At 54.6% G+C, this 81,978-nt stretch carries 74 protein-coding genes; 21 read left to right on the plus strand and 53 right to left on the minus strand.

The annotated features are described in order from the left end of the window. Nucleotides 1-43 precede the first annotated feature (43 nt). A complete protein-coding gene (locus tag HZU72_RS16975; protein ID WP_328737615.1) occupies nucleotides 44-1,630 on the minus strand; it encodes a PilZ domain-containing protein in 1,587 nt (528 codons plus the stop codon). 365 nt (nucleotides 1,631-1,995) lie between these two features. On the opposite strand from HZU72_RS16975, the gene HZU72_RS16980 reads away from it, so the two are divergent. Beyond that, nucleotides 1,996-4,581: a bifunctional diguanylate cyclase/phosphodiesterase gene (locus HZU72_RS16980; RefSeq protein ID WP_235976161.1), complete on the plus strand. Its 2,586-nt coding sequence runs from the start codon at nucleotides 1,996-1,998 to the stop codon at nucleotides 4,579-4,581. A gap of 149 nt (nucleotides 4,582-4,730) precedes the next feature. Here the strand turns inward: HZU72_RS16980 and HZU72_RS16985 are convergent, their stop codons facing one another. The 3 genes from HZU72_RS16985 to alaE (HZU72_RS24245) all read right to left on the minus strand — a co-directional run bounded on the left by HZU72_RS16985 (nucleotide 4,731) and on the right by alaE (HZU72_RS24245) (nucleotide 6,199). Next, nucleotides 4,731-5,627 carry a permease gene (locus HZU72_RS16985; RefSeq protein ID WP_328737617.1) on the minus strand — a complete coding sequence of 299 codons (897 nt, stop codon included), beginning with the start codon at nucleotides 5,625-5,627 and terminating at the stop codon, nucleotides 4,731-4,733. Between the two features lie 156 nt (nucleotides 5,628-5,783). Then, a complete protein-coding gene (gene alaE, locus HZU72_RS24240; RefSeq protein WP_180094225.1) occupies nucleotides 5,784-6,029 on the minus strand; it encodes an L-alanine exporter AlaE in 246 nt (81 codons plus the stop codon). Beyond that, nucleotides 5,972-6,199 (minus strand): L-alanine exporter AlaE, encoded by a 228-nt coding sequence (alaE, locus tag HZU72_RS24245; RefSeq protein ID WP_180094227.1) that lies wholly within the window; start codon nucleotides 6,197-6,199, stop codon nucleotides 5,972-5,974. The genes alaE (HZU72_RS24240) and alaE (HZU72_RS24245) overlap by 58 nt, the downstream gene beginning before the upstream one ends. 650 nt (nucleotides 6,200-6,849) lie before the next feature. Between alaE (HZU72_RS24245) and HZU72_RS17000 the strand changes: the two genes are divergently transcribed. Next, nucleotides 6,850-7,770 (plus strand): ketopantoate reductase family protein, encoded by a 921-nt coding sequence (locus HZU72_RS17000; RefSeq protein WP_180094229.1) that lies wholly within the window; start codon nucleotides 6,850-6,852, stop codon nucleotides 7,768-7,770. A 111-nt stretch (nucleotides 7,771-7,881) separates the two neighbouring features. Here HZU72_RS17000 and HZU72_RS17005 read toward each other — a convergent pair whose 3' ends face one another. From HZU72_RS17005 to HZU72_RS17045, 9 genes are all read right to left on the minus strand, one after another. Next, the gene (locus tag HZU72_RS17005) at nucleotides 7,882-8,508 is read right to left on the minus strand and encodes a glutathione S-transferase family protein (RefSeq protein WP_180094231.1); all 627 of its coding nucleotides are present in this window, start codon (nucleotides 8,506-8,508) and stop codon (nucleotides 7,882-7,884) included. Between the two features lie 228 nt (nucleotides 8,509-8,736). Beyond that, nucleotides 8,737-9,654, minus strand: coding sequence for a 3-hydroxyisobutyrate dehydrogenase (gene mmsB, locus HZU72_RS17010; RefSeq protein WP_286902465.1), 918 nt, complete (start codon nucleotides 9,652-9,654; stop codon nucleotides 8,737-8,739). 21 nt (nucleotides 9,655-9,675) lie between these two features. Continuing rightward, a complete protein-coding gene (locus HZU72_RS17015) occupies nucleotides 9,676-10,791 on the minus strand; it encodes an enoyl-CoA hydratase/isomerase family protein (RefSeq protein WP_180094235.1) in 1,116 nt (371 codons plus the stop codon). 68 nt (nucleotides 10,792-10,859) lie between these two features. Continuing rightward, entirely contained in the window at nucleotides 10,860-12,014 is a 1,155-nt protein-coding gene (locus HZU72_RS17020; RefSeq protein WP_180094237.1) for an acyl-CoA dehydrogenase family protein, read from the minus strand. 184 nt (nucleotides 12,015-12,198) lie between these two features. Next, nucleotides 12,199-13,191, minus strand: a complete 993-nt coding sequence (locus tag HZU72_RS17025) for a branched-chain amino acid ABC transporter permease (protein ID WP_035566049.1) — start codon at nucleotides 13,189-13,191, stop codon at nucleotides 12,199-12,201. Nucleotides 13,192-13,193: 2 nt separating this feature from the next. After that, entirely contained in the window at nucleotides 13,194-14,081 is an 888-nt protein-coding gene (locus tag HZU72_RS17030; protein WP_035578663.1) for a branched-chain amino acid ABC transporter permease, read from the minus strand. A 101-nt stretch (nucleotides 14,082-14,182) separates the two neighbouring features. Further along, the gene (locus tag HZU72_RS17035) at nucleotides 14,183-15,406 is read right to left on the minus strand and encodes an ABC transporter substrate-binding protein (protein WP_180094239.1); all 1,224 of its coding nucleotides are present in this window, start codon (nucleotides 15,404-15,406) and stop codon (nucleotides 14,183-14,185) included. Nucleotides 15,407-15,554: 148 nt separating this feature from the next. Further along, entirely contained in the window at nucleotides 15,555-16,298 is a 744-nt protein-coding gene (locus HZU72_RS17040) for an ABC transporter ATP-binding protein (protein ID WP_180094241.1), read from the minus strand. Further along, nucleotides 16,295-17,101, minus strand: a complete 807-nt coding sequence (locus tag HZU72_RS17045) for an ABC transporter ATP-binding protein (RefSeq protein WP_022523811.1) — start codon at nucleotides 17,099-17,101, stop codon at nucleotides 16,295-16,297. Before HZU72_RS17045 ends, HZU72_RS17040 begins: the two co-directional genes overlap by 4 nt. Before the next feature lie 364 nt (nucleotides 17,102-17,465). Between HZU72_RS17045 and HZU72_RS17050 the strand changes: the two genes are divergently transcribed. The 9 genes from HZU72_RS17050 (at nucleotide 17,466) to HZU72_RS17090 (ending at nucleotide 27,920) form a co-directional block, all read left to right on the plus strand. Next, nucleotides 17,466-17,933 (plus strand): MerR family transcriptional regulator, encoded by a 468-nt coding sequence (locus tag HZU72_RS17050; protein WP_180094243.1) that lies wholly within the window; start codon nucleotides 17,466-17,468, stop codon nucleotides 17,931-17,933. A 91-nt stretch (nucleotides 17,934-18,024) separates the two neighbouring features. Continuing rightward, nucleotides 18,025-19,194, plus strand: a complete 1,170-nt coding sequence (locus tag HZU72_RS17055; protein WP_180094245.1) for an isovaleryl-CoA dehydrogenase — start codon at nucleotides 18,025-18,027, stop codon at nucleotides 19,192-19,194. Nucleotides 19,195-19,217: 23 nt separating this feature from the next. Further along, entirely contained in the window at nucleotides 19,218-20,825 is a 1,608-nt protein-coding gene (locus HZU72_RS17060; RefSeq protein ID WP_180094247.1) for a carboxyl transferase domain-containing protein, read from the plus strand. A 13-nt stretch (nucleotides 20,826-20,838) separates the two neighbouring features. Continuing rightward, nucleotides 20,839-21,663, plus strand: coding sequence for an enoyl-CoA hydratase/isomerase family protein (locus HZU72_RS17065; protein WP_180094250.1), 825 nt, complete (start codon nucleotides 20,839-20,841; stop codon nucleotides 21,661-21,663). Next, nucleotides 21,660-23,726 (plus strand): acetyl/propionyl/methylcrotonyl-CoA carboxylase subunit alpha, encoded by a 2,067-nt coding sequence (locus HZU72_RS17070; RefSeq protein WP_180094251.1) that lies wholly within the window; start codon nucleotides 21,660-21,662, stop codon nucleotides 23,724-23,726. The genes HZU72_RS17065 and HZU72_RS17070 overlap by 4 nt, the downstream gene beginning before the upstream one ends. Nucleotides 23,727-23,735: 9 nt before the next feature. Next, nucleotides 23,736-24,641 (plus strand): hydroxymethylglutaryl-CoA lyase, encoded by a 906-nt coding sequence (locus HZU72_RS17075; RefSeq protein ID WP_180094254.1) that lies wholly within the window; start codon nucleotides 23,736-23,738, stop codon nucleotides 24,639-24,641. An 86-nt stretch (nucleotides 24,642-24,727) separates the two neighbouring features. Next, nucleotides 24,728-26,449, plus strand: coding sequence for an AMP-binding protein (locus HZU72_RS17080; RefSeq protein WP_180094256.1), 1,722 nt, complete (start codon nucleotides 24,728-24,730; stop codon nucleotides 26,447-26,449). A 3-nt stretch (nucleotides 26,450-26,452) separates the two neighbouring features. Then, nucleotides 26,453-27,277 (plus strand): class I SAM-dependent methyltransferase, encoded by an 825-nt coding sequence (locus HZU72_RS17085; protein WP_180094258.1) that lies wholly within the window; start codon nucleotides 26,453-26,455, stop codon nucleotides 27,275-27,277. A 79-nt stretch (nucleotides 27,278-27,356) separates the two neighbouring features. Then, on the plus strand, nucleotides 27,357-27,920 hold the full coding sequence (locus tag HZU72_RS17090) for a putative outer membrane beta-barrel protein (RefSeq protein ID WP_180094260.1): 564 nt from the start codon (nucleotides 27,357-27,359) through the stop codon (nucleotides 27,918-27,920). 447 nt (nucleotides 27,921-28,367) lie between these two features. On the opposite strand, the gene HZU72_RS17095 is transcribed toward HZU72_RS17090, so the two are convergent. From HZU72_RS17095 to HZU72_RS17115, 5 genes are all read right to left on the minus strand, one after another. Beyond that, nucleotides 28,368-29,483: an NADH:flavin oxidoreductase gene (locus HZU72_RS17095; RefSeq protein ID WP_180094262.1), complete on the minus strand. Its 1,116-nt coding sequence runs from the start codon at nucleotides 29,481-29,483 to the stop codon at nucleotides 28,368-28,370. Nucleotides 29,484-29,562: 79 nt separating this feature from the next. Then, on the minus strand, nucleotides 29,563-30,318 hold the full coding sequence (locus HZU72_RS17100) for an SDR family NAD(P)-dependent oxidoreductase (protein ID WP_180094264.1): 756 nt from the start codon (nucleotides 30,316-30,318) through the stop codon (nucleotides 29,563-29,565). 206 nt (nucleotides 30,319-30,524) lie between these two features. After that, nucleotides 30,525-31,439, minus strand: a complete 915-nt coding sequence (locus HZU72_RS17105) for a LysR family transcriptional regulator (protein WP_180094266.1) — start codon at nucleotides 31,437-31,439, stop codon at nucleotides 30,525-30,527. 249 nt (nucleotides 31,440-31,688) lie between these two features. Further along, nucleotides 31,689-31,817 (minus strand): AraC family transcriptional regulator N-terminal domain-containing protein, encoded by a 129-nt coding sequence (locus HZU72_RS23675; protein ID WP_268896443.1) that lies wholly within the window; start codon nucleotides 31,815-31,817, stop codon nucleotides 31,689-31,691. Nucleotides 31,818-32,154: 337 nt separating this feature from the next. Then, the gene (locus tag HZU72_RS17115) at nucleotides 32,155-33,066 is read right to left on the minus strand and encodes an AraC family transcriptional regulator (RefSeq protein ID WP_180094268.1); all 912 of its coding nucleotides are present in this window, start codon (nucleotides 33,064-33,066) and stop codon (nucleotides 32,155-32,157) included. Nucleotides 33,067-33,257: 191 nt separating this feature from the next. Between HZU72_RS17115 and HZU72_RS17120 the strand changes: the two genes are divergently transcribed. From HZU72_RS17120 to HZU72_RS17130, 3 genes are all read left to right on the plus strand, one after another. Continuing rightward, the gene (locus HZU72_RS17120; protein WP_180094270.1) at nucleotides 33,258-34,007 is read left to right on the plus strand and encodes a glucose 1-dehydrogenase; all 750 of its coding nucleotides are present in this window, start codon (nucleotides 33,258-33,260) and stop codon (nucleotides 34,005-34,007) included. A 30-nt stretch (nucleotides 34,008-34,037) separates the two neighbouring features. Continuing rightward, on the plus strand, nucleotides 34,038-35,267 hold the full coding sequence (locus tag HZU72_RS17125) for an MFS transporter (protein ID WP_208458136.1): 1,230 nt from the start codon (nucleotides 34,038-34,040) through the stop codon (nucleotides 35,265-35,267). A 314-nt stretch (nucleotides 35,268-35,581) separates the two neighbouring features. Further along, nucleotides 35,582-36,250: a glutathione S-transferase family protein gene (locus HZU72_RS17130; RefSeq protein WP_180094272.1), complete on the plus strand. Its 669-nt coding sequence runs from the start codon at nucleotides 35,582-35,584 to the stop codon at nucleotides 36,248-36,250. A 56-nt stretch (nucleotides 36,251-36,306) separates the two neighbouring features. Here HZU72_RS17130 and HZU72_RS17135 read toward each other — a convergent pair whose 3' ends face one another. Then, the gene (locus HZU72_RS17135) at nucleotides 36,307-38,223 is read right to left on the minus strand and encodes a monovalent cation:proton antiporter-2 (CPA2) family protein (RefSeq protein WP_180094274.1); all 1,917 of its coding nucleotides are present in this window, start codon (nucleotides 38,221-38,223) and stop codon (nucleotides 36,307-36,309) included. Nucleotides 38,224-38,320: 97 nt separating this feature from the next. On the opposite strand from HZU72_RS17135, the gene HZU72_RS17140 reads away from it, so the two are divergent. The 3 genes from HZU72_RS17140 to HZU72_RS17150 are packed head-to-tail and all read left to right on the plus strand — an operon-like array spanning nucleotide 38,321 to nucleotide 40,694. After that, nucleotides 38,321-38,599, plus strand: coding sequence for a Trp family transcriptional regulator (locus HZU72_RS17140; protein WP_180094276.1), 279 nt, complete (start codon nucleotides 38,321-38,323; stop codon nucleotides 38,597-38,599). Continuing rightward, nucleotides 38,596-40,017: an anthranilate synthase component I family protein gene (locus HZU72_RS17145; protein ID WP_180094278.1), complete on the plus strand. Its 1,422-nt coding sequence runs from the start codon at nucleotides 38,596-38,598 to the stop codon at nucleotides 40,015-40,017. The genes HZU72_RS17140 and HZU72_RS17145 overlap by 4 nt, the downstream gene beginning before the upstream one ends. Further along, complete coding sequence (locus HZU72_RS17150) at nucleotides 40,014-40,694, plus strand: anthranilate synthase component II (protein WP_180094280.1); 681 nt, start codon at nucleotides 40,014-40,016, stop codon at nucleotides 40,692-40,694. Before HZU72_RS17145 ends, HZU72_RS17150 begins: the two co-directional genes overlap by 4 nt. A 30-nt stretch (nucleotides 40,695-40,724) precedes the next feature. On the opposite strand, the gene HZU72_RS17155 is transcribed toward HZU72_RS17150, so the two are convergent. The 8 genes from HZU72_RS17155 to cysM form a co-directional block, all read right to left on the minus strand. Further along, on the minus strand, nucleotides 40,725-41,000 hold the full coding sequence (locus HZU72_RS17155; RefSeq protein WP_180094282.1) for a DUF1294 domain-containing protein: 276 nt from the start codon (nucleotides 40,998-41,000) through the stop codon (nucleotides 40,725-40,727). 27 nt (nucleotides 41,001-41,027) lie between these two features. Continuing rightward, the gene (rluF, locus tag HZU72_RS17160; protein WP_180094284.1) at nucleotides 41,028-42,107 is read right to left on the minus strand and encodes a 23S rRNA pseudouridine(2604) synthase RluF; all 1,080 of its coding nucleotides are present in this window, start codon (nucleotides 42,105-42,107) and stop codon (nucleotides 41,028-41,030) included. 36 nt (nucleotides 42,108-42,143) lie between these two features. Beyond that, nucleotides 42,144-42,689 carry a DUF924 family protein gene (locus HZU72_RS17165; protein WP_180094286.1) on the minus strand — a complete coding sequence of 182 codons (546 nt, stop codon included), beginning with the start codon at nucleotides 42,687-42,689 and terminating at the stop codon, nucleotides 42,144-42,146. 80 nt (nucleotides 42,690-42,769) lie between these two features. After that, nucleotides 42,770-45,418: a phosphoenolpyruvate carboxylase gene (gene ppc, locus HZU72_RS17170; protein ID WP_180094288.1), complete on the minus strand. Its 2,649-nt coding sequence runs from the start codon at nucleotides 45,416-45,418 to the stop codon at nucleotides 42,770-42,772. Nucleotides 45,419-45,456: 38 nt separating this feature from the next. Further along, a complete protein-coding gene (gene mazG, locus HZU72_RS17175; protein WP_180094290.1) occupies nucleotides 45,457-46,296 on the minus strand; it encodes a nucleoside triphosphate pyrophosphohydrolase in 840 nt (279 codons plus the stop codon). Then, nucleotides 46,296-48,572, minus strand: a complete 2,277-nt coding sequence (gene relA, locus HZU72_RS17180) for a GTP diphosphokinase (protein WP_180094292.1) — start codon at nucleotides 48,570-48,572, stop codon at nucleotides 46,296-46,298. Before relA ends, mazG begins: the two co-directional genes overlap by 1 nt. Before the next feature lie 73 nt (nucleotides 48,573-48,645). Then, on the minus strand, nucleotides 48,646-50,043 hold the full coding sequence (locus HZU72_RS17185) for a TRAM domain-containing protein (RefSeq protein ID WP_180094294.1): 1,398 nt from the start codon (nucleotides 50,041-50,043) through the stop codon (nucleotides 48,646-48,648). A gap of 2 nt (nucleotides 50,044-50,045) precedes the next feature. Continuing rightward, on the minus strand, nucleotides 50,046-50,954 hold the full coding sequence (cysM, locus tag HZU72_RS17190; protein WP_180094296.1) for a cysteine synthase CysM: 909 nt from the start codon (nucleotides 50,952-50,954) through the stop codon (nucleotides 50,046-50,048). A gap of 91 nt (nucleotides 50,955-51,045) precedes the next feature. On the opposite strand from cysM, the gene HZU72_RS17195 reads away from it, so the two are divergent. Next, a complete protein-coding gene (locus HZU72_RS17195) occupies nucleotides 51,046-53,778 on the plus strand; it encodes a response regulator (RefSeq protein ID WP_180094298.1) in 2,733 nt (910 codons plus the stop codon). Between the two features lie 83 nt (nucleotides 53,779-53,861). Here HZU72_RS17195 and acpS read toward each other — a convergent pair whose 3' ends face one another. The 12 genes from acpS to rpoE all read right to left on the minus strand — a co-directional run bounded on the left by acpS (nucleotide 53,862) and on the right by rpoE (nucleotide 65,057). After that, entirely contained in the window at nucleotides 53,862-54,239 is a 378-nt protein-coding gene (acpS, locus tag HZU72_RS17200; RefSeq protein WP_141441240.1) for a holo-ACP synthase, read from the minus strand. Nucleotides 54,240-54,272: 33 nt separating this feature from the next. Beyond that, the gene (gene pdxJ / locus HZU72_RS17205; protein WP_180094300.1) at nucleotides 54,273-55,097 is read right to left on the minus strand and encodes a pyridoxine 5'-phosphate synthase; all 825 of its coding nucleotides are present in this window, start codon (nucleotides 55,095-55,097) and stop codon (nucleotides 54,273-54,275) included. A gap of 54 nt (nucleotides 55,098-55,151) precedes the next feature. Then, the gene (gene recO, locus HZU72_RS17210; RefSeq protein ID WP_180094302.1) at nucleotides 55,152-55,847 is read right to left on the minus strand and encodes a DNA repair protein RecO; all 696 of its coding nucleotides are present in this window, start codon (nucleotides 55,845-55,847) and stop codon (nucleotides 55,152-55,154) included. An 8-nt stretch (nucleotides 55,848-55,855) separates the two neighbouring features. Then, entirely contained in the window at nucleotides 55,856-56,755 is a 900-nt protein-coding gene (gene era / locus HZU72_RS17215) for a GTPase Era (protein ID WP_009286442.1), read from the minus strand. Further along, complete coding sequence (gene rnc / locus HZU72_RS17220) at nucleotides 56,752-57,444, minus strand: ribonuclease III (protein WP_009286441.1); 693 nt, start codon at nucleotides 57,442-57,444, stop codon at nucleotides 56,752-56,754. The genes era and rnc overlap by 4 nt, the downstream gene beginning before the upstream one ends. 67 nt (nucleotides 57,445-57,511) lie before the next feature. After that, complete coding sequence (lepB, locus tag HZU72_RS17225) at nucleotides 57,512-58,315, minus strand: signal peptidase I (RefSeq protein ID WP_180094304.1); 804 nt, start codon at nucleotides 58,313-58,315, stop codon at nucleotides 57,512-57,514. Nucleotides 58,316-58,330: 15 nt separating this feature from the next. Then, entirely contained in the window at nucleotides 58,331-60,148 is a 1,818-nt protein-coding gene (gene lepA / locus HZU72_RS17230; RefSeq protein ID WP_022523840.1) for a translation elongation factor 4, read from the minus strand. A gap of 195 nt (nucleotides 60,149-60,343) precedes the next feature. Further along, nucleotides 60,344-61,768: a DegQ family serine endoprotease gene (locus tag HZU72_RS17235; protein WP_180094306.1), complete on the minus strand. Its 1,425-nt coding sequence runs from the start codon at nucleotides 61,766-61,768 to the stop codon at nucleotides 60,344-60,346. 81 nt (nucleotides 61,769-61,849) lie between these two features. After that, on the minus strand, nucleotides 61,850-62,317 hold the full coding sequence (locus HZU72_RS17240; protein ID WP_180094309.1) for a SoxR reducing system RseC family protein: 468 nt from the start codon (nucleotides 62,315-62,317) through the stop codon (nucleotides 61,850-61,852). Then, nucleotides 62,314-63,363, minus strand: a complete 1,050-nt coding sequence (locus tag HZU72_RS17245) for a MucB/RseB C-terminal domain-containing protein (RefSeq protein WP_180094311.1) — start codon at nucleotides 63,361-63,363, stop codon at nucleotides 62,314-62,316. The genes HZU72_RS17240 and HZU72_RS17245 overlap by 4 nt, the downstream gene beginning before the upstream one ends. Before the next feature lie 54 nt (nucleotides 63,364-63,417). Next, entirely contained in the window at nucleotides 63,418-64,146 is a 729-nt protein-coding gene (locus HZU72_RS17250) for a sigma-E factor negative regulatory protein (RefSeq protein WP_180094313.1), read from the minus strand. Nucleotides 64,147-64,457: 311 nt separating this feature from the next. Beyond that, nucleotides 64,458-65,057, minus strand: coding sequence for an RNA polymerase sigma factor RpoE (gene rpoE, locus HZU72_RS17255; protein ID WP_180094315.1), 600 nt, complete (start codon nucleotides 65,055-65,057; stop codon nucleotides 64,458-64,460). Nucleotides 65,058-65,434: 377 nt separating this feature from the next. Here rpoE and HZU72_RS17260 point away from each other — a divergent pair, with 377 nt between their 5' ends. Continuing rightward, nucleotides 65,435-66,511, plus strand: a complete 1,077-nt coding sequence (locus HZU72_RS17260; RefSeq protein WP_180094317.1) for a 3-deoxy-7-phosphoheptulonate synthase — start codon at nucleotides 65,435-65,437, stop codon at nucleotides 66,509-66,511. 38 nt (nucleotides 66,512-66,549) lie between these two features. On the opposite strand, the gene dinG is transcribed toward HZU72_RS17260, so the two are convergent. Both dinG and rhlB read right to left on the minus strand, forming a co-directional pair. Beyond that, entirely contained in the window at nucleotides 66,550-68,679 is a 2,130-nt protein-coding gene (dinG, locus tag HZU72_RS17265; protein WP_180094319.1) for an ATP-dependent DNA helicase DinG, read from the minus strand. Between the two features lie 5 nt (nucleotides 68,680-68,684). Next, complete coding sequence (gene rhlB, locus HZU72_RS17270; protein ID WP_180094321.1) at nucleotides 68,685-69,959, minus strand: ATP-dependent RNA helicase RhlB; 1,275 nt, start codon at nucleotides 69,957-69,959, stop codon at nucleotides 68,685-68,687. Nucleotides 69,960-70,103: 144 nt separating this feature from the next. On the opposite strand from rhlB, the gene HZU72_RS17275 reads away from it, so the two are divergent. Beyond that, on the plus strand, nucleotides 70,104-70,361 hold the full coding sequence (locus HZU72_RS17275; protein WP_022523848.1) for a hypothetical protein: 258 nt from the start codon (nucleotides 70,104-70,106) through the stop codon (nucleotides 70,359-70,361). Further along, on the plus strand, nucleotides 70,361-71,188 hold the full coding sequence (gene xthA / locus HZU72_RS17280; RefSeq protein WP_180094323.1) for an exodeoxyribonuclease III: 828 nt from the start codon (nucleotides 70,361-70,363) through the stop codon (nucleotides 71,186-71,188). Before HZU72_RS17275 ends, xthA begins: the two co-directional genes overlap by 1 nt. 147 nt (nucleotides 71,189-71,335) lie before the next feature. Here xthA and HZU72_RS17285 read toward each other — a convergent pair whose 3' ends face one another. From HZU72_RS17285 to HZU72_RS17340, 12 genes are all read right to left on the minus strand, one after another. Next, complete coding sequence (locus tag HZU72_RS17285) at nucleotides 71,336-72,400, minus strand: tetratricopeptide repeat protein (protein WP_180094325.1); 1,065 nt, start codon at nucleotides 72,398-72,400, stop codon at nucleotides 71,336-71,338. A gap of 4 nt (nucleotides 72,401-72,404) precedes the next feature. Continuing rightward, a complete protein-coding gene (locus tag HZU72_RS17290) occupies nucleotides 72,405-73,166 on the minus strand; it encodes an energy transducer TonB (RefSeq protein ID WP_180094327.1) in 762 nt (253 codons plus the stop codon). Further along, on the minus strand, nucleotides 73,163-73,570 hold the full coding sequence (locus HZU72_RS17295) for an ExbD/TolR family protein (protein WP_180094328.1): 408 nt from the start codon (nucleotides 73,568-73,570) through the stop codon (nucleotides 73,163-73,165). The genes HZU72_RS17290 and HZU72_RS17295 overlap by 4 nt, the downstream gene beginning before the upstream one ends. Further along, nucleotides 73,563-74,105, minus strand: coding sequence for a MotA/TolQ/ExbB proton channel family protein (locus tag HZU72_RS17300; RefSeq protein WP_180094329.1), 543 nt, complete (start codon nucleotides 74,103-74,105; stop codon nucleotides 73,563-73,565). The genes HZU72_RS17295 and HZU72_RS17300 overlap by 8 nt, the downstream gene beginning before the upstream one ends. 1 nt (nucleotide 74,106) lies before the next feature. Beyond that, nucleotides 74,107-75,453, minus strand: a complete 1,347-nt coding sequence (locus tag HZU72_RS17305) for a MotA/TolQ/ExbB proton channel family protein (RefSeq protein ID WP_180094330.1) — start codon at nucleotides 75,451-75,453, stop codon at nucleotides 74,107-74,109. Further along, complete coding sequence (locus HZU72_RS17310) at nucleotides 75,450-76,232, minus strand: DUF3450 domain-containing protein (protein ID WP_180094331.1); 783 nt, start codon at nucleotides 76,230-76,232, stop codon at nucleotides 75,450-75,452. The genes HZU72_RS17305 and HZU72_RS17310 overlap by 4 nt, the downstream gene beginning before the upstream one ends. 212 nt (nucleotides 76,233-76,444) lie before the next feature. Continuing rightward, entirely contained in the window at nucleotides 76,445-76,846 is a 402-nt protein-coding gene (locus HZU72_RS17315) for an NUDIX hydrolase (protein WP_180094332.1), read from the minus strand. Between the two features lie 63 nt (nucleotides 76,847-76,909). After that, complete coding sequence (gene nrdF / locus HZU72_RS17320) at nucleotides 76,910-77,881, minus strand: class 1b ribonucleoside-diphosphate reductase subunit beta (protein WP_180094333.1); 972 nt, start codon at nucleotides 77,879-77,881, stop codon at nucleotides 76,910-76,912. A 132-nt stretch (nucleotides 77,882-78,013) separates the two neighbouring features. After that, the gene (gene nrdE / locus HZU72_RS17325) at nucleotides 78,014-80,221 is read right to left on the minus strand and encodes a class 1b ribonucleoside-diphosphate reductase subunit alpha (RefSeq protein ID WP_180094334.1); all 2,208 of its coding nucleotides are present in this window, start codon (nucleotides 80,219-80,221) and stop codon (nucleotides 78,014-78,016) included. After that, complete coding sequence (nrdI, locus tag HZU72_RS17330) at nucleotides 80,203-80,637, minus strand: class Ib ribonucleoside-diphosphate reductase assembly flavoprotein NrdI (protein ID WP_180094336.1); 435 nt, start codon at nucleotides 80,635-80,637, stop codon at nucleotides 80,203-80,205. The genes nrdE and nrdI overlap by 19 nt, the downstream gene beginning before the upstream one ends. A gap of 9 nt (nucleotides 80,638-80,646) precedes the next feature. Further along, a complete protein-coding gene (gene nrdH, locus HZU72_RS17335) occupies nucleotides 80,647-80,868 on the minus strand; it encodes a glutaredoxin-like protein NrdH (RefSeq protein WP_008956787.1) in 222 nt (73 codons plus the stop codon). A gap of 265 nt (nucleotides 80,869-81,133) precedes the next feature. Continuing rightward, the gene (locus HZU72_RS17340) at nucleotides 81,134-81,745 is read right to left on the minus strand and encodes a superoxide dismutase (protein ID WP_180094338.1); all 612 of its coding nucleotides are present in this window, start codon (nucleotides 81,743-81,745) and stop codon (nucleotides 81,134-81,136) included. Nucleotides 81,746-81,978: the final 233 nt, after the last annotated feature.

Below are 81,978 nucleotides of genomic sequence, written 5' to 3' on the forward strand. Positions count from 1 at the left end.
TGAAGCATCTGCGTTCCTGCTACTCGTTTTGATGCTTCTTCTTCTAAATTTTAAGCACCTTGACCCCGTAATCCGAGGGGTTAACGATACCTTCCAGCTTGCCAATCTGCGACAGGTCATTTTGATTGATGACACTATTGATATTGGTATCAGGGAAGCGTAGGTTTTTGACCACGCTAACTTGACTCGGCATACCCTTGCCGTTGATATCCATCACCCAAGCAAGAAAACCACCTGAGAACTTGGCCAGACTGCCAATGGGATACAGACCATAAATTTGGATGTACTCCACCAACACCGTTTTGTCGTAAACCGTGTCTGATTCATGAATCCTGCGATAGGCGTCAAGCGGTGGGCGTGGAGGCTCACCGTTACGCGCGTGAAGGAGTTTGTTAATCGCCTTGATCACCGAGACCAACCGGACTAGCTCCGATAGCTGCTCTTCACGCTTACCCGCTGGGTAACCGGAGCCATCCAGGCGTTCGTTAGCATTCTCGATCACATCGCGACAGGTGGGACTTGGCTCCCAGCCAAGCTCGGAAAATTTTCTATACAGCACGGTCACATGGCCGCTAAGAATCGCTTTTTGGACGGGCGTCATGTTGACCTTGAGCGTCGGTAACTCCGCACTGATCAGCATGGGCTTGCCTAAGGTATGCAGCAAGGCACCAAGTACCGCCTCCCGCACCCGAGGGTCATGCGGATCGCGGGTAAGCAGCATATCAACTAGCTGTCCAGCGACCTGAACGGCATGCCTCACCCAGTCTGGCTCGTCACGTAAAAATGCCAGCGCATAGAGAAACGTCTTGCGATCCTGCCCCACAAGGTAGCGCAGGGTATCGACGCAATCGTAAAAAATCTCGGCCGGAAACTGTTGCCGAGTGTTCATGTACATCAGCCCTACTTGCAGCTGATGGGATACGTCCATTACACCGCGTTCCATGGGCGACTGACGAGAGCGCTTATCACGTTCCTGAGCTTCTCGTTGCTGAATTTTCTTCTCCTTCGTACCTGGAATAAACAACGGTGAGTGGTAAAGCATTTTGTCGTTCGTTCCAGTACGGTAAGCAGCCTCTCGTTCTGACTCATTCACGTAGTGAAATAGAGCTTCAGTCTGGGCAGTCGACAGGTTGAGAAACTGAATACCGACAGCCGCATAGCCTTGGTTACCGAAGGGTCGTATATGTCGAATGATGCCCTCAGCAAAAAAACTGTCTCCATTAGGAAACTCCAGCGTTACACCAGGCACTTCCTTGTCTACGCCCATCGAGATGCTGTCCGCTAGATCAATGTCGACCATGCAACCGCCAATAGACAAATTTCTCAACCTACCCGGCACGTTGAGTTCGTGTAGATAAACTTCGATGCCGACACGGGCATGCATACCCATAATAAACGGGATGCGAACGGCGCCTCGGTTCTCCTTAACGAACATGGTTGCCGGTAGTTGGCACTCCAGACGGTACAGCGCACTATCGGTCTTGAGCAATTTAGCGGCAACATTACTGAGGCTATAGGTATCACGCTCATTGCCGTGAGGCCCTTTCAATGCCTCCAGGTCAAAACTCAGACTGCCGGTGGGAACATAACGCTCAATATCTGATCCAGCGTACTCTACCTCTAGCACCATACACCCGTTCCCCTGGTGCAATTCAATCACCTCTGCCTTTAAAGCATAGGGCATGTCCTTAGAGTATATAGATAGTTCATGAGTGTGTTGAAGCAGTGAACGAATCACGCTAGCCGATGGATTTTCATAAAGTGTTGGAGCAGTCATTTTAAGTGCCTCGGTAATAATTCTTATTCGCCTATTTTTTTCAAGCCATAGGTCTTTTCTCGTTGATACGGCAAACTATATACACTTTAATTAGTAGAGCAATGACTAGGTTTGTAATGCTTTATGCTTATTAGTGATTAATAACAAACTCGTCTTTCTCGCACTAGGTCACTAATGCACATATTCAGGACACGAACAATTAAAATGGGGAGGCTGGCTTGTATAACGAACGTTCAATGATGGAGGCACAGCAAGCGGTGCATGAGCTGATCGCTCAACAAGCGTCTCTTGAGCAGATGCTGGATGCCATCGCCAACTGGGTTGAAATGATGCTGCCCGATGCCGTCGTGGGGTTCATGCGTTTCAATCCTGATCAACAGTCGCTAAGCCTCTACCCTAGCCAGCGCTTCTCTCGTCGTTATCAACACCAGCTTCAAGAAGTACCGATTGGCCCTGATTCAGCTTCTTGCGGCGGAGCTGCCTACCGGCGACAACAGGTGATTACCGAAGACATTCGCACGGATTCTCGCTGGCTAGCGTTTCGCGATGCCGCCGAACAAGAAGGACTGCGCGCCTGTTGGTCAAGTCCCGTGATGACGGCCACTGGCGAGTTGTTGGGCACTTTCGGCACTTACTACCGGCACCCCTGCTCACCTAACGAAACTAGCAAAGATCGTTTGCGCCTGGCGGCAGCGCTAGTTGCGTTAGCCATCGTGCGTGATCGCGACTCACGTCAGCATCGCAGCTTGTCGGAATGGCACCGCTCACTGTTTGTAAACCACCCAAACGGCGTTTATGAGTTTGATTTAGAAGGCCGCTTCCAGCGTGGGAACCCTGCTTTATCGCGGATTACCGGCTACCCGGAAGAGGCGCTGATTGGTCATCACTTTAACGAGTTTATTGAACCTGATTATCAGGCGCTCACCCAAGCTAATTTTGATATCGCCAGACGGGGCGGCGGTTGCCAATACGAGACCATGGGTATACACCACAATGGCCATGCCTATTATTTAGAAATCCTCAACTTCCCCGTCTCGGTTGATGGTGAGATTGTCGGCGTTTATGGCATCTGCCGAGATATCACGGCAGATAAGCAAGCGGAGGCGGCTCGGCGCCTGTTGGAACGAGGCATCCAGGCGACCCCCAACGGGGTGCTCATGGCGGATGCCAGCAAGCCGGATATGCCACTGATCTATGCCAACGACGCCTTCTATCGCCTCACCGGGTATAACCCAGCGGAGGCGTTAGGCCGCAATTGCCGGTTCCTGCAAGGACCGGATACGGATCGGCAGGCGGTCATGGTCGTTCATCAGGCAATTGCTCTGCGAAAGTCGGTTGAAACACCGCTACTCAACTACCGTAAGGATGGCACGTCCTTTTGGAATCATTTGTCGCTCAGCCCGGTATTTGATGAGCAAGGTGTTTGCACTCACTACATTGGTATTCAGCAGGACATCACCCAGCATCGCGCGCAAGAAGCGCAAATCGCCTACCAGGCGACGCATGATCTACTGACGGGACTACCCAATCGTACGGCTCTGGATGAATGCCTGGAGGTAGCCTTCGAGCACGCCCAACAGTCGCAAGGAATGGTAGTGGTCATGCATCTTGATTTGGATGACTTCAAGACGGTCAATGATGGACTGGGGCATCACATCGGTAATTTGTTACTGGTCGCGGTGGCAGAGCGCCTTCAGCTTCTCATTGACCCGAGCGATACCGTGGCACGACTCACCGGCGATGAGTTCGCTATTGTGTTTGTCGACCTGGAGGGTCGTTCAGCATGCAAAGTGTTTGCGGAACGTATTCTGGATGCGTTCACACTGCCTTTTCAGATTGACGGCAAGTCGTTACATATCAGTGCCAGCATTGGTATTGCCTGCAACTGCGGGATTGTTAAACACGCCCATGAATTAATGCAGCGCGCTGGTTTGGCCATGGGAGACGCCAAGCAACAGGGCCGTAACACCTGGAATTGGTACCAAGGTGACGTGCAAAGGGTCACTGAAGAGGCGGTACTACTTCGCCATGACCTGCATACAGCCCTGCATGAGGAGCAGTTTGAGCTTTATTATCAGCCCATCGTAGAGGCAGTCAGCGGCCACATCCATGGCCTGGAAGCGCTAATCCGCTGGCATCACCCCGAGAAAGGAATGATTTCACCTGGGGTATTCATCCCGCTGGCTGAACGAACGGGCCAAATTATCCCCTTAGGTCGCTGGGTACTGCGTCGCGCCTGCCAAGAAATTGCCGCTATGCTTGCCGCAGGCGAGCGTGTGGTCCCCGTGGCCGTCAATATTTCATCACTTCAGTTTCGACGCGAAGGGTTCCTGGAGGAAGTCCAACTGGCACTAGCCGAAACAGGCCTTCCGCCTGAGCTTCTTGAACTTGAGGTGACCGAGAGCGTGCTGCTGGAGGGTGCCGAACAGGCCATCGCATTGATCACCGCGCTTAAGTCGATGGGCATTAAGGTGGCGCTAGATGACTTCGGAACAGGCTTTTCAAGCCTGAGCTATCTGCGCGATCTGCCCATACATAAAGTGAAGCTCGACCGAGCCTTCATCAAAGATATAACGACCAGCCGCAATAACGCCGCCATTGTCCAGGGGATTATTACCATGGCCCACCATATGGACTTGGTCGTGGTGGCAGAAGGCATTGAAGAGCGAGAGGAACAGCAGGATTTAGTCCGCCGCAACTGTGATTTGCTGCAAGGGTTTCTGTTCGCTAGACCCATGCCAAGGGATGCCGTTGTAGGCACTCCCCGATATTTTGCCTGCTGCCAAAGGATAAGCCATTTATAAAATGTAATGTATCTGGCAGGATGCTAGCGGTTACGTGGTGCAAAATAGCTAACCACAGTTAGCTATAAGTAATTCAAAGAGAAAAAGCCCATAGGCATCTGACTCAAGCGAGTGAGAGGTAGAGGTCCCAGCCTTATCAGGCATTCGCGTCACAACATCACAATATCGGTCATCCATCCCGCAATCAGCGCGCCTACGATTCCCAGAGTAAGGTAAAGACCAAAAATCGACGGACGAACAAGACTCCATACTGCAATGGCCGAGTACAAACTGATAGTGGCGCCTGACATCAAGAAGGCCATGGCAGCGCCTTTTGTTAGTCCCATTTCAATCAAACCCCGCAACAGTGGCAAAGCGGCATACCCTTCGATATAAAGCGGCCCCCCTACCGCTACTGCTAAAGGCACAGCCCATGCACTTTCTACCGTGGTGAGAATTGAGAAGTCCGTCTCTCCTAGATGTGCTCTCACAATGGCTTCTAAAGTCAGAGCGAAAGCTAGCCAGCGCACCACCAGGGAAAAGGTTGCTTTTGCCTCATCGATAAAGCGCGACGGCGCTGACGAATCGCACGAATTCATGCTGAGTTGCAACAATGCACCTTCTCGAACCCAGTTAGTTTGCGGCTTCCAACAACTCAACCCCTGCATAACCGCCCCTGCAACCAGGCCAAGCAATAGCGCAGCAAGTAATTTTCCGATGGCAAATGGCCATCCGAGAATGCCAGCTGTCAGGATCAGCATGCCCGGATCGGTGACCGGTGAGGATAGCCAAAAGGCCATAGCCGCCGCCATGGGTATACCCTGACGCAACAAGGCGGCAACCAGAGGAATACTTGCGATACCACAAACCGGCGTTATGGCACCAATCAGGCCAGCGAAGACAATCGCGTGCCATGGGCGACTATCTAACGTATCGCGCACTCGATCTGCGAGTTGGCTTGATGCGAGCCAACCCGCCATGAGGGCAACGAACAAAATCAGTGGCAACAGCTTGAAAAGCTCAACTATTACGGAGCGAACTAATTCGATACTTGGCTCGGGTAACAATGAGCCAAGAGCTGCCTTTTAGGCGTCTCTGGTATAATGCCGCGCTCTGGGGCAGACCGAATCGGAGCTTAGGGTTGTTCCTAGCAGCGCTTTGTTGGGCTTTGTATACATTCGAACGAATACTTGCCTACGATAGGAATTCCTGTATCGCCTCCGTTAATTTGAATCTACACCAAACAGTTTTCTACAACCATTCAAGAATATTCCATAAGGCCTGTCTGAAATGATGAGGAATATCACGATAGATCCTCCGGCTTTCAACGCCTGCTCTATTGTTGCACTATTTATATAAAGCAAAACCAAATACAAGGTGATTTGGAACGAAAAGTTCGCGAAAATATCTATTACCGCCGATTTGAGCTCTCCAGCCTCATGCCCACATCTAGGAGCCTGAAAAGCCAATCTCTATAAAGCCCGTATGGCCTGCCAGCAAACAATATGACAGGTATCGCTGCAATGCGAATTCCCACAGATTGGCCAATTGATAACCCCGCGATTACGATTTCTATAAAAGCTCCACAAACGGTGGAGAATACAATCATCGCGAAGGTGTCTGCGAGATACCGTTTCACTATTTGGAAAACTCAACTGTAATGCCCGGTTTTTATTCATGTGCAGTAGCCACATACTATTTTGGAGCCAGCCCGACTTGGCGCGGCATACCTGTTGGCGGAGTAATCAAGCCTTCACTTATGGCCCAACAGTTTATGTGTGCATGCGTGTTTTTCTGTCAACCATCAATCTGTAATGCCTTGAAATTTCTAAAAATAAAGCTTATTTTCGCGATATGCTTTTTCAGAAAAGTGCGCACGTGCGTTAACTTTATCGCTATCTTGTCAAAATTGCGCATAAGCATAAAATGACTTCTTATAAGCTATTGTTTTAACGCATTTAAAAGATTTTTCTCCAGCAATACGAACGCTCATATTACGAACCCTATCAAAAAAACGCGCATTGTGAGGTAAACGCTCCGTGAATATCCGACCTCTGTAAATGCCCGCTCAGGGTCGTTATCAGCCCTCCAACCAGGTGTCCCAGCAGCAATAATCTGTGTTTATTTGCACCTATTCTGCAAGCAAATATTCAAAATCTTCTTAGCTTCAACGCTACCAGATAATGATTGCTGCCGTCACTGGAAATTAACCTCGTATACCGCCTTCATTTATGGGCAATCAACACGGTAAGCTTGGCGGCACTCCTGCTGCTGATGATATTTTTGATAATGACTAACCACTGGATACTCGGCCCGGGTGCCATTGGCCGCCTGCTGGCCCATTCGCTTTCCCCAATAGCGACTACCACGCTACTCGGTCGCCGTATGTTGCCTGCGAGACAGATGCTGACCACGCCAGAGGGCGCACATCGCGTGCTACCATTAAACTCGTTGACGACAGCTCAACTGGCATCAAACACGCCTGAGCCGCCCGCCTTTGTGCATATCACTACCAAGGCCATGGTGGCTGAGTCTGCGCTGGCTGGCATTACTGACTGTATTTCCCCTTCTACCCCGCTAGTGCTGTGGCAGAACGGTTTTTTGGCGCAGCCGCGTATTACTCAGGCGTGGCCGGGGCAGGTGTTGTGCGCGACAACAACCGAAGGGGCTTACCTAACCGGTGATGATGGCGTGGTGCATGCGGGGCGTGGGCATACCTTTGTGGGTGGTTTGCATAACCAGCACGGTGCGCTGGCGGAAGAACTGGCGCACACATTAACCCAAGCAGGGCTTGCCGCCACAAAGGTGGATGATATTCGCCAGCGCTTGTGGCAGAAGCTGGCGGTGAATGCGGCGATTAACCCATTGGTGGCATTGAATGGCGTGCGTAACGGCAAGTTGCGCGATGAAGCTTATTCAGGCCGCGTGGTGGAGGTTGTAAAGGAAGTCGCGGCGATTATGTTCGCCGAGGGCATTGCGCCGCCCAATGATGGCAACGGTGAAGGTGCGTGGTTGGCGCTGGTGTGGCAGGTGGTGGAGAACACGGCAAACAATAAGGCTTCGATGTTGCAGGACGTGGAGGCCAAACGCCCCACCGAGCGCGGAGCGATATTGGGGCCGTTGATTGATAGTGCCCAGCGCCATGGGTTGGCGTGCGAGGTATTGCAGGCGCTGGATAATGAGTTGGCGGAGGTTGAGGCGAGCTTTTAGGCATTACCTGGGGCAGCTTCGCTGGCCCTCCCGCGGGCGCCTCGTTTCTTGCTGCGCTCGCTACTCGTTACCACGCGCTACAAGTGCGCTGACCTCATTTAGATTCAAGCATCACGTAACAGGAATCACGACCACTTTTTGGTAGGCGGGGCGTTCAGCGATCTGTTGGTACCAGCGTTCTAAATGGGGCCGCGGCTGCCAGGTTAAGCCGATATGCCATAAGTTGTATATAAACGGTGCAACGGCAATATCGCCCAGGCCAAATTCATTGCCCGAGAAGAACGTTTGCTTGGCCAGCACGTTATCCATTAATTCAAATAGCTCTTCACACGCCTGCATACCCGCTTCAATGGCAGCATTATCGCGTTTTTCAGGTGGGGTTCTGACATAACCCATCAGGATCGTGCGGTGCCGTGGTGACAGGGTGCTGTTCGACCAATCCATCCACTTTTCTGCCTGCGCCCGTTCGGCGGGGGCTTCGATCCATAGCTTGCTTTGCCCGTACTGCGCGGCAAGGTAGCGAATAATCGTATTGGATTCCCACAGTACGCTGTTGGTGGCGTCATCTTTGAGTAGCGGCACTAGCCCGGTGGGGTTCATGGCCAGGTATTTTGGAGTGTTGTTTACCCCGTGCTCAAGCCCCGCTTGGATCTGCTCGAACGGCAGTTCCAGCTCTTCTAGCACCCAGCGCACTTTTTTGACGTTGGTGGAGTTGTTGCGGCCCCAAAGCGTGATCATGGCAGTCCTTGTATATGAGCAGTTTCTTTAAGTTTGCCCGCCCTTGAGGTCGGAGACAAGCTGTGGCTTTGGTGGGGTAGCTGGGGCGGCTTCGCCGCCCATTCGCGCGGGGCCGTCCATACGGGTGCCTCATGTTGCTCGTTCCTCGCAAAACTCGTTACCACGCGCTACTCCACCCCTGGCTCCTCACCATTCACGACTTACCCCTCACCATTTACTCCTCCCACCTCACGATTCACCCTCTTTATCCCGATAGAGCTGCATCAGGCTTGAGAAGTCGAGTTTACCGTTGCCTTTGGCTTTATGCAGGGTGAACAGTGAGCGTGCGGCGGAGCCCATGGGAACTGCGGAGGCACTTTGCTGACTGACATCCATGGCGAGGCCTAAGTCTTTGATCATCAGGTCTACTTGGAAGCCGCCCTGGTAGTTTTTGGAGGCCGGTGCGTTTTCCATAACGCCTGGGTAGGGGTTGTAAACATTTAGCGCCCAGTTACCGCCGGAGCTCTGCTTCATGATTTCCGAAAGCACCGCGGGATCCAGGCCGTTTTTGACGCCCATATTGATCGCTTCGCAGGTGCCTGCCATCAGGATAGAGAGCAGCATGTTGTTGCAGACTTTGGCCACCTGCCCTGCGCCATGATCACCGGCGTGGAAGATGTTTTTCCCCATCACCTCCAGCACCAGCTTGGCCTGTTCGAAATGGGCTTCTGAGCCACCGACGATAAACGTCAGCGTGCCCGCTTGAGCACCGCCTACCCCGCCGGAAACCGGCGCATCCACAAAGCCGATGCCTAGCGCCTCACCTTCAGCGGCAACACTACGGGCGGTGTCGGCATCAATGGTGGAGCAGTCAATCACCAGCGCGCTCTGCTTGATCACTTCGAACAGCGGTGCATTGCCCTCCACATAAAGCTCGCGCACGTGCTTGCCCGCGGGCAGCATGGAGATTACAAAATCCGCACCAGTGGCAGCCTCTAGGGCCGAAAATGCCACTTCGCAGCCGTTTGATTTGGCGGCCTCCAGTGCGTCTTCCGAAAGATCAAAGGCGCGCACGTCAAAGCCCGCTTTTGATAAGTTGGCGGCCATTGGACCACCCATATTGCCTAAGCCGATAAATGCAACAGTCGTCATCTTTATTGTCCTTATAAGCGTGTTTATAAATTTAAGCTAGCACAGATCCGACAAGGGGTTTTGCGGCCAGGGAGAGGCAAGCAGTTCGTCGATAAAGCTCTTTTCTACCGAGGCCACATCCGGGTATGTCCACGCTGGCTGGCCATCTTTATCGATCAGCAGTGCGCGAACGCCCTCAGGAAATTCGCGGTGGCGACAGCACTGCACAGATAGTGCCATTTCGGATTGGAACACCTCTGCCAGCGACATATGCTTGGCCCGCTTTAGCTGCTCATCAATCAACTTCACTGACACCGGGCTACCGTGAGCCAACGTTTTCTGCGCTTTGACAAACCACTTATTATCGCTTTTTACCGCCGTGATAGCCGCGACAACTTGCTCCACGCTATCGTGATCCATCAATTCACGAATCAGCGGTGAGTGCTGGTAAACGGGCGCTTCCAACTCGGTAAATATAGGCTGGGATGTTTGCTCAAGCTCACGCATGATGCGGTTAACCACACCATGGGCATCGGTATTCTCACCGGCTCCCCAGGATGCGTCGGTCAGTTGCTGCAGCATGGCATCGCGGTGGTGGCTGGCGATACAGCGGTCAGCCAAGCCAAGGTGTACGGCATCTGGCGCATTGATCTGGCAGCCGGTCATGGCTAAAAATCGCCCTGCGCCGTTAGGCAGGCGGTTTAAAAACCAGCTGGCGCCGACATCGGGGTAAAGCCCGATGGTGACTTCCGGCATGGCCAAACGCGATGTCTCGGTCACTATGCGGTGGCTACTGGCGCTTAACAGCCCCATGCCGCCGCCCATCACAATACCATTACCCCAACAGATCACCGGCTTGGGGTAAGTGTGCAAGAGAAAATCTAGCCGATACTCAGTCTCGAAAAAGCGCTCAGGGAAGCTCGGGTCGCCTTCGCCGGTAATCGTTTTATACAGATTCACCACATCACCACCGGCGCAAAAGGCTTTTTCGCCTGCGCTATCCAGCAGCACCGCCACCACCCGCTCATCATTGGCCCAGTCGCGAAGGCGCGGCAACATCTCTTCACACATCGCAAGCGTTAAGGCATTGAGCGAACGTTCCGCGTTGAGCTTGATCTCCGCGATGACGTGGCCGTCTTGAGTGGGGTGTTCGGTAAACAGTACGCTGCTCATTGACATTCCTTATCCGTCGCTATCGTATCCACCATTATTTTATTCATTGTTATCCTATCAACAGTTATCTACAGCTCGGTGGCGCCATCGGCCAGAACCCGGCGTGAGATGATCAAACGCATGATTTCGTTGGTGCCTTCAAGAATCCGGTGTACCCGGGTATCGCGCACGAAGCGCTCCATGGGGTACTCCTTGATATAGCCATTGCCGCCGTAAAGTTGAAGCGCTTCGTCACATACCTTGAAGCCTACATCGGTAGCAAAGCGTTTGGCCATGGCACAGTAGGTCGGTGCGTCGGCGTGGCCTGCGTCCAGCTTGGTAGCGGCCATGCGTACCAGTTGCCGAGCGGCGACTAACTCGGTGACCATATCGGCTAAGCGGAACTGCAGCGCCTGAAACTCGGCTAGGCGCTTACCGAACTGTTTGCGCTCAAGCATATACTCGCGGGCTTTGTTAATCGCCTGCTGGGCAGTGCCAACGGAACACGTGGCAATGTTGATCCGGCCACCATCCAAGCCCTTCATGGCAATTTTAAAACCGTCGCCTTCGTTACCAAGCAGATGATTGGCGGGCACCCGCACATCTTCAAAAGTGATCATGCGGGTGGGCTGGCTGTTCCAGCCCATCTTCTCTTCTTTGCGCCCGTAACTAATGCCATCGCTCTTGGCATCGACCGCAAACGCCGAGACGCCGCTGGCGCCCTCACCGCCGGTGCGCGCCATCACCACGAGAAAATCGGTGCTACCGGCACCGGAAATAAACATCTTGCTGCCGGTCAACACATAATGGTCGCCGTCGCGCTTGGCAGTGGTTTTCAGCGAGGCGGCGTCGGAGCCTGAGTTAGGCTCGGTTAAACAGTAAGACCCCAGCAGCTCGCCTGTGGCCAGCCTTGTGCCCCACTGCTCTACCGCTTCCGGCGTGCCGAAATCCGCCAGCATCCAGGTGACCATATTGTGAATGGTTAGGTAGGCCGTGGTAGAGGTGCAGCCCATGGAGAGCTGTTCGAAAATGATGCTGGCGTCCAGCCGCGAGAGCCCTAACCCACCCACGCTTTCTGGCGCGTAAAGAGAGCAAAAGCCAAGTTCGCCAGCTTTACGAATCACATCGACGGGAAAGAAGGAGGTTTGATCCCACTCGGCGGCATGGGGCTCTAGCTCGTTTTGGGCAAACGCCCGCGCCATATCGGCAAAGGCGACCTGATCTTCGTTGAGTTCAAAATTCATGGCGTATCTCCGCAAATGCGCATGCGCACTGCTGTTGTCGTTATAATTGACGTTTACGTTAACTTATCCATTTACCCGGCTACAAGCAACCTGCCAACGCTTGCGACCTTAGGCGTATGCCTTTAATAAAAAATCAAAAAAAAGGCGCCAAACGGCGCCAAACATCGGACAGAGAGGGAGGGTGCTACTTAAAGTTTTTGCGATACATCTTGTCCAGCTCACCGATTATTCCGCTACGGAAACTGAGTACACAGACCACAAAGATAATGCCGAGAATAACGCTAACCCAATTCCCCAGCGGCGACTGTGCCAGGATATGCTGCAAGCTGACCACAATACCCGCGCCCATTAACGGGCCCAGCAAAGTGCCCACACCACCCAGCAAGGTCATCAGAATTACCTCACCGGACATATGCCAGTGCGCATCGGTCAGCGAAGCCAGCTGGAAGACCACGGTTTTGGTCGAACCCGCCAAGCCCGCTAAACCTGCAGAGATGACGAACGCCACTAGCTTATAGGCATCGGTGTTGTACCCGAGCGATACCGCGCGGGGCTCGTTTTCACGAATCGCTTTTAGCACCTGACCAAACGGCGAGTGCACCGTGCGCTGAATCAGCGCGAAGCCGAAGATGAAAATCGCGAACACAAAGTAGTACATCGCCAGGTTGCTGCTCAGGCTAATAAACCCAAACAACTCGCCGCGGGGCACGCCGTGCAGGCCATCCTCGCCGCCGGTAAACGGCGCCTGCACAAACATGAAGTAGACAAGTTGGGCGATCGCTAAAGTCACCATGGCAAAATAGATGCCCTGACGCCTGATGGAGAGCACCCCAAACACCACTCCAAGCAGCGTGGCCAGAACAGTCCCGGCGATAATACCCAGCTCAGGCGTCAACCCTGGGTAGCTCGCCAACAGGTAGCCGGTTACGTAGCCGCCTGTTGCCAAGAATGCCGCATGGCCGAATGACAACAGACCAGCATAGCCAAGCAACAGGTTGAAAGCACAGGCAAACAGCGCAAAACAGAGCACTTTCATCAAGAACACGGGATAGGCCAAAAACGGCGCTATCAGCCCCACCACGATTAGCGCAAGATAGAACATATTGCGGCGAAACTTGGCCCGTTTTTGACGTTCCAGTACCGCGGATGGCGCCGCCATTGATTGAGATTCTGCCATGTTCATGCCTCCTTACCGAACAGCCCAACGGGGCGCAACATGAGCACGAGGATCATGACAAGAAAGATCACCGTATTAGAGGCTTCGGGGTAGTACACCTTGGTCAGCCCTTCGATGATGCCCATGGAAAGCCCGGTAATAATGGCACCTAAAATCGACCCCATCCCGCCGATGACCACTACCGCAAACACCACGATTAACAAACTCGACCCCATGGTCGGCGATACCGGATAGAGCGGCGCTGCCAACACGCCGGCAAACGCAGCCAAACCAACCCCAAACCCATAGGTGAGCGTAATCAGCAGCGGCACATTGACGCCAAACGCCTGCATCAACTGAGAGTTCTCAGTACCCGCGCGAAGGTAAGCACCCAACCGAGTACGCTCGATCATAAACCAGGTAAACAGGCACATCGCCAGCGCTGCTACCAGCACCCAGGCGCGATATGTCGGTAAGAACATAAAGCCCAGGTTCAAACCGCCCTGGAGGATTTCCGGTGTAGCGTAACGCGCCCCGGAAACACCGAAGAAGTTGACCAGCGTGCCCTCAAAAATGAGCGCTAAGCCGAAGGTGAGCAACAGCCCATAAAGGTGATCCAAATGGGCAATACGGCGCAGCAAAAAACGCTCCAGCAGCACCCCAAAAGCACCGACTACTAGCGGCACTAGCAGCAGCGCCAGCCAGTAATTAATACCCAAATAGCGAAAGCCTAACAGCGCGGCGAAGGCCCCCAGCATGTATTGCGCCCCATGGGCAAAGTTGACGATCTTCAACAGGCCGAAGATAACCGCCAGGCCCAGGCTAAGCAGTGCATAAAAGGCGCCATTCACAAGACCCAGCGTTAGCTGGCCCATGAAGACGGCCATTGGCACGCCGAATATCATCGTCATAATGCGACTCTCCTCGCCCTCAAACAGTTGGCGGCAACTTGCCGCCAACCGGTTCTACTCATCACTTACGATGGTTATCTGGTTCAAGCTCAGCCTGGAAATTAGTTTTGCACCAATTTGCACTGGCTCTCAGATAGCGGGCGGTAGGCTTCTTCGGCGGGAATGGTGCTGAGAATTTCGTAAAGATCCCACTCACCGGTGGACTCATCGGGTGTTTTCACCTGGGCCAGGTACATATCGTGGATCATGCGACCATCTTCACGGATGCTACCGTTGCGGGCAAAGAAGTCCTCAATAGGCATCTCGGCCATTTGCGCGCGTACGGTTTCAGGGTCATCGGTGCCCGCGGCTTCAACGGCTTTCAGGTAGTGCATGGTGCTGGAGTAGATACCCGCTTGAACCATGGTGGGCATGCGGCCTACTTCATCGAAATAGCGTTGTGCCCATTCACGGGACTGCTCATCCATATCCCAGTACCAGCCAGTAGTTAGCAGCAGGTTCTGAGTGGCTTCCAGGCCTAGGGCGTGAACGTCATTCAAGAAAATCAACAGGCCCGCTAGCTGCTGCCCAGATTGAGTCAAGCCAAACTGGCTGGCCGTAGTGATCGCATTAACGGTATCGGCACCGGCGTTGGCCAAGCCAATAATTTTCGCTCCGGAGCCCTGAGCCTGAAGAATGTATGAAGAGAAGTCGTTAGTCGGGAATGGATGACGAACGCCGCCCACAATTTCACCGCCGCTCTCTTCCACTACTTTGGTTACGTCGGCTTCAAGTGCATGACCGAAGGCGTAGTCTGCGGTCAGCATAAACCAGCTATCGCCGCCCTGCTCTACGACGGCTTTGGCGGTACCGTTAGCGAGCGGATAGGTGTCGTACACCCAGTGGATGTGGTTAGGAGTACAGTGTTCATTGGTAATGCTAGAAGCCGCCGAGCCGGATACGATACCCAGGCCATTGTTCTCTTCCAGCACTTTGGTCACCGCAATGGACACAGAAGACGCTACCAAACCGCCCACCATATCGACATTATCCTGATCGATCCAACCACGCACGGTATTAGCACCGACGTCAGCGCTATTGCGATCATCTGCACTGGAAATAACGATGGACGCGCCATTTACACTGCCGCCAAAATCTGCCACCGCCATCTCCATGGCGGTTAGGCCGCCTGGGCCTGCGAGGTCGCGATAAGTGCCGGACATATCGGCCAGGTAACCAATGCGGACTTCACCATCGCTCATATCAGCCTGGGCGGTAGACATAGCGAGGCTTGAAGCGGCCGCAATGGCAATGCTGGCAGCCAGCGTTTTTTTCATAAAGGTCATGTTCGTCTCCTGGCCCGGAGGCCTTTGTTGTTGTGTAGTCTTTGAGTTGTCGTGAAAGTGCGTACTGCAAATTACTGATTAATATTGTTGTTTTGAGAGCAGCGAAACTGTTGGCGTAATGAACATTTAAGTGTCTATAAACCGTGTGTTATACCCCTAGCATTGAGTTGAGGTGCTCCCGACGCGATGGCAGCTGCGCGGCGCTGATTTCTTCGACAATCTGACCGTGATCCATCACGAAGTGGCGATCCGCAAGCGGCGCCGCAAAGCGAAAGTTCTGCTCCACAAGCACAATAGTCATCCCACGCCCTTTAAGCTGAACCAACACTTCGGCAAGTTTCTGTACAATGACGGGAGCAAGCCCTTCGGTAATTTCATCGAGCAACAACATGCGCGCACCCGTGCGCAAGATACGCGCCATGGCTAACATCTGCTGCTCCCCCCCGGAAAGCCGCGTCCCCTGGCTTCTACGCCGCTCATAAAGGTTCGGAAACATGGCGTAGATTTCATCCAGGCTCATACCGCCAGAACGCACAGTGGGTGGAAGCAATAGGTTTTCGTGCACATCTAAACTGGCAAAAATACCGCGCTCTTCCGGGCAGTACCCCACCCCTAAACGCGGAATATGGTGCGGCTTCATATACAGCGTTTCATTGCCGTTAATCACGATAGAGCCCGTTCGGCGTCCCACCATGTTCATAATCGATTTAAGCGTGGTGCTACGTCCCGCGCCATTGCGCCCCAGCAGCGTCACTAACTCGCCACGCTTCACATCAAAATTGACGCCATGCAGGATGTGCGACTCGCCATAAAAGGCGTGCAGATCTTGCACGCGCAACATTTCCAGGCTTTGCGTGTTTTCAATAGGCACTTCGGCCTCAGCGATGTTCATACGGCAGCTCCTTCTTTTTCAGAACCATCCTCTTCCGCGGCATCGCTACCCATATAGGCTTCGCGTACCAATGGGTTCCGGGAGACAGCATCGTAATCGCCCTCGGCCAAAACAGCGCCTCGCGCCAACACGGTGATGCGATCACACAGGCGGCTAACAACGCTTAAGTTATGCTCCACCATTAATACAGTGCGCCCTTGGGACACCCGCTTAATCAGCGCCACGATGCGGTCAACATCTTCTGCGCCCATGCCCTGAGTAGGTTCATCAAGCAGCATCATGGTGGGGTCGAGGGCAAGCGTAGTGGCCAGCTCAAGCGCTCGTTTACGCCCGTAGGGCATCTCTACCGTTAGCGTATCGGCATATTCTCGCAGCCCCACTTCTTCCAGTAGTTCAAGCGCACGCTCATTAAGGTGATCCAGGGATTTCTCAGATTTCCAAAAGTGAAACGAGGTACCCAGTTTGCGCTGCAGGGCCACTCGCACATTCTCCAACGCGGTCATGTGGGCGAAGACCGCAGAGATCTGAAACGAGCGCACTAACCCTAATTGAGCGATTTCGTTGGACTTTTTGCTGGTTATCGAGTTGCCGCGATACAAAATATCGCCTCGGGTAGGCGGCAGAAATTTGGTTAATAAGTTAAATACGGTGGTTTTACCAGCACCATTGGGTCCAATCAGTGCGTGAATATGCCCTTCCTGTACCTGAAGATTGACATCGTCCACGGCGGTGAAGCCGCGAAACTCTTTGGTCAGCCCTCGAGTTTCGAGGACAGGTCCCTGAAGGACATCGTTTGCACTCATAGAGTGGCAAGCCTCTTATTGTTGTTGTGCTAAATCTTTACCGGCATGGCAGAAACGGCTGCTACTGCCTTACCTGAACGTAAGGTGTATATGCAAACTAGCAACTGTCGCTATAGCAATACAATTACAACTTTGGTCTATCGACGATACTATCCTGAATTAATAACTGCTTGCGATATATAAATATCAGTGACTTACCTAATTTCAACGCTTTTCAACTGCTAGCAACAATAGCTTTACGTTAACGTAAACTTGTTTTAGCCTCAGTGGCAGTGTTCCATAGGAGTCATATCTTGGGACTAATTTTTAGGAACTGTCCTTAAGAACTGTCCTTAAGAAACATGCCTTTTGAGAGAACGTCACCATGAGCAAAACTTACTCGATCAGTGAACTAGCCAACGAGTTTGATTTAACCACCCGTAGCATTCGTTTTTATGAAGATCAGGAGTTGCTTCACCCTTCTCGGCGTGGGCAAACCAGGGTTTACAGCAGCAAAGACCGTGTGCGGCTGAAACTCACCATTCGCGGCAAGCGACTGGGGTTTTCATTGGCAGAGATTCGTGAGCTGTTCGAGCTTTGGGACGAAACCCGCAGCGGCAGCAAAAAGCAGCTGCACCTAATGCTTAGCAAAATAGGCGAGCGCCGTGCGGCGCTGGATCAACAAATGAAAGACATCACCATGGTGCAGCTAGAGCTTGAAAGCGCTGAGATCCGCTGCCGCCAAGCGCTCGAAGAACTACTCGAAAAAGAGCCTCAAGAAAAGCAGCACGAAGAGGAGCATGCGAGTGCGACCGATAAAACCTCTGCCTCCTCTTCCGCCACCATGCACTGACTCGTCGCGCGACATAACACCAGCTCGATTAGCCGAGACAGCTAACCAGCCCAAATAGCAAACACAAATAATCAGCAACAGGTGATTGACCATGTTTTCACACTACTCAGAACTCAATTTTGGCCTCGAAGACGAACTGAACATGTTACGCGAGCAGGTCAACGCCTTTGCTGCCAGCGAGATTGCCCCCCGTGCGGCCGAAATCGACCGCAACAACGAGTTCCCTAACGATCTGTGGAAGAAGTTTGGCGATATGGGGCTATTAGGGATTACCGTCTCGGAAGAGGATGGAGGCAGCGGCATGGGCTATCTTGCCCACTGTATTGCCATGGAAGAGATCTCACGGGCCAGCGCATCGGTAGCGCTCTCTTACGGCGCCCACTCAAACCTGTGTGTTAACCAGATCAAGATCAACGCCTCCCCCGAGCAGAAAGCCAAGTACCTTCCCAAACTGATCAGCGGCGACCACGTGGGCGCTTTGGCCATGTCGGAACCCGGCGCAGGCTCTGATGTGGTCTCGATGCAGCTGCGTGCCAAGCAGAATGGCGACCACTACATCCTTAACGGCAATAAAATGTGGATCACTAACGGTCCGGATGCAGACGTACTGGTGGTGTACGCCAAAACCGACCCCGGAGCGGGTTCCAAAGGCATTACCGCCTTTATTATCGAAAAAGGCATGCCCGGTTTCTCCACCGCCCAGAAGCTCGACAAGCTGGGCATGCGCGGTTCCAACACTTGTGAGCTGGTGTTCCAGGATTGCGCCGTTCCCGCTGAAAACATTCTCGGTGACGAAGGAAAAGGCGTACGCGTACTGATGAGCGGGCTGGATTACGAGCGTACCGTACTGGCCGCTGGCCCGATTGGCATTATGCAGGCTGCCATGGATGTGGTGATGCCCTATATCCACGAGCGTAAGCAGTTCAACCAGTCGATTGGTGAGTTCCAACTGGTGCAGGGCAAAGTGGCGGATATGTACACGACTCTGAACGCCTGTCGCGCCTACCTTTATGCCGTAGCAGGTGCCTGTGATCGTGGCCAAACATCCCGTAAAGACGCGGCGGGCGTCATTCTCTACTGCGCGGAAAAAGCCACTCAGGTAGCGCTGGATTCCATTCAACTGCTCGGCGGCAACGGCTATATCAACGAATACCCCACCGGGCGACTGCTACGCGATGCCAAGCTATATGAGATCGGCGCGGGCACCAGCGAAATTCGCCGGATGTTGATTGGTCGCGAACTGTTTACTGAAAGCCTTTAACAACAAATCAGCAAGGTCGCGCCATGAGCACTGTTAATAGCCAAGTCAATCCGCGTAGCGATGTGTTTCAAGCCAACGAAGCCTCAATGCTCGGTGAAGTGAACAAACTGCGGGAACTGACCGCTGCCATCGCTCAAGGTGGCGGTGCCAAAGCCCGCGAGCGTCACGAAAGCCGGGGCAAGCTGTTTGTCCGCGACCGCATCGATCACTTGATCGATGAAGGCTCACCGTTTTTAGAGTTTTCCGCCCTGGCGGCGCACAACATATACGATAGCGAGATTCCCGCCGCTGGCGTGGTCACCGGCATTGGCCGTGTTTCCGGCGTTGAGTGCGTGATTGTAGCGAACGACGCCACGGTGAAAGGTGGCACCTACTTTCCCCTCACGGTGAAAAAGCATATTCGCGCCCAGGAGATTGCCCGCAAGCATCGCCTGCCGTGCATCTATCTGGTCGATTCCGGCGGCGCCTTCCTGCCCCGCCAGGACGAAGTATTCCCTGATCGCGACCATTTCGGGCGCATCTTTTACAACCAGGCGACCATGTCGGCGGAAGGCATCCCCCAAATCGCCGTGGTGATGGGTTCCTGCACCGCGGGTGGCGCTTACGTGCCTGCCATGGCAGACGAGTCGATCATCGTTAAAGAGCAGGGCACAATTTTCCTGGGTGGCCCGCCCTTGGTGAAAGCCGCCACCGGTGAAAGCATCAGCGCTGAAGACCTGGGCGGTGCAGATGTTCACGCCAAGGTCAGCGGCGTCGCCGACCACTACGCGGAAAACGATGCCCATGCGTTGCAGCTTGCCCGCGCCTGCGTATCGCGGCTGAACTGGCAAAAGCGTGGCAAGCTCGCTATGCAGGCGCCCAAACCACCCAAACTCGATCCTTCCGAGCTGTATGGCATTGTCGGCACCGACCTTAAAAAGCCCTACGACGTGCGGGAAGTGATTGGCCGCATCGTCGATGACTCCGACTTTGATGAGTTCAAGCGCTACTACGGCGAAACCCTGGTCACCGGCTTTGCCCATATTCACGGCTACCCGGTGGGTATTGTGGCCAACAACGGCGTGCTGTTTTCTGAAAGCGCAGTAAAAGGCGCGCACTTTATTGAGCTATGCGCCCAGCGCAAGATTCCGCTGATCTTCCTGCAGAACATCACCGGCTTTATGGTTGGTTCCAAGTACGAGCACGAAGGCATCGCCAAGCACGGCGCCAAGCTGGTGACTGCCGTAGCCTGCGCCAAAGTGCCCAAATACACCGTCCTGATTGGCGGCAGCTTCGGCGCCGGTAACTACGGTATGTGTGGCCGCGCTTACGACCCCAACCTGCTGTTTATGTGGCCCAACGCACGCATTTCCGTCATGGGCGGAGAGCAGGCGGCGGGCGTACTGGCTCAGGTTAAGCGCGAGCAGCACGAACGCGAAGGCCGCGAGTGGAGCAAAGCGGACGAAGAAGCCTTTAAGCAACCCACCCGCGACCAGTACGAGCATCAGGGCCACCCCTACTACGCCAGCGCCCGCTTGTGGGACGACGGCGTGATCGATCCGCTGCAAACCCGCGATGTGTTGGGGCTTTCTTTAGCTGCCGCTATGAACGCAGAAATTGAAGAGACGCGCTTCGGCGTGTTCCGGATGTAAGGGGTCAATCACCATGGCTTACTCAACGCTGAATATAGAAGAGGGCGTGGCGCGCCTGACCTTAAAACGCCCCGAGGTGCATAACGCTTTTGACGACAGCCTGATCGCTGAGCTAAACGCGCACCTTGACCAGTTGCATACGTTGGCTGAAGCAGGCGATGTGCGAGCGGTAGTGCTGGGTTCAGAAGGCAAAAGCTTCTCCGCGGGTGCCGATCTGAACTGGATGAAGCGAATGGTCAATTACGACCTGGAAGATAATCTCGCTGACTCTCGCAAGCTCGCCGCGCTAATGCACGGCCTGGATACGCTGCCCTGCCCTACAGTCTGCCGTGTGCAAGGCGCCGCCTTTGGCGGTGCGGTGGGCTTGGCCGCCTGCTGCGATGTGGTGATCGCCTCGGGTAAAGCCAAATTCTGCCTTTCGGAAGTCAAAATTGGCCTATCGCCCGCGGTCATCAGCCCTTACGTGCAGCGAGCCCTGGGCGAGCGACAAATGCGCCGCTATGCGTTAACCGCAGAAGTCATGGACGCCGAAATAGCGCTCGCGCTGGGTTTAGTCCATATGGTGGTGGAGCACGATAAGCTAGACGACGAAGTGGACACCATGCTGACAACCCTATTAGCCGGCTCGCCCCAAGCCCAGCGTGCCACCAAAGCGCTAATGGCCACGGTTGCTCAAGCGCCTGGCAGTGACGCCACCCGCGAGCATACCTGCCAGGTGATCGCCAAACTGCGGGTAAGCCACGAGGGCCAGGAGGGTTTATCCAGCTTTTTTGAGAAGCGCCGCCCGGATTGGGTCGAATTTGATAACACACCTAACGCTTCGGAGCGTCGCTCATGAAAAAACACGAAAAAGCCGCTCGCACGACGCCGTTTGACACCCTGCTGGTCGCCAACCGCGGTGAAATCGCCTGCCGGGTGATGCGCACTGCCCGGCGTATGGGCCTGAAAACCGTCGCGGTTTACTCTGATGCCGATGCCAGCGCACGCCACGTACGTGAAGCCGACGAGGCCGTACGCCTGGGACCTGCCGCCGCCCGTGAGAGCTATCTCAATATCGATGCGGTGATCGAAGCTGCCAAGCGTACCGGCACTGGCGCTATTCACCCCGGCTACGGCTTTCTTTCTGAAAACGGTACCTTCGTCAAAGCACTTGAAGAAGCGGGCATTACCTTTGTCGGCCCGCCTGCCTCGGCGATTGCCGCCATGGGCGATAAATCCGCCGCCAAAGCACGGATGGCTAATGCGGGCGTGCCGCTGGTGCCGGGCTACCATGGTGATGATCAGGACGATGCTCTGCTGCGCAGCGAAGCCGACAAAATTGGCTACCCGGTGATGCTCAAAGCCAGCGCCGGTGGCGGTGGTAAAGGCATGCGCGTGGTCGAATCAGGTGATAGTTTTCAAGCCGCATTAGATGGCTGCCGCCGTGAATCCAAAGCCGCTTTTAGTGATGACCGGATGCTGATCGAGAAGTATCTGGTGCAGCCCCGCCATGTGGAAGTGCAGGTATTCTGTGACCGCCACGGCAACGGCGTTTACCTGTTCGAGCGGGACTGCAGCGTTCAGCGCCGCCATCAAAAAGTCATCGAAGAGGCCCCCGCCCCCGGCATGACGGCAGAGCTACGTAGCGCTATGGGTGATGCCGCCGTACGCGCCGCCCAGGAGATCGGCTACGTGGGCGCAGGAACAGTCGAGTTTTTGCTAGACGGTTCACCAGGGCAGGATGGCGCTTTTTATTTTATGGAGATGAACACCCGTCTTCAGGTCGAGCACCCGGTGACCGAAATGATCACCGGCCAGGATCTGGTCGAGTGGCAGTTGCGCGTCGCTATGGGCGAACCGCTGCCTTGCACCCAGGATGAGCTGACGATTTCCGGCCATAGCTTTGAAGCGCGTATCTACGCCGAAGACCCGGATCAGGATTTCCTACCCGCTACCGGCTTGCTCACTCGCTTTGCGCTGGATTTAGAAGGCGCTGGACTGAGCGATGATCAGGTGCGTTTAGATAGCGGTGTAGAGAGCGGTGACGAGGTGTCGATGCACTACGACCCCATGCTCGCCAAGCTAATCGTTCATGGTGCCGACCGCGATGCAGCGCTGGCCACGCTTAACCGCGCCTTAGCGGCATTGGACGTACAAGGCGTAGTGACTAACCGTGCTTTCTTAATGCGCCTGGCAACGCATCCTGGTTTTAAGAACGTTGAGCTGGACACACGCTTTATCGAGCGCAATGAAGCGACGCTGTTTGCGCCGCGCACTTACAGCACAGAAGCCTACGCCAGCGCGGCGCTGATTGGCCTGAATCAACTTGCTCAAGAGTGCGAAAGCGACTCGCCCTGGGATCGCCACGACGGTTTCCGTCTGAATGCGCCGCACACCATTCGTATCGCCTTATGTGATCCAGCAAGTGCACAAGCACCGGATAGCGATGAAGCGGTGGTGATCGTCGAGGGGAAACGCAGCGCGGGCGAGTCACTGTGGAATCTTACCATTGGTGACGAAACGCTTACCGCTAGTTTGCAACCGCTCACCGGTGATGCGGTCGCCGTGACCTTGAACGGCCATCGCCGCCGCCTGCAGGCGCGCCGCGACGGGCATGTGGTCGTGATGGCCGACCCCAGCGGCGAAACCCGCCTGTTCTGGCGGCGCATTGATGCCATCGACCACGGTCACCACGAGGCGGAGTCTACGCTGACGGCGCCCATGAATGGCACGGTGGTTGCGCTTCTGGTAGAGCCTGGCATTGTCGTCGAGAAAGGCATGCCGCTGATGGTCATGGAAGCGATGAAAATGGAGCACACCATGACCGCCCCCGCCGATGGTAGCGTGGAGACATTCCACTTCCAGGCCGGGGACACCGTAAGCCAAGGTGCCATACTGCTCGACTTTGCGGCCAACGAATAGGAGTCACTGATGCCATTGCCTACCTCTGTAAAGCTGTTTGAAATGTCGCCCCGTGACGGCCTGCAAAATGAGCCCGGGGCCATAGTGCCCACCGCGACTAAAATCGCTCTGATCGAGCGGCTTGCTAAAGCGGGTATCACGCATATCGAAGCCGCCAGCTTTGTATCACCCAAATGGGTGCCGCAAATGGGCGATGCCGTTGAGGTCATGGCCGGCATCAAACGCCAGCCAGGCGTGGTTTACTCCGCGCTAACGCCCAATCTAAAAGGGCTCGAAAACGCACTAACCGTGGGTGTTGAGGAGGTCGCGGTATTTGGTGCGGCGTCAGAAGCGTTCTCGCAAAAGAACATTAATTGCTCCATTGCCGAGTCGCTGGTGCGCTTTGAGCCCGTACTAGAGCGCGCCCGAGAGGCGGGCGTGCGAGTGCGTGGCTACGTTTCCTGCGTATTGGGCTGCCCCTACGAAGGCGAAATAGCCCCCGCCAAAGTGGCTGAAGTGGCCCAGGCGCTTTATGAGATGGGCTGCTACGAGGTGTCCCTGGGCGACACCATTGGCGTCGGCACGCCGCTGGCTGCTAAACGCATGATTGAGACGACGCGCCAACAGGTGCCCATTGAGTTTCTGGCCGCTCACTTCCACGACACCTACGGCATGGCGCTGGCCAATCTTTATGCCGTCCTAGAAGAAGGCGTTAGCGTTATTGATGCCGCTACTGCGGGACTTGGCGGCTGCCCCTATGCCAAGGGCGCTTCCGGCAATGTGGCCACCGAAGACGTACTCTACCTGCTTGAAGGGTTGGGGATTGAAACGGGCATCGACCTACAGACCGTGATCGAAACCGGCTACTGGATCACCAACGAGCTAGGTCGCAAGCCCAGTTCCAAGGTAGCCCTGGCAAAAGGCTCTAGCCGTTGAAATGAGACGTGAATAATAAAAATTAAAAGCAGCGAGTTATCCACTGCCTTCCCGTTCGGACAAGAAAAACATCGGAGAGATACACCATGGCATCACCTGCTCTTACCCAACCCAGCTACTCCAGCAGCATGGCTGACAAGCCGCTTCTTGGCATGACGATCGGCGATAAATTTGACCAAATCGCGACGCAATATGCTGATAATGACGCACTGATTGTACTGCATCAGAACATTCACTGGAGCTATCGCCAGCTTCAGGAAGAGGTCAATCGCTGCGCCCGCGCTCTGCTCTCTATCGGCGTCAATAAAGGCGACCGGGTGGCCATTTGGGCACCCAACTGCAGCGAATGGACGTTAACACAGTTTGCCACCGCCAAAATTGGCGCCATTCTGGTCAACATCAATCCCTCTTACCGCACCCATGAATTGGAATACGCGCTAAACCAATCTGGAGCGCGTTTTCTGGTCACCGCCAACAGCTTTAAGAGCTCTGACTATAGCGCCATGCTGTATGAGCTAGCACCCGAACTTAGCGCTTGCACTGAAGGCCAACTCAAGTCACATAAGCTGCCTGACCTTGAGTGCATTATTAATTTAAGCAGCGAAAAGCTGAGCGGCATGTGGCGCTGGTCAGACCTGATGGTAGCAGCCAAAAAGGTTAGCCAAACCGATGTTGACGACCTGCAGGCAACGCTGCAGTTTGATGATGCGATCAATATTCAGTACACCTCGGGCACCACGGGCTTCCCTAAAGGTGCGACACTCTCTCACCACAATATTCTCAACAACGGCTTCTTCGTGGCGGAGAGCATGGGCTTTACCAGCGAAGACCGCCTGGTGATTCCGGTGCCGCTTTATCACTGCTTTGGCATGGTGATGGGCAATCTGGGCTGCATGACCCACGGCGCCACGATGATTTATCCGGATGAGGGCTTCGACCCTGGCAAAGTACTTAAAGCGGTTCACGAGCAGAAAGCCACCGCGCTGTATGGCGTACCGACCATGTTTATCGCCGAGCTTGATCACCCCGACTTCCCTGGTACCGACCTCTCATCCCTACGCACTGGCATCATGGCGGGCTCGATCTGCCCTGCGGAAATCATGAAGCAGGTAATCAACAAGATGAATATGAAGGGCGTGCAGATAGCCTACGGAATGACCGAAACCAGCCCGGTGTCCACTCAGACCGGCGCCAATGACAGCATCGAGAAGCGCGTTTCCACCGTGGGTCGCACCCAGCCACACCTGGAAAATAAAATCGTCGACCCCGGTAACGGCGGTATTTTGCCACGTGGTGAAATTGGTGAGCTGTGTACCCGCGGCTATAGCGTGATGCTCAAATACTGGAATAACGATAAAGCCACCGCGGAGGCGATTGACGAAGCGGGATGGATGCACACCGGCGACCTGGCCACCATGGATGAAGAGGGCTACATCCAGATCGTGGGGCGTATTAAAGATATGGTCATTCGCGGCGGCGAGAATGTTTATCCCAAAGAGATCGAGGAGTTTCTCTACGCCCACCCGGCGATCTCAGAAGTACAGGTCACCGGCGTGCCCGACAAGAAGTATGGTGAAGAGCTGATTGCCTGGGTGAAACTCAACAGCACAGCGGGTGATGTCACGGGTGAAGAGCTTCGCGAGTACTGCAAAGGCAAAATCACTCACTTCAAAATCCCCCGCTACTTCAAGTTCGTTGACGAGTTCCCAATGACCGTCACCGGAAAGATTCAGAAATTCAAGATGCGCGAAATTTCTATCCAGGAGCTAGGTTTAGATCAAGAATCAGGTTTGGATCAAGAGTCGTAAGCAATGGCGCCCTCCAACCCTTTAGCCAACCACTATCAGCGCGCCCTGCGCGCTGATGAGGTCGTGGCGCAGATTGATAGCCACTACCCCGCTGGTCCCACACTGCATCAACTGGCACCATTAGACCAGCTGCATATTGGCGGTATGGCAGCCTCTACTCGTCTGCTTGAACGACTCAACCCTGTCACCCACGGAAAAGTGCTGGATATTGGCGCAGGGCTGGGCGGGCTAATGCGCCAGGGTGCCTCTCTCGGTTTTCAAATGACCGGGCTGGATATTACCCACGGCTTCAGTGCGCTCAATAAATCGCTGAGCTTACGGGTAAGTCAGCCAGACGCCCCACCGCTTGCCTGGGTAACCGGCGATGCAAGCGCCCTGCCCTTTGCCGATAGCAGCTTTGATGCTGTGCTGTTTCAGCACAGCCTGCTCAATATGCCCAATGCCTCCAAGGTAATCACAGAAAGTCGGCGAGTTCTGCGCCCAGGCGGGCAGATAGTGATGCACGAAGTCGTCAGCGGCCCCAACGTGGCGCAACTTCGCTATCCGGTGCCTTGGGCAGCCTCTTCTGAGCACTCCCATCTAGTTACCTTGGTTGAACTGACTCGGCTGCTTGAAATAGGCGGCTTCCAACTTGAACATGTGGACGATTGGAGTGAAATGGCCTGGGCGTGGCGCCAGCGCCAACGGCAAAAAGAGCAAGCGCCACGGCAAGCCGTGCTGTCACCTCAGTGGGTTTTTGGCGAGCGCTTTATCACTATGGGAAAAAATTTAGTCGACAATCTAGCCGAGGGCGCAATTAAAGTGGTGGAAATCCAAGCCAGTTGCTAATCTTAATAGCAATAGCTGTTTCCTCCCTACCCGTGGCTATACGACAATATATGGGTATGAAACGATAGGTGTACGAGAAATGCCAATCAAACGCTTGGCAAGCACCCTGATCTGCTGCTCTGTTCCCTGGTTTAGCGGCTACGCCGACGATACTCCGCCGGTGATGGCTTATACCGCACCCAATAGCGAACTCATGCAGCTTGATAATGGCGTTATCCTAGAAGGCAGCGACCTTCAAAGCCTTGATAACTATACCAGCGGTTTTCGAGTAACCGCAGGCTACAGCCCTTGGCGACTCCCCCAACTCGATATTGGCGCTGAAATTGCCTACCGGGAAAGCGAAGAGATCTCCACTTCCTCCGGTGTTAACCCCCTCATCATGGATACACTCAGTTTGGGCGGTGCCATTGTTGCCGGAGTTCGCATGGGCGCCTTCAGCGTCTATGCGAAGTCCGGCATCACAGAATGGCGTGGTGAAAGCGACCTGGAAGGCGCCGATGAAAGCGGTACTGCATTGCTGCAAGGTTTCGGCGCCACGGTGACGATCAATCGACTCGTCAGTCGGCTGGAGTACGAACGCATCGACACCCCAACGCTCAGCCATCTCAATATGCTAAGTGCCTCGCTGCATCTGCCGTTTTAAACTGCATCGCGATGCAGGCGGACCCGTGGTAGACATCTAGTTATGAACACGGACAACCGTCACCTCAGTTTACTGAACGTCGCTTCATGCAACAGTATTTAGATCTTGCCGAAATATTCACGTTGCGGCGACAAAGAAGAGTGGGGCACAAAAAGCCAGTGTTATGCCGATCAATGTTCTTCCAATCAGTCTTTGGTTTTTAGCCAATAAGCGAGCTATTCGGCCCAGTCTCGCTGCGAATAATACGATCAACGCACTCCCCAAAGAAATCAGTGTAATGATCACTCAGCACTCAACTTCATATTATGGATAAGCTTATCTTAGGCGGCGACATTGTTTGCCAGTGTCCGAATAGGTGCTTTTAGCGTCTATGCAGAGCCTGGTAATACCGAATTTAGTGCTTTTTATAAGTCAGCATCTTGCGTCTAAATCAATAGAGAATCAGAACTAAACCAACTCCGCTAACGATGAGCTTTCAAAGCTCTTCATATTGTCATGGTCGCCTTCACAAACCTTTCGTACCCAATTTGGATCTGTGATTAAAGCGCGCCCCACCGCTATTAAATCGAATTCATCGTTTTCCATGCGGCGCACCAACTCTTCAAGCCGAACCGGTGTTGAACCTTCGCCAGCAAAGGCCCCAAAAACATCACCCGATAAACCTACCGAACCAACGCTTATCGTGGCGGCCCCCGTAAGCTTCTTGGCCCATCCAGCAAAGTTCAAGCCAGATTTCCCATCTAACTCAGGAAACTCAGGTTCCCAGAAACGCCGCTGAGAACAGTGCAATATATCCACACCAGCTGCTACCAATGGGATTAACCATTCAGCCATTGCCTCCGGAGTTCCTGCTAAGCGCGCGGTATAGTCTTGTCCCTTCCATTGGCTAAGTCGCATAATAATGGGAAAGTCTGGCCCTACTGCGGATCGAACCGCCGAAACGACGTCTAAAGCAAACCGCGACCGTTCCTTAAGCGAAGTGCCACCATAGCGATCTTTACGCTCATTACTGGAGGCCCAAAAAAACTGATCAATAAGATAACCATGGGCACCGTGAATCTCGATACTATCGAAGCCTATACGCTTTGCGTCTACTGCGGCTTGTGCGAAAGCAGCAACGGTATCAGCGATAGCCTCTTCGGTCATAATCCCACCGCGGCGGATGTCGGTTGTAACAAGCCCAGAAGGACTCTCAGGTAATGTAGTAGGCTCCCAATCAGTCGAGGGGCTTTTAACCGATCCAGCATGCAGAAGTTGAGGTGCCATATGCCCACCAGCCGCATGCACACCCTCTAACACTGCTCTCCAACCCGCAAGGGGACGGTCTCCATGAAAAAGAGTCATTTCTGGGTCGTTCATTGAATTTGGGCGATTAATACCAGTCGCCTCAGACAGGATCAGTCCAACACTTCCTTCCGCTCGGCGCCGATAGTAATGAGCATGGGCTCGTTCAGGAATACCATCGACCGCGAAGGGTCTGCTCATTGGAGCCATCACAATCCGATTGGGAAGTGAAAGCGATTTTAGATTAAAAGGTCGAAAAAGAGTGTCAGTTGATGACATATGCTAGCTTCCTTGGTTTCGTATGGCCCCATCACCCCCTGCTGGTAGGCAATAGGTGAGCTTTTACAGGACGCGCCGATCAGACTTGTGCCTGACCACCATCCGCGAAAATATCAGCGCCATTTACGAAACTTGAATCTTCGCTAGCAAGGAAGAGCGCAGCTTTGGCAATCTCCTCCGGCTCACCGACCCTGCCCAAGGGGATGCGTATACTTAGATAATCAAGCATGCCCTGCTGCTGTTCGAGATCATTGCCAGCGAAGTCGAGGAGAAACGGTGTTCGGATAGGGCCAGGACTCAAAACATTTACACGAATACCAGTGCCTTTAAGATCAATCGCCCAACTACGAGCAAGGTTGCGCACAGCGGCTTTGGAAGCGGAATATATACTGAATGCAGCGGTTCCCTCGATGCTGGCGCTGGAGCCGGCTAAAATAATTGAGGCTCCCTTTGCCATAAGTGGCAATGCCTTCTGGACGGTAAAAACCATCGCTTTGACATTTTGTCCAAACGTATCATCCACTTGCTCCTCTGTAATCTGTCCTAGAGGTAACATGGTCCCGCCGCCAGCATTGGCGAATAACACATCAATGCGACCGGCTTCCGCTTTGATTTTTTCGAAGAGGCGATCGAGATCACCAGCCTGGGTTGAATCTGCTTGGATGCAGGTGACATTGCTGCCGATTGCGTCCTGCGCCGCTTTTAATGAATTAAGATGGCGCCCGGTTATGTATACATGTGCTCCTTCAGCCACAAACAGCTTGGCTGTGGCCAGACCAATACCACTGGTAGCCCCTGTGATCACTGCAATTTTGCCGCCGATTCTATTGGACATGTTAATTTTTCCTTATGTCTAGAGAGGACGACCCGAAAGATTCAGGTCAGTATCCTAAGACGAGTCTAGGGAGACTTAAGGAAGAGCAGAAGCCCGCCAGGATGAACACATAATTCACCGGACTGGATAATCAAATCTGCCCACAATGGCATCTGAACCAATAAAGTCAAACCAACCCAACAACTACATTCCTGACGCCGATAGACTTATTTACTAGGCTTACAGCTTTCTCTACTAAATAGCTCTACCGCCCAATCAGCAAAGGCACGTAGTTTCGCACTTGGATAGCGCGTTGCCGGATAGACAAGCTGGAGCGGATGGGATGGCTGAGTCCAGCCTTCCAAGATGGCGACTAACCGCTCTGAGCCGAGATGAGGACGCGCGCTGAAACGAAATATCTGACCGATACCTAAGCCAGTTAACACTGCTTCTGTGTGGGCTGTACTTTCACTCACATCCATAACGGAGCACCCATTAATTTCGTACTTCTCCCCCCCATTACTGAAGTACAAGGGCAGTGACTTACCAGTGTGAGGAAAGAAATAACGAATTGTTTGATGCTTTTCTTCAAGTTCCCGAGGATGCGTAGGAGTACCGTTCTTCGAGAGATAAGCTGGCGTCGCACATGTTACATAATCGACGCTGCAAAGGTGCCGCCCAATTAACGAGCTATCAGGCAAAGCACCGCCGCGAATAACACAATCTACTCCCTCCCCGATAATATCGGCAGGGCGATCACTCACGCCAAGCAGTAGCTCCAAATCAGGGTACCTTGCACGAAATTCAGGCAGCGCCGGTATAATGACCAGATTAGCCAACGATGAACCCACATCAACTCGAAGTCTGCCATGAGGCTTTATACGCCCCTCACCAGCGGCCATATCCATGTTTTCTAGTTGGGCTAGCAGATTCAAGGCATGTTCCCGATAAGCCTCACCGGAAGGCGTTATAGTAAATGAGCGTGTACTTCGCTCTATAAGTTTTGTACCTAGATGCTGCTCTAGATCTTGTAGTAGCTTGCTGACGGATGAGCGTGGAATATTGAGCGAATCAGCTGCTTTTGCGAATGAGCGGGCATCCGTTACTCGAATAAAAACTCGAATGGCGAGAAGTTGGTTCAAAGATGTGCTCCTGAAAAAAGGAAGGAACTGTGCGGGGAAAAGGCCAAATACTCTGGCGTAATCACGGCTGAACTACATCGCGCTTTCATAGCCGACTTGGAAAGCTGTGCTCGTGACACTTTTAGTTGGATACCATAAGCGATCACGTCTGTAGTAAGCGACTCAACCCTAATGGGCTTGGCGAAGTCTTAGTGGGGCGATTGAATAGTTTGGCTGGCGCGAGCCATGGCGGTATCAGGAGCCGCATTTTCAAGCAGCATCCATCCCCTGAAGCTCTTGCAGCACTCGATACAGAATCTCCCGTTCATAAACGGGTGTGAGGGCAGCGATCTCTTCACGACTGTTCATCAGTCTCAGCATGCGCACCCAAACACCCATTAATTAAGTAGTGATATCTGCCACCGAGAAGCCTGCCCCGTACTCATCCTTCCGGTTGACTTTGGAAAGTCAGCCAGCAACATCGAAAGCATGATCGGCTCAAGAATCAGACTCAGAATAAGGTAGAGCTCAACCGAACTGGCAGTATGCATGGCCCCTAACGCTGGCGACTGAATGGTGAGCGGCAGACTGGTTATACAGCTCCCGCCCAGCTGTTCGTCGTTGGCTTCGACAAGACCATGATAGGTACGACAATTACAGTTATAAAAAATTGAGATGAAAGGAGCATCCACTCAGCCACAGTAGCTTATTCGTAATACACCCAATGAGTAATACTTTATTTATTGGAAGCTAGCTTAGCTGTTAGCAAAGAGTCTCCCGCAGCTTTCGGTGCTTTGAACCTTGCCACATCGCGAGCGGGCGGCATTCCAAATAAGCGTGCGTATTCGCGACTGAATTGTGATGCGCTTTCATAGCCCACAATAAAAGCAACTGACGCAGCATCTTGTGTATCGAACAGTAGTAGCCAGCGAGCCCTAAGCAGGCGCAGACGTTTCTGATACTGAAGCGGCGACATGTTTGTGATGGCTTTAAAGTGCCGATAGAACGCTGCAATACTCATCCCAGCCATTGCCGCCAGCGGAGGCATGCGCAACGGTTCGGTGTAGTGATCGCGAATCCATTGCGTTGCTCGGCGGATCTGCGCAAGTCGGCCATCGGGGCGAGCAATATCACGTAGCATCGGGCCTAATGGCCCTTGCAAGACCCGGAAAAGAATCTCTCGTTCAATCATCGGTGCAAGAACTGTCGCTTCGTCTGGACGGCCTATCAGCCGCATCATTCGTAACCAAGCATCAATCATATCTGCTTGTGCTGACACCCCAGAAAAATGTTTCGGAGTCGATTGCTTGGCCACCATGGCCTCGCCCGCCATCAGCGTTGAAAGGATATTGGAATCCAATGTCAGGCTGATCGCTAAATAAGGCTGCCCCGGCCCACATGGATGAATCTCACCCGTGGCGGGTACCTCTATAGGCACGAGAAAATAGCTGATCGGTAAGCACTGCAAAACCTGATCGCCAATAGACAATGTTTTGGCGCCCTGGAGTACAAGGTGCAGCATCGGCTCGTAAACCTGACTCGCACACGCCTCGGCCTGAACCATTGCCACACGAGGCAAGCCGGTATCTGTCCAACTCGTTTCTGCACGCATTACGATACTGCGCAACTCATTAATCGCATTTTCCATCTGTTCGAATATGCGCCCAATCTTACAGCAAATCAATTACCTGATAAGAATAGGCAACCATTCGATAATAACTGGCAACCGTATAGCTGGTTCCAAGCCGGATACTCTCAGGGGTCGGCATAAACCTTCAACCCCCTCTGCTGACTACAAAAAATCAGAAACATCACTCCATTTTAGAAAAGGTCAGTCTCATGAAACTTGAAGGAAAAATTGCTGTTGTCACTGGCGCATCAAAAGGTATTGGTGCAGGTATCGCTAAAGCATTAGCTGCCGCAGGCGCGACCGTCGTAGTCAACTATGCGTCAAGCAAATCTCACGCCGATGCGGTTGTGGCAGAGATTCAGGGCCAGGGCGGTAAAGGCGTCGGTATCCAAGCAGATATGGGTAACGCTGCCGACGTGACACGTCTGTTTGAAACTGTCAAAGACGACTTCGGAACGCTGGATATTCTCGTTAATAATGCGGGTGTAGCGGTATTTCAAATGATTGATGATCTGACCGAAGACGCGTTCCATCAGCAATTCAACGTCAATGTGCTCGGTTACCTTTTAGCTGTTCGAGAAGCCGTCAAGCTGCTTGGCTCATCGGGTAGCATCATCAACATCAGCTCGATTCTCAGCACCGACCCCTACCTGGCTTCCAGTGTCTATTCTGCCACCAAGGGCGCGGTCGATACATTGACGTTCGCGTTGGCTCGGGAGCTTGGGCCACGTGGGATCAGAGTCAACTCGATCTTGCCCGGTCACACCAATACGCCTGGGACTGACGGTAATTTCGCTGGAGAACTAGGAGAAAAGCTTATCGCAGGCACACCTCTGGGCCGTTTTGGTGAGCCAGAAGACATTGCACCGTTGGCTGTTTTCCTAGCGTCGGAGGACTCACATTGGGTAACGGGAGAGTCCATTCGAGCGTCGGGTGGTGTACGAGGCGTTGGTTACTAGACACTTCCCTATTAATGCTGAAGGCGCACGATGTCGTGCGCCTTCATGGTTTCCAGGTTCGCAAAAATGCCCCAAGTTTTAGCAGCAACAGACCAAAATGCCGCTTCATCCCAAACATTAACACCCACCCCGGCCCCATGGAGCGCGGTAGCGACTATTGGCGTGGGGGCATTCGCCCTCGTTACAGCCGAGTTTTTACCCGTTGGCCTGCTACCTCAAATAGCAAGTGATCTAGCCATTAGTGAGGGACAAGCAGGCCTCATGATCACTATTCCAGGAATCGTGGCGGCCTGCTCAGCGCTCTTAACGGTCAGTCTGGCCAAAACCTTTGATCGGCGACACGTACTCTGGATCCTGCTCAGCCTCCTGGTCGTATCCAACGCACTCATGGCGTGCTCAAACGGTTTATTTGTCTTGTTATCAGGCCGTGTCCTGCTGGGTATTGCGGTGGGTGGATTTTGGACTATAGGCGTATCGTTAGGCCCTAGATTGAGGCCCGACTCAGTGGGGCGAGCGACATCAATTATTTTTTCGGGGGTTACGCTAGGCACCGTTGCAGGCGTACCAGCGGGAACGCTGCTTGGGGGCTTGTTCGGTTGGCGCATCGCATTTGTCGCTTTTGCCGCTCTGGCCTCACTTGTCGTCGTTGCATTAGTGCTGCTTCTGCCCAGCATTCGTCCGGAAAAAACGTCGGGGTTCACACAATTACCGGCTGTACTGAGGTTGCCCAAAGTCCAGGTTGGCCTGGTGGCTGTTATGCTGATATTTATCGGACAATTTTCGGCCTATACCTACATCACACCTTATCTGAATCAAATTAGCGGAATTGAATCGAGCAGGCTGAGCTTTCTCTTATTGGGGTATGGGGTTGCTGGAATATTTGGCAATTTGCTATGCGGCTGGTTCGTCGATCGAGACGTACGCTTAGCGGTATTGGGTACATCGTTGTTGTTAGGCTGTTCGATGCTATTGCTGGTTTCCATGGGAGATAACCCACTATCTGCAATAGCAGCAGTCATAGCCTGGGGGTTTGGATTTGGGATGCTACCTATTGCCATTCAAAGTTGGATTTTCAGTGCCGCGCCTGATCGCCTGGAAAGCGTTGCGGCGCTGTTTGTATCTATCGCTCAACTCGCAATGGGAGGTGGAGCATTGCTCGGAGGAGTTACTGTCGATCATTACGGTATCGCAAGTGCCGTATGGGTAGGCGCAGTGGGAGCTCTTTGCGGAGCAATATGGATCTTTGCGCGCTTTCCGTAGAAGCAGGTTCGATAGACGCCAGATCAGGGAAACGCTACTTTGCTATTTCTATCGCATGTTTCGCCCACACTAATATAGATTGTGGTCAAAAACGTCTATTGCATGTCGGAAGTATGTGGGTGAGCGTATGCTTTTGTCTAACTGGGCACCGAAGCATCCCTACTTTTACGTTGGCGACCCTTTATAAAGAGAAAATATTTCAAAACTGCCTCATGGGCTACCCGCCAAACACTTTCAGTAATCGCTGTATCTAGTTCAGAAAATTAGCAGCTAGAGTAGCTGGCTCATTCCCACCAATTATCAAGAGGTATGCAATGGAATATGACTTTTATTGGATCAGCGGTAGCCCTAACGCTTGGCGTGCCATGCTAACACTGGAGCATAAAGGAATTTACTACCGTTCCCATAGGCTTGACCCCGGCAACCAGGAGCAGAAAAGCCCAGCATTCCTGGAACTCAACCCTTTAGGCAAAGTACCTGTTCTAAAGCATGGCAATGTCGTCATCGCTGAATCGATTGCTATCATGGCTTATCTGGAGCGCGTACACCCGCAGCCGCCACTCTTTGGGGTAACAGCTGCCGAAACGGGGCTGATATGGCAGCGGATTTTTGAATTCGTCAACAGTTTGCGCGATGTCATAGACGATGGCGTGGTTCGTCCACTTAGCCAAGGGGCGATGTTAAATGACACTGATGCATTGAAAATGGCTGCCAACAGTATTTACGCATCATTGGATAGAATGGAGACCACTTTGGGAACATTCGATTATCTGGCGGGCAATAAGGTGTCTGCGGCAGACTTTACAGTGCTTCCCAATCTTTTGATGCTTATACGCATCGGCAGTCGTACCGATGTATTGGCACTCAAAATGAATCTTAATGAGATTCGTTCTCGATATTCTGCAATCGACAGCTGGCTTGCTCGTTTGGAGGCATTGCCAGCTTTCGATGCCGCATATCCACCGCACTGGCGCTTATCTTGATTGGCCGAGTGGCTATTGGCATCTGCTCGTTTATATAAATGCCGGAACGAATAGTGCTACTGGGCACCATTACTAGGCTGTTGTTGAGGTTTTGGCTCATGCTCAGGTGGTGTCCAGATAGGCACATCCTGCCGCTGCGGCTCCGGCCAATCCTGCTGCATTGCGCTATTCAACGACTCTTCCAGCTTCATAAATAGCTCACTATAGCGAGGGCCGAAAGTATTCCCTCCCTCAATGTCCTTCCAGGTTGCAAACAATTCATCCTCATGGGCATCTTCGTTCTGTACAAAGGCCCAGGTCATCTGTTTAGCACGCATGGGGTGCACGCCCATGGCAGTCAGTGCGTGCCCGCCCAGTTCCAACGCTGAATGATAGGTTTCACTGATAACGTCGTCGGCCCCTGCGTCACGTAGTTGATAGCCATGCCCACGGTCGAATGCACGGGCTAGCACCCACACTTGTGGGTAGGCATGCTTCACATGCTTAACCATCTGCACCGCACGCTCACGATCGTCTAACGCGATAACCAATAATCGGGCGTGCTCAATCCCTGCGGTCTCAAGCAAGTCGGAGCGGCTGGCGTCGCCAAAGTAGCTTTTGATGTTAATTTTGCGCAGGTTCTCGATCTGCTCAATCTCCAGATCCAGCGCCACGATGGGGATATTATTGGCGCGCAGCAAGCGGCAGATTATTTGTCCAAACCGCCCTACCCCCGCAACGATAACCGGTGCTTGCTCCTCAATAGCATCGGCTTCGCGATCATCGTTTTTAGCGATAAGGTAGCGCGGCAGCACCAGCCGGTCATAGGCAATAAATAGCAACGGCGTTAAGAACATCGATAGCGCCACCACCAGTGAGAGAATTTGGGAGGTATCAGTAGGAATCACGTTGTTTTGAACGCTGTAGGTCAGCAGCACAAAGCCAAACTCACCGGCTTGGGCAAGGCTTAAAGTGAATAGCCAGCCGTTGCTACCATGCACTCGAAATAGCAGCGCCAAGCCCAGCAGAATCACACCTTTAACAACGATAACCGCCACGCCTAGCGATAGCACCGTGCCCCACTCCGCCGCCAGCACCGAGAAGTTGATGCCCGCTCCCACGGTAATAAAGAACAGCCCCAGTAGTAGTCCTTTGAAAGGCTCAATATTGGCTTCCAGCTCGTGCTTAAATTCACTGTTGGCGAGCACCACCCCCGCCAGGAAGGCACCCAGTGCGGGAGATAAATTGACCACACTCATCAGTGCGGCGATGCCAATCACCAGCATCAGCGCACTAGCGGTAAATACTTCACGCAGGCCAGAGCCAATCACATAGCGAAACAGCAGTGGCATTAAGTAGTAGCCGCCGGCGATGACACTCACGATGGCACCCACGACCACTAAGGCGTGCGCCCAGCCGGGCAAGTGCGCTACCAGGCTTAAGCTGGCATGACCGTCATCACCGCCCGCCCCCATCAACTCAGGCAGCGCCAGAAGCGGGATCAGCGCCAGCATGGGGATCACCGCAATATCCTGAAACAACAGCACCGAGAAAGCGCTGCGACCACCCTCCGTTTTGGCGAGCCCCTTTTCATTCAGTGTTTGCAGCACAATGGCTGTGGAAGAGAGCGCAAAAATCAGCCCCACCGCCAGGGCGGTTTGCCACACAAGCCCCAGCCACCAGGCAATAGCGGTGCCAGCAGCGGCGGTTAACACAACCTGAAGCCCACCCAGACCGATCAGCCGAACCCGCATAGCCCACAACCCTTTGGGGTCAAGCTCCATGCCCACCAAAAACAGCATCATCACCACGCCAAACTCGGCAAAGTGCTGAATGGTGGTGGTCTCCTGCCCCACCAGTCCAAGGATTGGCCCTATCACTACCCCGGCGACCAAGTAACCCAGTACCGACCCCAGACCAAAACGCTTGGCAAGAGGTACGGCGATCACCGCAGCAACAAGATAAATAAAGGCTTGAATGAAATAACTGGTCATCGGGGCTCCTTAAATTGACAGGCGCTACTTGACTTCCCAGAGCATTCAGGTAGCGTACTAGTACGTTAGTACATCACTAATTACTCGGTAGCAAACTATGCCTTCAAACGGTCACTATCAGGCTGAGCTAATCGACCACCTACTCTCCATTAATTCACCTGAAGCAATGGATCGAGCGCTGGCGAGCCTGCTAACGCCTGCAGAGTACCAAGAAATCAGTAAACGCCTACAAATTTTTAAGCTGCTGCGTGAAGGCGTGCCCCACCGCAAAATTGCCGAAACCCTCGGCGTGGGCATCGCTACGGTTTCACGGGGTTCCCGCGCACTTACCACGTTACCCTCTTCAAGCCCTTCTTCACGGAATGATGCATCATGACCACTGCCAATACACATGCCTCATCAGACCCGCAGCCTTTTACGCTGCCACGCAAACCTCACTATGTGACCTTGGCAGCGGACTGCGACTTCTTTGCCCTGTTTCAGAAGATCGAACGTCGGTTTGATACCTGCTACATGCTGGAGTCATTGGGCGAAGATAGCCATATGGCGCGCCACTCGATTATCGGGTTCGACCCCGAGTACACGCTCTATGCCAACGGCAACACGCTGACCATTGAAGAGCGTGACGGCAATGCCAACCACTACCCTAGCGACAACCCCTACGAACTGCTGCGTAGCCTGATCCCGCAGAATATTATTTCCCGCAAGTACGCCGGTGGGTTAAGCGGCTATCTCGGTTACGATGCCATGCAATACTTCGAGCCCTCGCTTACGTTAAAAGCCAGCGATGATTTCGACACTTTCCGTTTCGGACTTTACAAAGATGGCCTGATCCTCGACAAGATGACCGGGGAAGTCACCTACTTCTACTACGACAATAGCCGCTACGAATTTCTGCAGACGCTAATTGATGCAGACGATGAACCAGCAGGCCCGCTGAAAATCACCGCCTTAGGCGACACCATGAGCCAGGCAGAACACGCTGAGGCAGTGGCCAAGGTGAAGCAGGATATTATCGACGGTAAGGTGTTCCAGTGCGAAGTTGGCTTTAAAAAACGCTTTAGTATTGAAGGCGACGCCCTGGCGCTATATGACCAGTTGCGCACCATCAACCCGTCGCCGCAAATGTACTATGTCAAATTCGGCAAGCAGAAGCTGATCGGCGCAAGCCCGGAGCTTTTGTTCCGGCTTCGCCAGGGCGAGATGGAAACCTTCCCACTGGCGGGTACCACCACCCGGGGTCAAACGCCCCAAGAAGATACCCAGCTCGCCCGCGCGCTGCTTAACGATCCCAAAGAGATCGCCGAGCACAATATGATCGTGGATCTACACCGCAACGATATTGGCCGGGTGGCGCAATTTGGCACGGTGAAAGTGCGCAGCCTGATGGATATCAAGCGCTTTAGCCACGTGCAGCACATCTCCAGCGAGATCGTCGGCATCATCGCCGAAGGTGAAGATATGTTTACCGCGCTGGCCAGCAACTTCCCCGCGGGCACCCTCACCGGCGCACCCAAAATCGAGGCGATGAAAATCATCGATGATCTGGAAACCGACGGGCGCGGCCCCTACGGAGGCGCAGTGGGTCAGTTCTCGTTCAACGGCGACTGCACCTTTGCGATTCCCATTCGTACCGTGTTTGTGAATGGTGAGCATGCCTACGTGCAAACCTGCGGTGGCAATGTATTTGATAGCAATGCCGACGATGAGTATGAGGAGATCCGCCGCAAGTTTGCCGGTACTCGCAAAGCCCTTACCCCCTTTATGGAGACGGACATGGAGAGCCCAGCATGAAGGTACTTATCATCGATAATTACGACTCCTTCACCTATAACCTCTACCAGTTTATTGGTGAGATTCTAACCACAGAGAAGAATCGCGGCGGGCTGGCCAATTTTGAGATTATCGTTAAGCGCAACAATCAGATCGATTTCAACGCCATCGAAGCCATGGCCCCGGATCGTATTATCATCTCCCCCGGCCCCGGCTCGCCGGATGACCCGCGCTACTTTGGTGTGTGCGCTGAAGTGATTGAGAAACTGGGCAAGACCACCCCGCTGCTGGGAGTGTGCCTGGGCATGCAGGGCATTGTGCATGTATTTGGCGGCAAGGTGGTGAAAGCGCCGCTGCCGATGCATGGCAAGATCAGCCCGATCAGCCACAATAACGCATCGGTGTTTAACGGCGTGCCCGACCAGCTTGAGGTGATGCGCTACCACTCACTAATTGCCGATGCGACCACCCTGCCCGAGTGCCTGGAAGTGACCGCCACCGTGGGCGCACTTGAAGCGGATAGCTTTGAGCAGCGCAGCCGCTGGCAGGCATTGGGTGAATTCGAACTGATGGGCATTAAACATCGGGAGTACCCGATTCACGGCATCCAGTTCCACCCGGAATCGTTTGCCACCGAGGGCGGTAAAGAGCTGATCGCTAATTTTCTTTTCGCGCCCGGCAACCACGACAGAGCGTAGGTACCAAGCATAGGGTGGCTAAACGGGTGGCTAAATGAGACTCAATGAAACAGTTAGCCACCCTGCACAGACCAGATTCACGACAACCGTCAGCCAGAACGTAACTTGAAAGGCGGTTTTCTGGGTTTTATGCCGCAGCCGCTGTTGGGCCAGTAGCGCACCTGGCCAACCACCCACTACCCCAAGCAGATGTAGCGACTTCTCACTCACCCGACGGCGGTTTTTAATAGCTGCCTTTTTGTCGATAGCATAAGTGATATAAGCGATAACGCTCACTACAGCGTAAAAGGCGACGATTGGGATCACAGTGAAGACTCTTGAATGATGGGGGAGTTACTTGCGCCGCTGAGAAGGCTTTCCACCCGCCGCTGGCTTACCACGGCCTTTACCAACGGGCTTACCTTTAGCACCAGACTTGCTTTTAGCTCCGGGCTTGCCGAGGGCTTTTCCGCCCTTGGGGTGCGGCTTACCTGGCGCACTGCCTTTCGGGCCGGTGCCTGTTTTTCCACTGACTTTTCCGCTGGCGGCTTTTTTACCCTTGACGGGTGGTTTAGCCCCGGCCGCTTTGGCACCAGCCGCCTTCGCGCCTGCTTTGGCCGGGCGCCCTTTCGCGGAAGGCGGTTTTGCCTTTCCTGCGCCTGAGCTGTAGTTGGGCCTTTCCGGCTTAGCTTTACTTTTCTTCTCTGGTGCAGCCTCTGAGCTTTCGGTCAACGCGATAATGGTTTCGATCTCTTTAGGAGTGAGATCGCGCCAGTCGCCCAGGGCCAAGCCTTTTAGCGGCACATTCATAATGCGCGTGCGAATCAGTTGGGTAACCTCGTAGCCGAAGTATTCACACATACGGCGAATTTGCCGATTGAGCCCCTGCACCAAGGTAATGGTGAATACAAAGGTGGACTCTTTTTGTACCTTGCAGCGCTTGGTCACCTTGCCAAGAATCGGCACGCCGCTCTGCATGCCGTCAATAAACTCGTCGGTGATCGGCTTGTTCACCGTCACCTGGTACTCTTTTTCGTGGTTGTTATTGGCGCGCAGAATCTTATTAACCAAATCGCCGTTATTGGTTAAAAAAATCAGCCCTTGGGAGTCTTTATCGAGCCGCCCAATGGGAAAAATGCGCACGCCATGCTTCACAAACTCAACGATATTGTCTTTTTCGCTGGATTCAGTGGTGCTGACAATGCCCACCGGTTTGTTCAGCGCGATCAGCACCAGATCCTCCTCTTCCTGAGGCTCGATCTCCTGACCGTTAACTTTAACCAAGTCACCCGCCACCACTTGATCACCGGTGGTCGCGCGGCGACCGTTAATCCATACGTTGCCCTGCTCCACAAAGCGGTCGGCTTCACGGCGAGAGCACATCCCGCTCTCGCTAATATATTTATTGATACGGGTAGTTTTTCGAAACGACATAAAACGCCATGTGGCTATAAGAGGATAAGCAAACAGTTAAAAAGAGGAGCCGGGCTCCTTTAAGAAGGCCAACTCCTCGTCGGCAGAGGCCCGCCCCAACAGTGCGTTGCGGTGCGGGTAGCGCCCAAAGCGATCAATAATCGCCTTGTGGCGCACTTCAAAGTCGTAGTTATTCTCTAACCCCGGCTGGTCAAATAGCTGCATCGCCACTTCATGAATGACCGCGGATTCGCTATGCATATAGGGCATATACAGAAACGCCCGTTGTGCACTGGTCAGCTCTGCATCTGACCCAGCAGCTACAGCCTCTTGCGCTAGCGCCAGCGCTAAGGGATCAGTGGCAAAAGCACGGGCGTCATCGCGATAGATATTACGCGAGAACTGATCCAGCACAATGATCTCCGCAAGCCGCCCTTGCGGCGTTTGACGCCATGCGTAACATTCACACCGCGCGGTTTGGGCATGCAGTGCACCAAACCGCTGCGAGATTGTACGATCCAACTCAGTGTCTTTTTTAAACCACTGAGCAGGCGTCAACTCCTCAAACCAAAAGTCGAGTACCGCTTGAGCATCTGAGGACATTGACGCCTCTCTGTAGTAGTAGAACGTTGTAGTAGAACGTTACGGTTAAAAATCACGGTAAAGAAACGTGTCAAAACAGCCTAGCCGGTGTTGCGAAGACCTGCCGCTATGCCCGCCATAGTGACCATCAACGCTCGAGAAAGGTCGGCGCTGATCGCCCCATCGGCGTCGCGATTACGCTGCAGTAACTCCGCCTGCAAACCGTGCAGCGGATCGATGTAGGGGTTGCGAACATCGATCGCCTGGCGAATAAGCGGCGTATTTTCCAATAGCTTCTCTTGCTGAAGAATATCCAGCACTGCTTCTTCCAACGACGCGAAGCGCTGGCGTAACTTTTTACCCAACGCCTTCAGCGAGGGCTCGTCGACCAAGCGGTGCTCATAATAAGCGGCAATGGCTACATCGGCTTTGGCCAGCAGCATCTCCAGCATGTCAAGATAGGTGCCAAAGAAAGGCCACTCGTTGCGCATCTCCTGCAGCACATCGCGTCCACCGGGCTGCTCTAAGCGCCGCGCAAAAGCTTCGCCGCTGCCCAGCCACGCGGGTAGCATCAGGCGAATCTGCGTCCAGGCGAAAATCCATGGAATGGCGCGCAGGGTTTCGACCCCGCCATCCTGGCGGCGCTTGGTGGGGCGTGAGCCCAACGGCAGCCTACCCAAGGCGCCTTCCGGTGTGACCGCGCGGAAATAGGGCACAAAGTCCGGGTCTTCACGCACGACGCCCACATAGGCACCATGCGCTACCTTGGCGAGCTGATCCATCTCTTCACGCCAGTGTGGTTCCGGTGCACGCGGTGGCAATAGCGTGGCTTCCAGCACTGCACAGGCATAAATCTCCATGGAGCGCAGGGCAATATCGGGTTGGCCAAACTTGAAGCGAATCATCTCGCCCTGCTCGGTCACCCGCAGACTGCCGTTTACCGAGCCTGGAGGCTGAGAGAGTATAGCCGCATGGGCCGGGCCGCCGCCACGGCCAACGGTGCCACCGCGGCCGTGGAACAGGGTTAAATCGACGCCGTGCCGGTTACACACATTCACCAGCGACTCCTGAGCGCGGTACTGTGCCCAGGCAGCGGCCAACTGGCCGGCATCTTTTGCCGAATCAGAGTAGCCAATCATGACCTCCTGACGGTCATCGATCAGCGAACGGTAGCCCGGTATCGCGAGCAGTTGATCCACTACATCGCCTGCGTGATCCAGGTCGTTAAGGGTTTCAAACAGCGGCGCAATAGGCAGCGTTACCTGCCCTCCTACCTCTTTCATCAGCAGCGCCACGGTGAGCACGTCCGAGGGCTCAGCGGCCATGGAAATGATATAAGTCCCCAGCGCTTCGGAATGCTCCTGTGCTATGACTTTGAAGGTATCCAGCACTTCGCGGGACTCGGCGGAGCACTCCCAGCGGCGCGGAATCAGCGGGCGACGTGAGGCCAGCTCCTCAAGCAGAAATTCCTGACGTTTGACTTCGTCCCACTCATGGTAGTGACCCAGGCCAAGGGAGCTTGTTAGCTCTTCAATGACCTGGGCATGGCGACTGGCTTCCTGACGTAGGTCAAGCTTGGTCAGCGTAACGCCAAACACCGCTACTCGACGCAGCGTATCCAGCAACGCGCCATTGGCGATGGTGTCGAGGCCCACATCACACAACGAACGGTAGCAGGCGAGCAGTGGTGAATAGAGCTGATCGCGGGTTTCGATAATCGGCCCGCCGTCGTAGTTGCGCCCTTCCAGTTCGGCCTTGGCCCAATCCCGGGTCGACTCCATCTTCGCAAGCAACCGCTTCAGCACTTCGCGGTAAGGCTCAGCGACATCGCCCGCTTCGGCTTTAAGTGCACTATTGGCCTTCCACATGGAGAGCTCGGTTTTGAGCTGTTCAAGATCGCGCAAATAGAGGTCGGCGGCCATCCAGCGGCCAAGCAGCAACACTTCACGGGTCACTCGGGCGGTCACGTTGGGGTTGCCGTCGCGGTCGCCGCCCATCCAGGAGGCGTAGCGTATCGGCGCGGCGTCCAGGGGCAGGCGTTCACCAGCGGTATCCAGCAGCAGGTTATCCAAATCTCTATGGAAATCTGGCACCGCCTGCCACAGCGAATTTTCAATCACCGCAAAGCCCCACTTGGCTTCGTCCACCGGGGTGGGCCGCTCGTGGCGAATCTCGTCGGTGTGCCACGCCTGGCTAATCAGTTCTTCCAGGCGCCCCTGAGCGCGGGTACCACGCTCCGGGTAATCCTCGGAGCTCTCAATGGCGGTTAAGCACTCATCGATGGCATCGTATTTTTGGATCAAGGTGCGGCGGATAACTTCGGTTGGGTGCGCGGTTAGCACTAGCTCAACGCGCATATTGGCGAGGGTCTCGACCAGTTTACGCGGTGAGTTGCCCGCCTGCTCGGCACGCTCAAGCAGTTCCCCCAGTACCGGCTGGGAGCCGGGCTTGTAGTCCTCGACCCGGCGAAAGCGCGCCCGATAGTGCTGTTCGGCAATGTTCGCGAGGTTTAAGAACTGGTTAAATGCCCGGGTGACCGGCAGCAGATCCTGCTCGGGCAGCTCACGCAGGTACTCGATCAATTCGCGCTGCTGCAGTGAATCACCCTGGCGCCCGCGCTTGGCGTGGGCGCGAATAGTTTCAATTTTATCGACAAATGCTTGGCCCAAATCGTCGGCAATGGTTCGCCCCAGGCTGTCGCCCAGAATACGCACATTATCGCGCAGAGATTCGTGTAGGTCGTGACTCATTGGCATGGCCTCCTTGCAGGGGTCGCGTAATTATTAGATCAGGAATGGGTAGATTGTTTTTCTTCTGCTTTGGCTGCCTGCCAGTGGGCTTCCATCTCGTCTAGCGAAGCCTCTGTTAATGGCCGCTGGGCAGCGCTGAGCTCGCATTCGACAAAACGAAAGCGGCGCTCGAACTTAGCATTGGTAGCGCGCAGGCACTGCTCAGGGTCGGCATTCAGCGTGCGGGCAAGATTTGTCACCGCAAACAGTAGGTCGCCGACTTCTTCCTGGGCGTGTTGTTGATCACCGGCGGCGAGTGCCTCTTCTACTTCCGCCAGCTCTTCACGGATTTTAGCTACCACGCCGCGCGCATCGGGCCAGTCAAAACCCACTCGCGCCGCACGTTTAGACAGCTTGGCGGCACGGCTAAGGGCGGGCAGCGTGCGCGGCACATCGTCTAGCACAGAGGGCCTCTCAACCGCTCTTTCTGCACGTTCCTCGGCTTTCAATGACTCCCAGCGGCTGTTGACCTGCTGGGTTTGCACCTCTTCGGCACTCACACCTGGCGGGCGGCGGGAAGCCAGCGTGCCATCCGGAAACACGTGCGGATGGCGGCGCAGCATTTTGGTGGTCAATGTATCGACGATATCGGCAAAGTCGAAGCGCTGCTCTTCCGCGCCGAATTGGGCGTAGTAGACCACTTGAAAGAGCAGATCGCCCAGCTCGCCGGGCAGTTCGTCAAAAGCGCGCCGCTCGATGGCATCGGCGACCTCGTAGGTCTCTTCCAGGGTGTGGGGCACAATGCTGTCCCAATCCTGCTGGAGATCCCAGGGGCAGCCCTGTTCCCGGTCGCGCAGCACCTGCATCAGAGTCAGCAGATCATCGATACCATGGCGCATTATGCCCCTCCCTTGCGAATTTGTTGTTCCGGGTCGGCGTTGCGCAAACGGCGCACTTCGGTAACGTTGGGCAACTGCTGGATACGCGAGAACAACCGCCCCAGGGATTCAAGGCCATCGACTTCCAGAGTAATGCGCAGCCGGGCAATGCCTTCATCGGTGTCCGTTAGCGTGTTCACGGCAAGCACGTTGACCTTTTCATTACCGAGCAGGCCCGTGACATCGCGCAGCAGCCCGGAGCGATCCCAGGCCTGAATCTCGATGGTCACCGGGTAGCGAGTCTGGGCGCGTTCGCCCCACTCAACTTCGATAATGCGCTGGGGTTCGTCCAGCCGCAATTGCAGAATATTACTGCAGTCCTGGCGGTGAACGGTGACGCCGCGCCCTTGGGTAATAAACCCGATAATCGGTTCACCAGGCACCGGGCGGCAGCAGTTGGCCATACTGGTTTTAAGGTTGCCGACGCCGAGCACCGTGATATCGCTTTTGGTGGCTTTGCTGGATTGGCGCTTAGGTTTGGCGAGCAGGCGATCGAGCTGCTCTTGGTCGTCGGTTTCACCAAACAGTTGCTGAGCCTGGTGCAGCACTTGGCCGATACGCAGGTCACCAGCGCCGATGGCCGCGTACATGTCCTCGGCGTTGTGGTAGTTGACCGCCTTGGCCAGCTTGGGCAGATCGAGACCTTCGACATCCAGGCGACGCATTTCACGGTCAAACAGCACGCGCCCCTCGTCCAGGTTTTGATCCCGTGCCTGATGTTTGAACCACGCCTGGATTTTGGCCCGCGCCCGGGAAGTGCGCACATAGCCCAAACTGGGGTTTAGCCAATCGCGACTTGGGCCACCTTTAGTGGCAGTAAGAATTTCTATCTGCTGGCCGGTTTTTAACTTGTAGGTTAGCGGCACAATGCGCCCATTAATCTTGGCGCCTCGGCAGCGATGGCCAATTTCGGTATGCACCCGGTAGGCAAAATCGATCGGTGTGGCAATCCGCGGCAGGTCAATCACGTGACCGTCGGGAGTGAAAACGTAAATACGGTCAGGGGCCACATCACTGGAGAGCCCTTCGCGCAAATCGCCAAAGCCGCCCACTTCGTCCTGCCACTCTAGTACCTGACGCAGCCAGGCAATTTTCTCTTCGTAGCTACGGCTTTTGGCGTTGGTATCGTGGCCTTTGTAACGCCAGTGGGCACAAACGCCCAGCTCCGCTTCGTCGTGCATGGCGAAGGTGCGAATCTGGATTTCGAGCACCTTGTTTTCCGGCCCCATCACGGCGGTATGCAGCGACTGATAGCCGTTCTTTTTGGGGTTGGCGATATAGTCGTCGAACTCGTTGGGCACGTGGTGCCAGCGCGAGTGAATAATACCCAGCACGGTGTAGCAGTCCGCCACTTCCGGCACCAGAATGCGCACCGCACGCACGTCATGAACTTGCGAAAAATCGATCCGCTTACGCTTCATTTTGCGCCAGATCGAGTAGATATGCTTGGCGCGCCCATCCACGTCGTAGCGGTGGATGTGCTGAGCTTCCATCAAGCCTTTGATGGTCTTGACGACATCGTGAATATAGCGGTCGCGGTCAAGGCGTTTCTCCGCCAACAGCTTGGCAATCGCCTTGTACTCATCTTCATGCAGGTAGCGAAACGATAGATCTTCCAGCTCCCACTTAAGTTGACCGATGCCCAAGCGGTGGGCTAGCGGCGCATAGATATCGGCGACTTCACGGGCCACCTGTAAACTTTTTTCCCGGGGGGCGTCTTTTACCTGGCGTAGTGCGCAGGTGCGTTCGGCAATCTTAATGAGCGCCACGCGCACATCACCGACCATATTGACCAGCATCTTGCGCAGGTTTTCCTGCTGATTGTGTTGGCCCATGCCATGGTCCGGTGCCAACGGATAGCTAATAGCGGCCATTTGCAGTACGCCATCAATCAGGCTGGTCACTTCTTCGCCAAAGCGTTTTGTCACGGACTCAAGGCTCAGCAGCCCTTCCCGCACTGCACGGTAGAGAACGGCGGCCTCAAGCGTGGCTTGGTCTAGCTTTAACTCACCAAGAATATCGGCCATTTCCAGGCCCATGCGGAAACTAGAGCCTGGCGATAGCCATACGCGATGGGTGCGCGGGGCCTCAAGCTCCAGCTTTTCGGCGAGTTCACAAGCGTCAACTAGACGCTCAGGCTCACGTAGGCGCACATCCTCCTGCAGGCGCGTTAACCACTGCTGTATATCCACCTTTCCGCTCGCGGTTAGCGGCTGGTCTTCACGCACTTTCACCATGACAATTACTCATCCTTTCAGGGAGACGGTCTCTACACGACCGTCACCGTGGCTTGATGCGATGGGGAAACGTCTAGCCCCCGGACTCGAATAGCATCAGCGTTTCCATATGCGCAGTGTGAAGGAACATATCCGCCACTGCTACTTGCTTGACCCGGTAACCCGCATGCACAAGATGTGCCGCATCCCGAGCAAGCGTTGCCGGATCACAGGAAATATAGACCACCCTGGGCACCGGGTGATGTGCCAGCGCCTGACAAATAACTTCGGCGCCGCTGCGCGGCGGATCGAGCACCAGCGCATCGCTACTGCCATGAACGGTCAACAGCTCCTTAACGCTGGCAGCGCTGTTTAAGTCAGCCTGCTGACCGCTGACCATCAGTTGGTTGCGCTTCGCGTTAATCGCAATGCGCGCCACCATGGCGGGGTTACCTTCCACCGCATAAACCTCAGCACCCGCTGCCGCTATAGGTAGGCTGAAATTACCGATACCAGCGAACAGATCGAGTAATTTTTGCCCTGGCTTGGGCGCTAACCACTGGATAACCTGGGCGACCATTTGCTGGTTAACCGGGGCGTTGACCTGTAAAAAATCGCCCGGTGCAAAACTTAAGCTAAGCGGTGGTTGGCCGGTAATGGTTAGCGACTCTTCAAGCGCCGGCGCTGCGCCATGCCAGTGCAGTGTGGGTGTTTCACGCCCCAACCAAGTGCCCAGCGCCACGCCCTGCTGCTGCGCAAAGGCTTGCCAACGTTCGGTGTCCCCGGTGTGCTCTTTTAACTGACGTACCAACACCACCTGCGCGGTCGCGGTCGCCAATAACTCAATATGCCCTACCTGGCGCGGCGCCTCTAACGTACCCAGCAACTCACGCAGAGGAGTTAACAGGCGTTGCAACGCATCGACCAACACCGGGCAGCGTTCAATATCCACCAGGCGGTGGCTATGGGCGGCACGAAAGCCCAAGCGCGTAGTGCCCTGGCTGTCGACTTTGACCCCCAGCCGCGCACGGCGCCGATAGCCCTGATCACTGCCTTGAATCGAGCCGATCTCACTTAGCGTTATACCCTGGCGAGAAAACAGATCGCGCACCACTTCACGTTTATGGTCACGCTGGGCGTCGACACTTAGGTGCTGCAGATCACAACCGCCACAGTGGCCAAAATGCGGACAAGGCGGCTTAACGCGCAGCTCGGAGGTGGTCAGCAGCGATTTGATATGCGCTTCGTCAAAACGTTTGCGGGTGGTATGAATTGCCACGTCCACTTGTTCACCTGGCAGCGCCTGATCCACAAAAACCGTTTTACCGTTGGCTGAATGAGCCACGCCACGCCCATCATGAGCCAAACGCTCAATGACCAGCGGCGATACGTCCTCTACAGCGGTATGCGGAGCCTTTCCACCCGGCGTGCGCGCTAGCCCAGAGTGGCCTGACGCGGGCCTGGGCGGCCGCCGTTTTCCCAGCATGGCCATGGTTATACTCCTGGGGCAAATAGGCCAGTGGAGAGATAACGATCACCACGGTCGCAGACGATAAACACAATCACCGCATTTTCGGTTTGCTCAGCGATGCGTAACGCACCGGCTAAGCTGCCCCCCGATGAGACCCCGGCCAGAATGCCCTCTTCACGAGCCAGACGGCGCATATGCTCTTCGGCCTCTTGCTGGCCAATATCTAGAGTGACATCCACCCGCGGCGCTTCAAAAATAGCCGGCAGGTACGCTTGTGGCCAGCGACGAATGCCGGGAATACTGGCACCATCGGCGGGCTGTAAACCGACAATCTGAATAGCCGGGTTTTGTTCTTTCAAATAGCGCGACACCCCCATAATGGTGCCCGTGGTGCCCATCGAGCTGACGAAATGCGTCACCTCGCCCCCGGTTTGCTCCCATACTTCGGGACCGGTGGTACGATAGTGGGCCAACGGGTTATCAGTGTTGGCGAACTGGTTTAGCGGCTTGCCTTCGCCCCTGGCGATCATGCCATCCGCGATATCCCGAGCCTCCTCCATACCGCCCGCTTTGCTGGCGGAAATTAATTTAGCGCCATAGGCCGCCATTGCCTGCTTACGTTCTTCCGAGGCGTTTTCCGGCATAACCAGCACCATCTGGTAGCCCTTAATCGCGGCCGCCATGGCTAGCGCAATACCGGTATTACCTGAGGTCGCCTCAATCAGCGTATCACCGGGGGCTATATCACCTCGGGCTTCTGCTTCATTGATCATCGAAAGCGCAGGTCTGTCTTTAACCGACCCAGCAGGGTTATTGCCTTCAAGCTTGGCCAACAGGGTATTGTTACGCCCCGCGCTAATGCGCTTAAGGCGTACCAGGGGCGTGTTGCCAACCACATCTTCTATTGTGGGATAGCGCTTAAGATCGTTCATGAATGTTCCTTATCGTCACCGTTATGCTGCATTATATCGGTGCTGCCTTAGGCTGGACAGGCAACCTCATTGAATCAGCGAGCTTCTTTTCATGTCTTTGAACACCCGTCTGCTGTTTGCGTTACTCGGTTTCCCGCTCCTGGTGTACGCCATGATGGCCGTACTGCTGGTCATACAGAGTGATACGCAAGCTAGCGGGGCGCATCAAGCGCGGTTAGAAAGCGTCGGCGAGCTGCTCGCCCCGAACCTCGCTGCGGCGGTCGCAACGGGTGATGAGCAACGTCTGGAAGCGCTGTCGCGTCAACTCCTCGCTATGAAAGGGCTGCGGGCGGTTGCGCTATTTGATGCCCAGGGCGACCGTCTATTATTACTCGGGCAATCCAGCCTACCACCGCTAAACGCCCCCGCTGATCAGCAATTGATTAAGCAGCAGGATGCATGGCGACTGCGCTTGCCATTGCCCCCTCCTCAAACAAGTGTCAGCCAAGCTGAGAACAGCCGCGTTGGCTGGCTAGATATCGAAATGGATACCCGTACGCTAATCCTTGGTCGCTATAAGTTGATTGCAAGCCTTAGCTTGGGTGGCATGCTACTTGGCCTACTGCTGTTTTTAGTCGCTTTTGCGATCAGTCGCTATACCACCCGCCCGCTGGAAGAAGCCAACCAAGCCCTTTATCGGCTATCCCGAGGCGACTATCGGCTACATCTGGCGCCTTCTAATGCCACAGAACTTCATCATCTGAGTAGCTATATTAACGCCCTGGCCGAGCACTTTCAGCAGGCCCAGCGGGATATGCAAACGCAAATCGAGCAGGCCACCAGCGAGCTGCAAGAGTCCATGGAAACCATTGAGGAGCAGAATATCAAGCTCGATTTGGCCCACCGCAGCGCGCTGCGGGCGAATGCCGTGAAGTCTGAATTTCTGGCCAATATGAGCCATGAAATCCGCACACCGCTAAACGGGATTATCGGTTTTTGCCGATTACTGGGACGCTCATCACTGGATACGCGCCAGCGGGAGTGGCTGCAGCACGTACACCGCGCTTGCGACAACCTGCTTATGCTGGTTAACGACGTGCTCGACTTTTCCAAACTTGAAGCGAATCGCCTCACCCTGGAAGAGACAGATATCGACATTGTCGCACTGGTCGACGAAGTGGTCGGACTACACGCCCCTGAAGCCCAAAGCAAGCAACTGCACTTGGTGGCCATGGTATATGACGATGTGCCTACCCCGCTAACCGGTGATCCGCTGCGTATTCATCAGGTATTGAATAACTTGATTGGCAATGCGCTTAAATTCACCCAGCAAGGCGAGGTGATCGTGCGTGTCATGTTGGATAATTTAGAAGGCCAGCATGTGGTGCTTAATCTGAGCGTCAGTGACACGGGCATTGGCCTAAGCGACACCCATCAGGAGGCCCTCTTTAGCGCCTTTTCCCAAGCAGAACCAAGCCACTCACGGCAATTTGGTGGCAGCGGCCTTGGGCTTACTATCTGCCGCCAATTGATTGAACGCATGGGCGGCGAGATTGGCGTGGAAAGCTCGCTGGGCAAAGGAACCACTTTCTTCTTTACGCTGCCTATGCTGGCTCATAAAGCGACCGAGCGACCCCCAGAAATTAGCTTGGCCAACCCGGTCATTCGCTTATATGAAACTCATGCTCCAACCCGCCATGTACTGGAGCACTTGCTAGAGCGCTGGGAAGCACAACCAATTGCCTTTGATGCCTCGGAACCAGCGAAATTGCTGATATTGGGGCTTGAGCACAGCGACTTTAGCCCCGAATGGCACGCTCACTGGCAAGCGGTGATTGATCAAACACCCTGCCCCACATTGATTTTAGCCAATGGCAATAGTTTTGATCTGCCGCCACTGCACTTAACCCATGGCGGCGAGACACTCTACAAACCTTTTTCCCGCGCGCAGTTGGTAACAACGCTCAAGCAGCTACTGCTATCTACGCACGTGCAGAATAAGAGCGAGCAGGAACTCCCCGCATTACCAGCAGCGTCTCAGCCACTCAAACTACTGATTGTCGATGACAATGCACCCAATCGTGAGCTGCTCAAAAACCTACTTGAAGACCCTACCCTGCATGTCTCTACAGCAGAAAGCGGCCACCAAGCGCTAGAATTCGCCCGTGCCAGTAACGTCGACATGGTGTTAATGGATATTCGTATGCCGGGGATGGATGGTGTACAGACCACCCAAGCATTGCGCAGACTGAGTAGTACCTGGGCTCGCTGCCCCATTATTGCCGTTACCGCCCACGTGCTCAGCAGTGAACGTCAGCAGTGGCTCGCGGAAGGTCTTGATGACGTGCTGGTAAAACCCATTGACGAAACACAGCTAGCACAGTTGCTCAACCGCTTTTTGGGGGTAACTCATCGGCTGACCGCCAGCACTGCAGAACCGCCCTATCCACAGCACGACATTAACGCCACCCAGAGACCACGGGTTAGCCATGCGGCACCGGCCACGCTACCCATCATTGATCTGGAGATTGGCGCACGTTTAGCGGGGGGGAAGGAGCACTTGGCACGAGAGCAGCTAAAACGTCTGATCGACAGCTTGGAGGAGAGTGAACAGCATATGCGCGCCGCTTTTGCCCAACAGCATTTGCCCACGCTGCTCGATTGGGTACATGGTCTCAATGGCGCTAGCCGCTACTGCGGTGCGCCCGAGCTGGCCTTACTGGTAGAGACCTTGGAAACTCGCCTACGCACCAGCGGCTTAGACCATGTAGAGGGGCTATTGGAAGACCTTTACCGGGCAATGGCCCGGCTGCGAGCATTGCGCCCGCAGTTGGTTAGACATTGATTGAACAGGCTTCAAGACGTTGCCCATTAGATGCTGGGAATAAATGACATGAACCCAGCATTGGCTGATCTGGCGGCGAGGTGTTAACGCTCTAACACCACAAAAGCCACCGCATACTCGGCTTCATCGCTCAGGGTAACGTGGCTAGCGGTGACACCCGCCGCTTGCAATAGCCGCTCGGCTTCGCCATTAAGCAGGAAATAGGGCTTACCCAAGGCATCGTTCAACACTTGAATATCCCCCCACTGCAGCCCTTGGCGTAGGCCTAAACCCAGCGCTTTTACAAATGCTTCTTTGGCAGCAAAGCGCTTGGCCAGAAACGCCGCGGGTTGAGCTTTGTGTAGCCAAATCGCCTGCTCATCGGGACCTAAAATTCGCTCAGCAAAGCGTGGCCCGTGCCGTTTCATGGCCCGTGTAAAACGCTCCACACGGGCAATATCCGAGCCAATTCCCACAATCATCGCCTTAAAAACCTCTGAATAGACAACCTATGATCAGTGCCCGCAGCAGTCATTATGAACATGCTCAGAGTGGTTTTCATGCTCATGATCGTGAGCATCGAGAGCCGCCATTAAGCCCGCCTCTTGGCCAGCGATGATCAAGCGTTTCATCTCCTGAACGGCCTCTTTGAGGCCCTCAAACAGCGCACGAGCAATAATGGCATGACCGATATTGAGCTCGTTAACGCCCGGCAGCGCCGCAATCGCTTCAACGTTATGGTAATGCAAGCCGTGACCAGCATTGACCACTAAACCCAGCGAGATAGCGTGAGTCGCTGCAGTCGTTAAGCGATGATACTCTGCATTCGCTGCATCGCTACCGGGACGCGCTTCTGCGTAAGCGCCCGTGTGCAGTTCAATCGTCGGTGCACCGGCGCGCTGGGCAGCATCAATCTGCTCCACATCAGGGTCGATAAACAGGGATACATCGCAACCCGCCGCACTTAGCCGTTGGCAAGCGCTGGCAATGGCGTCAAAGCCGCCGACAACGTCTAGACCGCCTTCGGTGGTCAGCTCTTCGCGCTTCTCCGGCACTAAACAGACATGGGCAGGGCGGACTTCTTCGGCCAGCGCCAACATCTCTTCAGTGACAGCCATTTCCAGGTTCATGCGCGTGTTAAGCACTTCGGCCAGAATGCGTACATCGCGGGGCTGAATATGACGCCGGTCTTCACGCAAATGCACCGTAATGCCATCGGCACCCGCCTCTTCCGCAACTAATGCTGCCTGCACGGGGTCAGGGTAGCGAGTACCTCGGGCTTGGCGAAGTGTCGCAATGTGATCGATATTGACGCCTAACAGTATCCGAGGGGGGTGCATAGTGCCTCCAGCGCAACAATAAGATAAAAGTTTGTGAACAGGAAATTCAAAAAATCAGGGACGATGACGACGCCGAGCTAAATCGAGCATCAGTTCTCGCGAACGCAAAACGGTGGTGCCAAGATGGGGTGCCAACGCCGCTCGCATTACTACCTTTAATGCATTGGCAAGGCCTTCATGTTGCCAATCACCCTGCTCAATGTAGCGTAACGTTCTGCCGTCAAGGCCACGCTCAGTAGGTATGAATGCCCGGCTGGCGGTATCAAAACGGTAGCGGAGCTGAGGATCCAAAACGCCACCTTCAGGTGTCGCAAACTGCGGCGTGGCCTCGAGCGCCTCTAGCAGCGCCCACTCATAGCGGCGCAGCGCCAACGCTCGTTCCGCTGGCGCTGGCAGTGCTTTCAGTAGCGCGGTATAAAACGCGAACACGTCAGGCGCCGGCAATTCTAACGGCAGCAGCCGCGTGGCGATCTCATTGGCGTAAAGCCCGCACAGCAAGCCCTCTCCGGCCAACAACGCCGTCTGGCCGCGAGACTCCATCAACGTTAGCCGTTTTAAATCACGGCTGCCCTGCCAGGTCACGAACAGCGGCGTAAACGGCTGCAGGCGTTGGCGCGATTTAGAACCGGGCCTTTGCCCGCCATGGGCCACAGCACGCACTCTGCCGTGATCAAGCGTTAATAGATCCACCAGCGCACTGGTTTCACGATAAGGCCGACGGTGGAGTAAAAAAGCCGGCTCTGGCGACATCGCTACCTTCAATCGAGGTCGTAACCCAAGCTTTTCAAGGCGCGCTCGTCATCCGACCAGCCGCGTTTTACTTTCACCCATAAATTGAGCATCACTTTGGTGCCCAGGGCACGCTCCATATCCAGGCGCGCTTCACGACCAATGCTCTTGAGACGATCGCCGTTTTCACCAATTAAAATGACTTTTTGGCCTTGGCGCTCAACGAGAATAAGCGCGCTGATATGCGTTACACGCTCTGTCTCGCGGAACTCTTCAATTTCAACGGTCATCTGGTAAGGCAGCTCATCGCCCAGTTGGCGCATCACTTTTTCACGCACCAGTTCAGCGGCCATAAAGCGCAGGCTTTTATCGGTAATCTGGTCTTCAGGGAAGAAGTGGACGCTTTCAGGCAGGTGTTTGGCCACTTCCTCTTCCAGAGTATCGACCTGAGTGCCGTGCTTGGCTGAAATCGGCACGATAGCGGCGAAGTCGCGGCGGGCGCCAACATCCGCCAGCCACGGCAACAAATCGCCCTTTTCGCCCAGGCGGTCGACTTTATTGACCGCCAGGATCACTGGCGCTTTTACGTGCTCCAGGCGCTTTAACACCGCCTGGTCTTCTTCCGTCCAGCGGGTGCGGTCGATAATAAATACCACACAGTCGACATCGCGCAGCGCCTGGGTGGCCGCCTGATTCATAAAGCGGTTGATGGCTTTATTGCGATCCTTGGACATGATGTGCATGCCCGGCGTGTCCACATAGATAAACTGTGTCTCATCGACTGTTTTAATACCCATGACCTGGTGGCGAGTGGTTTGTGGTCGCCGTGAGGTAATCGATATTTTCTGCCCCAGAATACGGTTCATGAGGGTCGATTTGCCCACGTTGGGTCGGCCGACGATGGCAACGAATCCGCAGGTTTGGCTCATGATTTATCTCCAGGGCTTTTTTCAAGGTACGACAGCGCTTCTTCTGCCGCCTGCTGTTCAGCATGACGGCGGCTTGGGCCTTTACCAGTGGTATGCTCAGCCAACAGGTCAATGTAGCACTCCACGGTAAAGGTCTGGGCATGCGCCTCGCCCTTTACGCAGACAACTTCATAGCGCGGCAACGCGGCTTGACGCGACTGCAAAAACTCCTGCAACCGTGTTTTGGGATCTTTTTGGGTATCTTGCAAAGAGATATTACCCAGCCTTTCCGCGTACCAATCCAACACCCGGTTGCGCACCACATCCATCCCCGCATCCAAATAGATGGCGCCAATAATAGCTTCGACCGCATCCGCCAAGATCGATTCACGACGATGCCCGCCGCTTTTCATCTCGCCAGAACCTAGCCGCAAGCATTCACCGAACTCCATTTCACGGGCCAGTTCCGCCAGGGTTTGTCCTTTCACCAGTCGCGCGCGCAGGCGTGAAAGCTGCCCTTCACGGGCCTGAGGAAAGCGCTGAAACAGCGCCTCGGCGATGACAAAGTTGACGATGGAGTCACCTAGAAACTCCAGGCGCTCATTGTTACGACCACCGAAGCTACGGTGGGTCAAGGCCAATTCCAATAGCGTATCGTCGCCAAAGGTATGGCCGATTCGTCGGCAAAAAGCGTTCAAGGAATTACTCACAGCTCTCCTACGTCATTGACGTTAACTAAATTGACATAACTGACTAAATTCAGCACAGGCAGCATCTTCATTCAATGTGCCGCACGCTGGTAAAACTTGGCAACCCGCCATCCCAGTGCATCCACACCGCAAAGGCGCGGCCCACAATGTTCTCTTCCGGCACGAAGCCCCAATAGCGGCTGTCGTTGGAGTGGTCACGGTTGTCCCCCATCATGAAATAGTGCCCTTCAGGAACCTCCACTTCACGCATTTGCGGGCCAGGGTCTCGCGGGTTGTTATAAATAAAGTGCTCGGCGTCGCCAAGGCGCTCTTCTAATAGTAGCTGTTGGGGCGAACCATCGGGCCCATCCTCGATCAGCTCTTTGGCCACCGGCTCGCCGTTAACGTAAAGCTGCTTTCCCTCATAGCGGATACGATCCCCTGGCATACCGACCACCCGCTTGATGAAGTTCACCGAAGGCTCGTTGGGGAAACGAAACACCATCACATCGCCACGCTCAGGATCATCGACTTCGAGAAAGCGGGTGTTGACTACCGGTAAGCGTAAGCCGTAGGCAAATTTGTTGACCAGAATAAAGTCGCCCACTTCAAGCGTAGGCCGCATTGAACCAGAGGGGATCTGAAAAGGCTCAATAATAAAACTACGCACCACCAGCACCACCAGCAGCACCGGGAAAAATGAACGGGCGTAGTCGACCGGCCACGGCTCTTTAAGCAGCTTTTCGCTGGTAACTGGATCCAGCCCTTCCTGGGTATTGGCCTCCGCGGCGGCGAAGCGTTGGCGGCGCTTGGGCTTTAATAGCCACACGTCCAACAGGTAAATAACGCCCGAAAGCGCAACAGCAAGTACCAGCAGTAATGAAAAATCCATGAGTGGCGTTCTTTCCTAGTCGTTAACCTTGAGCACAGCAAGGAAGGCATCCTGGGGAATTTCCACACGCCCCACCTGTTTCATGCGTTTCTTACCCGCTTTCTGTTTCTCGAGCAGTTTCTTCTTACGGCTGACATCGCCGCCGTAACACTTGGCCGTCACGTTTTTGCGCAGCGCTTTCACGGTGGAACGTGCCACCACTTGACCACCAATAGCCGCCTGAATCGCCACATCAAACATCTGTCGTGGGATCAGCTCTTTCATTTTTTCCACTAACAAACGACCTCGATGGTGGGCATGATCACGGTGGATAATCACCGCTAGCGCGTCGACTTTGTCACCATTAATAAGTACGTCAAGACGCACCAACTTGGCCATTTCAAAACGCTCGAAGTTGTACTCTAGCGAAGCGTACCCCTTGGAGATCGATTTCAGGCGGTCAAAGAAGTCCATAACCACTTCGGACATGGGCAATTCATAGGCCAACTGGATTTGGTTACCCAGAAACTGCATATCCAGTTGCGTGCCTCGGCGCTGCTCGCACTCGGTGATCACGTTGCCCACATACTCCTGGGGAACCAGGATACTGGCGCGCACCACTGGCTCACGCATTTCATCCACGTCAGCCATGTCGGGAAGCTTTGAGGGGTTGGAAACGTAGGTGACGTCGCCATTTTTCATTGCTAGTTCATAGACAACCGTGGGAGCGGTAGTGAGCAGATCGATATTATACTCACGCTCCAGACGCTCCTGGACGATCTCCATGTGCAGCGTGCCCAGAAAACCCACCCGGAAACCAAAGCCAAGGGCATCAGAATTTTCCGGTTCATAGGCAAGCGAGGCATCGTTAAGCGCCAGCTTCTCTAGCGCATCACGAAAGTCTTCGTAATCATCCGCACTGACCGGGAACATACCGGCATACACCTGCGGTTTTACTTTTTGGAAACCAGGCAGACGCGCGACATCTGGCGTCTTGGTGTGGGTAATGGTATCGCCCACCGGTGCGCCGTGAATTTCTTTGATACCCGCGACAATAAAGCCGACTTCCCCGGCACGCAGAATTCCGGTCTGCTTGCGCTGGGGGGTAAAGATCCCCACTTCCGTGGTACCCCAGTCGCGACCCGTCGATTTAATGCGGATCTTATCGCCTTTACGCAGCGTGCCATCAAATAGACGAACCAGCGAAACTACACCAAGGTAGTTATCAAACCAGGAGTCGATAATGAGTGCTTGCAGCGGCGCTTCCGGGTCGCCCTTGGGCGGTGGTATATCCCGCACCAAGCGCTCTAGCAAGGCATCAATGCCCAAGCCACTTTTGGCCGAGACCTGGCAGGCGTCGGTGGCATCCAGGCCGATAATCTCTTCAATCTCCTGGGAAACCTTGTCGCAATCCGCCTGTGGCAAATCGATTTTGTTAAGCACCGGCAGCACTTCTAAGCCTTGTTCGATAGCGGTATAGCAGTTGGCCACCGATTGGGCTTCAACACCTTGCGCCGCATCGACAACCAGCAACGCCCCTTCACAGGCGTAGAGCGAACGCGATACTTCGTAGGAGAAGTCGACATGTCCAGGCGTATCGATAAAGTTCAGCTGGTAAACCTGACCATCGGCAGCGGTGTAATCCAGCGTGACCGACTGCGCTTTGATGGTGATACCACGCTCACGCTCGATGTCCATAGAATCGAGCACTTGCTCTTTAAGCTCACGCTCGGTTAACCCTTCGCAGGTCTGGATCAGGCGATCAGAGAGTGTCGATTTACCGTGGTCAATGTGGGCAATTATAGAGAAGTTGCGTATGTGCTTAAGCTTTCCGTTGGGAACGTCTTGGGACATCGAGTCTGTTCTGCCTTAGTGGTACGCAAGCGGACGCATTAGCAGGCCGCTTCGAGAGTTCAAAGCTCGAAAACAGCTGCCGTTTAAAAATAGGGGCCATTTTCGACAAAAAGATATCCGCTATTGTAGCGATATGCGCAGGCTAGGAACAGCGGTCCGGCGAGAACCACCGGACCAGGAGTGAAAATAGACGGGTTATTCCAGACGCAGCGCTACAAACAGGGAACGTCCGTCGCGGAACAGACGAACTGGAATAGCGCGATCGGTCGGCAACGCCTCGACAATCTCTACCAGCTCAGCTGATGAGGAAACGCTACGATGGTCGATGCTCACTAACACATCACCTGTGCGGATACCGGCTTCAGCGGCTACGCTGCTAGACTCAACCTGACGAACGATCACACCGCCGGGAATATTCAGTTGCTCGCGCATGGTGTCATCAATTTCAGCGACCATTACGCCAAGACGCGCTTGGTTATTGCTGCCTGCCTGTGCCGACTGCTGCTCAGCGTCTGGCCAACTACCTAACTCGACGGACTCGGTCAGTTCTTCACCGTCACGCATCAAGGTGAGCTCCACCTCGGTGCCTGGCGCGCCTTTACCGATCAATCGCGGCAACGAGCTTGAGCGCTCAACCTCTTCACCATTGACTTCAAGAATGACATCGCCTGCCTGGAGCCCACCCTGGGCCGCTGGGCCTTCTGGATCAAGATCGGCAATCAAGGCGCCAATCGCATTCTCCATACCGAACGACTCGGCCAGATCCTCAGACACAGGCTGAATCATGACGCCCAACCAACCACGATCTACCCGACCGCCTTCACGCAGTTGCTCGGCCACATCCATGGCAACGTTAATGGGAATGGCAAAAGAGACGCCCATAAAGCCGCCGCTACGGGTAAATATTTGCGAGTTAATTCCCACTACTTCGCCGTCTAAGTTGAACAGCGGGCCACCGGAGTTGCCGGGGTTGATTGCCACATCGGTTTGGATAAAGGGCACATACGCATCCCGCGGCAAGGTGCGATTAATCGCACTGACGATACCCGCAGTGACCGAGTGGTCAAAACCGAAAGGAGAGCCAATCGCAGCAACCCACTCACCTACTTTTAGCTCGTCAGAGTCACCGAGATTGAGCGTAGGCAGATCATTTGCATCAATTTTGAGTAACGCCACGTCGGTTTGTGGATCGCTACCAACCACTTCTGCACTCAATTCACGGCGATCATTGAGCCGCACAAGGATCTCATCGGCATCTTGCACCACGTGAGCGTTGGTCATTACATAACCATCTTCACTGATGACGAACCCCGAGCCTAGAGACTGTCGCTCTTCTGTACGTCCCTGACCATTACTAGGGGGCGCTGGAAAACTATCCCCAAAGTTCTCTCCAAAAAAGCGGCGGAAAATCTCGGGGATTTCCTGACCACCGAACCCGCCAAAATCGGGGGCGCTGCTGCGCTGAACCGTTCGACTGGTTGAGATGTTCACCACCCCAGGGGCAGCGTCTTCAACTAATGCGGTGAAATCAGGCAAATTCTGAGCGCTGGCTGCTTGGCCAAACGTTAGCAATGCCACCACACAAACCCATAGCGTGGAAGGGAGAATCAAGCGCTTCATGCAAGAGCTCCTACTTAATGTGATAGTAAGCGAAGGCATATCAACAACTCACGGCGAGACACCGGAGAACTCATTAACGAACTAATTGACCAAGCGTGGGCGAAAGCGTTCCCCACGCCCGCGTATTAGACATTTAATACTTAGCGCACCGGCCATCAAAGCAATAAAAAAGCTCAGGGGCGCCAGCCAAATCGTAGTGCTAACGAGCGCGATCAGCCCGGATAGCAACAGCGCAAGCAGTAGCGGCAGCCCATAAACACAAAAAGCCAGCAACGTGACAGAGGCACGCGGCAGGCTGATAGTGACTTGGCTTCCTAACCGATAGTTGCGCTCGGCGTTATCTGTTTTGGAAGGAAACACTACGGCAATACGTTGGCTGCGCTGGCGCGCCAGCAATCCAACCCCACACCCTCGCCCTTGAGCACACTGCTCGCAGTTCTGCTGGGCGGCAATTTCAACGATTATTCCCTGGAAGGTGTAGTCAACAACCGTGCCAGTACGAAGCAGAGAGGTGCCAAGCAAAGGGCCACAGGGCGCGGAGGTCATCATTTTATCGACTCAGCCTCATCGACACTTTCTTGAGATTGACCTTCTTGCAGGTCGAAAGTGATTGAGCGAACAATGCGCTGCAGCGTTGCTACTGGCAGCTCACCAATGGCAACCAGTTGCCAGCGCCCTTCAGCGGTGATGGTGTGCTCAATGGCGACGGCCGAGACACCCAACTGCTGCACGCCTTCCTGCAAGGCAATGGTCGCTTCAGATGCAAGAGGCTCTACAAAGATACTCACAGTGGCCAAACCATCACTGTAAACACGCTGATGTACATCTTCGCCGGCAAAAGTAACCGGTTGCGCAACAAAACCGTCGGGCAACCAAGAGGTATGCCAAGGCGTATTGAGGATAACGGTAGGTGAACCTACACGTACGATGCCGGTATATTTTTGGGGCGATTGAAGCTGGGTAATTTGGAAGGTTTCAATGATCCTGCCTTGCTGATCACTGAGTACATGCTTAAGGAGTAGGCCGGTATCTCGGTCTAGCCACCACTCATGGGAAAAACGCCATTGGTCGCGAGGCTCGAAAATAAGTTTAACGGCTTCGCGACCAGCTACCCGAGCATCGTCCTCAAGCTCGATAGCGTAATATTTCTCAAGATGAGCCGCCCACCTTGCAGGAGTAGGCATCTCCCCATTGCTATGCTCTTCAGTCCAAGCCAGTCGACCCACCGGCGAGCGCCGCTCAATACTCACGGAAGGACCGTCTAGGTACTGAACCACCTGCTGTCGAATGCCATCCTGGATGCGATGCGACAGCGCCAGTGTGCGAACATCAACAGCATCAATCGCCACCGCCCTGGCTTGGAAGGCATAACAGTGGCTAGCCCACAAACCACGCTCAAGCCACTGCGTGGCGTTACTGGGCTGCGCATCGGATTCCGCCGCGCACTCGTAGCCAGCATGGCGAACCGATTGGCTAACGTCAGAAGAGCTATTGGCGTTTTCTGCATGCACTTGAAAAGAGAGCGTACCAACTACTGCTGCCAGTACCCAGGCACGCTTTAACCGCCAGGGCACTATCATGTTGCGCACTCCCATCCCGCGCACTCCCTACTCACTTAACAGGCTTCGTCAAAAAGAACATCATTCAGCTTAGCGCTGACCTAATGGTTCAGTCACTGCCGATGAACGCATTAATGGCATCCAACTATCACCACTGCCGTAAGCAGCGCTCTGAGTATGCTGTTCTAAGTAAGATTGCAGCAAGCCAATCTGATCTACATCAATATTGGTACCCTGGGAAGCAGTCACTCCCTGTGGCGTCTGTGCTGAAAACCCCGTTTCACTAATATTCATTAGACCGCCCTGACCCGACTGACCGCTAAGCCGAAACGGTGTGGGCTCAAACATGGGCATATCAGCACGTGAGGCTACTGCCGACTGAGAGGCCAAGTTGACTGGCTGTACCTGGGTAGCACCATTAGCGCCAGATGCGGTCGTTGCCATGTCACCACTGCCCTGGCCAACGGGCGAGTCGTTGCCAAAGAACTGAACGCCGGTGATCACCATCAGTGACACTGCAGCAGCAACGCCAGCGCCGCGGGCGAACGAAATCCCCCCCGTACGGTGGGCTACAGGCTCGGCACCTTGCTTCATTGGAGCAGGCTCTTCGCGCAGTCGGGCCATAATGCCAGCGGAGAGATCGACGCTTACATCGACGCCCTGCTCCCGCTGCATCATGCTGCGGGCAAGGTGATATCGGCGCCATGTATCTGCGGCATCGTCATCATTAGGCAGTGCCTTCAACACTCGGCGAAGCTCAAGCTCATCACTCTCGCCATCCATTAACACCGAAAGTGATTCCCGTGTGTTTTGACTCATACTTCACACCCTCACACTGTTTAAAAGAAGTACTGGGGTAATGGCTTTCGTTATACGCACCACCACTCCGACGACTTCCAAGGCCAAGACTCAGTTATAGGCTAATAAATTAGTAAAACTCATTAGCCTGCAACGCTAAGCTCATGACACTTTGCACATTGATATATCAGCAACTGACACACCAAGCGTGCTCATCAAAAGATAGTCAGGCTTTATGACGCCTTACATGCCAGACAGTTCACAAAAAATAAAACCTTTATATTTAAGGCTGACACCCAATACCGCTCATATCGCCTCCCCCACTACGACCACTACTCTTCGCGACTGTTCCGCGCTGTCGATACTAATGGGCGGATATGTTCATCAACCGCCTCGCGGGCGCGAAAAATTCGTGAACGCACGGTTCCCACAGGGCACTGCATGACCTGAGCAATATCTTCATAAGCAAGACCATCCAGTTCACGCAGGGTAATCGCCGTGCGCAGATCATCCGGCAAATTTTCGATTGCCTGATAAACCGCGGCTTCGAGCTGATCTCTGGCAATCGCCGCTTCCGGCGACTCGGAATCCGCCAGTCGCCCGCTTTGATCAATGATTTCAGCGTCGGCAATATCCATATCACTTCCCGGCGGGCGCCTTCCCCGCGAGACCAGATAGTTTTTCGCTGTGTTAATCGCGATGCGATACATCCAGGTGTAAAACGCACTTTCTGAGCGGAACTTACCCAAGGCGCGATACGCCTTAATAAATGCCTCCTGGGCTACATCCTGAACTTCAGAGTGATCATGAACATAACGACCAATCAGGCCGATAATTTTGTGCTGGTACTTCTTCACCAGCAGATCGAAAGCGCGCGTATCACCTTTTTGGGCACGTTCAACAAGCTGTTGGTCTGTTTCCCGAGTGCCCATTCACACGCTCCTCCAGCTCGTACGGCATGCGCCGAGCCCAATTCCTATTAGCCCTGACAAATGGGCGTTCACAGCAAGCAGCATAGCGTCCCTTGGGCATTAATTAATATAGAGTGAATAAAAGAGCGAATACCTCGCCCGAGTAAATTGCTGCATTATTATAACGGTACTAAATTTTAACGACAGGGCTTCCAGTGTTGCGCGTTCCGTGCAACGCATCAAGCGCTTACCCCCTTTCGCAAAACCCTGCGGCTGACACTTTTAATGCCGCTATAGTTCCGCAGCAATTGATTTTTACCTGCTCGGCGAGCGATAGTATGTGCCACTTTTATCGCCCCCTCACTTTTTCAGCCATTACGCAAAGCACAGGTAGCAAGATGCCAGAACAGCAGGTTAATAACCTTAACGTCCTCGCTCAAGACGTTCTCACCACGCCAGAAGCGCTCAAGAATGCCGTGCCGTTAACGGAGGCGGCCGAGCGCACCGTGATCGAAGGTCGCCAAACCATTCAGAACATCCTGGATGGCAATGACCCGCGACTGTTGGTAGTGGTCGGCCCATGCTCAATCCACGATGTGGAAGCCGCCCTCGACTACGCCCGCCGTCTTCGTGCGTTGGCTGACCAAGTCAGCGATAGCCTATATATCGTGATGCGCGTCTATTTTGAAAAACCGCGCACAACGGTCGGCTGGAAAGGCCTGATCAACGACCCGCACCTCAACGACTCCTTTGAGATCGATGAGGGTCTGCATATCGCCCGTAAATTGCTGGTCGATCTGGCCGAAATGGGCTTACCGCTAGCCACTGAAGCGCTAGATCCCATTTCTCCCCAATACCTGCAGGACTGCATCAGCTGGTCAGCGATTGGCGCCCGTACCACCGAGTCCCAGACCCACCGGGAAATGGCTTCAGGCCTCTCCTGCCCGGTCGGCTTTAAAAACGGTACCGACGGCAGCCTGGACGTGGCGATTAACGCGCTTCAGTCCGTGGCCAGCCCGCACAATTTCCTGGGCATTAACCAGGCGGGCCAGGTAGCCATTATCCGCACCCGCGGCAACGCCTACGGCCACGTCGTTCTACGCGGTGGCAACGGCAAGCCCAACTACGACAGTGTAAGCGTTGCCCTGGCGGAGAAAGAGCTCGAAAAAGCCAAGCTATCGCCCAACATCATGATCGACTGCTCCCACGCCAATTCCAACAAAGACGCTGCGCTACAGCCATTGGTGCTGGAGAACGTCACCAACCAGATTTTGGAAGGCAACACCTCCATTATCGGCCTGATGATTGAATCCAACATTGGCTGGGGTAATCAAAAACTGACCCAAGACCTTAGCCAACTGCAGTATGGCGTCTCCATTACCGATGCCTGCATCGACTGGGATACCACTGTGGACACCTTCAACCGCATGAACGATAAACTTGCCGCCACACTGGCCAAGCGCATCGTCAAATAGGTCGGCAACCCCGCTACGGCGGGGTTTTTCATGACTTTCTAACGACTAATCTCGCGCCGAAATGGCGGCAGTGCATCCAGCAGTGCTTGTCCGTAGCGGCGGGTAATCACCCGCTTATCCAGCAAAGTGATCGTCCCGCGATCACTCTCTTTGCGAATCAAGCGCCCACAGGCTTGCACCAGCTTAATAGACGCATCGGGCACGCTAATGCGCATAAACGCATTACCGCCCTGGCTCTCTATCCACTCCGCTAACGTAGCACCCACTGGGTCGTCGGGTACCGCAAAGGGTAACCGTGTAATCACTACGTGCGTCAAATAGTCGCCGGGAAGATCGATACCCTCAGCAAAGCTCGCCAAACCAAAGATAATACTGCCCTCGCCCCTATCCACCGCGGCCCGATGACGCTCGATAAGCTCACGTTTAGGTAATGCATCCTGAGCGAGCACGCGCTCCTTCACACTCGCGGGCAGCGCTTTATCCACCGCACGCAGCTGGGCGCGGGAAGAGAACAGCACCAGCGCCGCCTCTTTGTCGGCCAACTCCGAGACAAAAGTCACAATCGCCCGCTCATGGGCCTCCCTGTCGCCAGGGTCAGTGGCCTCTTTAGGCACGCGCAGCACGGCATTGGCGTAATCAAAGGGGCTCGGCAGGGCCTGATAGCGGTAGCGATTCGCCAAGCCTGCACGCTCTTGCAGGCGCTCAAAGCGCCCCAGCGCGGTCAAAGTCGCCGAGGTGACCACCGCTCCATGGCAACGCCCCCATAAATGCTTGGCCAGGGTATGCGCGGCTGAAACGGGGCTAGCCGAAAACTCAACTTCCGGCTCCCCCGCTACACGGCTTAGGGTAATCCAGCGAGCGCTGGGCGCCTCATTAGCAACATCCTGCTCGCTGAAAGCCTGCCACAATGCATGCGCTTCTAAGGCCCGCCCATGAAGCAACGCAATGAGCGGCAGCCAGGTTTCTGCCTGCTCACGATCGAGGCCAGTCTGTTTATCGGGATCAAGGCTTTCGCGCAGAATATCGCTGATACTCTCGAGGCAGCGCGACAGTGAAGCAAACATCACCAATAGCTGTTGCGCCTGTTCCCGCAGGGCATCGGGCACTTGGCCCTTCTCAAAACGCGATTGATGGGTGGCCTCTTCGTCAGCCAAACCGTTTGGCCGCTCCGCCAACTGATGCCCCATACTAAACACGTCCCCCAGTGCGGGCTCCAGGTTATGAATCAGCTCCGGCAAGCTAACTAAAAGCCGCGACACTGTTGGCTGAATAGCCAATGCCTGATGAAGGTCGGTCAAACTGCTTCTCAGCGTTTTCAGCCAACGCAAGCAGCCGTGCACCGCAAAGCGGTGAGCAAAGTGGGAAAGCGCCTTCTCGGGCAGGTGGTGTCCTTCGTCGAAGACAAAGATGCAGTCCGCTGGGTCGGGCAGAATAGCGCCGCCGCCCAAGGCCAAGTCGGCAAGCACGAGGTCGTGGTTGGCGACAATAACGTCAGCGTTCTCAAGCTCTCGGCGGGAACGAAAAAACGCGCAGGCACCGAAGTGCCCACAGCGCCTACCCGTGCACTGGCGATGATCCACCGTCAGCCGCCGCCAGTGGGCATCCTCAATCGCCTCAGGCCAATTATCACGATCCCCTTCCCATTCGCCCTGACCGTAAGCTTGCGCCATATCACTGGCAATCACAGTGAAGTCGCTACTTTGTGTTTGTAGCGACTGCTCAAACAGCGATAGCGTCGGGTTGGGTTCAGTACCTTCAAGCGCCTGATCCAGACGTGCCACGCACACATAGCGGCCACGCCCTTTGGCTAATGCGTAGCGAAAAGCAATGCCGCTATGACTGGCCAACGAGGGTAGATCCTGATTCAGCACCTGCTCCTGAAGGGCGACCGTGGCCGTGGAAATAATCAGCCGCTTGCCCCGCGCTTTCGCGATCGGTAAGGCGGCGATCAGATAGGCCAATGTTTTACCGGTACCGGTACCCGCTTCAAGCACACAGACATGGGTATCGCTGGTGCGCTTACCCTCGTCGTCGCTCTCTATATTACCCAGCGTCCGGGCGATTTCGGCGATCATCATGCGCTGACCGTAGCGTGGGGTCAGCTCAAGGGTGTCCACCACGCGACGGTAAGCGTCTTGAATCTCACTTTTGAGGGCTGTATCGAGCATGCGGCTTAGAGCGTACCTTCCGGCGGATGCACGCAGGGCAGCTTGTCGTTGATATAGCGTTCGATTTCCGGCAGCGAGAAGGCATCCTCTTCACCGACGAAGCTAATCGACACACCCTTAGCACCAGCTCGACCGGTACGACCGATACGATGTACGTAGTCTTCTGGATCTTCCGGTAGGGTGTAGTTGATGACGTGGCTAACGTCTTCAATATGGATCCCACGGCCTGCAACGTCAGTGGCGACCAACACCTGAATCTCACCTTCGCGGAAGCTTTCCAGGGTTTTGATACGCTGATTCTGAGGCACATCGCCTGACAGCATCGCCACACTGACACCGGCTTTTTTGAGCAGGTCATCAAGCTTGCGAACTAAATCGCGACGGTTACCAAAGACCATCACACGCTCAAAGCTCTCTTGCTGAAGCAAATTAACCAGCAAGCGCTGCTTGTCGTCATCAGACACCAAATACACACGCTGATCGATGTCCGCCTGATTCTCAACGGTGACTTCGATCTCAACGTGGGCAGGATCAAGCGTCCATTGACTGGCGAGATTCAAGATATCGTCGGTAAAGGTGGCCGAGAAGAGGAAGGTCTGGCGCTCCTCTTTTTTCGGCGTGTAGCGAATAATCCGCTTCACATCGGGGATAAAGCCCATCGACAACATGCGGTCGGCTTCATCTAACACCAAAACTTCGACTTCATTGAGGTCGATATCGCGCTTCTGATGGAAATCCAACAGACGCCCAGGTGTTGCCACCAGAATATCGATCTTGCTGCCCAGACTTTCACGCTGCTTCTGGTAGTCCATACCGCCGACCACACTCGCCACGTTGAGCTGGGTGAAGCGTGCTAACGCTTTAGCATCCTTTTCGATCTGCAGTGCCAGCTCACGGGTGGGCGCAATAATCAAGGCACGCGGAGCCCCTGGCTTTTGACCATTGGGTGTTGGCTCTTCCAGGAAGTAGGCCATCACAGAGATCAAAAAGGCTGCGGTTTTACCGGTTCCCGTTTGCGCTTTGCCGACAATGTCGCCACCTAATAGCGTTTGGCGCAGGGCCTCCGCTTGAATAGGTGTGCAGTACTCAAACCCTTGGGCATGAATAGCGCGCATTAAGGGCAGCGGCAGATCAAAGTCATGAAAGCGCCACTTGCCGGCCACGGCGGGCACCTGAAACTGACGAAGATCCCAGTTCGACTGGCGACGACGCGGTTTACGGCGGCGACGTTTTGGCTTGCGATTCTGGGCCGGGGCTGTGGTCTGTTCCGACTCGCTCATAGGCTGTCTATCTGTCCATTGCTGTGGAAGTTGGCATCACGAAGTGCGCATTGTACCAGGGCTTGGCGATAAGAGCGCGTCCTGCTGTCGAAGGAGTCCCAAGGCCTGTTAGAATAGCCGTCAAATCGACGTAAGGAGCGCGACATGACGCGTAAGAAAAAAACTCGTTCACTGGCCGACAAGGTGACTATTCGTACCGGCCGGCGGAAAGATTATAAAAAATGGCGCCACGACAATCCCGACCAAGTGGCCCCTTCGCGCCGTTTTGTAGCGAAAAAGCAACAGCAGCGCAAACTGCAAGCGGTGAGAAAACTCGCTCGCCAGCAGAGCGGGCAAGATATTGCTATACACCCTGACAAATCGAGCAGTGACGCTAGCAAACCTAAGGGGGACGACTCGTAATGCGCTTGGTCTCGTTCAACATTAATGGCATTCGAGCACGACTTCACCAATTACAGGCGTTGATCGACACTCAGCAGCCGGACGTGATCGGGCTGCAAGAAACCAAGGTGCAGGACAGCGAGTTCCCGCTTGCCGACGTGGAAGCCATGGGCTACCACGTTTTTTATCACGGCCAAAAAGGCCATTACGGCGTCGCTTTAATGTGTCGTCAGGCGCCCGAAGAGATTTTTTACGGTTTTCCCGATGATGAGGAAGACGCTCAGCGCCGCATGATCGGCGTTCGTCTGATCGCAGAGGATAGAGAAGCCGTGACGGTATGGAACGGCTATTTTCCTCAGGGCGAAAACGTTACTCACCCGACCAAATTCCCCCATAAAGAGCGCTTTTATGGCCAGCTAGCGCGATTGCTCAACGAACAGCACCGTCCCGACGAGCGGCTAGCGATCATGGGCGACTTTAATATCTCGCCGGAAGATCAGGACATTGGCATTGGCGACGCGAACCGCAAGCGCTGGCTGCGTGAAGGCAAAACCAGCTTTCAACCCGTTGAGCGCGAATGGCTCGACGGCATTAAAGCTTGGGGGCTTACCGACAGCTATCGCCTCTGCTACCCGCAAAGCGATGACCGCTTTAGCTGGTTCGACTACCGCTCAAAAGGGTTTAACCAAGAGCCCAAGCGCGGCCTGCGTATCGACTATATTCTCGTCACCAAGGCGCTAGCTGAGCAGGTCACCGGTGCGGGCATAAACTACGACTTACGCGGCATGGAACGGCCCTCGGATCATGCGCCTACCTGGAGCGACTTCGATATTGCGCTTAAAATCTAGACCTCCCTGCATACGGCGTTAGGGCGCCGCGAGGGCGCTGTGAACCCATCTATGGGTGCTACTTTTTCCATCCCTGGAAAAGAGCCTCGCTTTACCCTATCGCCGATCCACTGTACTGGACGAACATCTTTTTCTACGTGAGATTAACTAGTTAAAGCTGGCCAGCCACTGCTCCGCCTCCTCGTCACCTAGCGAGGAGGCGAGGGCAAAAGCTTGTTTCGCTTGTCCATCCTCACCCCAGGCGTAAGCGAGTTGGCCATAGGCTCGCCAGTCGGAGGCAGTTTGCGTATGCAGCGCTAAGGTGTGCCAGGCATTCAGGGCCTTCTCAACGTCTTTGGCCTGCCTCCAGGCGTTGGCAAGCAAACGCAGATGGGTCTCATCGCGGACTATATCGCCCTCATTCAGCGCCCGCTCTAGATGCTCTGCCGCTCTAGCGGGGGTTCCGCCCGCGAGATGGAGTTGGATCAACAGCCAGAAATCTTCCTGCCCGGTCAACTTACCTAATTGCCACGCCGTCTCCCACAAGCCAGCCGCTACCCCTGACTGACCAGCCTGCTGAGCAAGCCCGGCGGCTTGGCGCCAATCGGCGGCGTCGCTTTGCGCATTCAAGCCATCCAGCAGCCAGCCCAATGCCTGATCGCCTTGTCCTGCATTGCGATACACAGCAAGCGCCAGAGTCTGCTGTACTTCGCTTAGCTCTGGCGTCTCATTAAGTGCCTGCTCTAACCGGTCAGCGGCGTCTTTCCAACGCTCCTGTTGCGCCAGCAGGCGGGTTAGCTGCCATGTAGTATCAATATCCTGCTGATTGGTTAACCACTCACTGAGTAACTCAATGGCCTGATCGTGCTGACCGGCAGCACGGCGCAGTGAGGCCTCCTCACGTAGCCAACGGGCGGCTTGGGCACTATCGATACCGTTTAAGCCACGGGCAATCGCCAGCCGATCCGCTGCCGCAGCATGCTGATCCTGACGCGCCAAGGCACCTGCCGCCAACTGCTGATAGAGCGCACTGGCCCACTGATCCGATTGGTTGCCGGATGCCAACCGCTCAGCCTGGGCCGTTGCCCGCTCAACGACCTGAGCCAACGCCCCCTCTTTTAACTGGCTTTGCAGCGCATTGAGGTCAGCAATCACATCGCCTTGCAGCGCAGGACTGGCCTGTGATGAGAGAGACCAAACGCTTAATAATAAAAGGCATAAAAGACGCTTCATTCCGCTACCTCAACTGAAACTCGATCCGCTGGGTGGCATTGCGTAACCGATCACTGGGTTCAAATTGCCACTGGCTAATTGCATCCCGTGCGGCATCGTCAAAAACGCGGCGCGGCTGGGCATTGGTGACGCGAATAGAGGAAGCCTCAACACTGCCATCGCGGCGAATTGTAAACGCCACTTCTACAAAACCCTCCATACCCCGACGCTGCGCGCGTGGCGGATAGCTGGGGTTCACCCGGCTGGTCGGCGTAGCTTGGCCAACACTCACCGGTTCGTTAGAGGGAGCGGGCTCAGCCGCTGGAGCTGCCTCGCGCTCAGCAGGTTCGCTCGGCTCAGCAGTTGTAGCGGCGGGCGCTGGCTCAGCAGGCGCTTCTCGCGGCGCAGGCTCCGGTTCGGGAACAGGTTCAGGCTGTGGCTCCGGCTCTACCTCGGTAAGCTCAGGGAGTTCACTGTCCATTTCAACCGGTTCAACGGGCTCATCCGGTAGCTCTACTTCCGGTAAACTGATAGTGCTTTCTGCTACCGGAGGCGGCTCGGGTGCAGGCATGGGCGGTGGCGCTTGCTGGGGTGCCGCTTCAACAGGTTGAGGTGTGGGCGCCTCCTGCTCAGGGGCCACTTCCGGCGCTTCAATCATGGTCATCGCCATGCTCATGGTCAGCTCTTCGGGCTCCCGCTCAGGGGGTGCCACTAGCTGGGCAAGCAGCCAGAACAAGCCCACCGCCAGCACGACACCTCCCAATAACGACAGCAGGTGGCGCATCATGACCCGCTCCGACTCGCCGCCACCGCCACTTGGTCAACACCCGCCTCACGTAGGCGATCCATCACCTCGATCAGCAAGCCCGTGGTGGATTCTCGATCCGCCTGGATAACCACTGAGCCATCATCACTTAACATATCGGCTACCTGCTGGCCGATCCGGTGGGCGTCCACGGGGCTGCCATCTACCCACACCGCACCCTCGGGGGAAATCGCCACGAGCACTTGGGCATCCGGGCGCGGGGTGGCGGCGCTGGATTCCGGCCGCTCAATCTCGACACCGCTCTCTTTGACAAAGCTGGTAGTCACAATAAAGAAAATCAGCATGATAAATACCACGTCGAGCATCGGGGTAAGATTCACCTCATTGCTCTCAGCAGTCGCATCTATGGAACGACGTCTACGCATCACTCTCCTCCAGTGCCCGCGCCAGGCGATCATGCAGCCGCTGGTCTTCGCGACGGATGACGTGCTCTAAACGACTAATAAATAGCAGCCCCACCACGGCAATGGCCATGCCGGTCAAGGTCGGCAGCGTCGCCCGGGCGACCCCGTCTGCCATAGCGCGGGCTTGATGGGTCTCACTCAACGAAAGGCTATCGAATACGCTAATCATGCCCGTCACGGTGCCTAACAAACCTAGTAACGGACATAGCGCGACTAACAGTTTTAACCATGGCAAGGGTTTTCGCAGCCTGGCGACCAGCGCCTCGGCCCACACCTGACGCAGTGTTCGGGCACTCCAGCTGGTGTGGTCGCTACGCGCCGCCCAGCGGCGCAACAGTTGACGCCGCGCTATACGCCAGGTAATTCGGTAGTACCACCAGCGCTCCATGGCCATGGCAAACACCAATACGGCCACGATGGCCAAAACCACCAGGACCGCGCCACCCGCCTCTACTAAGCGCTCAACGGGTTCGAGCCAGAGGGGAAGAGATGACATGTTAATTCACCACAGGCGTGTGAGATTCCAGATGATCCGCCAGTGTCGCGCTCGCCTGCCCTTCAATCACGTGGGTCAAGTAACGGCTGCGGCCTGCCAACGCTGTTTGCACAAACAGCAGCGGCACGGCGGTAATCAGACCCAGCACGGTAGTCACTAGCGCCTGACTGATACCGCCCGCCATAAGTTGCGGGTCGCCGGTACCAAAGACGGTAATCGCCTGGAAAGTCACGATCATGCCGGTTACCGTACCCAGCAGGCCGAGCAACGGTGCTATCGCGGCAAGCAGCTTCACCATCGGCTGGCTGCGTTCCAACCTGGGCAACTCGGCCAACACCGCTTCATCCAACCGTGCTTCCAGGGCTTCCGGAGTTTGATGTTTATCCATGCCTTCAAAGCGCAGTAGCACCCGCCCCAGGGGGTTATTGGTCCGCAGCTGGTCGAGAGATTGCCGCTGGCGATTAACGCGCAGACTGACCAAAATCAGATAGCCGTATTGGCCCAGGCCGATAATCAGACCCAGAATACCCAGCGCCACGACCACATAGCCAACGTACCCGCCCTGCTGGAAACGCTCCCATAAGCTGGGCTGCTGCGCCAAGGCTTCGAGCACGCTGCCCTGAGTGGGGTCGACGGCAAACAGCGCGCTTTCACCCTGGAAATATTCCGGTAATAGCTCAGCAATTTGTTGGGGCGTTCGCGGCATCACTGTCAGGCTACCGTCGCTTTCACCGCGCTGTAGTAGCTCGCTCTCGGTAAAAGCCGCAAAATCGCCTAACCGCACCAACTCACTTGGCGACACCTCGCCGCTGGCGTCCGCCACTGGCATTGAAAGCCGCTCGGCACGGCCGGTGCGCGCGGTTAGCGTCGCCAAGCGGTCTACCGCATTTTCCAACTGATGGCGCTCAAGCACTTCCACGCCATCTAAGCGCGGCGGCAGCGATTCTTCTTCGAGGGTGAGCAAGCTCTCTTCACCCAGCGCATTGCGAATTTCAGAACTATGCCGGGCAAGATTACTCAACAGGCCCGAAAGCGCTTCGCCCTGCTCCGCCTGGCGCGCATTTAGCTCGCTGGCTTGGTCTGCTTGCTCTGCCTGCTGTTCCTCTAGCGCCTCTTGCTGCTGCTGGGCCTCTTCATGCTCGGCGCGGGCTTGCTCCAGCGCAGCCTCTAAGGCTTGCTGATCATCCAGAAAGCTCATTAGCCGCTGCTGGTCACGCAATTCTGCGGCCTCTCGGGCTTCGCGCAGCGACGTTGCACTTTCAGTTTGCGCCATTGATGCGCCACTGATCGCTACCAGCCCCCATACAACGCAGGCATAAAAAAGTTGACGGAGAGTTAGTCGTCTCATGGTTGCTCTCCCTGCAAGTCATTGACACTAATCGAGAGCGGTAAAGTTAGTAGATCCGGGGCGCGCTGATCGTCTGCCATGCGCAACCCACTGCGCACTTCGCGCAGGTATTCGTCATCCAGCGGCTGCCATGCGCCATTTTCCGCGCGCCACACCCCGCCTTCGCGCCCATCAGGGGTTAGATAATAAAAACCGATACGACCAACACGTAAGAAATCCACTTCACGTTCGCGGCCATCCTGGCTTAAACGCCCCCGCCAGCTATCCATCTCACGGCCATAATCGAGCTCGACGCGCCAAGCTTCGAGCAGCCCATTAATGCGCTCAATGGTGTTTTCGCCCTGTTCATCAGGCTGGCGTTCAACCCGTGCCAGCCGCTCCTCTCGCAGAAAAGGCAGGTCACGTTCAATCCATTGGTTCAACTGCGCAGACATATTTTGTTCAATCACAGGCAGCGCTGCACGCGTCTCTTCAAGTGTATCCAAAGCAGTCGCTAGGCGCTGCTGGCGTTCGGCTTCTTCCGCTAAACGCCCGGTTAGTGAGGCATTGCCCGCCTCCATCTGACGCGTTTCACGCTCCAAGCGGCGCAACTCTTCCAACTGCTCACGGGTCTGCTCATCAGCAGCATCAATCTGCTCCTGAAGCGCTGCCTGGGTTTGCTGGGCTTCGACACTTTCGGCCGCTTGAGCCACTGCTTGTTCACTTGCCATCAGCGCGCCGCTGGTCAGCACTCCCGCTAACCACCATCCACGCAAGGCAAAGAAAGGCCTGTTCAGCACGTCGACTCTCCGTCACTGAGTAGCGGGCGGCGAGCACCGCCCAACTAGAAACTAATTAGGTATTAGAACGATTTGCGTTTATCTTTTACGGGTCATAGCCTACCACTAATAGAATAAATGACAATATTTATCATTAACGATCAGTTGATTTAGCTTACCTAACATGCATAAAAAAAGGCGCCCATCGGCGCCCGTTATCACAATACTCAAGCTTAATGGTTTACCACTACGTACTCTTTCGTCAGCGGTGCCAGTGGGAGTTGCCAAGCCTCTTCACGGGTTACCCATCTTGCTTCGGCTATTTCAGCCGCCGCCTCGACAGGCTCGTCGATAACAAGGCTAAACAGATACGCTTCGAGCATCATGTCCGACTCATTGGCAGCGGGAGCGGAGTGTATGCCTAATGGCGAAAGCTGATCGCTATTCACACTCAAGCCTAACTCCTCTTTCAGTTCACGGCACAACGCCGCTAGTGCGGTTTCACCCGCATCGATCTTGCCGCCAGGCTGCATAAAGAAGGACGTATTGTGCTTACGCACCAGTAGCAAACGACCATCGGGGTCGCTCACCATTGCTGCGGCAATTTTCAATACGTTAGCAGGGTTGTCTGGCATACCTCCTCCTTTATGCGCCTTTATCGATACCACCAGCTTATCTACTCCCCACTCATACGGCCATTAAAACGCCCAGTCGTCGTCTTCGGTGGCGACGGCTTTACCGATCACGTAGGAGGAGCCGGATCCAGAGAAGAAGTCGTGGTTCTCGTCGGCGTTGGGTGATAGCGCCGCCATGATGGTGGGATCCACATCGGTGACGCTGCTGGGGAACAGTGGCTCGAAACCAAGGTTCATCAGCGCTTTATTAGCATTGTAGTGAAGGAATTTTTTAACGTCTTCACTGAGACCTACCTCGTCATAAAGCGACTCGGTGTAGCGCACTTCATTGTCGTAGAGCTCCAGCAGCAGCTCGTAGGCGTAATCTTTGACTTCCTGCTGACGCGCTGGTGTCGCTTCCGCCATTGCCTGCTGGAATTTATAGCCGATGTAGTAGCCGTGTACCGCTTCGTCGCGAATGATTAGACGAATAAGGTCGGCGGTGTTGGTCAACTTGGCATGGCTTGACCAGTACATCGGCAGGTAGAAGCCGGAGTAGAACAAAAATGACTCAAGGAATACGCTGGCGACTTTGCGCATCAGCGGATCATCCGAGCGATAGCGCTCTAAAATCAGCTCAGATTTTGCCTGCAGCGTAGGATTCTCTTCACTCCAGCGAAAGGCATCGTCCACATCGCGAGTGGTGCAGAGCGTCGAGAAAATCGAGCTGTAGGAGCGCGCATGCACTGATTCCATAAAGGCGATGTTGGTGTAAACCGCCTCTTCATGGGGAGTGCGAGCATCTTCCATTAATACCGGCGCCCCCACGCTGCTTTGGATGGTGTCCAGCAGTGTCAGGCCCGTAAAAACGCGGATCGTCAGCTGCTTTTCTTTCTCGGTCAGCGTATTCCACGACTGAATGTCGTTCGACAGCGGCACCTTCTCGGGCAGCCAAAAATTACTGGTCAAGCGGTTCCACACTTCCAGGTCTTTATCATCCTGAAGCCGGTTCCAGTTAATCGCATCAACCCGCGATAAACGATGCATGGTATTCATATCACTCTCTCAAAGCCCGGCTATGAGAGCCGGGCTAGCAAAGCTTATTTATAAAAACTGGTTATAAAAAGCTTGTTTTAAAAACGAATGCTCAATAATAGATACAAGGCGTATCGACAAAAATCAGTACCATTACAGCGTGCAAGACACGCAGCCTTCTACCTCGGTACCTTCTAACGCGCTCTGGCGCAGGCGAATGTAGTAAAGCGTTTTGATGCCTTTGCGCCAGGCGTAAATCTGCGCCTTATTGATATCGCGCGTGCTTGCGGTGTCAGGGAAGAACAGCGTTAGCGATAAGCCCTGGTCGACGTGCTGCGAGGCTTCCGCGTAGGTGTCGATAATCTTTTCCGGACCGATTTCGTAGGCGTCCTGAAAGTAGTCAAAATTAGCTTCATCCAGGAAAGGCGCCGGGTAATAAACACGCCCCAACTTGCCCTCTTTACGAATCTCGATTCTCGCTGCCACCGGGTGAATACTGGAGGTGGAGTTATTGATATAGGAGATCGACCCCGTCGGCGGCACCGCCTGCAGGTTACGGTTATACAAACCGTGGGCCATCACCGAAGCTTTCAGCTCCTGCCAATCGTCCTGGGTCGGCAGCGCGATACCGCTGCGCTCAAACAGCCCACGTACTTTATCGGTGCGCGGCAGCCACGCCTGGTCAGTGTACTTATTGAAGAAGGTACCCGAGGCGTAGGTAGATTCTGCAAAGCCCGCAAACGACTCTTTGTGCTCAATCGCCAAACGATTCGACGCACGGATGGCATGGAAGGCAACGCAGTAGAAGTAGAGATTGGTAAAATCCAAACCTTCGTCAGAGCCGTAGTAGATATGCTCCCGCGCCAGATAGCCGTGTAGGTTCATCTGGCCCAAGCCAATCGCCCGCGACTTGGCATTGCCTTCGGCAATAGAGGGCACGCTGCGCAGGTTACTCATTTCAGAAACAGCGGTGAGGCCACGAATGGCGATTTCCACACTGGTACCGATGTCACCTGCGTCCATCACCTTGGCAATGTTCATGGAGCCCAGGTTACAGGAGATGTCCTGACCTATTTGGCGATAACCCAGGTCATCGTCATACTCGGTAGGCGTATTGACCTGAAGAATTTCAGAGCAGAGGTTGCTCATGTTGATACGGCCAGCGATCGGGTTGGCGCGATTAACCGTGTCTTCGAACATGATGTACGGGTAGCCCGACTCAAACTGCAACTCGGCTAAAGTTTGGAAGAAGGCCCGTGCATTGATCTTATGCTTACGAATGCGCGCATCCGCAACCATCTCTTGGTACTTCTCGGTAACGCTGATATCGCCAAACGGCACACCGTAAACACGCTCTACATCGTAGGGCGAGAACAGGTACATGTCGTCGTTGCGCTTGGCAAGCTCAAAGGTAATATCCGGAATCGTCACGCCCAGGGAGAGCGTTTTGATACGAATTTTCTCGTCGGCGTTTTCCCGCTTGGTATCCAAAAAGCGCAGGATATCCGGGTGGTGAGCGTTAAGATACACCGCCCCTGCCCCCTGGCGAGCCCCCAGCTGGTTAGCATAGGAGAAGGCGTCTTCCAGCAGTTTCATAATCGGGATGATGCCCGATGACTGGTTTTCAATACGCTTGATGGGCGCACCCGACTCACGAATATTACTGAGCAGAAACGCCACGCCGCCGCCGCGTTTTGAGAGCTGGAGGGCCGAGTTAATCGAACGGCCAATCGACTCCATGTTGTCTTCGATACGCAGTAGGAAGCATGACACCAGCTCGCCGCGCTGCTGCTTCCCGCAGTTCAAAAAGGTGGGAGTCGCCGGCTGAAAGCGGCCGCTAATGATTTCATCCACCAGCGACTTCGCCAGCGTTTCGTCGCCCCGCGCCAGGGTTAGCGCGACCATGCAGACGCGGTCTTCGTAACGCTCTAGATAGCGCTTGCCGTCAAACGTCTTCAGCGTGTAGCTGGTGTAGTACTTAAAGGCGCCCAAAAAGCTTGGGAAGCGAAACTTATACGCATAGGCTTGCTCGAACAGCGCCTTGATAAAGGTGAAGCTGTACTGGGCCAGCATCTCGGCTTCGTAATACTGCTCTTCGACCAGGTAATCGAGTTTCTCCTCTAACGAGTGGAAAAACACCGTGTTCTGGTTAACGTGCTGCAAAAAGTACTGGCGTGCCGCTTCGCGATCTTTATCCAGCTGCAGCTCGCCATTGGCACCGTACAGGTTGAGCATGGCGTTAAGAGCGTGATAGTCCAGCGTGCGCGCTTCTGTCTTCGCTGCTGGCCGTTTGGCCTCACCGTTTTTAGTGGATACGTCGTTCGAGGCTGAGTCTTTCGGCGCTAGGTTTGTCGTTTCCAAAACTCTTCTACTCCTTGACGGACATTGGCCACGTCATCGTCGGTGCCAAATAATTCGAATCGATACAGCAGCGGCACATGGCATTTTTTCGCAATAATGCGGCCAGCAAGGCCATACGCTTCGCCAAAATTTGTATTTCCCGCTGCAATCACCCCCCGGAGGAGGCTTCGATTATGTGTGTCGTTAAGAAAATGGATCACCTGCTTGGGCACCGCACCCTGCTCGCTTCCCCCACCATAAGTGGGGGTAATTAAAATATACGGCTGGGTGACTCGTGGAACAGGCTCATCTCGATTCAACGGCAGTCGCTTTGCGGCAAAACCAAGTTTTTCTACAAATCGATGGGTATTGCCTGATTTTGTAGAGAAGTAAACCAAACTGCCGGCGATAGGTGAAGGTGAGCAACTTGCCAGCATTTAAGTAACTTAAGCCAGCGCTTGAATGCGGTCTGGACGGAAACCCGACCAGTGATCCTCGCCGACGACTACAACAGGAAGCTGGCGATAGCCGAGGGCTTCGACTTCTTCTTGGGCACCAGATTCAGCAGTAATATCGATAACAGTGTAATCAAGCCCCTGCTTGTCGAGCGCGCGGTAAGTCGCGGTGCATTGAACACAAGCGGGCTTGCTATAAATTTGGATTTCCATGGCTATTTTCCTTTTCATAGCGGCATTTTTCGGGTAGAGCACATCTAGTGCCTGCCCTCTCTAAAAGATACGACGCATACTATATATAGACCAATGAAAAATCAATTCAAGCATATGTGGTATTTTTCATCCACAGGATATTGACAGCTAATGCCCAACCCTGCCCCTAAAACACTGCCCCCAGGCAATAAAAAAACCGCCCACTAAAAAGTGGACGGTTTTTAACAGCGCCGTGAACCGGCGCAGTTAGCGGCTCATAGCAATATTAGCTAATCGCAGCCTGGTAACGACGCTCAACGTCTTCCCAGTTCACCACGTTAAAGAACGCAGCAATGTAGTCAGGACGCTTGTTTTGATACTTCAGGTAGTAGGCATGCTCCCAAACATCCAAACCGAGCAGCGGTGTATTACCGTGCATCAACGGGCTGTCTTGGTTCAGGGTATTCTCTACCACCAATTTCTTTTCAGGGGTAATGGAGAGCCATGCCCAACCACTGCCGAAACGGCCAACGGCGGTTTTTTTGAACTCTTCTTTAAAAGTATCCAGACCGCCCAGCTCAGCGTCAATCGCTTTTGCGACATCACCCTGGGGATTACCACCGCCGTTAGGCGACATCATTTGCCAAAACATGGAGTGGTTGGCATGACCGCCACCGTTATTGATAACGGCTTGACGCTTGGCTTCTGGAACGCGATCTAGATTAGCGACCAGCTCTTCGACAGGTACATCTTCAAGACCCGTGCCTTCCAGCGTGGCGTTCAGGTTGTTGATGTAGGTTTGATGGTGACGAGAATGGTGAATCTCCATCGTCATCGCATCGATGTTTGGTTCGAGAGCGTCATATGCATACGGCAATTCGGGTAGTGTATGTGCCATATCATCATCTCCTTGAGTGGCTTTCGTTGCTTTCACTTACCTATGTGCGGTCAGCCCGCAGCCTTTTCAACCACCGGGGTGGTTTTTCTTACCTTTTGCCCCAGTACTTTAGTCAACTATTGCCAGTTTACCTAATACACCCGCCAAAAAAAAAGCCGACTTCAGACGAAGTCGGCCCACCGCTATTGAATCACTGTATTGATTACAGCTTGCTCTCGAGCTCGGGCAGGATC

This window comes from Vreelandella sedimenti (assembly GCF_013416325.1).
In the GTDB taxonomy this organism is placed as follows: Bacteria; Pseudomonadota; Gammaproteobacteria; order Pseudomonadales; family Halomonadaceae; genus Vreelandella; species Vreelandella sedimenti.

What these genes read in the sequence shown, in the direction of transcription:
- HZU72_RS17250 (WP_180094313.1), bottom strand. Translation starts at nt 64,146, where the DNA reads ATGAGTCAAAACACACGGGAATCACTTTCGGTGTTAATGGATGGCGAG.
- HZU72_RS17260 (WP_180094317.1), top strand. Translation starts at nt 65,435, where the DNA reads ATGCCAGAACAGCAGGTTAATAACCTTAACGTCCTCGCTCAAGACGTT.
- lepB (WP_180094304.1), bottom strand. Translation starts at nt 58,315, where the DNA reads ATGGATTTTTCATTACTGCTGGTACTTGCTGTTGCGCTTTCGGGCGTT.
- HZU72_RS17195 (WP_180094298.1), top strand. Translation starts at nt 51,046, where the DNA reads ATGTCTTTGAACACCCGTCTGCTGTTTGCGTTACTCGGTTTCCCGCTC.
- HZU72_RS17060 (WP_180094247.1), top strand. Translation starts at nt 19,218, where the DNA reads ATGAGCACTGTTAATAGCCAAGTCAATCCGCGTAGCGATGTGTTTCAA.
- pdxJ (WP_180094300.1), bottom strand. Translation starts at nt 55,097, where the DNA reads ATGCACCCCCCTCGGATACTGTTAGGCGTCAATATCGATCACATTGCG.
- HZU72_RS17090 (WP_180094260.1), top strand. Translation starts at nt 27,357, where the DNA reads ATGCCAATCAAACGCTTGGCAAGCACCCTGATCTGCTGCTCTGTTCCC.
- HZU72_RS17145 (WP_180094278.1), top strand. Translation starts at nt 38,596, where the DNA reads ATGACCACTGCCAATACACATGCCTCATCAGACCCGCAGCCTTTTACG.
- relA (WP_180094292.1), bottom strand. Translation starts at nt 48,572, where the DNA reads ATGGTGAAAGTGCGTGAAGACCAGCCGCTAACCGCGAGCGGAAAGGTG.
- HZU72_RS17305 (WP_180094330.1), bottom strand. Translation starts at nt 75,453, where the DNA reads ATGAGACGACTAACTCTCCGTCAACTTTTTTATGCCTGCGTTGTATGG.
- HZU72_RS17000 (WP_180094229.1), top strand. Translation starts at nt 6,850, where the DNA reads ATGACTAACCACTGGATACTCGGCCCGGGTGCCATTGGCCGCCTGCTG.
- mazG (WP_180094290.1), bottom strand. Translation starts at nt 46,296, where the DNA reads ATGCGCCATGGTATCGATGATCTGCTGACTCTGATGCAGGTGCTGCGC.
- HZU72_RS17095 (WP_180094262.1), bottom strand. Translation starts at nt 29,483, where the DNA reads ATGTCATCAACTGACACTCTTTTTCGACCTTTTAATCTAAAATCGCTT.
- HZU72_RS16975 (WP_328737615.1), bottom strand. Translation starts at nt 1,630, where the DNA reads ATGGTGCTAGAGGTAGAGTACGCTGGATCAGATATTGAGCGTTATGTT.
- nrdH (WP_008956787.1), bottom strand. Translation starts at nt 80,868, where the DNA reads ATGGAAATCCAAATTTATAGCAAGCCCGCTTGTGTTCAATGCACCGCG.
- era (WP_009286442.1), bottom strand. Translation starts at nt 56,755, where the DNA reads ATGAGCCAAACCTGCGGATTCGTTGCCATCGTCGGCCGACCCAACGTG.
- HZU72_RS17290 (WP_180094327.1), bottom strand. Translation starts at nt 73,166, where the DNA reads ATGATGCGCCACCTGCTGTCGTTATTGGGAGGTGTCGTGCTGGCGGTG.
- HZU72_RS17240 (WP_180094309.1), bottom strand. Translation starts at nt 62,317, where the DNA reads ATGATGACCTCCGCGCCCTGTGGCCCTTTGCTTGGCACCTCTCTGCTT.
- HZU72_RS17115 (WP_180094268.1), bottom strand. Translation starts at nt 33,066, where the DNA reads ATGGAAAATGCGATTAATGAGTTGCGCAGTATCGTAATGCGTGCAGAA.
- HZU72_RS17015 (WP_180094235.1), bottom strand. Translation starts at nt 10,791, where the DNA reads ATGAGCAGCGTACTGTTTACCGAACACCCCACTCAAGACGGCCACGTC.
- HZU72_RS17165 (WP_180094286.1), bottom strand. Translation starts at nt 42,689, where the DNA reads ATGTCCTCAGATGCTCAAGCGGTACTCGACTTTTGGTTTGAGGAGTTG.
- HZU72_RS17035 (WP_180094239.1), bottom strand. Translation starts at nt 15,406, where the DNA reads ATGACCTTTATGAAAAAAACGCTGGCTGCCAGCATTGCCATTGCGGCC.
- HZU72_RS17080 (WP_180094256.1), top strand. Translation starts at nt 24,728, where the DNA reads ATGGCATCACCTGCTCTTACCCAACCCAGCTACTCCAGCAGCATGGCT.
- rluF (WP_180094284.1), bottom strand. Translation starts at nt 42,107, where the DNA reads ATGTCGTTTCGAAAAACTACCCGTATCAATAAATATATTAGCGAGAGC.
- HZU72_RS17120 (WP_180094270.1), top strand. Translation starts at nt 33,258, where the DNA reads ATGAAACTTGAAGGAAAAATTGCTGTTGTCACTGGCGCATCAAAAGGT.
- HZU72_RS17315 (WP_180094332.1), bottom strand. Translation starts at nt 76,846, where the DNA reads ATGCCAGACAACCCTGCTAACGTATTGAAAATTGCCGCAGCAATGGTG.
- HZU72_RS17245 (WP_180094311.1), bottom strand. Translation starts at nt 63,363, where the DNA reads ATGGGAGTGCGCAACATGATAGTGCCCTGGCGGTTAAAGCGTGCCTGG.
- recO (WP_180094302.1), bottom strand. Translation starts at nt 55,847, where the DNA reads ATGTCGCCAGAGCCGGCTTTTTTACTCCACCGTCGGCCTTATCGTGAA.
- xthA (WP_180094323.1), top strand. Translation starts at nt 70,361, where the DNA reads ATGCGCTTGGTCTCGTTCAACATTAATGGCATTCGAGCACGACTTCAC.
- HZU72_RS17070 (WP_180094251.1), top strand. Translation starts at nt 21,660, where the DNA reads ATGAAAAAACACGAAAAAGCCGCTCGCACGACGCCGTTTGACACCCTG.
- HZU72_RS17285 (WP_180094325.1), bottom strand. Translation starts at nt 72,400, where the DNA reads ATGAAGCGTCTTTTATGCCTTTTATTATTAAGCGTTTGGTCTCTCTCA.
- HZU72_RS17075 (WP_180094254.1), top strand. Translation starts at nt 23,736, where the DNA reads ATGCCATTGCCTACCTCTGTAAAGCTGTTTGAAATGTCGCCCCGTGAC.
- lepA (WP_022523840.1), bottom strand. Translation starts at nt 60,148, where the DNA reads ATGTCCCAAGACGTTCCCAACGGAAAGCTTAAGCACATACGCAACTTC.
- HZU72_RS17025 (WP_035566049.1), bottom strand. Translation starts at nt 13,191, where the DNA reads ATGGCAGAATCTCAATCAATGGCGGCGCCATCCGCGGTACTGGAACGT.
- HZU72_RS23675 (WP_268896443.1), bottom strand. Translation starts at nt 31,817, where the DNA reads ATGGGTGTTTGGGTGCGCATGCTGAGACTGATGAACAGTCGTGAAGAG.
- HZU72_RS17005 (WP_180094231.1), bottom strand. Translation starts at nt 8,508, where the DNA reads ATGATCACGCTTTGGGGCCGCAACAACTCCACCAACGTCAAAAAAGTG.
- HZU72_RS17040 (WP_180094241.1), bottom strand. Translation starts at nt 16,298, where the DNA reads ATGAACATCGCTGAGGCCGAAGTGCCTATTGAAAACACGCAAAGCCTG.
- HZU72_RS17055 (WP_180094245.1), top strand. Translation starts at nt 18,025, where the DNA reads ATGTTTTCACACTACTCAGAACTCAATTTTGGCCTCGAAGACGAACTG.
- HZU72_RS17065 (WP_180094250.1), top strand. Translation starts at nt 20,839, where the DNA reads ATGGCTTACTCAACGCTGAATATAGAAGAGGGCGTGGCGCGCCTGACC.
- HZU72_RS17085 (WP_180094258.1), top strand. Translation starts at nt 26,453, where the DNA reads ATGGCGCCCTCCAACCCTTTAGCCAACCACTATCAGCGCGCCCTGCGC.
- nrdF (WP_180094333.1), bottom strand. Translation starts at nt 77,881, where the DNA reads ATGAATACCATGCATCGTTTATCGCGGGTTGATGCGATTAACTGGAAC.
- HZU72_RS17050 (WP_180094243.1), top strand. Translation starts at nt 17,466, where the DNA reads ATGAGCAAAACTTACTCGATCAGTGAACTAGCCAACGAGTTTGATTTA.
- HZU72_RS17140 (WP_180094276.1), top strand. Translation starts at nt 38,321, where the DNA reads ATGCCTTCAAACGGTCACTATCAGGCTGAGCTAATCGACCACCTACTC.
- HZU72_RS17020 (WP_180094237.1), bottom strand. Translation starts at nt 12,014, where the DNA reads ATGAATTTTGAACTCAACGAAGATCAGGTCGCCTTTGCCGATATGGCG.
- HZU72_RS17030 (WP_035578663.1), bottom strand. Translation starts at nt 14,081, where the DNA reads ATGACGATGATATTCGGCGTGCCAATGGCCGTCTTCATGGGCCAGCTA.
- HZU72_RS17130 (WP_180094272.1), top strand. Translation starts at nt 35,582, where the DNA reads ATGGAATATGACTTTTATTGGATCAGCGGTAGCCCTAACGCTTGGCGT.
- dinG (WP_180094319.1), bottom strand. Translation starts at nt 68,679, where the DNA reads ATGCTCGATACAGCCCTCAAAAGTGAGATTCAAGACGCTTACCGTCGC.
- HZU72_RS17125 (WP_208458136.1), top strand. Translation starts at nt 34,038, where the DNA reads ATGTCGTGCGCCTTCATGGTTTCCAGGTTCGCAAAAATGCCCCAAGTT.
- HZU72_RS17235 (WP_180094306.1), bottom strand. Translation starts at nt 61,768, where the DNA reads ATGAAGCGCTTGATTCTCCCTTCCACGCTATGGGTTTGTGTGGTGGCA.
- cysM (WP_180094296.1), bottom strand. Translation starts at nt 50,954, where the DNA reads ATGAACGATCTTAAGCGCTATCCCACAATAGAAGATGTGGTTGGCAAC.
- HZU72_RS17045 (WP_022523811.1), bottom strand. Translation starts at nt 17,101, where the DNA reads ATGAGTGCAAACGATGTCCTTCAGGGACCTGTCCTCGAAACTCGAGGG.
- rpoE (WP_180094315.1), bottom strand. Translation starts at nt 65,057, where the DNA reads ATGGGCACTCGGGAAACAGACCAACAGCTTGTTGAACGTGCCCAAAAA.
- rhlB (WP_180094321.1), bottom strand. Translation starts at nt 69,959, where the DNA reads ATGAGCGAGTCGGAACAGACCACAGCCCCGGCCCAGAATCGCAAGCCA.
- HZU72_RS17295 (WP_180094328.1), bottom strand. Translation starts at nt 73,570, where the DNA reads ATGCGTAGACGTCGTTCCATAGATGCGACTGCTGAGAGCAATGAGGTG.
- HZU72_RS17150 (WP_180094280.1), top strand. Translation starts at nt 40,014, where the DNA reads ATGAAGGTACTTATCATCGATAATTACGACTCCTTCACCTATAACCTC.
- HZU72_RS17300 (WP_180094329.1), bottom strand. Translation starts at nt 74,105, where the DNA reads ATGTCATCTCTTCCCCTCTGGCTCGAACCCGTTGAGCGCTTAGTAGAG.
- HZU72_RS17100 (WP_180094264.1), bottom strand. Translation starts at nt 30,318, where the DNA reads ATGTCCAATAGAATCGGCGGCAAAATTGCAGTGATCACAGGGGCTACC.
- acpS (WP_141441240.1), bottom strand. Translation starts at nt 54,239, where the DNA reads ATGATTGTGGGAATTGGCTCGGATATTGCCCGTGTGGAGCGTTTTACA.
- HZU72_RS17340 (WP_180094338.1), bottom strand. Translation starts at nt 81,745, where the DNA reads ATGGCACATACACTACCCGAATTGCCGTATGCATATGACGCTCTCGAA.
- HZU72_RS17275 (WP_022523848.1), top strand. Translation starts at nt 70,104, where the DNA reads ATGACGCGTAAGAAAAAAACTCGTTCACTGGCCGACAAGGTGACTATT.
- nrdI (WP_180094336.1), bottom strand. Translation starts at nt 80,637, where the DNA reads ATGCTGGCAAGTTGCTCACCTTCACCTATCGCCGGCAGTTTGGTTTAC.
- HZU72_RS17135 (WP_180094274.1), bottom strand. Translation starts at nt 38,223, where the DNA reads ATGACCAGTTATTTCATTCAAGCCTTTATTTATCTTGTTGCTGCGGTG.
- HZU72_RS17185 (WP_180094294.1), bottom strand. Translation starts at nt 50,043, where the DNA reads ATGGCCATGCTGGGAAAACGGCGGCCGCCCAGGCCCGCGTCAGGCCAC.
- ppc (WP_180094288.1), bottom strand. Translation starts at nt 45,418, where the DNA reads ATGAGTCACGACCTACACGAATCTCTGCGCGATAATGTGCGTATTCTG.